107 protein-coding genes, 1 tRNA gene and 1 pseudogene (2 of these 109 cut by a window edge) are annotated in these 115,343 nt (G+C 39.9%); 39 read left to right on the top strand and 70 right to left on the bottom strand.

Features of this window, described 5'->3' with window-relative positions; translation table 11 throughout:
• The 13 genes from flgL to ATS75_RS06895 form a co-directional block, all read right to left on the bottom strand.
• Positions 1-1,105, bottom strand: partial view of a flagellar hook-associated protein FlgL gene (gene flgL / locus ATS75_RS06955; protein ID WP_058559725.1) — the 5' portion only. The gene continues 128 nt to the left of window position 1, outside the view; only the first 1,105 of its 1,233 coding nucleotides appear in the window; its start codon is at positions 1,103-1,105; its stop codon lies beyond the left edge, outside the window.
• A 2-nt stretch (positions 1,106-1,107) separates the two neighbouring features.
• On the bottom strand, positions 1,108-3,114 hold the full coding sequence (gene flgK / locus ATS75_RS06950) for a flagellar hook-associated protein FlgK (protein ID WP_058559724.1): 2,007 nt from the start codon (positions 3,112-3,114) through the stop codon (positions 1,108-1,110).
• A gap of 1 nt (position 3,115) precedes the next feature.
• Positions 3,116-4,084: a flagellar assembly peptidoglycan hydrolase FlgJ gene (gene flgJ / locus ATS75_RS06945; protein ID WP_058559723.1), complete on the bottom strand. Its 969-nt coding sequence runs from the start codon at positions 4,082-4,084 to the stop codon at positions 3,116-3,118.
• A gap of 156 nt (positions 4,085-4,240) precedes the next feature.
• Positions 4,241-5,335 carry a flagellar basal body P-ring protein FlgI gene (locus tag ATS75_RS06940; protein WP_058559722.1) on the bottom strand — a complete coding sequence of 365 codons (1,095 nt, stop codon included), beginning with the start codon at positions 5,333-5,335 and terminating at the stop codon, positions 4,241-4,243.
• A 13-nt stretch (positions 5,336-5,348) separates the two neighbouring features.
• Positions 5,349-6,032, bottom strand: a complete 684-nt coding sequence (gene flgH, locus ATS75_RS06935) for a flagellar basal body L-ring protein FlgH (RefSeq protein WP_058559721.1) — start codon at positions 6,030-6,032, stop codon at positions 5,349-5,351.
• Positions 6,033-6,050: 18 nt separating this feature from the next.
• Positions 6,051-6,839, bottom strand: coding sequence for a flagellar basal-body rod protein FlgG (gene flgG, locus ATS75_RS06930; RefSeq protein WP_058559720.1), 789 nt, complete (start codon positions 6,837-6,839; stop codon positions 6,051-6,053).
• Positions 6,840-6,860: 21 nt separating this feature from the next.
• Entirely contained in the window at positions 6,861-7,625 is a 765-nt protein-coding gene (locus ATS75_RS06925; protein ID WP_058559719.1) for a flagellar basal body rod protein FlgF, read from the bottom strand.
• 157 nt (positions 7,626-7,782) lie between these two features.
• Positions 7,783-9,150, bottom strand: a complete 1,368-nt coding sequence (gene flgE / locus ATS75_RS06920; RefSeq protein ID WP_058559718.1) for a flagellar hook protein FlgE — start codon at positions 9,148-9,150, stop codon at positions 7,783-7,785.
• Between the two features lie 57 nt (positions 9,151-9,207).
• Positions 9,208-9,888 carry a flagellar hook assembly protein FlgD gene (locus ATS75_RS06915; protein ID WP_058559717.1) on the bottom strand — a complete coding sequence of 227 codons (681 nt, stop codon included), beginning with the start codon at positions 9,886-9,888 and terminating at the stop codon, positions 9,208-9,210.
• A 13-nt stretch (positions 9,889-9,901) separates the two neighbouring features.
• Positions 9,902-10,333: a flagellar basal body rod protein FlgC gene (flgC, locus tag ATS75_RS06910; protein WP_058559716.1), complete on the bottom strand. Its 432-nt coding sequence runs from the start codon at positions 10,331-10,333 to the stop codon at positions 9,902-9,904.
• A gap of 2 nt (positions 10,334-10,335) precedes the next feature.
• Positions 10,336-10,746, bottom strand: a complete 411-nt coding sequence (gene flgB, locus ATS75_RS06905) for a flagellar basal body rod protein FlgB (RefSeq protein ID WP_058559715.1) — start codon at positions 10,744-10,746, stop codon at positions 10,336-10,338.
• Positions 10,747-10,901: 155 nt separating this feature from the next.
• Entirely contained in the window at positions 10,902-11,732 is an 831-nt protein-coding gene (locus tag ATS75_RS06900; protein WP_058559714.1) for a CheR family methyltransferase, read from the bottom strand.
• Between the two features lie 20 nt (positions 11,733-11,752).
• Positions 11,753-12,685, bottom strand: a complete 933-nt coding sequence (locus ATS75_RS06895) for a chemotaxis protein (protein WP_058559713.1) — start codon at positions 12,683-12,685, stop codon at positions 11,753-11,755.
• A gap of 141 nt (positions 12,686-12,826) precedes the next feature.
• On the opposite strand from ATS75_RS06895, the gene flgA reads away from it, so the two are divergent.
• The 3 genes from flgA (at position 12,827) to flgN (ending at position 14,351) form a co-directional block, all read left to right on the top strand.
• Positions 12,827-13,534 (top strand): flagellar basal body P-ring formation chaperone FlgA, encoded by a 708-nt coding sequence (flgA, locus tag ATS75_RS06890; protein WP_058559712.1) that lies wholly within the window; start codon positions 12,827-12,829, stop codon positions 13,532-13,534.
• 78 nt (positions 13,535-13,612) lie between these two features.
• The gene (gene flgM / locus ATS75_RS06885; protein WP_058559711.1) at positions 13,613-13,927 is read left to right on the top strand and encodes a flagellar biosynthesis anti-sigma factor FlgM; all 315 of its coding nucleotides are present in this window, start codon (positions 13,613-13,615) and stop codon (positions 13,925-13,927) included.
• Positions 13,920-14,351, top strand: a complete 432-nt coding sequence (flgN, locus tag ATS75_RS06880) for a flagellar protein FlgN (RefSeq protein WP_058559930.1) — start codon at positions 13,920-13,922, stop codon at positions 14,349-14,351. Before flgM ends, flgN begins: the two co-directional genes overlap by 8 nt.
• Positions 14,352-14,419: 68 nt before the next feature.
• Here flgN and ATS75_RS06875 read toward each other — a convergent pair whose 3' ends face one another.
• Positions 14,420-14,872, bottom strand: coding sequence for an LPP20 family lipoprotein (locus tag ATS75_RS06875; RefSeq protein WP_058559710.1), 453 nt, complete (start codon positions 14,870-14,872; stop codon positions 14,420-14,422).
• A gap of 407 nt (positions 14,873-15,279) precedes the next feature.
• On the opposite strand from ATS75_RS06875, the gene ATS75_RS06870 reads away from it, so the two are divergent.
• Positions 15,280-16,470 (top strand): flagellar assembly protein T N-terminal domain-containing protein, encoded by a 1,191-nt coding sequence (locus ATS75_RS06870; RefSeq protein ID WP_058559709.1) that lies wholly within the window; start codon positions 15,280-15,282, stop codon positions 16,468-16,470.
• Here ATS75_RS06870 and ATS75_RS06865 read toward each other — a convergent pair.
• Complete coding sequence (locus ATS75_RS06865) at positions 16,454-17,356, bottom strand: LysR substrate-binding domain-containing protein (RefSeq protein WP_058559708.1); 903 nt, start codon at positions 17,354-17,356, stop codon at positions 16,454-16,456. The genes ATS75_RS06870 and ATS75_RS06865 overlap by 17 nt on opposite strands.
• A gap of 111 nt (positions 17,357-17,467) precedes the next feature.
• On the opposite strand from ATS75_RS06865, the gene ATS75_RS06860 reads away from it, so the two are divergent.
• Positions 17,468-18,196, top strand: coding sequence for a glutathione peroxidase (locus ATS75_RS06860; RefSeq protein WP_058559707.1), 729 nt, complete (start codon positions 17,468-17,470; stop codon positions 18,194-18,196).
• A gap of 127 nt (positions 18,197-18,323) precedes the next feature.
• Positions 18,324-19,772 carry a dihydrolipoyl dehydrogenase gene (locus ATS75_RS06855; RefSeq protein WP_058559706.1) on the top strand — a complete coding sequence of 483 codons (1,449 nt, stop codon included), beginning with the start codon at positions 18,324-18,326 and terminating at the stop codon, positions 19,770-19,772.
• 89 nt (positions 19,773-19,861) lie between these two features.
• Here ATS75_RS06855 and ATS75_RS06850 read toward each other — a convergent pair whose 3' ends face one another.
• Entirely contained in the window at positions 19,862-20,206 is a 345-nt protein-coding gene (locus ATS75_RS06850; RefSeq protein ID WP_058559705.1) for a cupin domain-containing protein, read from the bottom strand.
• 303 nt (positions 20,207-20,509) lie between these two features.
• Here ATS75_RS06850 and ATS75_RS06845 point away from each other — a divergent pair, with 303 nt between their 5' ends.
• Entirely contained in the window at positions 20,510-21,058 is a 549-nt protein-coding gene (locus tag ATS75_RS06845) for a hypothetical protein (RefSeq protein WP_058559704.1), read from the top strand.
• Between the two features lie 16 nt (positions 21,059-21,074).
• Positions 21,075-21,380 carry a hypothetical protein gene (locus ATS75_RS06840; protein WP_058559703.1) on the top strand — a complete coding sequence of 102 codons (306 nt, stop codon included), beginning with the start codon at positions 21,075-21,077 and terminating at the stop codon, positions 21,378-21,380.
• Positions 21,381-21,517: 137 nt separating this feature from the next.
• Here the strand turns inward: ATS75_RS06840 and ATS75_RS06835 are convergent.
• The 15 genes from ATS75_RS06835 to rppH form a co-directional block, all read right to left on the bottom strand.
• Positions 21,518-21,592 (bottom strand) — tRNA-Arg (locus ATS75_RS06835).
• Positions 21,593-21,705: 113 nt separating this feature from the next.
• Entirely contained in the window at positions 21,706-22,368 is a 663-nt protein-coding gene (locus ATS75_RS06830; protein WP_058559929.1) for a FlgO family outer membrane protein, read from the bottom strand.
• An 8-nt stretch (positions 22,369-22,376) separates the two neighbouring features.
• Positions 22,377-23,051, bottom strand: a complete 675-nt coding sequence (locus ATS75_RS06825; protein ID WP_058559702.1) for a FlgO family outer membrane protein — start codon at positions 23,049-23,051, stop codon at positions 22,377-22,379.
• 12 nt (positions 23,052-23,063) lie between these two features.
• Positions 23,064-23,657 (bottom strand): FlgO family outer membrane protein, encoded by a 594-nt coding sequence (locus ATS75_RS06820; RefSeq protein WP_058559701.1) that lies wholly within the window; start codon positions 23,655-23,657, stop codon positions 23,064-23,066.
• A gap of 89 nt (positions 23,658-23,746) precedes the next feature.
• Positions 23,747-26,674 carry a hypothetical protein gene (locus tag ATS75_RS06815; RefSeq protein ID WP_152996198.1) on the bottom strand — a complete coding sequence of 976 codons (2,928 nt, stop codon included), beginning with the start codon at positions 26,672-26,674 and terminating at the stop codon, positions 23,747-23,749.
• A gap of 6 nt (positions 26,675-26,680) precedes the next feature.
• On the bottom strand, positions 26,681-27,493 hold the full coding sequence (locus ATS75_RS06810) for a molecular chaperone (RefSeq protein ID WP_058559700.1): 813 nt from the start codon (positions 27,491-27,493) through the stop codon (positions 26,681-26,683).
• 8 nt (positions 27,494-27,501) lie between these two features.
• Positions 27,502-27,933, bottom strand: a complete 432-nt coding sequence (locus ATS75_RS06805) for a DUF4402 domain-containing protein (RefSeq protein WP_058559699.1) — start codon at positions 27,931-27,933, stop codon at positions 27,502-27,504.
• 50 nt (positions 27,934-27,983) lie between these two features.
• The gene (locus ATS75_RS06800) at positions 27,984-28,583 is read right to left on the bottom strand and encodes a DUF4402 domain-containing protein (RefSeq protein WP_058559698.1); all 600 of its coding nucleotides are present in this window, start codon (positions 28,581-28,583) and stop codon (positions 27,984-27,986) included.
• Positions 28,584-28,702: 119 nt separating this feature from the next.
• Entirely contained in the window at positions 28,703-29,317 is a 615-nt protein-coding gene (locus tag ATS75_RS06795; protein ID WP_058559697.1) for a hypothetical protein, read from the bottom strand.
• A gap of 144 nt (positions 29,318-29,461) precedes the next feature.
• The gene (galU, locus tag ATS75_RS06790) at positions 29,462-30,343 is read right to left on the bottom strand and encodes a UTP--glucose-1-phosphate uridylyltransferase GalU (RefSeq protein ID WP_058559696.1); all 882 of its coding nucleotides are present in this window, start codon (positions 30,341-30,343) and stop codon (positions 29,462-29,464) included.
• Positions 30,344-30,373: 30 nt separating this feature from the next.
• A complete protein-coding gene (locus tag ATS75_RS06785; protein WP_058559695.1) occupies positions 30,374-31,225 on the bottom strand; it encodes a thymidylate synthase in 852 nt (283 codons plus the stop codon).
• A 12-nt stretch (positions 31,226-31,237) separates the two neighbouring features.
• Positions 31,238-32,041: a prolipoprotein diacylglyceryl transferase gene (lgt, locus tag ATS75_RS06780; RefSeq protein WP_058559694.1), complete on the bottom strand. Its 804-nt coding sequence runs from the start codon at positions 32,039-32,041 to the stop codon at positions 31,238-31,240.
• 12 nt (positions 32,042-32,053) lie between these two features.
• Complete coding sequence (locus ATS75_RS06775) at positions 32,054-32,863, bottom strand: sulfite exporter TauE/SafE family protein (protein WP_058559693.1); 810 nt, start codon at positions 32,861-32,863, stop codon at positions 32,054-32,056.
• A gap of 81 nt (positions 32,864-32,944) precedes the next feature.
• Positions 32,945-35,215 carry a phosphoenolpyruvate--protein phosphotransferase gene (ptsP, locus tag ATS75_RS06770; protein WP_058559692.1) on the bottom strand — a complete coding sequence of 757 codons (2,271 nt, stop codon included), beginning with the start codon at positions 35,213-35,215 and terminating at the stop codon, positions 32,945-32,947.
• An 8-nt stretch (positions 35,216-35,223) separates the two neighbouring features.
• On the bottom strand, positions 35,224-35,745 hold the full coding sequence (gene rppH / locus ATS75_RS06765; RefSeq protein ID WP_058559691.1) for an RNA pyrophosphohydrolase: 522 nt from the start codon (positions 35,743-35,745) through the stop codon (positions 35,224-35,226).
• A gap of 531 nt (positions 35,746-36,276) precedes the next feature.
• On the opposite strand from rppH, the gene mutH reads away from it, so the two are divergent.
• On the top strand, positions 36,277-36,948 hold the full coding sequence (gene mutH / locus ATS75_RS06760; protein ID WP_058559690.1) for a DNA mismatch repair endonuclease MutH: 672 nt from the start codon (positions 36,277-36,279) through the stop codon (positions 36,946-36,948).
• Positions 36,949-37,201: 253 nt separating this feature from the next.
• Here the strand turns inward: mutH and eno are convergent, their stop codons facing one another.
• From eno to rlmD, 5 genes are all read right to left on the bottom strand, one after another.
• Positions 37,202-38,500 carry a phosphopyruvate hydratase gene (eno, locus tag ATS75_RS06755; RefSeq protein WP_058559689.1) on the bottom strand — a complete coding sequence of 433 codons (1,299 nt, stop codon included), beginning with the start codon at positions 38,498-38,500 and terminating at the stop codon, positions 37,202-37,204.
• A 108-nt stretch (positions 38,501-38,608) separates the two neighbouring features.
• Positions 38,609-40,243: a CTP synthase gene (locus tag ATS75_RS06750; protein WP_058559688.1), complete on the bottom strand. Its 1,635-nt coding sequence runs from the start codon at positions 40,241-40,243 to the stop codon at positions 38,609-38,611.
• 161 nt (positions 40,244-40,404) lie between these two features.
• Entirely contained in the window at positions 40,405-41,202 is a 798-nt protein-coding gene (gene mazG, locus ATS75_RS06745) for a nucleoside triphosphate pyrophosphohydrolase (RefSeq protein ID WP_058559687.1), read from the bottom strand.
• 8 nt (positions 41,203-41,210) lie between these two features.
• A complete protein-coding gene (gene relA, locus ATS75_RS06740; RefSeq protein ID WP_058559686.1) occupies positions 41,211-43,367 on the bottom strand; it encodes a GTP diphosphokinase in 2,157 nt (718 codons plus the stop codon).
• Between the two features lie 8 nt (positions 43,368-43,375).
• Positions 43,376-44,701 (bottom strand): 23S rRNA (uracil(1939)-C(5))-methyltransferase RlmD, encoded by a 1,326-nt coding sequence (rlmD, locus tag ATS75_RS06735; RefSeq protein WP_058559685.1) that lies wholly within the window; start codon positions 44,699-44,701, stop codon positions 43,376-43,378.
• A gap of 97 nt (positions 44,702-44,798) precedes the next feature.
• Here rlmD and barA point away from each other — a divergent pair, with 97 nt between their 5' ends.
• Complete coding sequence (gene barA, locus ATS75_RS06730; RefSeq protein WP_058559684.1) at positions 44,799-47,570, top strand: two-component sensor histidine kinase BarA; 2,772 nt, start codon at positions 44,799-44,801, stop codon at positions 47,568-47,570.
• Between the two features lie 373 nt (positions 47,571-47,943).
• On the opposite strand, the gene ATS75_RS06725 is transcribed toward barA, so the two are convergent.
• Positions 47,944-48,921, bottom strand: coding sequence for a hypothetical protein (locus ATS75_RS06725; protein WP_235591148.1), 978 nt, complete (start codon positions 48,919-48,921; stop codon positions 47,944-47,946).
• Between the two features lie 384 nt (positions 48,922-49,305).
• Between ATS75_RS06725 and ATS75_RS06720 the strand changes: the two genes are divergently transcribed.
• Positions 49,306-49,773 (top strand): YcxB family protein, encoded by a 468-nt coding sequence (locus tag ATS75_RS06720; RefSeq protein ID WP_058559683.1) that lies wholly within the window; start codon positions 49,306-49,308, stop codon positions 49,771-49,773.
• Positions 49,774-49,807: 34 nt separating this feature from the next.
• On the opposite strand, the gene csrA is transcribed toward ATS75_RS06720, so the two are convergent.
• The 6 genes from csrA to ATS75_RS06690 all read right to left on the bottom strand — a co-directional run bounded on the left by csrA (position 49,808) and on the right by ATS75_RS06690 (position 55,884).
• A complete protein-coding gene (gene csrA, locus ATS75_RS06715) occupies positions 49,808-49,999 on the bottom strand; it encodes a carbon storage regulator CsrA (protein WP_004587515.1) in 192 nt (63 codons plus the stop codon).
• 83 nt (positions 50,000-50,082) lie between these two features.
• Entirely contained in the window at positions 50,083-51,306 is a 1,224-nt protein-coding gene (locus ATS75_RS06710; protein WP_058559682.1) for an aspartate kinase, read from the bottom strand.
• Between the two features lie 6 nt (positions 51,307-51,312).
• Positions 51,313-53,913, bottom strand: a complete 2,601-nt coding sequence (gene alaS, locus ATS75_RS06705; protein ID WP_058559681.1) for an alanine--tRNA ligase — start codon at positions 53,911-53,913, stop codon at positions 51,313-51,315.
• 19 nt (positions 53,914-53,932) lie between these two features.
• The gene (locus tag ATS75_RS06700) at positions 53,933-54,385 is read right to left on the bottom strand and encodes a regulatory protein RecX (protein WP_058559680.1); all 453 of its coding nucleotides are present in this window, start codon (positions 54,383-54,385) and stop codon (positions 53,933-53,935) included.
• A gap of 8 nt (positions 54,386-54,393) precedes the next feature.
• Positions 54,394-55,182, bottom strand: a complete 789-nt coding sequence (locus tag ATS75_RS06695; protein WP_058559679.1) for a BPSS1780 family membrane protein — start codon at positions 55,180-55,182, stop codon at positions 54,394-54,396.
• Positions 55,183-55,260: 78 nt separating this feature from the next.
• The gene (locus tag ATS75_RS06690) at positions 55,261-55,884 is read right to left on the bottom strand and encodes a GTP cyclohydrolase II (RefSeq protein ID WP_058559678.1); all 624 of its coding nucleotides are present in this window, start codon (positions 55,882-55,884) and stop codon (positions 55,261-55,263) included.
• Positions 55,885-56,466: 582 nt separating this feature from the next.
• Here ATS75_RS06690 and ATS75_RS06685 point away from each other — a divergent pair.
• Positions 56,467-57,549, top strand: a complete 1,083-nt coding sequence (locus tag ATS75_RS06685; protein ID WP_058559677.1) for an energy transducer TonB — start codon at positions 56,467-56,469, stop codon at positions 57,547-57,549.
• Between the two features lie 32 nt (positions 57,550-57,581).
• Here the strand turns inward: ATS75_RS06685 and ATS75_RS06680 are convergent, their stop codons facing one another.
• From ATS75_RS06680 to ATS75_RS06655, 6 genes are all read right to left on the bottom strand, one after another.
• Positions 57,582-58,037 carry a low molecular weight protein-tyrosine-phosphatase gene (locus ATS75_RS06680; protein WP_058559676.1) on the bottom strand — a complete coding sequence of 152 codons (456 nt, stop codon included), beginning with the start codon at positions 58,035-58,037 and terminating at the stop codon, positions 57,582-57,584.
• A gap of 18 nt (positions 58,038-58,055) precedes the next feature.
• Positions 58,056-58,475, bottom strand: coding sequence for a hypothetical protein (locus ATS75_RS06675; RefSeq protein ID WP_058559675.1), 420 nt, complete (start codon positions 58,473-58,475; stop codon positions 58,056-58,058).
• A gap of 62 nt (positions 58,476-58,537) precedes the next feature.
• Positions 58,538-58,753, bottom strand: coding sequence for a TIGR02450 family Trp-rich protein (locus ATS75_RS06670; RefSeq protein WP_058559674.1), 216 nt, complete (start codon positions 58,751-58,753; stop codon positions 58,538-58,540).
• Positions 58,754-58,907: 154 nt separating this feature from the next.
• Positions 58,908-59,243 (bottom strand): zinc ribbon domain-containing protein YjdM, encoded by a 336-nt coding sequence (locus ATS75_RS06665; RefSeq protein WP_058559673.1) that lies wholly within the window; start codon positions 59,241-59,243, stop codon positions 58,908-58,910.
• 173 nt (positions 59,244-59,416) lie between these two features.
• Positions 59,417-59,665 (bottom strand): hypothetical protein, encoded by a 249-nt coding sequence (locus ATS75_RS06660; RefSeq protein ID WP_058559672.1) that lies wholly within the window; start codon positions 59,663-59,665, stop codon positions 59,417-59,419.
• 154 nt (positions 59,666-59,819) lie between these two features.
• Positions 59,820-60,425: a M23 family metallopeptidase gene (locus tag ATS75_RS06655; protein ID WP_235591147.1), complete on the bottom strand. Its 606-nt coding sequence runs from the start codon at positions 60,423-60,425 to the stop codon at positions 59,820-59,822.
• 179 nt (positions 60,426-60,604) lie between these two features.
• On the opposite strand from ATS75_RS06655, the gene ATS75_RS06650 reads away from it, so the two are divergent.
• From ATS75_RS06650 to ATS75_RS06630, 5 genes are all read left to right on the top strand, one after another.
• The gene (locus ATS75_RS06650; RefSeq protein ID WP_058559671.1) at positions 60,605-61,753 is read left to right on the top strand and encodes a hypothetical protein; all 1,149 of its coding nucleotides are present in this window, start codon (positions 60,605-60,607) and stop codon (positions 61,751-61,753) included.
• A gap of 162 nt (positions 61,754-61,915) precedes the next feature.
• Positions 61,916-62,815 carry a LysR substrate-binding domain-containing protein gene (locus ATS75_RS06645; protein ID WP_058559670.1) on the top strand — a complete coding sequence of 300 codons (900 nt, stop codon included), beginning with the start codon at positions 61,916-61,918 and terminating at the stop codon, positions 62,813-62,815.
• A 392-nt stretch (positions 62,816-63,207) separates the two neighbouring features.
• Entirely contained in the window at positions 63,208-63,747 is a 540-nt protein-coding gene (locus ATS75_RS06640) for a heme NO-binding domain-containing protein (protein ID WP_058559669.1), read from the top strand.
• Between the two features lies 1 nt (position 63,748).
• Entirely contained in the window at positions 63,749-65,473 is a 1,725-nt protein-coding gene (locus ATS75_RS06635; RefSeq protein ID WP_058559668.1) for a response regulator, read from the top strand.
• A gap of 169 nt (positions 65,474-65,642) precedes the next feature.
• Positions 65,643-67,823, top strand: a complete 2,181-nt coding sequence (locus ATS75_RS06630; protein WP_058559667.1) for a response regulator — start codon at positions 65,643-65,645, stop codon at positions 67,821-67,823.
• 208 nt (positions 67,824-68,031) lie between these two features.
• Here ATS75_RS06630 and ATS75_RS06625 read toward each other — a convergent pair whose 3' ends face one another.
• Positions 68,032-68,688 carry a substrate-binding periplasmic protein gene (locus ATS75_RS06625; protein WP_058559666.1) on the bottom strand — a complete coding sequence of 219 codons (657 nt, stop codon included), beginning with the start codon at positions 68,686-68,688 and terminating at the stop codon, positions 68,032-68,034.
• Between the two features lie 740 nt (positions 68,689-69,428).
• Here ATS75_RS06625 and ATS75_RS06620 point away from each other — a divergent pair.
• Positions 69,429-69,737, top strand: coding sequence for a hypothetical protein (locus ATS75_RS06620; protein ID WP_058559665.1), 309 nt, complete (start codon positions 69,429-69,431; stop codon positions 69,735-69,737).
• Between the two features lie 39 nt (positions 69,738-69,776).
• Here the strand turns inward: ATS75_RS06620 and ATS75_RS06615 are convergent, their stop codons facing one another.
• The gene (locus tag ATS75_RS06615; RefSeq protein ID WP_058559664.1) at positions 69,777-70,805 is read right to left on the bottom strand and encodes a metal-dependent hydrolase; all 1,029 of its coding nucleotides are present in this window, start codon (positions 70,803-70,805) and stop codon (positions 69,777-69,779) included.
• A gap of 217 nt (positions 70,806-71,022) precedes the next feature.
• Between ATS75_RS06615 and ATS75_RS06610 the strand changes: the two genes are divergently transcribed.
• On the top strand, positions 71,023-72,837 hold the full coding sequence (locus tag ATS75_RS06610; RefSeq protein ID WP_235591146.1) for a hypothetical protein: 1,815 nt from the start codon (positions 71,023-71,025) through the stop codon (positions 72,835-72,837).
• Positions 72,834-74,510, top strand: a complete 1,677-nt coding sequence (locus ATS75_RS06605; protein WP_058559662.1) for a HEAT repeat domain-containing protein — start codon at positions 72,834-72,836, stop codon at positions 74,508-74,510. Before ATS75_RS06610 ends, ATS75_RS06605 begins: the two co-directional genes overlap by 4 nt.
• 111 nt (positions 74,511-74,621) lie before the next feature.
• On the opposite strand, the gene ATS75_RS06600 is transcribed toward ATS75_RS06605, so the two are convergent.
• Complete coding sequence (locus ATS75_RS06600) at positions 74,622-75,314, bottom strand: tetratricopeptide repeat protein (RefSeq protein ID WP_058559661.1); 693 nt, start codon at positions 75,312-75,314, stop codon at positions 74,622-74,624.
• A gap of 315 nt (positions 75,315-75,629) precedes the next feature.
• Here ATS75_RS06600 and ATS75_RS06595 point away from each other — a divergent pair, with 315 nt between their 5' ends.
• Entirely contained in the window at positions 75,630-76,886 is a 1,257-nt protein-coding gene (locus tag ATS75_RS06595; RefSeq protein ID WP_058559660.1) for a GGDEF domain-containing protein, read from the top strand.
• A 99-nt stretch (positions 76,887-76,985) separates the two neighbouring features.
• Here the strand turns inward: ATS75_RS06595 and ATS75_RS06590 are convergent, their stop codons facing one another.
• The 4 genes and pseudogenes from ATS75_RS06590 to ATS75_RS06575 form a co-directional block, all read right to left on the bottom strand.
• Positions 76,986-78,131, bottom strand: coding sequence for a helix-turn-helix domain-containing protein (locus ATS75_RS06590; protein WP_058559659.1), 1,146 nt, complete (start codon positions 78,129-78,131; stop codon positions 76,986-76,988).
• Positions 78,132-78,239: 108 nt separating this feature from the next.
• Positions 78,240-79,130: a DUF2306 domain-containing protein gene (locus ATS75_RS06585; RefSeq protein ID WP_058559658.1), complete on the bottom strand. Its 891-nt coding sequence runs from the start codon at positions 79,128-79,130 to the stop codon at positions 78,240-78,242.
• Positions 79,131-79,427: 297 nt separating this feature from the next.
• On the bottom strand, positions 79,428-80,663 hold the full coding sequence (gene kynU / locus ATS75_RS06580; protein ID WP_058559657.1) for a kynureninase: 1,236 nt from the start codon (positions 80,661-80,663) through the stop codon (positions 79,428-79,430).
• Positions 80,660-81,501 (bottom strand): annotated as a pseudogene (locus ATS75_RS06575) (alpha/beta hydrolase family protein). The gene kynU and the pseudogene ATS75_RS06575 overlap by 4 nt, the downstream one beginning before the upstream one ends.
• A 410-nt stretch (positions 81,502-81,911) precedes the next feature.
• On the opposite strand from ATS75_RS06575, the gene ATS75_RS06570 reads away from it, so the two are divergent.
• Entirely contained in the window at positions 81,912-82,283 is a 372-nt protein-coding gene (locus tag ATS75_RS06570) for a hypothetical protein (protein ID WP_058559656.1), read from the top strand.
• A gap of 102 nt (positions 82,284-82,385) precedes the next feature.
• Here ATS75_RS06570 and ATS75_RS06565 read toward each other — a convergent pair whose 3' ends face one another.
• Positions 82,386-83,906 carry a carotenoid oxygenase family protein gene (locus ATS75_RS06565; protein ID WP_058559655.1) on the bottom strand — a complete coding sequence of 507 codons (1,521 nt, stop codon included), beginning with the start codon at positions 83,904-83,906 and terminating at the stop codon, positions 82,386-82,388.
• 10 nt (positions 83,907-83,916) lie between these two features.
• Positions 83,917-84,336 (bottom strand): DUF2141 domain-containing protein, encoded by a 420-nt coding sequence (locus tag ATS75_RS06560; protein ID WP_058559654.1) that lies wholly within the window; start codon positions 84,334-84,336, stop codon positions 83,917-83,919.
• Positions 84,337-84,477: 141 nt separating this feature from the next.
• On the opposite strand from ATS75_RS06560, the gene ATS75_RS06555 reads away from it, so the two are divergent.
• Together ATS75_RS06555 and ATS75_RS06550 are read left to right on the top strand one after the other, a co-directional pair.
• Positions 84,478-85,323: a LytTR family DNA-binding domain-containing protein gene (locus ATS75_RS06555; RefSeq protein ID WP_152996195.1), complete on the top strand. Its 846-nt coding sequence runs from the start codon at positions 84,478-84,480 to the stop codon at positions 85,321-85,323.
• Positions 85,324-85,683: 360 nt separating this feature from the next.
• Positions 85,684-85,962, top strand: coding sequence for a formylglycine-generating enzyme family protein (locus ATS75_RS06550; RefSeq protein ID WP_058559652.1), 279 nt, complete (start codon positions 85,684-85,686; stop codon positions 85,960-85,962).
• Here ATS75_RS06550 and ATS75_RS06545 read toward each other — a convergent pair.
• The 4 genes from ATS75_RS06545 to ATS75_RS06530 all read right to left on the bottom strand — a co-directional run bounded on the left by ATS75_RS06545 (position 85,929) and on the right by ATS75_RS06530 (position 92,005).
• Positions 85,929-88,262, bottom strand: a complete 2,334-nt coding sequence (locus tag ATS75_RS06545) for a PAS domain-containing protein (RefSeq protein WP_058559651.1) — start codon at positions 88,260-88,262, stop codon at positions 85,929-85,931. The genes ATS75_RS06550 and ATS75_RS06545 overlap by 34 nt on opposite strands.
• Positions 88,263-88,635: 373 nt before the next feature.
• Positions 88,636-89,721, bottom strand: coding sequence for a DUF4785 domain-containing protein (locus ATS75_RS06540; protein ID WP_058559650.1), 1,086 nt, complete (start codon positions 89,719-89,721; stop codon positions 88,636-88,638).
• 10 nt (positions 89,722-89,731) lie between these two features.
• On the bottom strand, positions 89,732-90,598 hold the full coding sequence (locus ATS75_RS06535; protein ID WP_152996194.1) for a hypothetical protein: 867 nt from the start codon (positions 90,596-90,598) through the stop codon (positions 89,732-89,734).
• Positions 90,599-91,069: 471 nt separating this feature from the next.
• Positions 91,070-92,005 (bottom strand): LytTR family DNA-binding domain-containing protein, encoded by a 936-nt coding sequence (locus ATS75_RS06530; protein ID WP_058559649.1) that lies wholly within the window; start codon positions 92,003-92,005, stop codon positions 91,070-91,072.
• 104 nt (positions 92,006-92,109) lie between these two features.
• On the opposite strand from ATS75_RS06530, the gene ATS75_RS06525 reads away from it, so the two are divergent.
• Positions 92,110-94,161, top strand: coding sequence for a TonB-dependent receptor plug domain-containing protein (locus tag ATS75_RS06525; RefSeq protein WP_058559648.1), 2,052 nt, complete (start codon positions 92,110-92,112; stop codon positions 94,159-94,161).
• A 123-nt stretch (positions 94,162-94,284) separates the two neighbouring features.
• Here the strand turns inward: ATS75_RS06525 and ATS75_RS06520 are convergent, their stop codons facing one another.
• Positions 94,285-96,429, bottom strand: coding sequence for a TonB-dependent receptor plug domain-containing protein (locus ATS75_RS06520; RefSeq protein WP_058559647.1), 2,145 nt, complete (start codon positions 96,427-96,429; stop codon positions 94,285-94,287).
• 168 nt (positions 96,430-96,597) lie between these two features.
• On the opposite strand from ATS75_RS06520, the gene ATS75_RS06515 reads away from it, so the two are divergent.
• From ATS75_RS06515 to ATS75_RS06505, 4 genes are all read left to right on the top strand, one after another.
• Positions 96,598-97,299: a response regulator transcription factor gene (locus ATS75_RS06515; protein ID WP_058559646.1), complete on the top strand. Its 702-nt coding sequence runs from the start codon at positions 96,598-96,600 to the stop codon at positions 97,297-97,299.
• A 109-nt stretch (positions 97,300-97,408) separates the two neighbouring features.
• Complete coding sequence (locus ATS75_RS06510) at positions 97,409-99,049, top strand: sensor histidine kinase (RefSeq protein WP_161936890.1); 1,641 nt, start codon at positions 97,409-97,411, stop codon at positions 99,047-99,049.
• A 146-nt stretch (positions 99,050-99,195) separates the two neighbouring features.
• Positions 99,196-99,369: a hypothetical protein gene (locus ATS75_RS20445; RefSeq protein ID WP_161936889.1), complete on the top strand. Its 174-nt coding sequence runs from the start codon at positions 99,196-99,198 to the stop codon at positions 99,367-99,369.
• A 32-nt stretch (positions 99,370-99,401) separates the two neighbouring features.
• Positions 99,402-99,788, top strand: a complete 387-nt coding sequence (locus tag ATS75_RS06505; RefSeq protein WP_058559644.1) for an alpha-ketoglutarate-dependent dioxygenase AlkB — start codon at positions 99,402-99,404, stop codon at positions 99,786-99,788.
• Positions 99,789-99,888: 100 nt separating this feature from the next.
• On the opposite strand, the gene ATS75_RS06500 is transcribed toward ATS75_RS06505, so the two are convergent.
• Together ATS75_RS06500 and ATS75_RS06495 are read right to left on the bottom strand one after the other, a co-directional pair.
• Positions 99,889-100,650, bottom strand: coding sequence for a substrate-binding periplasmic protein (locus tag ATS75_RS06500; protein WP_058559643.1), 762 nt, complete (start codon positions 100,648-100,650; stop codon positions 99,889-99,891).
• 288 nt (positions 100,651-100,938) lie between these two features.
• Entirely contained in the window at positions 100,939-101,418 is a 480-nt protein-coding gene (locus ATS75_RS06495) for a hypothetical protein (protein ID WP_058559642.1), read from the bottom strand.
• 174 nt (positions 101,419-101,592) lie between these two features.
• Between ATS75_RS06495 and ATS75_RS06490 the strand changes: the two genes are divergently transcribed.
• The 8 genes from ATS75_RS06490 (at position 101,593) to ATS75_RS06455 (ending at position 108,285) form a co-directional block, all read left to right on the top strand.
• Positions 101,593-102,564, top strand: coding sequence for a hypothetical protein (locus tag ATS75_RS06490; RefSeq protein WP_058559641.1), 972 nt, complete (start codon positions 101,593-101,595; stop codon positions 102,562-102,564).
• Positions 102,565-102,697: 133 nt separating this feature from the next.
• On the top strand, positions 102,698-103,015 hold the full coding sequence (locus tag ATS75_RS20100) for a LytTR family transcriptional regulator DNA-binding domain-containing protein (protein ID WP_082665425.1): 318 nt from the start codon (positions 102,698-102,700) through the stop codon (positions 103,013-103,015).
• Between the two features lie 356 nt (positions 103,016-103,371).
• Positions 103,372-104,217 (top strand): enoyl-CoA hydratase/isomerase family protein, encoded by an 846-nt coding sequence (locus ATS75_RS06480; RefSeq protein WP_058559639.1) that lies wholly within the window; start codon positions 103,372-103,374, stop codon positions 104,215-104,217.
• Positions 104,217-104,618, top strand: coding sequence for a nuclear transport factor 2 family protein (locus ATS75_RS06475; RefSeq protein ID WP_058559638.1), 402 nt, complete (start codon positions 104,217-104,219; stop codon positions 104,616-104,618). The genes ATS75_RS06480 and ATS75_RS06475 overlap by 1 nt, the downstream gene beginning before the upstream one ends.
• 92 nt (positions 104,619-104,710) lie before the next feature.
• Positions 104,711-105,511 (top strand): SDR family NAD(P)-dependent oxidoreductase, encoded by an 801-nt coding sequence (locus ATS75_RS06470; RefSeq protein WP_058559637.1) that lies wholly within the window; start codon positions 104,711-104,713, stop codon positions 105,509-105,511.
• A gap of 46 nt (positions 105,512-105,557) precedes the next feature.
• A complete protein-coding gene (locus ATS75_RS06465; protein ID WP_058559636.1) occupies positions 105,558-106,166 on the top strand; it encodes an NAD(P)H-dependent oxidoreductase in 609 nt (202 codons plus the stop codon).
• A 1-nt stretch (position 106,167) separates the two neighbouring features.
• On the top strand, positions 106,168-108,018 hold the full coding sequence (locus tag ATS75_RS06460) for a monovalent cation:proton antiporter-2 (CPA2) family protein (RefSeq protein ID WP_058559635.1): 1,851 nt from the start codon (positions 106,168-106,170) through the stop codon (positions 108,016-108,018).
• 27 nt (positions 108,019-108,045) lie between these two features.
• Positions 108,046-108,285 (top strand): YdcH family protein, encoded by a 240-nt coding sequence (locus tag ATS75_RS06455; RefSeq protein WP_058559634.1) that lies wholly within the window; start codon positions 108,046-108,048, stop codon positions 108,283-108,285.
• Between the two features lie 290 nt (positions 108,286-108,575).
• Here ATS75_RS06455 and ATS75_RS06450 read toward each other — a convergent pair whose 3' ends face one another.
• The 5 genes from ATS75_RS06450 to ATS75_RS06430 all read right to left on the bottom strand — a co-directional run bounded on the left by ATS75_RS06450 (position 108,576) and on the right by ATS75_RS06430 (position 114,035).
• The gene (locus tag ATS75_RS06450) at positions 108,576-108,875 is read right to left on the bottom strand and encodes a hypothetical protein (protein ID WP_058559633.1); all 300 of its coding nucleotides are present in this window, start codon (positions 108,873-108,875) and stop codon (positions 108,576-108,578) included.
• Between the two features lie 775 nt (positions 108,876-109,650).
• Positions 109,651-110,673 carry a S41 family peptidase gene (locus tag ATS75_RS06445; protein ID WP_058559632.1) on the bottom strand — a complete coding sequence of 341 codons (1,023 nt, stop codon included), beginning with the start codon at positions 110,671-110,673 and terminating at the stop codon, positions 109,651-109,653.
• A gap of 78 nt (positions 110,674-110,751) precedes the next feature.
• On the bottom strand, positions 110,752-112,674 hold the full coding sequence (locus ATS75_RS06440; RefSeq protein WP_058559631.1) for a serine hydrolase domain-containing protein: 1,923 nt from the start codon (positions 112,672-112,674) through the stop codon (positions 110,752-110,754).
• Between the two features lie 17 nt (positions 112,675-112,691).
• On the bottom strand, positions 112,692-113,342 hold the full coding sequence (locus ATS75_RS06435; RefSeq protein WP_058559630.1) for a hypothetical protein: 651 nt from the start codon (positions 113,340-113,342) through the stop codon (positions 112,692-112,694).
• Positions 113,343-113,354: 12 nt separating this feature from the next.
• Positions 113,355-114,035 (bottom strand): hypothetical protein, encoded by a 681-nt coding sequence (locus ATS75_RS06430; protein ID WP_058559629.1) that lies wholly within the window; start codon positions 114,033-114,035, stop codon positions 113,355-113,357.
• Positions 114,036-114,325: 290 nt separating this feature from the next.
• Here ATS75_RS06430 and ATS75_RS06425 point away from each other — a divergent pair, with 290 nt between their 5' ends.
• Positions 114,326-114,586, top strand: coding sequence for a hypothetical protein (locus ATS75_RS06425; RefSeq protein WP_058559628.1), 261 nt, complete (start codon positions 114,326-114,328; stop codon positions 114,584-114,586).
• 471 nt (positions 114,587-115,057) lie between these two features.
• Positions 115,058-115,343, top strand: the 5' portion of a protein-coding gene (locus ATS75_RS06420; RefSeq protein WP_058559627.1) for a hypothetical protein. Its footprint extends 221 nt past the window's final position; only the first 286 of its 507 coding nucleotides appear in the window; it begins with the start codon at positions 115,058-115,060; the stop codon falls past the right edge of the window.

Genomic DNA, 115,343 nt, shown 5'->3' with positions numbered 1-115,343 from the left:
GAGATGCTTTATTGTTTACATCGAGATCACTGTTTGATTGCGTTATTTTCTCAGCTGTATTTAATCGCCCACCTAAACCAGCTTGCGTCAAAGAAACCTTATTCTTACCATTATCTAGTTGTGTCATCGCATCAGCTAATACTTGTTCATAATCTTGCTGACTCAATGAAGGATCTGTTAAACCTGCAATAAGATCTGTTAGTGTATTTAATACGTTCTCTTTTTGAGGCGCTTCAAGTGTAAAATCGACTTGCCCTGTAGCGGTGGGGCTTATATCAATTTCCATCCCTGCAAACTTGATTTGAGAACCATCAAAGTTACCAGTTTCAATTACTGTGCCCCCTTGCTCAACTTGATAGGTATTTGGTGTACCAGCAGTCGTTACAATATTAAAGGTGTTAGCACCAGCAGCCGCACTTGGATCAGCGTTGTAATTAGTTTTGTGAAATGAATCAAATAGCCCCTGTTCACTCACATACACCTTCGCACTTGTAATACCCCCAGAAACAACACCATCATTAGATGCAACATTTAATCGTGCTTCCACATTTTCAAACACATCAAAACCATTATCACTGGATTTAATATCAACCCCTGCGGCAACCTTAATCTTATGCTGGCCTTGGTCACCACCATATTCATACTTTCCGTTTGATGTATTGAGTGAGTACGTTTGTGTATTATCTTGATAACCGGAAAAAATATATTTTCCGTCTTCTGTTTTTGCATTCATCAAATCCAACACACCACTTTGTATTGCCTTTATTTCCTCTGCAATACCTTGGCGATCAATATCAGCATATGCACCATTACCTGCCTGGATGGTCAGAGTATGTGCTTTTTCTAATGAGCTTTTAATATTATCAAGTACACTTTCTTGCGTAGTAAGTCGACTGTTTAACATAGTAATATTTTTACCATATTGCTCATTCGCTTGAATACGGTCTGTGTACAAAAGCGCCCTTGCTGTTGCTGCAGGATCATCAGAAGCTGACAACACCCGCTTTTGGGTATTGACCTGCTGCTGTGCTGTATTTACATTTTGTTGATTATCTAAAATAGTATTTATACTATTGTGATACATTAAATTATTAGATAAACGCATACTTACCTCGCAGCACTAAGTAGAGTGTCAAAAATTGTTCGGGCCGTTGATAATACTTGCGCTGATGCGGCGTAAGATTGTTGAAAACGTAATAGGTTAGCTGCTTCTTCATCTAGGTTGACCCCCGATAACGATTCATACCATGCTTCAGATTGCTGGGCTAACGCATCAAACGCAGCACCATTCGTTATAGCTTGGTTGGTGACAACGCCAATATCAGTCACTAAACCGGCATAGGCTTCATTGAACGTTTTTAGGTTATCAGCGGTTGCTGAAGTAACAACATTTTGACGAACTAATTCATCACCTTGTAATCCAGCGAGCTTTAGTCCGTTACGGTTATCATCGAAGCCCCCTTCATTAAACTCTAATGTAAAGGTATCCCCTACCGCTGGCACCCCATCAATATTAAAATCAAAACCATATGAATCAAAGGGCGCACCGGCTTGTGCTAGCATATTTTCTGCCGGCGGTGTAATGGTAAATGTAGTAGAGCCACTGCCATCTGTGACTGTGTATTCATTCGCGTTCGCAGTTTTCACCAAACTAATATCACCATTAGCAAGTGCTGGCGGTGTCGCAGTAAAGCCACCTGATGTTACACTGGTCACTGTACCCGGCGAAATATTAGCACTCCCTGTGTTGTTAATATCATCCGCCGTTCTTACTGGTGAAGCGAGTGCCAGAGCATTAGGTCTATCTGTCGCGAGTTCTAATGTTGATGCCGCTTGTGAGCTAAGCTTTAATTGAAACTGGTCGCCAATATTAGCCGCTCCCCCGCCTACTTCAATTTGTAAACCATATAACTCGATACCGGGGTTAGTTGTGGAATCAATTATACCACCAACAATATTAGCGGTAGAAGCGGTGCCCAAAGGCTCACCTTTATTATCTATTGCTTGTATTTCGACCGTATTTGCCGCCGTGTAAGTAATGATAAAATCACTCGCGGGTAATTCACTGCCTTTACCTGGCTCAACAGTGCCTGTCATCGTCGATGTTGATGTATTAGCCTGATATGCAAACGCATCGACGGTTGGGATTGTAAAAATATCGCCACCCAACTCACCATCACCATCCATACCTAGTTTATTTTGCTCATTAAATGCATCAGCAATTGCCAGTCCCATTTGACCTAATTGATTTTGAGCAGGGACTAATATGTCATCACGAAAGGCCAATAAGCCACCAATTTTGCCTTTAACGGAACCAGAATCGAGTTCAAGCGGCACGGCCTTGCCGCCATTCACATCTAAACGCAGTTCTTTAAAGTCAGGATCAGGGTCTCCAGTCATAGAAAACAGGTTAAATGTCCCCTCTTGCATAACAAGTGACTCACCTGTTCCCATAAATAAAAGCTTTTCGCCATTTTGGCCATCAAGCGTCTCAATGTCGACTAGCTCTGATAGCTCTCGAATAGCGAGATCACGTTGATTGTAAAGTGTGCTCGAGGTACTTTCACTGCGCGTTCCATGAACCGCAGCAATTTGCTTATTTAAGGCACTAATATTTTGGACTAACGTATTGGCTTCATCTGAAAAAATTTCAAGCTGTTCATTTACAACGTTTTTCTGATCAAAAACAATACCTGACAAGCGGTCCATTTGTTCAATAAGGTTTTCAGCATCCGTCATCACCAGTGACCGCGCCACACTAGACGAAGGCTGATTAAGGCTTTCTTGAACATTATTAAAGAGCGAGTTAATACTCGTCGAGAGGCTATTTGACTCTTCAGAGAATAAGGTATCAACTCGACTCGCCTCAGTGACGAATTGATCAAAGAATGCTTTATTTGAAGTATCACGATTAAGTTGTTTTTGCGCAAACTCATTTAAAAGTCTGAATGTCTCCCCGCGGCCGACTTGATTGTCAACCATGGTCATATGCTCTGTGCTTTCTCTTACATAGCCTTTGGTGTTTACATTGGCAATGTTTTTACTGGTCGTTTGTAACAATTCAGAGTTTGCACGAACACCTGAATTGGCAATGTTTAATAAATTAAACGACATGTTAGTTTACTCCTTGGCGAACCAATGTAGCTGCCAGTGATTTAAGATCAGCTCTGTTAAGAACCTGCTTAATTTTATCAGCGTAATTGGGGTCAGTTGCATACCCTGCTTTTTGTAAGGAATCTAAAAAGGCAGCAGGTTTTGCTGTATTATCGAGGGCTTCTTGATAACGTGGATTTTCATTTAAAAAATCAACAAAATCATTCACACTATCTTTGATTGAGTCATAAGCTCTAAAGCTTGCTTGTTTTTTTACTGGCATACCTTGTTCAAACTCCAGCGTCACTTTACTGGCTTTAGCTCCATCCCAACTGCGATCTGACTTAATATTGAAAAGGTTATTACTGCTGCTACCATCCGCTTTATTTATGATATGTTTACCCCACCCAGTCTCGAGTGCAGCCTGTGCAACCATTACAGCAGGGTTTAATCCTATTTTTTCAGCGGCTGACTTCGCATGTTCCCACACGGTACTAATAAACGACTCTGCATCATCGAACGGCCCTTCATTTTTATCAGATGGATTCGTTGCGATATCATTTTTATTTGTCAGTGAATCATTCGACACACCCGATGCACGTTTATCACTGGTAAAGTTATCAACCGAGCGAAGTACAGAACCCGGTGTGAAATTTTTCCCATCAGGAGATAACTGCTGAACTATTAAATCAGCAAGACCTAAAGAACCATTTGAAGACAGCTCAACAGAAAGCTGCTGATCATGCATTTCTTCAAAAAACTTTACGCCACTTGAATTAAAGGGGCTGTTTTTATCTTCAAACGCATCATTGGCTTTTCGCATACTTTTAAGCAACATTTGCGTGAAAATAGATTCAAACTGTGCAGCTGCTTGTTTTAGCGCATCTTTGGAAGCGTCACTAGAGGCATCACTTTTTAAGGCACTTTGACGTAATGAGTCTAAGTTTCCTAAATCAAAAAAGTTTTGCTTATCGAGGTGATTAGTATCCATCAGCTTTTTGACACATTAATTAATAATAACTTATCAATGCAATAATCAAGCCAAAGACTAAAAAGTATTTATAGGATGGGAGTGAAAAACTAACTAATTGAAATATTTACGACGTTTAACTAAACCCTAAACGTTAGGGTTTAGTTAGATTAAAAATTAAATAACAACAAGCTGACCATTGATTGCACCCGCTTCTTTGAGTGCTTCAAGTATGGCCATCAAATCACCCGGTGCAGCACCAACTTCATTAATCGCTCTCACTAAATCATCAAGACTCACACCAGGATTAAACACAAACGCACGAGAATCGTCTTCATTAACATCAATAATTGTTTGATTCGTTACAACCGTTTCACCCTCGCTCAGTGGGTTAGGCTGCGATACATTTTGTTGTTCAGCAATTGTCACCGTTAGTCCACCATGCGTAATGGCTGCGGGTTGCAGTTTTACATTTTTGCCAATAACAATGGTACCTGTTCGTGAGTTAACAATGATTTTTGCTGACGTATCCGCAGGCTTGAACTCTAAGTTTTCAAGTGTCGATAAATACGCAACGCGTTGAGACGCATCACGAGGTGCTAACACACGAATAGAAGCGGCATCAATTGCTTGAGCACTGTCAGGGCCAACCAAATCATTGATTGTCTGCTCTAAGCGCTTCGCAGTAGTAAAATCAGGGCGGTTTAAGTTAAAAGTAATGTAATCACCTTGCATGAAAGGACTTTTAATAGCTCTTTCTATTATTGCACCATTAGGAATACGGCCAACAGTTGGCGTGTTGATTACAACTCGGCTACCATCAGCGCCTTCAGCGCCCAAACCACCTACGATAAGGCTACCTTGTGCTATAGCATAAGTATTACCATCAACCCCTTTTAAGAAAGTCTGCAGTAATGTACCTCCGCGTAAGCTTCCAGCGCTACCAATTGACGAAACGGTTATGTCAATCATTTGACCTGGCTTTCTAAAAGGAGGAAGCTCGGCATGAACAGCCACTGCGGCTACATTTTTAATCTTTGGTTTAATGTTATTAGCCATCGTAATGCCAAAGCTATTAAGCATCGCTTTAAAGCTTTGCTCGGTGAACCGGCTTTGCTCGCCTGTTCCCGGTAAACCAACAACCAGGCCATAACCAATCAGCTGGTTTGCTCTGACACCTTCAACCATTGAAACATCTTTAATGCGCTCTGCAGCTGCAGCAAAATGCCACCCGAGTAAGCAGATACTTAAAATTACTTTAAAACCATTCATAGCCACTTACCTTCTAAAAAGGGAACAACGCACTACTAAAGAACTGAGTTAACCAGCCTGCGCTTTGCATCTCTTGCATTTGCCCTTTACCTGAGTATTGAATGCGTGCATTCGCAATGCGGTTTGAGGTTACGGTGTTATCAGCTGTTACATCTTGAGGCCTAACAAGGCCTTCTAGGCGAATAAATTCTTCACCCGTGTTTAATGTTAGCCACTTTTCACCACGTATCACTAAATTACCATTCGGTAAAACACGCATAACATTGACAGAAATATCACCAAACAAGCTATTAGATTGATTTGATTTTGAATCCCCTGTGAAAGAAGAATCAGAGCCAACGCCAAACTGAATACTGTCGCCACCAATGTTAACCGGCACACCGCCAAATCCTACAACGGGATCTAAGCTTGCGTTGCTTTCTTTATCTGTTTCTGTCTTCGCTGCTTTTGAAGCTTGAGTCGACTCTTGAAGCTTAACAGTAATGATATCGCCTGTTCTTAATGCTTTTTTATCTGAATAAAGATCATTAGCAGAGTAAGTATCAAATAATGACCCTGTTGGGACTATTTGCTCTGTAATAGGCTCAGGGTACATCGGCGCATAATAAGGATCATCTTGAACCACATGGGTATTTTGAGTCGTTACACAACCACTTAATAAACATGCGCCACTTAGGGCAATTATAAAAGTACGCATCACATAACCCCTTACACTTTAAAGCTGTTGGTTAACATAGCTAAGCATTTCATCAACCGCTGAAATTACTTTTGAATTCATCTCATAAATACGTTGTGTCTCAATCAAATTCACAAGCTCTTCTGTTACATTCACATTGGATGTTTCAAGTGACCCTTGAACAATCGCTCCTAATCCATCAATACCTGGGTTACCTTGTACCGGCGCGCCACTCACGGCGGTTTCGGTATAAAGATTTTGCCCCACGGGCTCAAGCCCTGATGGATTAATAAAATCACTGATTGTTAGCTGGCCAATCACAACATTATCAGGTTGACCTCCAATCCTTACTGACACTTCACCATCTTGAGAGACGGTAATCGATTGCGCATCATCCGGTACGTTCATTTCTGGTTGAACAGGAAAACCGGCACCAGCGGTAACAATTCGACCATCTTCATCTGTGGTAAATTGGCCATTACGTGAATATGCGATGTTACCATCTGGCTGAAGCACTTCGAAAAAGCCAGGGCCTGATATCATCCAATCCAATGAATTCTCAGTCGTTAGCATATTGCCTTGAGAGAAGTTCTTTTGGTTTGCGACAACTTTTGCACCGGCACCAAGCATTAAACCTGATGGCATTTCAGTATCTTGTGATGAACGCCCGCCGGGTTGATTAATATTTTGATAAAGTAAATCTTCAAATACTGCGCGGCTTTTTTTGTACCCTATGGTACTGGCATTGGCTAAGTTATTTGAGATCACCGATATATCGGTTTGTTGGGCGTCTAAGCCCGTTTTACTGATCCACAATGCAGGATTCATACTAATGTCCTCTCAATTAGGTTAAACAATGCGCAGCAACTGGGTATGACGCTCATCAATTTCTTCTGCTGTTTTCATTAACTTAAGTTGTAATTCAAATTGGCGTTGATGACTTATCATATCGACCATTTCATGCACTGGATTCACATTAGACATTTCTAACGTGCCACTCATTACTTTTACGTTTTGTGATATTTCACAAAAACCGCATAAGTCATCAATTAATTTATCTTCCTTTGGTCTAAACAGACCATCATTGCCTTTTTCAAGTTGGCTGTTGTTAGCTTCAATGACTTTTAAACGGTCAACCACTTCTAAAAAATTAGCTGGTGCACCTTGAGGCCGAACTTGAATTGAGCCATCATCGCTAAACTCCACTTTTTCCACTGGCAAAGGCAAAATAATAGGTCCACCAGCGCCAACAACTTGACGTCCGTGACTTGTCACTAACGCACCATCTGGCGTGATGTTTAACGTACCCACTTTAGTGTAAGCTTCATTGCCTGAAGCGTCTTGAACGGTTAACCATCCTTTATCACTAAACGCAATATCAAGGTCTCGCCCGGTTTCAACAATACCGCCAGAAGTCATGTTTGAACCTGGTCGTTCTTGCATAGAAAACACACGTGTAGGCAAGCCTTCACCAAATGCTTGCATTGACCTTGCTTGTGCAAAATCAGCTTTGAAGCCTGTGGTGTTGGCATTTGCTAAGTTATTTGCTTTGAGCGCAAGGCCCCGCATACTTTGCTTAGCCCCGGACGCTGCAATGTAAACCATCTTATCCATAACATCGACTCGCGATAAAAATCTATACTAAGTATAAATGCAAAATAAGTGCCACAATAATTTGACACCATAATTATTAAATTTCAGATACAAAAAAGGCTGCCATAAAGGGCAGCCTCGGTGTCGGATTGTTGTTCTGCAGTAAAGCGTTAAACTATTAACGAATCTGCAGAATATTCTGTTGTAATGTAGAGTTAACTTCTAACGCACGTGAGTTTGCTTGGAAGTTACGCTGCGCACTGATTAGGTCAACCAGTTCATTCGTTAAATTTACATTTGACTGCTCTAAAGCCGATGAATTGATAGACCCTAGCGTACCTGAACCTGGCTCACCCGCTATTGGCTCACCTGAGGTTAAGCTTTTCTTCCAAGATGTGTCACCGACCTGCGCTAAACCTTGCGAGTTAGAAAAACGAACCATGGCTACTTGGCCTAAGAAAGAGGTATCACCATTACTGTATGACGCAACGACCTTACCATCGGTACCAATATCAATACCAGCAAGACGCCCTACTGTTGCCCCATCTTGATCAAGTGCTTTTACTTCAAAGTTACTCGCATACTGTGTAGGGATTTTATTTGCAGTACCGGCTTCATCACGCCAATTCACTTCAACGTCATCAGGGAAACTAGCACCGTTTGTAAGTAAATCCGATAAACCCGCTACACCGCCCCCACCACCAGGAATCGCTATTGGATTGAAGGTTGTATCTGTGTTAGGTGTGCCATCTGTGTTTAATGGTAAACCACTGGCATCAAACTGAAAGGTAGAAATTGGTGTATAAGGAGGCGCGGTTTCTTCTGCACCTGCTGGATTAAATACTTTTTCATCGAGTGTTGCATGTACTTGCCACTCATTCTCATTACCTGTAACAGCTGCATCCGTTTTGACAAAGAAAAACTGCAATACGTGCGGTTCACCAAGTGAATCAAATACGGTTGTTGAAGTTGAGCTATTGTAGGATGCGCTAACTGTTGGGTCAAAGGTAGTAATTGATGGCGCCGTTGATCGCGAATCTAAGTTAAATGAACTGTATACATTCGTTGTTGCACGAGGCGAACCTGATGAATCAGGTATCTGTAGCGCAGAAGAGGTACTTAAACTTACCGATGTTGTATCACCGTTAGACTCATTAACGGGGAAACCTTGCAAGAAATTACCTTTCGCATCAACGATAAAGTTATCCTGGTTTAGCTTAAATGCACCTGCGCGAGTATAGGTAAAATCTTGTGCACCTAAGTCTTCACTCATGGCGAAATAACCTTCACCTGTGATTGCTAAATCCAGCGAGTTTTGCGTAAATTTAAGCGAGCCTTGGTGAAATTGCTGCGCAACCATCGTAGTTTGTACACCATCACCATTTTTAGTTTTACCCGAACTAAATACTGATGATGCATATACATCAGCAAACTCAGCACGTGATTCTTTAAAACCAGTTGTATTAACGTTAGCAATATTGTTTGCTGTTACGTCCAAATCTTTTTGTGCGGCTGCAATGCCTGTAAGTGCAATATTGAAGCTCATAATTCACCTCTAATTTATGAATGTGTAGCCGAAAGAAGGCTAACTAATAATTAATTTTTACGCGATTTCTGCTACATCAGTTAGCCTAACCGCACCTTCTTTAGTATTAATAATGATCCCGTTGGCACCATTGACATTAACGCTTTCAATATTTTTGAAAGTTGCAATGGGTAAACTCGTGAAATCCCCTCCCATTTGGCCCTCTGCTTTAACGGTATATTCACCATCGGGTAACTCTTCACCTTTCGAGTTTTTACCGTCCCATTCAAAGCGCACAGCACCAGGAGGTTGAGACCCAAACTCAATAGTACGCACTAATTGGCCTGAGGAATCTTCAATCCGTAAGGTTAAATTATCTACCGGCTCTTGGGCAACGATAGTGCCTTTAGCATCTCGACCGGCAGCTAAATCTAACGAATCAGATTCAAGTAATGCTTGCTTACCAACTAAAGTCGAAGCCTGTAATGCTGAGTTAGATGTCATCGACGCTGCAAGAGATTCAAAGTTACTATTAAGGTTTGAAATACCTTCAGCCATAGTAAAGTTGGTCATTTGCGCAATCATTTGATCGTTGTCAGCTGGCTTGCTTGGATCTTGAAATGACAGCTGCTGTGTTAACAAGGAAAAGAAATCTTCTTGTGTTAACTCATCACTCTTCTCTTCAGTCGAAACTTGTTTATCTTGCCACTTTAACGAATCTAGATAAGTCGACGACGTTGCACTGATATCGTTACTCATAACTTTTCCTCAATTACCGCTGCCCAAGCAACAGTGTTTTACTTAACATTTGCTTTGCTGCATCTGCAACTTGCACATTTGTTTGATAAGAGCGTGAGGCAGAAATCATATTAGCCATTTCTTCAACAACGTTAACGTTAGGTTTGTAGATATAACCATTTTCATCCGCACTTGGGTGATTAGGGTTATATTCAATCTGCAATGGTTTATCGCTTTCTACGATACCCAACACTTTAACGCCAACAGACGAACCCTGCATATTGCTCTGTGATGCAGACGCTTTTGTAAGCTCTGCAGCAAACACTGGGTGGCGTGCACGGTAGGTTTTGTCTTGGCTTGAGCTAATAGTATTAGCATTCGAGATGTTACTGGCTGTTGTATTTAAACGCACATTCTGTGCGCTCATACCGGTACCTGAAATATCAAAAACGTTATATAAACTCATGCTTAGGCTCCTTGACTACCGAGGGCTTTTTTAAGGCCTTTAATTTTACCACTCATAAATTGCAGGCTTGCCTGATACTCTAATGAGTTCTGTGTATACAAGTTTCGTTCCACCTGTATATCGACTGAGTTACCATCACCCGTATCTGCTTGATTTGGCGAGCGAAACATTTCAGCATTACCGACATAGCGGCTTCCACCAGCGATGTGTTTTGCATTGGTCGTTACCATGTTATTGCCGCCCTGCTGGTTGCTTTTTGCCGCTTTTAAGGCAGAGGCAAAATCGACATCTTTTGCTTTATAGCCAGGCGTATCAGCATTGGCAATATTGGTTGCTAATAATTCGGCACGCTGAGAACGGATCAACATTGCATGGGGATGCACCCCAAACGCTTTATCAAAACTGATAGCCATAACCATCTCCAAAAATTTGACTTAGGTTGATTAATGCAAAAGATGAGCCAGTTTACCTAGCTTTAGAGGGGGAGAGTTAACCTATTAATTAGAAAGAAAAAAACGGCGTTTATAAACGCCGTTTATTTGTAAAAACACAGTAATAAGCTAGCGACTTATTTTTTTTGATAAATAATACCCGGGTTGCAACGCACCATATCAAACTCTGTACTTAACCCTGACATAGATTCAGAAGCACCTAAAAAAAGGTAGCCTTTAGGATTCAGAGCTTGAGCAAATTGCGCAATAATTTTAGCCTTAACCTCAGGCGAAAAATAAATTAACACATTGCGACAAAATATAATGTCAAATTTACCCATCAAAGCATAAGAGTCTAGTAAGTTAAGATGCCTAAAACTTGTAAGCTTTTTGATAGGGTCCGTAACTTGCGCCATGCCATTGCCGGTATCTTTAAAAAACTTTTTCCGTCGCTCCGCTGACAGTCCACGCGCTAGAGCAAGCGCATCGTATTCACCGTGCTTACACATATCAAGCATCGTATTAGAAATATCGGTACCAATGATTTGCGCGCCCATTTTCAATACACCCGGCTGTTTAGCTTGAAACTCAGCAACCGACATTGCAATTGAATAGGGTTCTTGACCAGACGAACTCGCCGCAGACCAAATTTTAAGTGGCCGTCTTAACTCTTTGTGTTCTGGAAATAATTTGCTTTGCAATAAATCAAACGGATATTGATCTCTAAACCACAACGTTTCATTTGTGGTCATGGCATCAACCACAGCCGCTCTAAGTTGGCGCTCGTGAGGACTCAGCGTTTTACTCACAAGCTCAGAAAGAGACTCAACTTTAAAACGCACCATTAAAGGCGCTAGCCTGCTTTTTACTAAGTAAAGCTTGTTATCACCTAAAACAATACCGCACTGCTGTTCTAGAAAAGAGCGAAATTGATCATATTCACCCTGCTGTAAATGCTTATTTTCCAAAGTAACACCACCTGTTAAAATTAGTCACAATGAACCCATTTTTTTACTGCAGTTGCTAATTCATCTGGATTGAACTTAGCAATAAAGTCATCGGCACCTACTTTTTCAATCATTGCCTGATTAAAAACACCACTCAAAGACGTATGAAGAATAACATGCAAGGGCGCAAGTTTTGGATCAGCCTTAATTTCGGCGGTCAATGTATAACCATCCATTTCAGGCATCTCAACATCAGAGATCAATAACCCTACACGTTCAGTTATGTCATGTTTACAATCAAGCTCAGCTATTTCTTTTAACCGAATGAGTGCTTCTTTACCGTTTTTAGCAAGTTCTGTTTGAACACCAAGCGGTTCTAATGCTCGCTTAACCTGATTACGCGCAACCGCAGAATCATCTGCGATAAACACAATACGTTCACCTAAATCTTTTTGAATTTCGCCATCATTGGCAATATCAGCACTTACTTCAGTATTAACTGGGCAGATTTCATTTAAGATTTTTTCTACATCAAGTATTTCAACTAGCTCGTTTTCGATTTCAGTAACCGCTGTTAAATATGAATACCGACCTGCACCTGATGGCGGGGGCATTATTTTTTCCCAGTTCATATTTACGATACGTTCAACACCACCCACTAAAAAGCCCTGCACTGAGCGGTTATATTCAGCGATGATAATAAAACTGTCTTTGATATTTTCGATTGCTGGGCCGCCCACAGCCATAGACAAATCGATGACAGAAATTGTTTGTCCACGAATGTGCGCAACACCCCGGATATACGAATTTGATTTCGGCATATTTGTTAAAGGAGGACATTGCAGTACTTCTCTCACTTTAAACACGTTAATACCAAAGCGCTGCCGCCCTCTTAATTTGAATAATAGTAATTCAAGACGGTTTTGCCCAACCAGCTGCGTACGCTGGTTTACTGAGTCTAAAATGCCTGCCATTTCAATCTCCTAAAGAAAGCTTTAAATAACGGAACAATAATTGCTTTCTTCTAATAAAGCTACATAACATTGCGGGAGCGTCTAAAATTTGACGCTAAATATTTATACCCTGTTTTCAACAATAAGCATAGTCGAAACATTATGAGTTTGTTAAATAAAAGCCGAAGATACAATGTTTTTTATTTTCTTGCCAGCTTATGCGTGGTTTCACCCGCGTATGGGCAAATGTATAGCAAAGAAAAGATCCAAACACTGGCTTCCGCCTTCATCAAAGAACAACTTCCCCCAAACAGCGATGAGCATACTCAACTAACAACACTTGATTTAGATAGCCGTATTGCAGATCGTTATTGCGAAAACACACCAACATTAAACACGCCCTCAGAGCCTCCTTTCAACAGACAAGTGACAGTGCAGGTAAGCTGTGAAGATGTGCAAGGGTGGAGTCAATACGTCCACGTTCGAATAGTTGAGCTTGCGCCAATGGTTGTTGCTGCAGAGCACTTGGCGCGTGGCGAGGTCATTCAAGCGCATCATCTCAGTGTAGAAATGAAGCCAAAACATTTTGTAAGAGTACAACATGTGCAAGACACACAGTTTTTAATTGGCAGTCGCAGTAAACGAAATATTCGCAGTGGATTACCAATTGTTTTAAGCCAAATATGCATGGTTTGCAAAGGCGACAACGTCAGTATTATTGCCACAATTCGCGGTTTGAAAATAAAGACTTCCGGTTTAGCACTTGAAGATGGTACATTAGGTGAGCAGGTAAGAGTGAAGAATGCGAAGTCAGGTAAGGTTTTAAATGCTCGTGTCGACGGCGTTGAGTCTGTGCAGGTTAATATTTAAATCTTCAAATTTATGCTAAAGTATTAAACAAGAATGCCGATAAATAGGCATGTGTTGGATTCTGTATAGGTTATTATCATGGTAAGCCAAGTAAATAAAGGTCAGCAACAGGCTAATGTGCTGGCTAACACCAAACAGCAAAAGGTTGATTTGCAAAATAATAATGCAAATTCAGCTCAAACTTCTGCGCCTAAAGCTGCGGCAGATTCAGTTAGCTTAACGCCACAAGCTCAGCAATTAAAATCACTGCAAGATAAAGCGCAGCAATCATCTGGTTTTGATAGCGACAAAGTTGCAGAGCTTAAAAAAGCGATCAGCGAAGGCAAGTATCAGATTGATGCTGAAAAGCTAGCTAAAAATATTGCAGCATTTGAGTTTGATGTATATGGCTGATCATAACAGCCTTATTGCATCAAAACTCACTATGCAATTAAATTGCTTAGCCTCACTTGTTGACGTACTCGACGACGAACTTACGGCAATTGCATCACGCCGTGGTGATGGACTCAAAGACATTGCAAAGCAAAAACTCTCCTTTCTAAGCAAAATCCAAACATTGGACAAAGAACTGAGTACCTTACTGAATTCGAATGATGCTAAGTCAGATGAGGTGGATGAGTTAATCATCTCTGTTCGTTCGCAGTTAGAAACCTGTAAAAAGAAGAACGACATCAATGCGCATGCAGCCCACCAAGCGCAATTAAGCGTAAAGCAACTCAAAGATATTTTAATTGGCGCGCCGACATCAATGACCTACGACCAAGGCGGAAGTGTTGTTCACGGCAGTAACACCTTAGTTCACAACCTCAAAGCTTAAACCAGCCGCTCCCTCTTACGAAAAATAAACACACCACCGTGCTTATTACTCACCCGAGTTTTGTTTAATTAGTAATAGGTTACTTTTTTGACTTCTCGTGGCTTTATCTCACCAATATATAAATCGTGTACGCGTTTCATATCAAGCCTAAGCTCAGTCGCATAGCTATCGCCTACAGGGTAACTCTTAATAACTTGCGCACCTTTGATAATACCTTGAACTTGGCTTTGGAGCTGATCATTTTGCGCAACACTGCCTTTTACTGTCGTGCCCGCGGTAATCTTTTGCCCATATACCTGTTCAGCAAGTTCACGGTAAGCCTCAAGCTTAGAGGCTTTTAATGCCATTAATGAGCGCTGCGTATCGTTATCTCCTGGTTGAGCGCTTATAGGCGCATAACCAACAGCCTTTAATACTGGGTAGCTATCAGGCTCAACGTATTTATACTGAACATGTTTATCAAAAACGCTACTACAACCTGCAAGACTCACTGTTGCTATAAAAAAAAGTGTTGTACGCATAAGGCCCACATCAAATTACAAAAATAATGACTACTTTAATGCACGATTAATGCCATGATAAATTTTACACCCTGTAATTATAATTATACCCAAGCCACCTTAAGGTGCAGAATTCAGCGTTTCACAGGGGCTTAATATCAAGGCGTTACTTTGCAAGAATGGCCATCCCTTTTAAGAAGGAACAACGATGAGAGTAAGTTCCTGTGAAATGCCCAAGGGTTGGTTTAAAAACGATTTATACTGCGTTATTGATTTTAACAATAGAACCACTATTACTTGCAATCAATGCCTTGCCTAAATCGCTTTTAATTCCAACTGAGACTCGCACCTTGAGGTGGTTTGGGTATATTGGTATATTCCTTGCGTATGTAAGTTAATTGAAAAATACATTAGCGTGGGATCTAGCGATGAACAAACTTTTAAACTGTGCGCTTAGTGCGGCTACATGGCTTACTTTATGTGTAAGCTCTACAGCCTATGCACAATGGTTTGAGTCTACAGGCCATGCAAATATTCAAAACGACGACATTGCTCGGGCAAAGTCCGTTGCAATAAAAGACGCAATAACCCAAGCGCTGGTTTTTTCGGGAGCACGCGTAACGTCTATGCAAACCTTGGTCGACGGCGTTCTCACGCAAGACCAGTTAAAAATAAACAGCCATGGTGAAATTCAAAAAATTGAAATGATCAGTGAAGACCGCCGCGGCGACCAATTTGCAGTGACCCTTCGGTTAGACATATTTCCACAACAAGAACAGTGCCCAGCAAGCAGTTTTAATAAGTTTGTAGCCATCACTCAAACGCAACTAAAACACCGTGAACAAGCCAAGCTCGGTCAAATTTTTGACATTAACAAAGCAAGCAGCGAAAACTTATATAAAACACTGAGCAATTCTCCTATCAGTACACGCCCTACTGCGTATTTTAACTTTCCTATTCGTGTGGGCGAATTCTTTACTCAACAATACGATTACAGTAATGCCTTACTTGAAGAGATTGCCTCTCGCAGCAACTCGCAATACGTATTACTGAGTCAGCTTGTGGATATATCAAACAGTGAAAAACTTAATAACGATTACGCCTTTTGGCAAGATGAAAGTTACCAACGCGCTTACAATATCGACTTTGTACTATTTGATGGCACCACATACGAACGCCTATGGCAAAAAAGCTATCGCGGAAAAGGTATTTGGCCATTCGAAAAAACAGAGCTTATCGATGTATACAGCGAAAACTTTTGGGGATCTGACTACGGACAAACCATTACGGATATAAACCAAACACTTAGCTACGATTTACAAGCGGCCATGGCCTGCCTAGAAACCCAAGGTAAAATACTGCACATTGAAAACGGTAAACTTGTTATTAATTTAGGCAAAGCACACGGAATAGAAAAAGGCCAAATATTAAATATTGCTCACCACAATTACTTAACTGATGCCGCAGGTAATAAAATGCCAAACATGATCACCACACTCAATCAGGTTCAAATTCAGCAGGTTTATCAGCAAAGCGCTATTGCACAAAGTATTGATAAACAACCACTGCCTAATATTCAAATAAATGATGTCGTTGAACTGGCTAACCTAGCGCTTTAGTCAGTTGCTGGCACAAACTAGGGTGTTCGCTTAGCCACTTAGCTAATATTTCAACACCTGCTAAATGTGGGTAGTGCTTACGAGATGCCATCACAACCGAACGTTGTTGAGTCGGAAATATAGGCAAGTAAGCAATACCTGTGCGTTCAACACTCGCAAGCTTTGGCACAAACGTCACACCGTCGTCCATTGCCACCAATGCTAATAATGTCTCTAAGCTATTACCTTGATACTCATTAGAAACATCAACCCCAGCAGCAAAACAAAATTGTTGCGCCTGATCTTTAAAGCAATGCCCATCACTAAGCATTAATAAGTTGCATGCTTTTAACTCATCCAAGGCTATTTTACCGCGATTAGCCAACTTGTTTTGCAATGACAAAGCCACCAAAAAATCTTCTTTATATAAATTAACCGTATGATAAAGCTTAAGTTCAGGCACATCTGCTAATATCGCAATATCAACGTCACCACTGTCAAGCGCGGCTAAAATAGTGTGAGTTTGCATTTCAACAAAAGTAAATTGGCTCTGGGCAAATGCCTCTTTCATTGAGGTAAGTAACGTGGGTAATAAATAAGGGGCAATAGTTGGGATTATCCCTATTTTTACCCTACCTTGTAATGGCGTATCAGATGTTGCCGCCTGCTCTTTTAAAATTTTAGCCTGCTCTAACACTAACTCAACTTGTGGTAATAAACGTTCGCCGTGTGTAGTTAGGGTAACTTGTTTGGTAGAACGGTCAAATAAGGTGACACCGAGCTCTTGTTCTAATTTTTTGATTTGCCCGCTTAACGTTGGTTGGCTAACAAAACATGCATCAGCCGCTTTACGAAAATGTTTAAAGTGAGCAACCGCTTTAACATATTCAAGATCTTTTAAATTCATAGCACGCCCTAATGATAGTTAATACCTATCATATTAATACAAACAAACGATTGGAGCTATTACAACTTTCACGACATAATGGCTATCAACAAATCAAGAGGAACTAAAAACATGTTAAACAATATTGAAGGCCAAACAATTCCACAAGTTACATTTGCAACTCGCGTCAACGACGAGTGGAAATCAATCACCTCAGACGACATTTTTAAAGGTAAAACCGTCGTTGTGTTTTCACTACCGGGTGCATTTACACCAACGTGCTCATCAACACACTTACCACGCTACAACGAGTTAGCGGGTGTACTGAAACAAAATGGCGTTGATGACATTGTATGCCTATCTGTAAACGACACCTTTGTAATGAACGCATGGGCTGAAAACCAAGAAGCACAAAACATTACATTACTACCCGACGGTAACGGCGAATTCACTGACGGCATGGGCATGTTAGTAGACAAAAACGACTTAGGTTTTGGTAAACGTAGCTGGCGCTATTCAATGCTGGTTAAAGATGGCGTGATTGAAAAAATGTTCATCGAACCAGACTTACCAGGCGACCCGTTTGAAGTATCAGACGCAGACACCATGCTTGGCTACATCAACCCACAACAAGTAAAACCAGAAGCCGTTAGCTTATTTACAAAGCCGGGCTGCCCTTTTTGTAAAAAAGCGAAAGCTTTATTAGACGAGAAAGGTCTAGTGTATGAAGAAATTGTAATGGGTGCAGGCGCGTCATTAACAAGCCTTAAAGCAATCTCGGGTCGCGAAACCGTACCGCAAGTGTTTATTGGCGGAAAGCACATTGGCGGCTCTGACGATTTAGAAAAGTACTTTGCTTAATTAAGTAACACCTTAAGCACTTGATAAGGGGCCGTTAAGCCCCTTTATTTACCTTTTTACATATACCCATTTTATTAACTTATTTTGAAAACCAGTTTTTTAATAAAATTGGTATTGAGGACATCACATGAAAGAATTAAATACAGATGTTGTTGTAATTGGTGCCGGCACAGCAGGCCTAAGCGCATACCGCAACGCAAAGCAACACACGCCAAACGTACTGATGATTGAAGCAGGCCAATATGGCACAACCTGTGCTCGTGTAGGCTGTATGCCAAGTAAACTATTAATTGCCGCTGCAGAGGCTGCCCACTCAATTGAAAAAGCACCCGCTTTTGGCGTACACAGCTCAAAACCTTCTATCAACGGCGAAGAGGTCATGGCACGTGTACGTAATGAGCGCGACCGCTTTGTCGGCTTTGTAGTTGAGGCGGTAGACGAAATTCCAAGTGAAGATAAAATTCGTGGCTACGCTAAATTTCTCGATGCTAACCGCGTTCAAATTGACGACCACACCATTATTAATGCAAAACGCTTCGTTATCGCAACAGGCTCTCGCCCTGCTTACCCTGGCGTATTTAATAACTTTGGCGATAAATTAATTATTAATGACGACGTATTTGATTGGCAAAACTTACCAGAATCAGTGGCCGTATTTGGCCCTGGTGTTATTGGCCTTGAAATAGGCCAAGCCTTACACCGCTTAGGCGTTAAGGTAAAGCTATTTGGTGTTGGCGGCGCTATAGGCCCCATTACTGATCCTGTCATTAAAGATTATGCCAATACCGTATTCGCTGAAGAATTTTTTGTTGATACCGACTCAAACGTTTCTGACATGAAAAAAGTAGGCGACAAAGCACAACTAACCTATGAAGATAAAAACGGTCAAAAGCACACGGAACAGTTTGATTATGTACTAGCCGCCACTGGTCGCGTACCAAACACTGACAAGCTCGGCCTTGAAAACACAGGCATTGAACTTGATGAACGCGGCGTGCCTGTTGCTCACAAGTACACCATGCAATGTGGCGATTCAAACATATTTATCGCCGGGGATGCCAGTAATATGATCCCACTTTTACATGAAGCAAGCGACCAAGGTACTATCGCAGGGCAAAATGCGGGCCGTTTTCCTCATGTTCAAACTGGCCTGCGCCGTGCACCTATTGCCGCTGTATTTAGCGACCCACAAATTGCCATGGTGGGCGAAAGCTATAAACAAATAACAGAACGTTTAGGTGAATGTGGCTGTTTTGAAGTCGGCGAAGTCAGCTTTGAAAACCAAGGCCGCAGCCGTGTAATGCTAAAAAACAAAGGTCATATGCGTGTATATGCAGAGCAAGGCACTGGTTTATTTATTGGCGCAGAGTTCATAGGCCCACAAGCCGAGCATATAGCCCACCTATTAGCATGGGCAGTACAAAACAAAATGACCGTGCCGCAAATGCTTGATATGCCATTTTATCACCCCGTGATTGAAGAAGGCCTACGCACCGCCCTTCGTGATTTAAACGCCAAACTTAAATTTGGCCCAGAAATCATAAACCACTGCATGGAATGTGGCCCAGGCGCTTAGGCTAAAACCGTTAAAAATAGAATACGCACACCAAAAAGGAAGCCTCAGCTTCCTTTTTTATTTAACAGTACAAGACTTCCCATAAAATGTTAAACAAGCACCTTATCACCATGACTTGGCGGGGTTGAGGTAACAATAAACTCAAGATCAACATCGCCATAATTACATAGCTGATGAACAACGCCAGCGGGCACATGCAAACCCTGCTGAGCGTTTAATACATGAGTCACAGAGTCGACTACCAAAGTAGCTTGCCCACTTAATACAAAAAAGAACTGCTCTGCAAACTCATGTTTATGCGACTGCTCACATGCACCGCTTGGTACACGCTCCTGAATAACACTCAACTGCTCACTTTTAACCATATGCCAGCCATCGCAGTTATCGCCCCAGTTATAATGCTCAGCGTTATCAACTGAAATAGGCCTTGCCATATTTTCGCTATCCCTTAAAAAGCTACTACACAACAAGGTAAAACATCACCGTTAAAAATGGTAGTAAATTCAATTCACACAACAAAAATACACTTATTCACGCATAAAAGTGTAAAATAGTGAATGTGAACATAAATAGCACAACTTAAATTAAACGAGTTAGGTTCGGTTAATTATTGATTGCAGGTCAACTGAAGTATGATATCTAAAGTCAAGATTTGTCCCTTTAGGTTTTTGCTCATACAAAGTAAATTCCCGCCACACAAACAACGTGTCGCATAAATACTAAAGTGTTAGGTTACTATGAAATTGCTCACGATTTTTGCTATTGGGTTTTTAATATTTGGATGCTCTGATGTTTTTGAACCGTTCAAATCAAGCTCAGAGGAAAGAGCTAAATATTTTTTGTCAGAGCACCATCGTGATCTGAAACAGTTAATTTATTTGGCTGAGAAGAAAAACGTCGAACTTGTTCAATGGATTGATGAAGATGGAGGTAGAAACCTTCCAGTAAAAATTATTTCTATAAAAGGAACTAAAAAGAAAATAAAAATTACTGATAACAGACTCGATGAATTCATTTCATTTGCAAAAAGCAAAAATATTAAAGTAATTTGGTTTCAGTACTTTGATGACGTGTGGTTTGTTAAAAAGGCATTTTCCTACGACGATGATGGAAACCGTCGAGAAGGTTATTTTTCTTACGGCGATCCTTCAAATACAAGGTTTTGCTATTTCGGTGACGACGATATGGGATTCGCAATGCTTAATGAATACGAACCAAATTGGTTTATGATCAAATGTAACTTCCCTAATCCAAAACCCAACAATGACACTCAAGCGGACTTTTAGAGTTCAAGGAAGAAAAGTGAAAATCGAAATAAAATCCTTCTCATCACACAAAACCAGCAAAATTATTTCATTAATGTTTGCTGTTTTAACATTACCTTTTGCTTTGATGGGTTTTCTTGGTTTCTTTTTTGCACCTGAGCTTAAAACTAGTGATGGCGAAACAATGCCTAATTTCCCATTTTTATTTTTTACTTTTGCTCCAATTTTTTATGGGCTTATGTTTTATATAATGAATCGCACTATTCTATTTATTTATAATCAGCTCGCGAAGAGAATAGGCGGTATCGAATTTGAAACGTCTCAATCAGACAATAAACCATAACAAAGCAACCTTAAATGTAATTTGGCTATTTTAGTAAAAGGGCATCGTTGAATTTTAAAATTTTAATTTACAATGCTAAATATATGCTACACAGAAATTAAAGAAAGAGATCGAAAAAAATAACCCATTGATTTTATTGGTAGCCCCTGCAGGAATCGAACCTGCAACTGCCCCTTAGGAGGGGGCCGTTATATCCATTTAACTAAGAGGCCATGCGCCATGCGCTAGGTGCTAGGTGCTAGGTGCTAGGTGCTAGGTGCTAGGTGCTAGGAAAGTATAACGGGTTAAGCTGTTTTTAATCAAGCTGTTAAATAACGTAACCTAATTAATTAAGGCGTGCGCTGCGCAGGTTAATATCGTCATTTTTTAACACATAATAAGGTAATAGTTTTTGGCTACTTGCCACTACCCGCTTACTTTGCACATCAATAATCCGTGTATTAACCTCTACGCCACTACTACGGTAGATTAAAGTGCCTGATAACACATGGCTTGCAACACGCTTGTTCGCTAAGTTTTCTACCTCGCGAGAAAAAACAAAATCACCCCGTGGGTTTACTAAAATTTGGTCTGTTGTTTTAAAATCGACAATGCCATAACCAAACTGTTGTAGCTGATGGATAAAGCTTTCTGAGAGCTGATTACCGAGTTGGCTGCTTTTCGTTAGGCTGTTATCTAAATCAACAAAGGAGGTCACTGCAATGGAGATATCTTGCTCTAGTTGCATAGTATCGACTAAGTCTAACGCCATTTGTTCAACATAATTAACCAGCGTTTTATTATGTTTACTCGGTGCGAACTGCGTTGAACTTTGATAGCGCTGCTCTTGTTGCATATGTGCTTGGTGTATCAATTGACTTAAATCATAACTCGGGACCGGCTCTGGCGCGCTATTAATCGGTTGCGTTTCCATCATGCTACACCCTGTAACAAATGAGGCAGCTACGCTAACACTTAGTATGGCTGCACACTTAGTTATATAAGTCATAGTCACTCTCACTCATTCGCTTGTTTTAGCATGATACCGTCGGTGCGATAGCTGCTGTCTAATGCATCGACCACTGATTGAGGTATAAATCCTTGTGCAGAGCCAACAACAGCTTTGCTCGCTAACCCAACTATGCGTGCGTTGATTAATACGCCACCTTGGTGATTTACCATAGTACCAGCTAACACATAATTAAAGTTTTGATCTGGGCTGAGCTCTAAATAATCTCGGCTGAATACAAAGTCACCGCTGGGGGTGACACGCATGAAGTCGGTGGTTTTAAAATCAATAACGGGTACGCCAAAGCTGTGCAGTTCGTGCATAAAACTTTCGGCTATTTGGTTGCCTAGTAGCGTTCCATCATTGTATTCATCGTCTAAATAAATAAAGCTCGAGACAGCTAACGGCGTGCGTGTATTCACGTATTGCAGGTTTTCAGCCATATCTTGCATGATGCCGCGCACATAATGATTGATGTTTTTACGTGTTGAGACGCCCAGCTGACTGGTGTCATTCATCACGGCTTTATTTTGATAAAGGCCACTGTTTTGGCCTGGCTCTGCAACGGTGCGCTCCATAGCAAGTTGTGGAGTATTATCTTTTATTGCAGCGGTGTTGTCATTCATCATCTGAGAACATCCGAAGCCCAAAGGTAAACAGAGGGTCAGTATTAAGCGTTTCATAAGGGCTCCTAATTAATATTCACTGCGGTAAATAAAACCACCGCGTTGCTGAATCTTTTCATCGCTCCACATTACATTTATGGGGATTTCAGTGCTTGCTGCTGAGGTGATGACATTGTTTTGTGCGTTCACCATGCGCGCATTGATGATATAGGCATGTTGTTGCCGCGTTAACGTGCCAGTGATAACGTAGTCAATATTCTGACGTTGATTTAATTTAGCAATGTCTCTGCTGAGCATGCTGTCTGCCGATGCAGACAAGTTTAAATTATTTTCTAAGCGATACTCAATAATATTATAACCAAGCTGGGTTAGTTGCGTGATTAAGCTCTCTTGAATTTGCTGGCTCAGGCCATGACCTTGCCCTTGCGCAAGGCCTGTTTCTAGGGCGTCCGCAAGGTAAAAGCTCGTTATCGCAATACGTGACGAGCTTTTAAAAGAACCATTTTTATTACTAAGCTGCGTGCTTAAGTCGCGTACGTATTGGTCCACAGTAAAAGACGCCATGGTCGCTTTTTCGACGTGTCGTTCGGTCTTTTCAACGGGCTCACTAGTCAAGCTACAAGCAGTTAGACTCAGTGACAATAAAAGTATTAACAGGCGCATATTTGCCATCCTCTATAAGCATAGCAGTAAGAAAGCAATAATTATGCCTACTTACAAGGGCGGCACTGTATAATGATTAACTAAACCGTTTATTGTGTTATCTGTTGTGCTTGTAGCGTGCAGTGTAAATTTTTACTTTTTAACTGCGCACACAGAGTTTCTAATTCAGTGTTTTTGGTTTTTGCATAACCCAGCGCTAACACATACTGCTCATTCACTTTTAAATAAAACGCGCGATTTTGCTGCTCTGGCTTTAAGTGATGCTTCATAAGCTCAAAATAAGTTTTCAAAAATGGTAATGATGAAAAGCTACCTGCGTTTACTATAAAGCCTGCCTCGGTGACTCTCTGTGCCAAAACAAAATCTACGCCCATAACGACATCGCCTTGCGGTGACAATTTTACCGTAATATTCTGCGTCTCTTTGAGTGCTTTTTGAGTTTTGTAGTCTTCATCAATCACGGCACGGTACTCGCCAGGCCTTAAATCGGTAAACACGTAATACCCATCAAACGCCGCTTGTGTTTGCGCTACTTGATGACCTTGAGAATCAAGTAACGTAATCCTTGCATACGCCGTAGCCTCATTGCTTTGGCCTTGCTGACTGTATACAACGCCCTCTATTTCTCCGGCATAATTAAGGGGGTAATTCATGTATTCGACGAAGCCCGCGCGGGGTGTAATTGAAAAACCAGAGTGGCCGGGGATTAAAAATGGATCTGTAAAGCTGTCTTGATCAAGCACAATATCGGTGGTGCGATTAGCTGGCATCGAGGTTAATAGTGCAACCCCTTGCTCGTCAGTTACTGCTTGGCGATAATTTTGTACCCCCTTTACTTTCACCCCTTTAACACCCTGTTCGCCTTCGTCTAAAATACCGTTATTATTCTCATCAATAAACACCTTGAGCATTAAGGTGCCTGTCGTTGTTAAGCTTTGCTTAGATAGAAAATAGTGAGTGTTCTGAGCGTCAAAGGCGAGGCTAAAGCGGCTATACACACCTAACTGCCAATTATCGTCACTGTCGTAATTAAGGTTGCCAGTCACGCTAAATTCATCACTTTGCCAACTTAACCCTAAATCAGCTGACTGGTTGTTATTGATGCGTGAATCGCGCAGTGTAAGTTCGCCTTGCAGGTGAGGGGTTATACGACGATTAAACTCAGCCTCGTAACTGGCCACTTCACTAACAGGCGATAAAGTGTAATTGACCCCTAACCGGCTGTAAATTCGTCCTAAGCGGCCTTGCAAACGAGCGGAACCGTCGACTCGCTCATTATTATTTGCTTCAACCCACTGCAATTGGTTACTTAAAGAAAACCCTGAGTGCGCATAATTCAGGCGATTTTGTGCCTGTACATAGTTACCTTGGCTGTCTGAATGCTGGTATAAAAAATTATTTTGGTAATTGATTCGCCCATAGTCGTTTTGCATTACGGCACCCGACATATCAAACTGGTAACTGCTGTATTCATCACCCGGTTGTTCTGTACGATGAGTCGCACTGAATAATAAGGATTGCTCAGCGAGCTTGGATCGTGCAGTCAGTTCAAGCTCTCGTTGATTTTGGTTATCTTGTTCGTAATCAAGATTAAGTAAAAGCCGATTAAATAGGCTTAAATTTGTCCCCAAAGACACATGATGTACATCGTCATTCTGTGTTTTTTGCCCAAGCGCGGCGGCATAAAAAGAAAAGTCATCTGTCACACCCAGCTCATAGCGTCCCGCGACTTGCCACCCATTGTTATTGCTGTGTGTATTCCTCAGCAGTTTGTTACCTTGCTCGGAGAGTGAAAACGCGTACTGACTCTCACCACTCGTTAACTGGTTGCTATCAATAAAGTAATATTCTGTTTTACGTTCAACCTGCCCTTGCGGCCCGTAAAAAATAAGTTCGAAGTTGTTATCACCGTAAAACAAGTCAATGTTGTCAAAAATATAGCGCCCATCAGCCAAGCTTAATTGCTGTGAAATCAAAACACCGTTGCGGTATAGCTCGACGTCCCATCCCAGCTGAATTGGTCCACTTAAGTTTATACGGTTATTATCATACTGCTTATTAAGCGCACGATTCGTAAACTTAAAACCTCGCCCATATTGACTGTTGTAACGACTTCCCACCTGAGTAGCAATGACGTCACCAAATTCAAGCTCTGTGACACCAAGTCCGCCTAGTAGCGTGCCTTGCTCATCGTGTTTTGTGAATGTTAACCGTGAGTCAGACAGCAAGTCGCCTTCACGGCCTGATAAAAAATACGCTGAAGACAAATAAGCAAAGTCCTGCGCGCCCAGTAATGAATAGCTGGCCCTGTGTTGGTTTTTGTCTGCACTGAAATTTAACTGCAGATCCGCCACAGGAGACGAAATAGCTTGGTAAGGACTTGCTTTCCACGGTAATGTTGGCCGTGATTTTCGATTCGTACTGTTAAATTTTCGTGCTTGGCGTTGCTGCTGTAACTCAAGTGGCAATGGCTCATCTGAGCGAAGATGTATCTCTAAATCAGCGTAATCCACTGCAAACTCCACAGCAAATGCGCGCTTTAAAATGGCAACGTCAATGTAAATATCATCGTCGTAGTAAGTATCTGAAGCTGTTAAATGAATCGCGCCCTCAGCCGTCGTCAGTACGTTACTTTCAAGTAAAAATGGCTGCTGATCGCGATACCACCCCGTTGCTGAGTGTGTCGCTACGTCTACATCAACTGCAAACTGTAAAATATCAGCCAAGCCCGATAACCCTAACTGAACGCCGTTGTCACTTTTTAGGGCAAATGCTTCGCCAAGGTAGTGCTTATTTAAATACAGCGACAATAGCAAAAATTCACCCGATGCGATGCGCTGTGCAGGCTGAAAGGTTGGCTGTGCTCGGTTACTTACGGACTTTGTAGGTTTATCTTGGATAACAGGTGATGTACTTAGAGTATCATTAATCGTGGAGTCAGATTGGCCAGATACACCGACGCTCACCCATAAGCATAACGTCGGTATCAGTTTTAAGGCTCCACTATACAACGTCATTCACGTTTATAATTTAAGCATACTAGTTGTAATAGGGAGCGTATATTCAGCAAAGTTAATATCCGAATATTCATCCTCACCGGTGTATTTAAAAATAACCGTACCGGGTTTATTGAGGTTTTTTCCATTAAATAAACTTAAAGTGACGTCGGCTTTTTTCACTTCAGGGTAAATACTTAAATTACCAATTTCGGCTATTTTTTCAAGGGCCGCACTGGTATCGCTTTTAAAGTAGGCGGTTAGTTTTCCATAGCTGCTAAATGCCGTTTCACGTTTAAGTGTAAGCGCAAATTCAAGACGCTGGTTGTTTTGGTTTTTAGCAAGCTGAGCTCGCTCAATCGCCACAACCGGTGATTCACGATTAACGCGCAGTACAACAGGAATACTGTAGCTCATGATCATATTAATTTTAATTGAGCTGGCGGCTTTAGTGCTTTCATTAGGTAAAGCTTGAAATAATAAATGCGAGCGATACTCGCCACTCGCCAAACCTTTGGGCTTTCTTATTGCAACTTTTACTGTTTGTTTTTCCCCGGGTGCTAATTGCATTTGCTTAGGAGATATACGAGTCATTGGGCTTAAACTCGTTTCGGTGGTCGTGGGCAAAGTGAGGTAGCCACCCGTTGGCGTAGACTGTTTTTCGCTCCAGATAACGCGGTATGTTTTCGTTTCTTTACTTGTATTTATCACCGTTACTTTAGCGGTACGCTCTCGTTCATCAATGCTGATGCGTGTGGGTGATATCAGCAAGTTAGCCATCACTGACTGGCTAAGTAACACGCAGCCTAGAAGCAGCATAAAAATAATTTTTTTGAGCATGTAAATCCTTAATAGTCCACTGAAATTTCAAGGTTGGTGGTTGATGAATAGTTGCCGTCTGAATATTGTTTACTACTTGTGTTTATTTCTAGCTTACCGCCGATGAATACTTGCGCCTCACCAAACTCATCGCCATAGGCGTATTTTGGAAAACCGTTTAAACTGACTTTAAAATCAGCGCTTCCATTGCCCTGAACATCGTGTTGTAAATTGACAGGGCCAACCAAGTTCATGGTCACCCTAGTCCCCGTGGGAATACCCGTTAAAATCAGTTCTGCTGGCCGACCTTCTTTAAGAATATAGATGTCGCCACTGGTTGAAATGGCCCCATCATCTTTAACAATAACAGCACCATACCTATCGCTGTTAATAATAACTAAAGTACCAAAATCAAGCGCTTGTTGCTCTATACTGGCTGCACCTGCTGGTCGCCCAAACATAAGCAATACCATAATAAGACAACAGCGCATGATTAAATTAGCCAAGCAAATTAGTAAGCTACTTCGATTTGAAAGGTACCTGTGTATTCAACATCTTTATAAGGTTCTGAAGAGGCTTGTGAGTATGTTGATAATGTTGCACCAATAGCAAAGCCCACTTCTCCTTTTTCATCTGCAATAAGATTAGGTGATGCTGAATCATAAGGTTGATTTTCACTGGTTCCACTCGTGATGAAATACTGCCAATCATTCACTTCAAATTGTGGCTCGTTTAACCCCTGAGAGTTTGACTCTAAGCGCCCCAAAGACGGCGAAGGATCAGAAATAGTTAGTCTTGCATTAGGAACAACATCAGACACCGTAAATGTGGCCGGTGACCCTTCTTCAATAATAGAAATAAGTGCATTGGCGCCATCCGTTTTTGACGATTTAATGTCTGCATCAGGGTTAGGGCTAATTGTTAAAGAGGCCTGTGATGCACCAGTCGGATCAGCAACAGCACGAATAGTACCAAAGTTTAAATCGTCGCCTTTTGTGAGAATAACGGTATTTTGTATTTTTACTGTCGCGCTAAAACTTTCACTTGTTGCATAAGCACCAAAAGAACACACAGCAACTGAAACGGCAAGTAAAGTAGAAGATAATTTCATACTAAATCCTTATGAGAGATGGGGCATTACCCTATGTTGCCCCTATCATAGATATTATCGACATTTAGGACAAATACTTTACGCTTAATTACTGACAGAAAAGATAAATTTTATTTTGCTTAAATAGGTTTACCCACAAACGGCGCACTCAAGCACTTTTGTCCCATGCTTTTTGCGATTAAGCAAAAAGTATTAGCCTCTGTATAGTTTTGAAAAGGACCCACGCGCAAACCATACAGTGTTACCCCTTTGTTTTCACGTTGGATCATTAAGAAATCGAGTTGTTTAAACGCATGAGGGTATTCTCGGTGTAATCTCACAATTTGCGACTTCACCAGCTCTGGTTTTAAATAAAGCCCTAGTTGTGCTCCAGCAAGCGAGGCTGACTGAGCTCCCTGCATACCGGCAGATTCAGCAACCGCCATACTTTTATCTGTTTGAGCGGGCTCATTGGCATGAAGTATATCCACCCGCTCTGAACGAAACTCAGACGGACCTTGCGCTAATTGAGAGTTTGACGACAATGCCATTATCAGTAATTTTAAATCATTTTCCATGTTTGCAAGTCGATTAATACTGCCTTGCTGTTGCTGCCACTGCGCAACATACTCTTTAACTTGCTGATCAGAAATGAGTGATGACGAATCCTCAGCATGACTACTCTCATTCATTACACAGCCGGCCATCAGTGCCGCTAACATAAAAGTGAACCAAATTCGTAATGTAATATGCATAATAAGCGCTTTATTAAAAAGTAATGGGATAGTTAAGCAAAGTAAATGCCAGTTTATGTTATTGCTGATGAGAATATAATTTTAATGTTTATAAAATAAAAAAGTGCCATTTAGGCACTTTTTTATGATTCATTTGTTTACTGTCTATTTTACTACGTCTTTAATAAACTGTGTTAAATCGTCTTTGAACTCGTCTCTGCGAAGGGCAAATTCGATAGTTGCTTTTAAGTAGCCTAATTTGCTGCCACAATCATGACTACGCCCTTTAATGGCATAGGCTGCAACAGGCTCTTTTTCCATTAACATGGCAATGGCGTCAGTTAATTGGATCTCATCACCCGCACCGGCAGGCGTTTTTGACAATAATGGCCAAATATTTTTACTTAAAACATAACGCCCAACAACCGCAAGGTTTGATGGCGCGGTTTCAACCGGTGGCTTTTCAACCATATCAATAATTGAGGCACTTTGACCTTGCGTGATTTTTTCATCGCCTAAATCGACAACACCAAACTTATCAACATCTTGCATTGGCACTGGTTCAACCATAATTTGGCTTTCACCGGTTTGCTCAAAATGCGTGATCATTTCGGCTAAGTTGTCTTTTTTAAGATCGCTCTCATGATCGTCAATAATTACATCTGGTAGAATGACCACAAACGGCTCATCACCAATAATTGGCGCTGCACAGTTAATCGCATGACCTAGGCCTTTTGCTTCACCTTGGCGTACATGAATGATGGTGACGTCTTTCGGGCAAATTGATTGCACCTCGGCTAACAATTGCCGCTTAACACGCTTCTCAAGGGTCGCTTCTAATTCAAAACTGGTGTCAAAGTGGTTTTCAATTGAATTTTTACTCGAGTGAGTAACCAACACGATTTCTTTAATACCCGCAGCAATGGCTTCACTCACCACATACTGAATTAATGGACGATCTACAACTGGTAGCATTTCTTTTGGTATTGCTTTAGTTGCAGGCAACATACGCGTGCCTAAGCCTGCAACTGGTATCACTGCTTTCATTTGATTCTCCTTAAATGGGTATTAATGGCCCTACACTGAAAAAGGGTATTTGATTGCGTCATGGCATTGGTAGCCTATGACTTCAAAATCATCCCGTGTAACCCATGTTTCAATGTCTTCTAATGTTTTAATTTTTGGGTTGATACGTAAATGAGGTGACTCAAATGGTTCACGCTTTAATTGCACATCCCGCATTAATTCTAGTTGGTTTTCATAGATATGCGCATTAACAATTTTATGATACGCCTTACCCGGTTTATGCCCCGTGATTTGCGCGACTAAAGCAAGTAATACAAAACACTGGATTTGATTAAAGTTCAAGCCCAGTGGTACGTCACAACTGCGCTGATACGAAGTTAAAGATAAAGTATCACCTAATAATGAAAAGGTATGAGTATGCATACAGGGGCGCAAGCAACCTAGGTCAAACTCACCTGGGTTGTAGAACGTAATAATCTCACCTCGGTCGTCCACCCCGTTTTTAAGGTTATCAATCACCTTTTTAAGCTGATCTAACGGTGTGCCATCTGGACGCTGCCAATGTCGACCTTGAACGCCATAGACGCGCCCCATGTCGTCTTCACCTTGTCGATTAGGGTTATTCAGCCATGCTTGGTTTTCATTGGCATTGGCATCCCACGTCATGCAGCCAATCTCACGAAACTGGGCCGCGCTGCTGTAACCGCGAAGATAACCTAACAGCTCAGCAATGGCTGCTTTATAATAACTTTTACGGGTGGTAATCATCGGGAACTTGTTATTAGCAACATCGTACTCAAGATCCGCATTTATCACGGTTAGGCAACGCGTGCCTGTACGTTTATTTTCAACCCAAACACCTTTATCAACAATGCGCTGACATAACTCTAAATATTGTTTCATTATTCGCTCTTTTTAAGCTTTACTAGCCGCTGATGGTTGCGGCGTTTTATATGCCCATAATATCAAACCTAGGCCTGCAATGATCATCGGTAACGATAAAATTTGTCCCATTGAAATAAAGCCACCAAACAAGCCTAAATGTGCATCTGGCTCTCTAAAGTATTCAATGGCAAAGCGGAATACACCGTAGCCTAATAAAAACAAACCGCCAACACTGCCCGCTGGACGTGGTTTTTTAGTGAAAACATATAAAATAATAAACAGCACTAAGCCTTCAAAAAACGCTTCATAAAGTTGCGAGGGGTGACGAGCAAGCGGCCCACCTGACGGAAATACAACAGCCCACGGCACATCCGTAGTACGCCCCCACAGCTCTCCATTAATAAAGTTACCAATACGCCCCGCTAACAAGCCTACAGGCACCAATGGCGCAACAAAGTCGCCCACAGCTAATAATTGCTTTTTACGTGTCCATGCGAAAATACAGATTGCGGTGATAACCCCTAGTGTCCCGCCATGGAACGACATGCCACCTTGGTCAATTCTAAATAAATACAGTGGGTTTTCTAAGAAATAACTAAATTGATAAAACAGCACATACCCTACTCGACCGCCTAAAATAACACCAAGCATGCCGTAAAAAAGTAAGTCGCTGACTTCGTCTTTTGACCAACCTGAGTTTGGTTTAGCTGCTTGCCTATTTGCCCACCACATAGCAAACGCAAAACCAATTAAATACATTAACCCGTACCAACGTACGCTCAATGGTCCAATCGAAAAGATGACGGGATCAATTTGTGGAAATTCAAGAGCCATAAAAATAAAACCTTAACTAAACACCATTTGAAGTGCGATGATAACCAATAATACTGCAAACGCTTTTTTTATCGTTGCAACCGGTAAATAATGAGTCGCTTTTGCACCAATTGGTGCCATAAACCAAGACGTAATTACAATACCTAATAATGCCGGCAAATACACAAAACCAGCAAAACCATGCGCTAAATCGGTTACCTTCCAACCAGCCGATACATAACCGACTGAACCAAACAAAGCGATGACAATACCACACGCAGCAGCACAGCCTATTGCTTTTTTTATATCTACAGAAAAATAATTCAGCAGTGGCACAATAAGCGCGCCACCACCAATACCAATTAAGCCCGACAAACCGCCCATTATGGCGCTAAGAGAACCTATGATGGGACCGCTAGGCATCGCTTTGCCACTGGGGGCGTGTTTACGTGTTGAGAGCACCATACGCGCCGCAATAAATACCACGCTGGTAGCAAATACGGCGCGTAATAACTGTTCTGGAATAAAGCTCGCTGCAAAACCACTTAGCAAGGCACCTAATCCAACCCCCCCCATGACCCAAGGTGCAATTTCCCAAGGAACGTTATTATTTTTATGATGAGCGAGCGCTGAAGACGTCGATGTAAACAAGATGGAGGCCAAAGACGTGGCTATTGCAATAACAAGCACATGATCCGCATCTGCGACATCAAATTTGACCAATAAACTACTCAGCACGGGCACAATAATCAAGCCACCACCTATACCAAGTAAACCGGCTAAAAACCCAACAACACTTCCTAATACTGCACAGCTTGCGATTAATATAACTAAATCAGGCATAGCACACTCTTATAAATACATTGTTATATGCATATACTAATCCATTATATCTTGGGTTCACAGCTAAAATTAGCGGTTTTATCAACCATGATTTGGGGTATAAAAAAGCTTACCGAGCTTATGTTCAATCATAAAGCTACGCGTTAAACGTAATACTTGCTTTGCAGTAGACTGGGCTAAACATTCAGCTAATAATACTTCCATGTCACTCATTTTTAAGCGCCTGAGTACCCATTTTACTTTACTGATAGAGAAATGATTCATACTTAGTTGTCGATACCCCATCGCAATTAGTAAAATTGCGCCCTCGGGATCACCACCTAGCTCACCACATAAACTTAGAGGTAGGTCGTGCTGGTGGCATTCTTCAGCTACTTTTTGCAGCACGCGCAAAACACCTGGGTGATAAGGGTTAAATAAATCGGCAACGCGAGCATTTGAACGATCTACAGCTAATAAGTATTGTGTTAAGTCATTACTACCAACCGAGCAAAAATCAACTTTTTTAGACCACTCTGGCAGCATAAATACACTTGAAGGTACTTCTAGCATTACGCCCACAGGAGGGCGCTCAATGACTTTATCAGGATATTGCTCTTCCAGTTCAAAATAAGCTTGCGCCAATAAAGCTAATGACTCATCAACCTCCTCTGTGCCGCTAATCATTGGTAACATTATTTTTAGATTACCTAAGCCTATATTCGCTTTTATCATCGCTTTTAATTGGTCTAAAAATAATTCTGGATGATCTAATGTAACCCGAATCCCTCGCCAGCCTAAAAATGGATTCTCTTCTGTAATATCAAAGTAATCTAAAACCTTATCACCACCGATATCCAACGTGCGCATTACCACAGGCTCCGGGTAATAACTTTCTAATACTTGCCGATACCATTTTTCTTGCTCAATTTGCGAAGGGAATTGGCCTTTTTGCATAAACCACGCTTCGGTTCGATACAAACCCACACCGTCACACATCGCAGTGTTTGTACTTTCGGTATTAAGATCAAGACCAGCATTGAGCAACAGACTAATTTGTTGCCCGTCTAATGTCACAGATTCGCAATCTTGCTCAGCAACAAATTTATCATTAAGTAAGGTTTCTTGATATTTTAGCTGCCGGTATTCATCTTGCAAAATTTGTGAAGGTGAAATATATAAACGCCCTGAGTAAGCGTCTAATATCATTTTTTTACCATCAAATTGCAGCAAAGGAACGTCTTCTATTCCCCATATTGCGGGGATCCCCATAGCGCGAGTTAAAATAGAGGCATGGCTGTTTGCTGAACCATTTACGCTCACCACGCCCACTAAATGCCCTTTTGGTACTTCAGCTAACATTGCAGGTGTTAACGTGTTTGCAATTAACACGCTGTCTTTAGGGTAACGCTTAACAGCATGTTCTGTATTCACTAGATGGTGGAGCACTCTCAATCCAATATCTTTTACATCAACCGCACGTTCTTTAATATAAGGGTCTTGCATTGCATTGAATTGTGCGATTAATTTTTCAATGACAATCTTAAGCGCACTTTTAGCACACCAGCCTTGTTGTAATTGTGCCTCAACGTTCTGACCCAAGCTTTTTGCATCGAGCAACTGCTGATACACATCAAATACAGCTAAAGCCTCTTTGGGTATTGAGTCACTGAGTGTCATGGATAGTGTATTAAACTCATGGCGAGTCGCCGATACAGCTTGACTAAACAAGCGTTGTTGCAACGCTTGATTCGAATCTTTTTTTAGCTCAATAGATTTAAAGTCAAGCTTAGGAATAACCACAAAAGCCCGACCTATCGCAATACCTGGTGCACTCGACACCCCTTTCAATACAGAGGTTTGATGGGACGACTCATCTTGGCGTAATACTTCTTTTATTTCAGCATGTGCAAGTTGTGATGCTAATTGGGCAGACAATGTAATTAAGAAAGATTCTTCATCTTGGCTAAATACACGTGCCACTTTTTGTTGCACAACAATAACACCCAACACTTTCTTTTGATGAACAACGGGCACTGACAAAAAAGCATTATAACTTTCTTCGTTTACTTCTGGAGAGGCTTTAAAACGAGGGTGAGATTTAGCATACGCTATATTGATAGGCTCTTCACGTTGCGCAACCAAGCCAACAAGGCCTTCGGTAAATCCGATTCTAAATTTTCCAACAGCAACCGGGTTTAACCCCTCTGTTGCCATTAAAACAAAATTATCTTGGCTATAATCGGCAAAGTAAATCGAGCAACACTCAGTTTGCATGGCATTTTTTACCATGTTTACAAAACACGCTAAGGCACTGTCCAAACATGCCTGTTGCGATACGGATTCTGCAATAGCTCTAAGTGTTGCCAGCATAGCTTTCCTTATCTACCTTTGTGTCGCCATGAATCTTTTGTTTGTTCACGCTTGTTAAAAGGCATCGCAAAGGGTGCAAACTCTTTCATGACACGACGATATACATCGCGTTTAAACGATACAACTTGCCTAACCGGATACCAATAACTAACCCAGCGCCAATCATCAAACTCTGGGTGGTGTGTTTTCAGTAAGTCTACGTCTTCGTCTTTACAACGAAGTTTCAGTAAAAACCATTTTTGTTTTTGCCCAATACAAACCGGACTCGAGTCACGGCGAATTAAACGTTTGGGCAACTTATAGCGTAACCAATGTTTCGAACTTGCGACAATCTCTACATCTTCTGGGCGCAAGCCTACTTCTTCGTGTAATTCACGGTACATTGTTTGTTCTGCGCTCTCACCACTATCAACACCCCCTTGTGGAAATTGCCACGAATGCTGACCATAGCGTCGAGCCCAAAAAACTTGTCCCTGATTATTGCAAATTACAATTCCGACATTGGCACGAAAACCTTCGGCATCAATCACCTTAGTGCCTCATTTGTAAGTCGATTTTTAATGATTGTTCCACATTAGCTGCAATACGGCAAACACTATTATAATCAAGTACACTCTTGTTATAAGTTTGAGGAACAATGTAGCCTAATATTTAACCTCATATTATTAAATTAGCCGAATTTTAATGAATATGAATAATCCTTCAGCGGTTTTGCGCATCTTACTCACAGCTTGTGCATAACTTTAATTTATACAGGTCATTTTGCAAACAAATCCACAATCACCGATCTAAATAAACGCCTTTTCCACAGATTCTGTGGATAACATTGTTCATATATCTGTATTTATCCCAGTTAGCTTTTTATTTGTATGAGATTGAAAATATACAAATGAAACAAAAAATATAATAATCATAAACTTATGACTTAAAAAAACATTCCTGAAGCTAAAAAAAAGTTACCCACCGCCCCTTGAGTAAAAAACACTCAAATACAATAATATCCACCCACAATCACTTTTGCTATCATGTAAGATGAATTAAAACAATAGAATAATCCCCTTATGCGAGCTGTAAAACCTCAATCAATCAATGAATTAATGCAACGTGTCAATACTATCGCGGGCATGACATTAGGCCAATTAGCACAACAATATCAATTTAAAACACCGGATGATTTATTGCGAGAAAAAGGCTGGATAGGGCAACTGGTTGAATATGTACTCGGTGCAACAGCAGGTTCAAAACCGACACCTGACTTTGAAGAGTTGGGAGTAGAGCTTAAAACACTGCCTATTTCTTTTAAAGGGAAACCCCTTGAAACCACATTTGTCTCAGTGACGCCATTACTTAATGTAACCGGCATGACTTGGCAGCAAAGCCATGTGCGCCAAAAACTAAACCATGTTTTATGGCTGCCTATTTTAGGCGAACGCGATGTCATTCCTTTTGATAGGGTAATAGGTAGCGGCTTTCTATGGCAACCAAGTGCTGAACAAGACGCGCAATTACAACGCGATTGGGAAGAACAGATGGAGCTTATCGCATTAGGTCGCGTCGATGAAATATCGGGTCATTTAGGCGATGTAATGCAAATACGCCCCAAAGCTGCCAATAGTCGGGTTGTGACCGATGCTATTGGTCCTAATGGTAAATTAATAAAAACCCTACCCCGTGGCTTTTATTTAAAAACTAACTTTACTGGCGAGATTTTAAGGCAACAGTTTCAGCTTTAGTAGGCCTTATACCAATCCGCAATAATACTAAATCATTTTTAGGTATTAAACCTGATGCTAACGGCGTTATAAATTTCTTATTTAGAACAACTAAATGACGATATTTTTGCCTTGTTATCGACACGGTTTTCTTGCCTCAAAATAGATCTCTTAATTAAGCGAATTGGTATTACCTATCAGAGCATATTATTGATATAAAAAAAGCCTGCATATGCAGGCTTTTTTAGTCAAAAGTCATAATCTATTAAAAGAGTTACTGACCTTTAACTTCTTTAAGGCCGTTGTAAGGTGCTTTAGCGCCTAATTGCTCTTCAATGCGAAGCAATTGGTTGTACTTAGCAACACGGTCAGAACGGCTCAGTGAACCTGTTTTGATTTGGCCTGCAGCAGTACCCACAGCAAGATCAGCAATTGTTGCGTCTTCTGTTTCACCAGAACGGTGAGAGATAACCACTGTAAAGCCTGCATCTTTAGCCATTTTGATTGCTGCTAACGTTTCAGTTAGTGAACCAATTTGGTTAAACTTAATTAAGATAGAATTAGCAATACCGTTATCAATACCGCGCTTTAAGATCTTAGTATTTGTAACGAACAAGTCATCACCGACTAATTGAACTTTATCGCCCATTAGTTTAGTTTGGTGTGCGAAACCATCCCAATCAGACTCATCTAAGCCATCTTCGATAGAAACAATTGGGTATTGCTCAGTAAGGTCTTTTAAGAAGAAGTTAAACTCTTCAGACGTGAATTTTTTACCTTCGCCTTTAAGGTCGTAGATATTTGCTTCTTTGTCATAAAACTCAGAGGCAGCACAATCAAGCGCTAACGTGATATCTTTGCCAAGCTCATAACCTGCATTCGCAACCGCGACCTTAATTGCAGCAAGAGCTGCTTCATTAGACTCAAGGTTCGGTGCAAAACCACCTTCATCGCCTACAGCCGTTGAATGACCGTCTGCTTTAAGTACTTTCGCAAGGCTGTGGAATACTTCAGCGCCCATACGTAGTGCTTCACGGAAGTTAGCCGCGCCAACAGGTTGAACCATAAACTCTTGAATATCTACTGAGTTATCAGCATGCTCACCACCATTGATGATGTTCATCATTGGTAATGGCATAGAATACACACCTGGAGTACCATTTAGATCAGCAATGTGCTCATAAAGCTCTACTTTTTTAGATTGAGCAGCGGCTTTAGCTGTCGCAAGTGATACTGCTAGAATTGCATTTGCACCTAATTTTTCTTTATTTTCAGTGCCGTCTAAATCTAGCATTACCTGGTCAACAGTCTGTTGTTCTAATGCGTTTTGACCTTCTAAAGCAGCAGAAATTTCTTTATTAATAAAACCAACCGCTTTTAACACACCTTTACCTAAGTAACGTGCTTTGTCACCATCACGTAATTCAAGTGCTTCGCGAGTACCTGTTGATGCACCTGATGGTGCTGCTGCGCGCCCCCAAGAACCGTCAGCTAAATGAACATCAGCTTCTACAGTTGGGTTACCACGCGAATCCATAATTTCGCGACCAATCACTTTTACGATATTTGACATCTCGATTCCTCTTTTCCCAAAATGGTGAGTTTGCCGGCTTTATTAATTTTCCTTAATACCGCCGCTTTAAAAACAAATAAGCCGTGCATAGAGCACGGCTTATTCACATTACGATGACGCTTTTTGATGAGTATGTGCTGCCGCAACAAACCCTTCAAATAACGGGTGACCATCACGTGGTGTTGACGTGAATTCCGGGTGGAATTGCGCGGCAATAAACCAAGGGTGATCTTTATTTTCGATAATTTCGACTAGTTTCTTATCTTCTGATAAACCAGTGAAACTCAAACCTGCTTGCTCAAGCTTTTCAACAAAGTTGTTATTGACTTCGTAGCGGTGACGATGACGCTCAACAATTTCGTCGCTACCATACACTTCACGTACTTTAGAGCCTGGCGTTAAATGGCATTTTTGTGCGCCTAAACGCATTGTGCCACCTAAGTCAGACGCTTCGTCACGCACTTCTACATTACCATCTGCATCTAACCACTCAGTGATTAGACCCACAACAGGTGCTGAAGACTTTGCATTAAATTCGGTTGAGTTAGCATCTAAAAGGCCTGCAACATTACGCGCATATTCAATGAGTGCTACTTGCATGCCTAAGCAAATACCTAGGTATGGTACCTTGTTTTCACGGGCATACTTTGCTGCTAATATTTTACCTTCAACACCACGACCACCAAAACCACCTGGTACTAAAATCGCGTCTAAATGAGCAAGTCGATCTGTGCCTTTACTTTCAAGGTCTTGAGAATCAACATATTCAATATTGACGGTTAAACGATTTTTCAAGCCCGCATGTTTAAGGGCTTCGTTAACTGATTTATATGCGTCTGGTAACTCAATGTATTTACCTACCATACCAATTGTTACTTCACCGGTCGGGTTAGACTCTTGGTATAATACTTGTTCCCATTCAACTAAGTCCGCTTCAGGTGCTTCAAGGTGGAAACGGCGACACACAAAATGGTCAAGCTCTTGAGATTTTAACAGTGCTGGAATTTTATAAATGCTGTCCACATCTGGTAACGAAATAACGGCTTTCTCTTCAACATTAGTGAAAAGTGCAATTTTAGCGCGCTCGTTATTTGGTAATTTACGATCAGAACGACAAATAAGGATATCTGGCTGAATACCAATTGAACGTAGCTCTTTAACAGAGTGTTGTGTTGGTTTCGTTTTAACTTCACCGGCAGGGCCTAAGAATGGCACTAGCGTTAAGTGAATAAACAATGCACGCTCACGGCCGATTTCTGTGCCTAGCTGACGAATAGCTTCTAAGAACGGTTGTGACTCAATGTCACCTACCGTGCCACCTATTTCAACGATTGCCACATCGTGACCTTCTGCACCGTCATATACACGCTGCTTAATATCGTTGGTAATGTGTGGGATAACCTGAATAGTTGCACCAAGGTATTCACCACGACGCTCACGACGCAGTACATCTTCATATACACGGCCTTGTGTGAAGTTGTTACGGCTTGTCATTTTGGTACGAATGAAACGCTCATAGTGACCTAAGTCAAGGTCTGTTTCTGCACCGTCTTCGGTGACAAATACTTCACCGTGTTGAATTGGGCTCATTGTGCCTGGGTCAACGTTGATGTAAGGATCCAGCTTTAGAATGGTAACATTTAGACCACGGGCCTCTAAAATAGCTGCCAATGATGCTGCTGCAATACCTTTACCCAACGAAGAAACAACCCCGCCAGTAACGAAGATAAATTTTGTACTCATGCGAACCCTAGAATATCAGGAATTAAAAGGAATATAATACCCAAACAAGTGATTTTGGAATATGTTCAAGACGGGGCGAAATTATAGCAAAAGCCTCTCTATCAATCCAGTGAAAGTTAGCAATTCCCTGCACAAAAAACACGCTCTAAAGCGCTTGCTATTTATGGCTGCTTCTTAATCGCCTCCCAGGCAGCGTCCATTTCTTCTAGGCTTGCGGTATCGAGTGACTGCCCTTTAGCCTGTAAATACGCTTGTACCTTTTGGAATCTTGATGAAAATTTATCATTTGCGCTGCGTAATAACTGTTCAGGGTCTCGTTTTATATGACGTGCAACATTAACAGTCGCAAATAACAAATCGCCAATCTCTTCTGCGCTGTGATCTGAGTACGGGTCAACCGCGAGTGCTTCTTTTACTTCATCAACCTCTTCAGCCACTTTATCCAACGCACCATGGTACGTAGGCCAATCAAAACCTAGCTCAGCGACACGTTGCTGAATCTTTTTTGCTTTACTTAATGCGGGTAAATTAGCTGGTATATCTAGCCAAAGTGAACTGGCTTCACCGGTGTGTTTATCTTGGCGTTCTTGCGCTTTAATTTGGTGCCACTGCTGAGCAACTTGGGTGTCAGTTAGCGCATGCTTATCTGCAAATACATGAGGGTGACGTCTGATAAGTTTGTCATTTAAAACACTGACAACATCATCAAAGTCAAACAGACCTTGTTCCTTTGCCAATTGCGCATAAAAAACAACTTGAAAAAGTAAATCACCTAGCTCAGTTTTTAATTCTGAAAAGTCACCACGCTCAATACAATCAGCAACCTCATACGCTTCCTCCAACGTATGCGGCACAATCGACTTAAAATCTTGCTTTAAGTCCCATGGGCAGCCGCTTTGTGGATCTCGCAGTTTAGCCATTACGGCTAAAAGGTCAGTTAATGAGTTTTGCTCTTTCATAAGTTTCTCTAGTGGCTTCGCTTTGCTTGGTGTACACCTTCAATCTGATCCAGCTTGGAAAGTAAGCGATTGGTGCTAGACAAGTCGTGTACCTCAACTTGCATTGTAAACTTTGCCAACTGCCTATCTTCGATTGTTTCCATATTCATATTCAATACGTTTACTTTTTCATTCGCAAGCACTGAGCTAATATCGCGTATTAAACCGGCGCGATCTGTGGCCTCTATTTTGATACTCAAAGCGTATGAGCCATTAATTTCATCTGACCAGCTAACGGCTATTACGCGTTCTGGGTGCTTATTCTTTAAATTAGTAAATGAGTCACAATCATCTCGATGAACAGCAATACCTCGACCTTGAGTGATATAACCAATAATTTGTTCACCCGGTACGGGGCGACAACACTTAGCAACATGACTCATTAAGCTGCCCACACCGTCAACTACAATACCGTTTTTATCACCTGTCATTTTTGTTGGATTTTTAAACCGAATAACCGGCTCGTCATCTGTGCGATCAGTAATGTAATTTAGCAGTTGATTTAACCGCACATCACCTGCACCAATCGCAACTAATAAGTCATCAAGCTCTCTAAAATTATAGCGTGAAATAGCTGGCTCTAGATCCTTATAGGTAAGTTCTAACTTTTGTAATGCTGAATCTATTATCTCTTTACCAGCACTGAGATTTTTATCGCGGTCCAGTTGTTTAAACCAGTGATGGATTTTGGCGCGTGCGCGTGATGATTTTATATACCCTAATGACGGGTTTAACCAATCGCGACTCGGATTTGGTTGCTTCTGAGTGAGAATTTCAACTTGATCGCCCGTGGTTAACTGATGGGTAAATGGCACTATTTTACCAAATACTTTGGCACCTATGCATCGATGGCCCACATTCGAGTGAATATAATAAGCAAAATCTAGCGGTGTTGCTCCCAAGGGAAGATCAAAAATATCGCCACGTGGGGTAAAAATATAAACGCGGTCTTCAACAACTTGGTTTTTCAGTTCATCCGCTAAATCACTGCCATCAACCACCTCTTCTTGCCATTGTAGTAATTTGCGCAACCAACTAATTTTTTGCTCATAACCCGAGCCACGGCTAGGAAGCGCACCTTCTTTATACATCCAGTGAGCGGCAACACCCAGCTCTGCATCTTGATGCATTGCATGCGTACGGATTTGTATTTCAACCGTTTTACCTTCAGGGCCAAACACCACTGTGTGAATTGACTGGTAGCCATTTTGTTTTGGGGTTGCTACATAATCATCAAATTCTTTGTTTAAGTGCCGCCAATTAGTATGAACAATCCCCAGTGCGCCGTAGCAATCTTGAAGCTCATCAACCACAATACGCATGGCACGGATATCAAAAAGCTGATCAAATTCGTAGTTTTTTTGTGCCATCTTTTTATAGATGCTGTAGATATGCTTAGGCCTGCCATATACCTCAGCTTTAATACCTACTTGTTCGAGCTTAGTTCTTACTTGTTCGACCATATCTGCCATATATGCTTCACGACCCAGGCGCTTATCGTCTAATTGCTTGGCAATACTTTTATATAAGTCAGGGTGAAGGTAGCGAAAAGACAGATCCTCAAGCTCCCATTTTAACTGACCTATTCCTAAGCGATTGGCTAGAGGCGCAAAAATATCGGCAGTTTCTTTAGCAGCTATAACACGCTCTTCTTCAGATGAATCTTTAAGCTCGCGTAAATGGCATACTTGTTCAGCAAGTTTGATAACAACAGCTCTAACATCTTCAACCATGGCAAGTAACATACGACGAATGTTATCTACTTGCACTGTGCCATTACCTTGGTGAGCTAAGGTACTGATGGTCGCCATTTGCGAGACCCCCGTCAGTAACACAGCAACATGATTTCCCATCACCTCAGTTACTTTATCGATGCATACTAAATCGGTTAAATAATAGGGCGTAATATAAGCAGTTGCTAAGGTTTCGGCGTCCAGATTCATTTCCACCAATATTTCGACCATTTCCATGGCCATAATTTGATGCTGCTGCTCTGGCAGCGCCTGACATAAACTGTTGGCTTTTATTAATACATCACGCTTTTCTTTTGTTAACTCAAGTAATTCAAGTCGCGTGCTAAAATCAGCGGGTTTATCCTGTTGATGTGATTGCCGTGTAGCTACCATGTTGCGCCCTATCTCCTTTGAAATAATGCCATTGTTTCAATATGCCCTGTATGCGGAAACATATTCATTAGCCCTATTTTTTCAAGTGAAAATGCTGCCTGCGAAATAATTGCACTGTCACGCGCTAGCGTAACAGGGTCACAAGAAACATATAAAATCGTTTTAAATTGCTCAAGCGGTAACTGCTCTAAAATAGCCAGTGCCCCGGTACGGGAAGGATCCAATACCAACACGTCTAATTCATCACTAAACCATGCTGCTTGCTGCATTATTTGCGTTAAATCAAAGCAATGAAAATGTGCATTTGTTATCTGGTTAGTGTGCGCATTTTGCGTTGCCATTGCAACCGCTGATAAGACTCCTTCAACACCGATAACGCTTTTTGCACTTTTAGCGAGCGCTAAAGAAAAGTTACCTATGCCACAAAATAAGTCTAATACATGCTCTTCACCACTAAGTTTAAGCCACTCAACTGCTTGCGTTAACATTGATTGATTTACTTTAGCATTAACTTGAATGAAATTATCTAACCCAAACTCAAACTTTAAATCCTGACTTGGTAATGTATAAAATGGCATCGGCAAGTGTTGATGCTCTATAAGGTGGCTCTCACCTTGAAAAATAATCTGCCAGCCCTGCGTCAGGCCAGTTTCAATAATTGTGTGCTTGAGGGATTCACTGATCATTTTTGTGTGACGAATAACGACAAAACTTTGCTCATCAGCCTGACATAATTGAATGTGGCTAACACTTCGTAGTTCTTTGTGCGTATTCAATAGCACATCAAAGCAACTAAAAATAGCATCATAAACGGGACTTAATACAGGGCATGTTTTTATTGTAACAATGTTTTTTGAACCCTGCGCTCTATACCCTATGCGCATACGTTTAGCCGTTTTATCATACATCACAGCCAGTCGCGCACTACGGCGATAATGCAAAGGTTCGCTTAATAGTGGCGGTTGCCACGCCATGTCTTCAAGCTTTGCAAATTTCGCGAATAATTGACTTACAGCCATTTGCTTTTCGACTAATTGCTGATCGAGGTGTAAATGCTGTAACTGACATCCACCACATTGTTCGTAATGTTCACAGAATGGGGCAACTCTCGCGTCACTTTTTCTCTCTACCTTGATTGTTTTTGCTGCACAATAGCGAGATTTATCCTCAATCAATTTAGCTTTCACTACTTCATTACGCAATGCACCACTCACGAAGCATACTTTATTATTATGCTTAGCAATTCCCCGTCCTTGATGGTCCATACCTGTGATAGTTAATGAAACTGCCTGCCCCGATAGGGTCTTTTTTTTAGCTTGGAAAAACTGTGCCATCGGGCAACACCTTAAATATTGATTGTACGAGCAAGATTGATTACTCGCCTATAAGTATATACTCTTAGCTAACTAATAATGATAACAACGTTCACTTATGACTAAACTTGGTTTGCGCGACTCAGTTTTAGCGCTCACATTAATTCCCACCGTTCTAATTGGACTATTACTCGGCGGCTACTTTACAATAAATCGTTACTTTGAGCTTGATGAAATATTATATCAGCAAGGGTCCACGATTTCAGAGCCATTATCTATTGCGGTTGAGCAACCCTTACAGGCAAAAAACAAGCAACAACTAAATAGACTTATTAGCCACGCACATAACAAGCACTCTCCCGCAATTAAAACCATTGCCATTTTTGACTCAAATGAACAACTCATTTTAACCAGTAACTACCATCGAGACTTTGATGAGCTGATCGATAAGTCTCAACTGAGTACAGATAAAAACACTAAATTACATGAAGATGATAGATTTCTTACATTTTACACACCCATAATAAACCACTCAACGCCCGAGGCACATTGGGGTGATTCTGCTTTTCAATCTTCATTAGGCACCATTGTTGTTCAGCTCAATAAAGACCAAGCAATCATTGGCCAGCAAAGAGCCTTATTAATTAGTGGGATTGTCATTATATTTGCCATTTTGCTTGCCGCTATTTTGGCGATTCGTTTAAGCAGGCTATTTATTACCCCACTTAATAAATTAGTAATCGCCAGTGATAGACTGATTGAAGGAAAAAGAGACACGGGGTTAGGTACCCCCATGATGGGCGAGTTTGAACAACTGCGTTTAGGCTTAAACACCATTTCAGATACGATGGTGATGCAAAGAGACGAAATGCAAAAGCATATCGATCAGGCAACCAGTGATTTACGTGAATCGTTAGAGATGTACGAAACACAAAATATTCAGCTCAACATAGCTAAAACAGATGCGCAGGATGCAAACCGCGTAAAATCAGACTTCTTGGCAAAAATGAGTCATGAACTCCGTACACCACTAAATGGAGTTATAGGGTTTACTCGTCAACTCCATAAAACCCCTTTGAATAAACATCAAAAAGATTACCTTGATACCATTGAGCTTTCAGCGAACAGTTTAATGACGATTATCAGCGATATTTTAGACTTTTCTAAACTGGAAGCGGGCGCCATGGAGTTGGAATCAATCCAATTTCAATTACGCGACAATATCAACGAAGTCTTAACTTTACTTGCTCCGAGTGCCGACGAAAAACAATTAGAACTATCGATTTATATAAACTCGCAAGTGCCTGACAATATTACTGGCGACCCAACTCGCTTTAAGCAAGTCCTGATCAACCTGATCAGCAACGCCATTAAATTTACAGAAAAAGGCGCCATCAAAATTGATGTGGGTCACCGCTTACTTGATGAAGAGCGCACATCAATCTTAGTTTCGGTAACAGACACAGGTGTTGGCATCCCGATGGACAAACAAGATGCACTGTTTACACCGTTTGGTCAGGCTGATTCGAGTATTACGCGAAAGTTTGGAGGAACTGGACTTGGCTTAATTATCACCAAACATATTGTTGAGGCCATGGGTGGACGAATCACTCTCAACTCGGCACCCGGTCATGGTACTTGCTTTACATTTAATGGGGTGTTTCGCCTTCCAAGCCACAATGTTACTAATGACTTACCTAGTAAATCACTTGCTAATAAACGTATTTTATATTTGGAACCGCATAAACACACACACCATGCTGTCTCGTCATTATTAAAAGAGTGGCAAACACAAGTCACTGGTTGCTTTGATGAAGAAAGCTTTTTCGAAGAAATCAAAAAAGACTTCAATTACGATATTTGTATTATTGGTCATGTTGCTGCCGTTGATGAAATGCAGCGTTTAAAAAGCTATATAAAAGCCGCAAGAGAATCAACCGATTATTTATACCTGATGATAAATACGGTCTCACATAGCATGCGTGAATCGTATATTGGCAGCGGTGCAGATGCATGCTTAAGCAAACCACTCAATCATCGAAAGTTATGTGAAGTCCTTGCTGCGCCCTATCGACTCGATCACCCAGTGCACAACATTGAACAAGACGATGAAAAGCTACTGCCATTAAAGGTCTTAGTGGTGGATGATAACGATGCCAACTTAAAACTTATTTATACCTTGTTAGAAGAAAAAATAGAACTTATTGATACCGCGCACAACGGCTCACAAGCTTACAGCCTAAGTAAAAGTCATAAATACGACATTATTTTTATGGATATTCAAATGCCAATTATGGATGGTATTACGGCCTGTAAACTTATTCGCGAATCATCTCTAAACGAAGACACACCTATCATGGCAGTGACTGCTCATGCCTTAGCAGGTGAAAAAGAACAACTCATGGATGTAGGCTTCACAGGCTATTTAACTAAGCCCATTGATGAAGATATGCTAAAGCAGATCATTAGTGATCACAGCCCTAAAGGCCCCATGAAACGAGATAAAAACCGTCAAGAGAAAATGCTTTTTGAGCCTCCTTTTAGTAGTAACTCCCTCGACTGGTCTTTAGCATTACAACGCGCGGGAGGCAAACACGAGTTAGCGCTTGAAATGCTAAACATGCTGTTATTAAGCGTGCCTGAAACATTGCGTTTATTGGAGGAAGCAATACAAAACCATGATTGTGAACATGTACTTAGTATTATCCATAAGTTCCATGGCGCATGCTGTTACACCGGCGTACCAAAATTGAAGAAACTTTCTGAAGCCCTAGAAACGGCATTAAAAGGCGATTGTGATCTTGCCTATATAGAACCTGAATTGTTTGAACTACAAGATGAACTTGAAAACTTGATAAAAGATGCAGGTTTAAAAGAAAAAAGTAGTTGAGCTTAGGGTCTGTTGACCTTTCAAGATTAAATTTACAGTAGTCTGTTTGGTGTTTAGGCAAAACAGCGCCTATGTAGTGTGGTTATTCCCCATAAATAGGCGATAACGCAGCTTCAATGCCAGACAGGCGCAGCCCTTCGGTTTCTGCCTGGGGGCAATTTACTCTTTGTTGCCACCATGGATGCTGGTAAAGGCCGTGAGCAAGACGCGCAAGCTTTGCTCGGGTTTACTAGCCCACTAGGTTACACACCTCGCGCCGCGATTAAATAGCCCCTAATTTGAACGAATTTTAATCCGCAAAGGTCAACAGCTCCAAGTGGCTCAGCTACCCATCATTATCACGATAGCCTTTTTCAGTTTTGCGTTTAAGCACCTAATTACAGGTATTTTTTAAAGGCTTGTTGCTTTTTAAACTACGTATCTGCCATTCAAGAAGGCCACTGTCTGTATTACTCGCTATTTTAATATGAGCAATATCATTAAACATATAATCCCCAGGGGCATTCAAGCGGGTTAAATACTCACTTAGCGTCTGTTGGCAGAAGGGGCCTGTGTCACCATGAATAACCAAAACAGGCTTGGCAACGGTTTTTGCAAACTCATCAAACGCCTCTCTATACACGCTAAACCCATCACATTGATCAACATTCGTTTCGCTACACTTTGGTTGCTCGGTGCCATGGCTATATATATCAGCTTGAAACCCTATAACATATGCTTTGGCGGACGGGTTTGCTGCAGATAGCCATTTAAGGTTTAAATCATCTCGACGCTGCGCAGCTTCGTTAGCTAATGTTTTATCACTCAGGAGTACCTGTCGCCGGCCGTTATGCGTCCCTGCTATATGTAATGTCATAAATTCAACATCTGCTAATTGCCATCGCGCGTTTTCTACCATGGTCGGCTGTGTCTTATAATTCGCTAATCTGCCAGCTTGTTTTAGGTATTCAGGTGTGTACATTAAACGCTTCACAAATGCTAAACGCTCAAGTTCATCAAAACGAGGCTCTAAACTCTTACGGTCACAGTCAGTCCACTCATTATCACCAGGGGTATAAATAAAAGGCTGACTTGTCAGCCTTCTTAATAGCTCTTTATTGCTCGTAAGCAGTTCATTTGTGCAGGGCTCTGAGCCTGCTTTTATATCGCCTAAATGCATTAAAAGTGAATGCGGTGTCTGTTGTATTTTGTGGGTTAAGGCCCCTTTTTCACTTAAACTGGCTTTATCATGTGCGGTGTATGGCATATCAGCAATAACTAAAAAGTCAGTATCGGTTGCAGAGTTTAGCGGTTCGCTCACCAAGGCTGGGTTGTTAGATAATACCTGCAGTACACTTAACATTAAAAACATATTCATTCCAATAGGCTAAAACTATGTCCCAGTTAACCACTTTACAAACATAATTAAAAGAAACGGCTTTTTCTATTATACCCAAACCACCTCAAGATGCAGAATTCAGCGTTTCACAGGGGCTTAATATCAAGGCGTTACTTCGCAATAATGGCCATCCCTTTTAAGAAGGAACAACGATGAGAGTAAGTTCCTGTGAAGCGCCCAATGGGTTGGCTTAAAAGCGATTTATGCTGCGTTATCGATTTTAACAATAGAACCACTGTTATTTGCAATCAATGCCTTGCCTAAATCGCTTTTAATTCCAACTGAAACTCGAATCTTGAGGTGATTTGGGTATAGTCTTGTTAAAATACATCAACAATTAAAACTTACAGCCTTATTATGCAATTTAATACCAGCTATACTTTAGATAAGCCTTACTTTTATGAGTGTTTCGACGAGTCACTTCAATACAGTACCCAAGCTAAGCCTAAATACGGCCTTTTAATATTACTCATTAGTTTAGGGTTAATCTCAATTTATGCTTTAGAGCAGCATTATCTCGGTAACTTTATGATTGTGGCTGCTATTGTGGAGTGTATTGCCTTTTATTACCGCAGACCATGGTGGGTGACGCGTCAAATGTTAAGTCGTGCCTCAGGTTCTAAAGCCACATTAACAATTGATGAGGATGGTTTTAGTAGCGAAAACCCGCATAAAAGCTATCAAATTACGTGGCAACAAATTGACGATATTATATTTACACCTCGCGGCATTTTACTTAAAAGTAAAAAAGGTATGCAGTATATATCCAATAGTGTTCTTAATGAGGAAGCCATTAATTTTATAAAAAAAAGAGCCGCTAAATAGCGGCTCTTCAATATCAATTAAATTGATAAGTTGATTAAGCATTACCCGGATTTGGGTTAGATTTTTCAGCTTGAATACGCATGTAAATTTCTTCACGATGAACTGAAACGTCTTTAGGTGCATTAACACCGATACGTACCTGATTTCCTTTAACACCTAGTACAGTGACAGTAACTTCATCACCAATCATTAGGGTTTCACCTACTCGACGAGTTAGTATTAGCATTCTCTTGCTCCCATGTTCCAATAAATTAAAAGATTCCGCTTTCGTATCTTAAAGAAAATAAACCTTAAAAGTAAGTAAAAACTCTAAATCGATTCATTTTCTGTCAAAAAAACTTTGTGTAATGCACGAACTGCTAGCTCTAAATATTTTTCTGCTATCAAAACTGATATTTTAATCTCAGAGGTTGATACAAGTTGCACACTAATATTCTCTTGAGCTAGTGCATCGAAAAATAAACTTGCCACACCAGAATGTGACTTCATACCAACACCAACCGCTGATACTTTAGCGACCGCACTGTAACCAGAAATATCGGTACTACTAATAATATGGCGGTTATTTCGCAATACTTCAAGCGCTTGGTCAAAATCATTAGTGTGAACCGTAAAAGCATAGTCTATTTTTTCAAAGTTATGATTAACTTGATTAATCATGTCTATCTCTATGCCATTATCGGCAAAAAGCTTTAAGATACTAGCGAAGTAATGTGGCCCTATAGGCACCCCGTTCACTTGGATTAAACTTTCGTCACGATTAAACGCAATGCCAGCTACTACAGTGTTTTTCATATCGGTTTCTTCGAAACTGATCAAGGTGCCTTGATCGGGGTTAAAACTGGATAAAACGCGAATGGGTAAATTATATTTCCACGCAGCTTCTACGCAACGGATATGAAGTACTTTTGCGCCTAAACTGGCCAGTTCAAGCATTTCTTCAAATGTTACATGGCTCATTCGTCGTGCCTGAGGTTCCACCCGCGGATCGGTGGTATAAACCCCATCTACATCCGTATAGATTTGGCATTCATCTGCGCCAATTGCCGCTGCAATTTCTACTGCTGAGGTATCTGTTCCCCCTCGCCCAAGCGTTGTAATGTTGCCTTCAACATCACGTCCTTGAAAACCAGCAATAATCGTAATGCGGTTATGTTCAAGCTCATGCTTTAAACGGGTAGCTGCCACATCGGTAATACGGGCTTTACCAAACATGTTATCTGTTTGAATATTTACTTGATCAGCTAATAGGCTGACCGCCGAATGACCACGTTTTATAATCGCCATTGCAAGCAAAGCAATAGATACCTGCTCACCAGTGGTTAATAAAACATCAAGTTCACGACTACTCGGGCGAGCGTCTATTTGTTTGGCAAGATTAATAAGGCGATTGGTCTCACCAGACATTGCGGAGAGAACAACCACCACTTGATGGCCTTGCTGCTTGGTTTTTACAACAAGGTCAGCGACAGCTTCAATACGCTCAATAGAGCCTACCGAAGTGCCACCGAATTTTTGAACTATAAGTGCCACTTAAGTTTAAGTGCGCTCGGTAAGCCAAGCAGTCACACTATCAAGTGCAGCACTTAGGTTTTCAGGTTGTGAGCCTCCGGCTTGTGCCATATCTGGACGACCACCGCCTTTACCGCCAACTTGTGAAGCCATATGATTGACCAGCTCTCCAGCTTTCACTTTGCCGGTTAGATCTTTAGTAACACCCGCAATTAGACTGACTTTAGTACCATCTGCTACACCTAGGGCAATCACCCCAGAACCAATCTTATTCTTAAGGTCATCAACCATGCCACGAAGGGCTTTAGATTCTGTGCCTTCAACATTGGCAACTAATAGCTTCACGCCATTAATATCAACAACTGAATCAAGTAACGATGCACCAGCAGCACTGGCTAGTTTATCGTTAAGTTGTGCGATTTGTTTTTCAAGGCCCTTAGACTTCTCAAGTAACGCAGTTACTTTTTCAAGTACAGATGCACTATCGCCTTTAACAAGCGCGGCAACATCATTTAAGTGCTGCTCTTGTGAACTTACATAAGCAATTGCGTCAGCCCCCGTTACCGCTTCAATTCGGCGAACACCTGCAGCAATACCACTCTCTGATACAATTTTAAATAAACCAATATCGCCTGCTCGATTGACGTGTGTACCACCACATAGCTCAATTGAATAATCGCCAATGGTAACAACGCGCACTTCGTCATCGTATTTTTCGCCGAATAACGCCATAGCACCTTTCGCTTTAGCATCGTCAATAGCCATTAATTCAGTATTCAGGGCAAAGTTACGACGAATTTCGTCATTTACTACTCGCTCTATTTCACGCAGTTCCTCTTTAGTCACGGCTTCAAAGTGTGAGAAGTCAAAACGTAAACGGTCTGGATCAACTAATGAACCTTTTTGTGAAACGTGATCGCCCAATAATTGACGTAATGCTTCATGCAAAATATGCGTTGCAGTATGGTTCTTTTTAACACGTTCACGGCGCGCATCATCAATGGTTGCTTCCACCTTATCGTTAACACCAATACGGCCTATAACAGTACCGTGATGGGCAAACGCGTTACCTAGCTTAGTGGTATTAGTAACAGCAAACTCACCACCTGCAACTTTTAATGTACCTGTGTCGCCTATTTGGCCACCAGACTCTGCATAAAAAGGTGTACGATTAAGTATAACAAGACCCTGTTGACCATCTTCAAGTACAGAAACAGACTCACCTTGGGCAAACATTTCAATGACAGTGCCACTGTATTGAGTGGCATCGTAACCTTTAAAATCTGTGTGCTTATCCGATTTTAATTGTTGATTGTAATCTGCACCAAACTTACCTGCTTGCTGTGCAGTTTTACGTTGCACATCCATGCACTCTTGGAAGCCTTGCTCATCAATCGTCATAAAACGTTCGCGGGCAACGTCAGCAGTTAAATCGGCAGGGAAACCATAGGTATCATAAAGTTTAAATACTAATTCACCTGGGATAACATCGCCACTCAAGTTCGCTAAGCTATCTTCTAAAATAGCTAAGCCACGCTCAAGCGTTTTACCAAACTGTTCCTCTTCGATACGTAATACTTTTTCAATAATTTCTTGTTGCTTAGCCAGCTCAGGGTACGCTTGACCCATTTGCTCAATCAACGCCGCAACAAGCTTGTAGAAGAATGCACCTTGAGCACCTAACTTATTACCATGGCGCACAGCACGACGGATAATACGACGCAGTACATAGCCACGGCCTTCGTTTGAAGGCATGACACCGTCTGAGATTAAAAATGCACATGAACGAATGTGATCAGCGACTACGCGCAATGACTTATCATCCATATCTTGTGCGTTTGTAACCTGCGCAGCGGCTTTAATTAAGCCTTGGAATAAGTCGATTTCATAGTTTGAATGCACACCTTGTAAAATAGCAGCAATACGCTCAAGACCCATCCCTGTATCAACTGATTGCTTCGGTAATGGCTCCATAGTTCCGTCGCTTTGACGGTTGTACTGCATAAATACCAAGTTCCAAATTTCAATGAAACGATCGCCATCTTCTTCTGGAGAACCTGGCGGGCCACCCCAAATTTCTTCACCATGATCGTAGAATATTTCAGAACACGGACCACATGGACCGGTATCACCCATCGACCAAAAGTTGTCAGACGTATCAATTCGAATAATACGCTCGCTTGGTAAACCAATGTCTTTTGACCAATAGTCGTAGGCTTCTTCGTCTGTATGATAAATAGTGACAAGTAGTTTTTCTTTTGGAAGTTTTACAATTTCAGTTAAAAACTGCCACGCAAATTTAATCGCGTCTTCTTTAAAATAGTCACCAAAACTAAAGTTACCTAACATTTCGAAAAACGTATGATGACGTGCCGTATAACCTACATTTTCTAAATCGTTATGCTTACCACCAGCACGAACACAGCGTTGTGAGCTGGTTGCACGATTGTAAGGGCGGCTTTCTGCGCCTAAGAATACATCTTTAAATTGCACCATACCGGCATTATTAAATAATAACGTCGCATCGTTACCCGGAATCAGCGAGCTTGATGGAACAATTTGGTGTTGTTTAGAGGCAAAAAAGTCTAAAAATTGTTGCCTGATCTGTGCGGTAGTCATGTGCTGCATGTGAAAGTCTCACCCATTTTTACTGTGCTTGCATTGCAAAATCTATTTGTTCGTAACTGAACCCTCGATACATCAAATAGCGCGTACGCTTTGCTTTTTCTTTGTAATCGAAATCGTTCTGTGCATTTGAATACTTTTTTAAATACGCTTCCTGCGCGAGTTCAAACCAATCAACCTCCATTATTTCAATAATGGAGCTAAGCAGCGCTCTATCAATCCCTTTTGCCATCGCTTCGCTTTGTATGCGTTTTAAGCCATGCTTTTTAGCAATATGACGACGAATAAAGCCTTCAACATAACGTTGCTCATTAATAAAATTGTGCTCTTCACACCAATCTAATAAAGCCTCGATAAATTCAGGCGTCGCCTCTTTTTGCTGTAATTTCTTTGTTAATTCGCGCCGCGAATACTCTTGTCGTCCGAGTAACCACAATACATAATTTTTTAGCTTTTTCTTAAGCGCTTCATCCATTTGTGTGATTAAGCGTCAAAACGCCCGGTATCATTATGCTGCTCAGGCTCTGTCGGTTCACTTTGCGCTGGTGGTACCACAGGCATGAAAATAGCTTGGTATGATACAAAAAAGCTAATGTAGCAAATTGGCATTAAAACCAACAGCGGTATAAAGGTTAAAAACGCAGATATAACCATAAATACAGCGCAAATAGCACCATAAACACTTAACGCAGCGACATTATGGTAGAACACCATTAACGAACTTTTTAGTACTTCAAAAATACGTTTTTGCTGATTAAAGTAAACCAAGGGTACGGCATAGGCAAACGCAGTAAGGTAGAAAGAAATAGCGATTAAAAACAACGCCATATTGGCCATAGAAATACTGTCAATCACTTGCTGTAATGCAATATTAGGGTCAACATTCGGATCGCTCATAATAGCAACAGCTTCTGCAAATAGTCCATTCGCCAGCAAGGCCATTAATACACCTGCGGCCATTTGATAAAGTGCTAAACGAAGCAATCCTAAGCGGTTACCCTTCGCAGAAAATGGTTTGAGTATATCTGCTAACATAATTTTGCCGCCTTGCTGTTTAGTCAATACAGCTTGATAAAATCCTGCCGTTAAAAACGGCGTTGCCAATGCGGCAATGATTTGCAAAAAAGGCAGAAATAGCGATAACAACCCAACGATGCCGATAAATAAATGCATAAATATAAAAGTAAGCGGCTGGGTTTTAAAAATAAGCCAACCGGCTTTAAACCACTTAACACCTGCGTCGGCTTTAAATACTCGTAATTCGATTGACATACATGCTCTTAATTAAAAAACAAAACACGCCGAGTATAACTCGGCGCAGGAAGGGATTACAGAGGTGAAACCGCAAAACTACGGTTTTTTAATCTTCTTTATATCTAACATGTGCGCACCATGCTTTATTTTTGTTTCTAAATAAGACTTATTGCCTGCAACACCCGCTTTGATATGCGCATGTGTGCCAATCACAGCGTCAACCTCAATGCCCGCGTCTCTCAACGCATTTAGCTTTTTCGGATTGTTAGTCATTAATTTAACATGTGCTAACCCCATTGCTTCAAGCATTAATACCGCATCAGAGAAATCACGCAGATCATCTGCGAAACCCAGATGATTGTTTGCTTCATAGGTATTCATACCTTGTGACTGCAGCACATAAGCATCAATCTTGTTATACAAGCCAATGCCACGACCTTCTTGACGAAGATAAAGCAAAATACCACCCTGTTGGTGCATCATCTCAATGCACTCGTTAAGCTGTTCACCACAATCACAGCGTGATGAATGAAATACATCACCCGTTAAACATTCAGAGTGCATGCGAATAAGCGGCACTGTTTGATCGCTATCGGCATTATTAAAGACCAAAGCAACATGCTCTTGGCCATCATTTAAGCCGCTGAAAGAGATTATTTCTGCGGGGATATCACTGTTTTTTCCAACATTAAGCTGGACTCTAGCTCTTACTTGCGCCACGACAAATCCAAATATAAAAAAGTAAATGCGATACAATGAACGTGATACTATCACAAAGCCATACCTGCTGTATGTTCACCGCATGAAGTGAAGACTATATTGAGGCTATCACTTACAATTCAAGCATTATACCCAAGCCACCTCAAGATGCGAGTTTCAGTTGGAATTAAAAGCGATGTAGACAAGGCATTGATTGCAAGAAATAGTGGTTCTATTGTTAAAATCAATAACGCAGTATAAATCACTTTTAAACCAACCCATTGGGCGTTTCACAGGCACTTACTCTCATCGTTGTTACTTCTTAAAAGGGATTGCCATTGTTGCAAAGTAACGCCTTGATATTAAGCCCCTGTGAAACGCTGAATTCTGCATATTGAGGCGGTTTGGGTATATACCCAAGTTAAAAGCCACAGTTAACATTTAATATCATATACCCAAGCCACATCAAGCTGGGAGCATCGCTTTTAAACCCACTCTTTGGGCATTTTGCGGTGATTTGAGTATATACACATTCACAGTGCATCAATGACACGTGCGTCCCTATTTGATAGTATTCACTCATACAAAATAATAAGGATTATTATGAAGGTATCAACTTTGATGCTGTGCTTCGTCGTAGCGTATGGCAATCATGCATTGGCAGATGACACTTTACCCTCCGAGTTTAAAACCGCTTACCAAGCGTATTTATCGGCTCAGCAATCTGATCAAAGCGCATACCCGTTTGCTAAAAAGGCCTATGAATTAGGGAGTGCGCTCTACGGCCCAGCGTCTGACAACACAGCCAACCTTGCGACTAACTATGCAAACGAGTTAAAAAACAAAGACCAAAACTCTAAAACTGAACGTTATGATTTGTTCAAACGTGCGTATGACATTCTAGCCATCAACCACCCTGAAAATAGTTTAGCATTGGTTGATGCCCTAACAGGTATGGCTAACAGCGCATCATCAGCCAGCCATGCTATCGATTTGTATGACCAAGTTATCGCACTTGCAAAACACAATAACCAATTAAAATTAGCCGCAGACATACAGCTCGATGCAGCCAATGATTTAGCTTATAACTTTCACGGTAAAAAATATTTAACGGCACGCAAATATTTAGCCCAAGCTGATGAATATTACATGCAACATTTACCAGACAATGCAGTTGAGCGCATTAAAGCCGATTTTTTAGTTGCCGCATTTTCACAAGGAAAAAGACAATATAATAAAGCAATAGAACGCTTGAATCGCATTGTCGGGGTATTTGATAATGCGTTGAGTTTTGATCATCAAGCAGAGCTTAGTGCGCACTCTAAGCTCGTTCACCTTTATGAATTAAAAGGCCAACGAGATGAAGCCACTAAACATTGTATAGCGATTGCTAAAATGGTGCCTTGGAAAGAGGATCAAGAACAAACCCCACTCTACCGCGTGCCACCCGATTACCCATTAAATAAAGCAAAGCAGGGTCGAAGTGGCTACGTTCAAATGGTATTCGATGTAAGCAAGTCAGGCTTTGTTGAAAATATCAAAGTACTAAAATCAGAAGGAGGGACAGCTTTTGAGCGAGAAGCGATCAAGGCGATGGAGAAATGGCGTTACGCACCCAGGTTTGAAAATGGTCTTGCCGTTGTTGCTAGCTCTAAAGTTCAGCTTGATTTCAAAATTGGCCGCTAAGGGAGTCAAAAAATGAAAGATAGCTTGATAGGCTATCTTTCTAGAGAATCAAGTATTGCCTCACTTGCTGCCTCAATTAAATCAAGTACGTGCTCAAAACCATTCTCTCCCCCATAGTAAGGTTCAGGGATTTCATCAATACTTGTATTGCCGTAACTTAAAAACAAGGCTAGTTTATACTGTAAATGTGGTGGGCAAAGTGCTGCTAAATCAGCTAAGTTCGATTTGTCGGCTGCCAATATTAAATCAAAATAATCAAAATCGTGGCTATTAACTTGTCGTGACTGTATGCCTTTAAAGCTATAACCACGCTTTAGACCAGCCGCCTGTGAGCGCTTATCCGGGGGATTGCCTGCGTGGTAGCCAATGGTTCCGGCCGAGTCGACCTCCACAGCAGCTTGACGCTCCGCTACTTTTGCTTTTAAAACTGCTTCAGCCGTGGGTGAGCGGCAAATATTACCTAAACACACCACCAACACTTTTGTCATCGTTTATTCCTTGCTTTATTAGCCTTTTAAGTCAGTCAGTAACTCGTCAATTTCCGCTTTAAGCTCTTTATCTGCAATTTTATTCGCACTCACTTTAGCTTCTTCAAGTGCTTTAATTGCATGCGTTTGTTGGCCTAATTCAACATGCATAGTTGCTAATGAATAGCCTATTGATGACATGTAATCTTTCGCATTGATAGCTGATGCTTTTACCAGTGCCTTTTCGTATAGTGTAATTGCATCACTAAATTCGTCAGTAAAGTCAGCCAGCGTTTCCCACTGCACAGGGTGATCTTTATCTGTGTTATCGTTTTCAATACACAGTGCTTTAAGCTCATTGTAAAGCGCGTCAAATTTCTTTTGATCTTTTCTCTGTGCAGCATGAACGAGGTCACCAGCAAGATTTAGTACGCGTTTATACAGCTTTGTATTCATCATTTTAAAGGCCTTTTAATGTAGACTTTTATTGTAGAAGCAAATAATAACACAAACACCGCTTTTTATTTCCACCCTTGTAACCACACATCTTGATCTTTAAGCTGTCGCCATTCAATCAGCTGAGTACGCTTTGACATAACCGCTTCTATTTCACACTGAATAACCACGCCTTCTTCGTCAAATTCAATATCAGTAATCAAAAAGTGTTTTTCTTTGTTGATGGGGGATACCGCAGTCCATTTGCTGCGTAACAATTTCCGAGGATTAATTTGGTTCACATGAATGCCTTATCAGGTAGTTTTTTGTAATAATACGCGTGATAGCCTTTTCAAGTTTCATCTTATTATGACTTGGTTTGCTTTATCAGCCACACATTGACATATTCCATTCAATGAACTCAGCCCTATCAGGGCTGGACTTACAGCAAATACACTACGCTTTTTTTACAAACTTAGCGGTTACCATCATTTCACCAACGCCATCCACTTTACAGTCAAGCTCATGATCTTTTGTATCTTTAATCCAGCGGATAACGGCTTTAGTACCAATTTTAATAACTTGAGAGCTGCCTTTTATTTTCAAGTCTTTCACCACCGTCACTTTGTCACCCTCAGCTAACAATGTTCCATTGGCGTCTTTAACTTTAATAACATCATCATCGTCATTTTGAGTGGGATCCCACTCAAACGCACATTCAGGGCAAATCAATAAAGTTTGATCTTCATAAACATAATCAGACTGGCACTTGGGACAAGAAGGTAAAGGCATAATTAGCACACATAAATAAATTTTTGTTTATGGTAATAGCTCATCATGGTTTTGTCTATTGAGGTACCTATGCAGCATATAAATCGGCAATAATAATGAATAACCACTCTAAATTGTTAAGCACTGGATCAACTTAGCACGCTATGTGTAATAAGTACCTTTAGACAATGAAACTAGTGTGGCTTTTTAGAACCGCCACGAACCAGCTCTTTACCATTTTCATATACGTCTTGCGTTACCCAACGACCTATCAGTAATTGATGGGCATCATCAAGCACAGCAATAAATGGGCGGTTATTGCTATTATGAGTTGCTAGCGCTAAGCCTGACACATTCTTAAAGCCCAAACCTCCACTTTCTACTAAGCGGATAAATGCATCAAGCTCTTCAAGGGTGTCAATAACATCATTATCGTTAATCATTTTGTTTACTCTTTTAAAAACTAATAACCATAGAATACCAGTTATAAAATGGTTGATAAATAAGAGTAGTTCAATGGGCACATGCCAAACACAGTTTAAAATATCGCAATGCAACAGGGTATGCTTTTGTACTAATCATCGATATTTAACATTATCAAAGGGCGCGATAGCTTTTTCCTTCTTCAAGCCCACACTGGTGTGGTTGCGTATTGCTAAACGTAATGGGCACAGTTTGCCCACAAGGTAGTTGGTTATACTGCGGTGGTAAATTAGGGCCACATTGCTGAACATCAAAATGCAGATGATGACCGCCAGTCTGACCTGTATCGCCACTTTTAGCAATCAACTGCCCTGCGTTTACATGCTCACCTATTTCGACTAACACGCCATCGTGAGTAAGATGTATATATCGGGCTATGGAGCCATCATCGTGTTGTATAAAAACAAAGTTTTCATGCAGGTCTTTACCATTTCCATCATAAAACTGTTCGCGCAGTGCAACCACATGCCCAGTCCGTGCGGCTACAATTGGTGTGCCTATTGGCATAATGAAATCCAGTGCATATAAACCAACCCCCTGATTTGATTCACGGTAATGCCCTGTTGACACGACTACCTCATGCTCACTTCCCTGTTTATAAGGCAAAACGTAGCGCGAGTGCTCTTGCGAGCTGTAAACACTGCAATCAACTTCAGGCTGTGCAATTGCAGTAGCCGCACTTATTAAAAACAGCGTGGACATTAACGTATTTATTTTCATCTATTTTATCCAAATTAAAATAACTTAGACGAAGGAAATAATAAAAACGTTTAAAAGCTTAGTTTAATAACTAACCTGCATTCTGCGTTAAGGCACTAATCGATTTTATTTGCGCTCACCTTTTATCCATAGGATAGTAACGTTAGCCTACCAATACGCTGTAACTAAATAGGATAATCATGAGAAACGTTTTACTTGCCACAGGCTTAATCGCTTCATCGTTTACTGCCCATGCAGCAAACTTAACAACAGAAGAATTGCGAATTGAAAAAGCCGCGTCTGCTATGCCAAACGTCGTCACTGCATTTTCTGATGATATCGCCTCTTTTAATAAAGAGTGGCAAGGTGCTCGCAACTATCAGCAAGCTAGCGATTTAATTGACGATTACTCAAAACAACTTTGGCGAAAGGCAAAAACACGTATTAACCAAACTAATAGCTACGACGACCGAGAGTTGTATTGGGCGCGCTTACTTTCGAGCAAGATTATTCGAACTGAAAAACCGCTTTTTACGTTGAGCAATAGCGAACAATCAGCGCTCTTAACGATGCTTGAGAATGGCAGCCGAGGTCGTACTGATCTTGATTACAGTAAAAAAACCGATAAAAAAATTCTCATCACAGGTTTTGACCCATTCTTACTCGACAGAAACATTAACCAAAGTAATCCATCAGGGGTCGCCGCTTTATTGTTAGATGGCCAAGTAATTAATCATAATGGTGTAACAGCTGAAATTAACGCGGTCATGATACCGGTTAGGTATGAAGATTTTGATCAAGGCATTATTGAGTCATTACTCGCCCCTTACTACGCATTAAATAACGTAGATATGGTGGCAACAATAAGCATGGGTGGTAAAGACTTTGATCTTGAACGTTTCCCAGGAAAGCGTCGCAGTGTGACTGCGCCGGATAATGCTAATATTGTTTACGGTGGCACTGCGACAGCACCAAAAATATCCAGTTTGAATGACCGCCCTCTACCTGGTAATGAGTTTGTTCAGTTCAGCCTGCCTGTAAAGCAGATGCAAAAAGCAACAGGACCATTCACCATAAACGACAACCATAAAGTGGTGACACTTGAAAAAGCCTTTGAGCCTAAAACGTTAAAAGAGCTGGAAGGCGCAATTGCCGTCAAAGGCGGTGGCGGTGGCTACTTATCTAACGAGATTTCGTACCGCAGTATTCGCCTACGCGATGAACTTAATTCAGACATTCCAACTGGTCATATCCATACTCCACGCATTGCGCAGTTTGAACCAGAAACCGAAGCTAAAATAGTTAAACAAATTCAAGCGATGCTTGAACAGAGCTTATCTGCGTTATAAAGCATTCAGTGTCGCTATGTTCATGTACGATAGTGGCACTGTATTACCTCTACTCCCTTCACCTTTTTGTTGGCCTGATAGTGCGCAATAAATATTGAATTATATTCACCTATACTTGTTTTTAATTTATCCTCTATTAAACGTTAGACTGGCCATGAATTAATGAAACTAAAATATCCCCCATTACACCTGCTTAGTATTTTTGAAGCTGCTGCAAGGTTAGAAAGCTTTAAAGCAGCAAGCGAAGAGCTTTTTATAACCCCTTCGGCGGTTAGCCACCAAGTAAAGGCATTAGAGACTCATTTGAGGTTCGCTTTATTTCAACGTAAAAGCCGTGGTGTGGCCATTAATAATGCGGGGAGAATGTATTTAAAATATATCCAACAAGGACTGAGTCAATTTGAACAGGGCACAAAAGAACTCACACAACGTTTTTCATCCCCTACACTTAAAATCTCATGCTTTACAACCTTAGCAAGTAACATGCTCATTCCTCAACTTGGTGCATTTCAAGCTGCCCATCCAGATATTGAGATTAGAATCGAGATTGGCAACAAAGTATCTGATTTACAATATGAAGATATTGATTTAGCCATTAGATTAGGCGATGGAAACTGGCCTAAAACCATTGTTCACAAGCTGACTGACATTCAAATATCAGCCGTATGCTCGCCTAAATTTGCAAATGAACACAAACCACATTTACTAAAAGATATCAGCCACTTGCCGCTAATTGACTTTACGTACGTTGACGATGCTTGGCTAAAATGGGCAAGATCTATTGGTTTAAATTTAAAAGAAAGTAAACGTTCACTAAGCTTTAACGATTACGATTCAGCAGTGAATGCTGCAGCGCAAGGGCTGGGAATGGCGTTAGCAATGTTTCCCATTGAAAATACCCCTTTAAGTCGAGGCGTCATCGTTACACCTTTTAACGAATTCATGCCCTATTCTAAATCGCTCTATGCAGTATACCGTCCTGAAGATGCAGAGCGTCATGATATTAAGTGCTTCATTAATTGGTTAAAAAAGTCGGAGCTCATCGCTCATAAAGGTGAATAGAGTTCACCCTTATCGTGAATATTATCCTTTTGTCAGAGATTTCATATGTTTCTAAAATAAGTTCAATTAAAAACAAATGAAATGAAACGCTATGTTCACAAAGGCCATACAGCTCACTTTTCGCGTAATAGCAATTACCATTATCTTATCGCCAATAATCTTCAATGTGCTCACGCGCGGCAACGTAGTCACGTCTTTAATTTTTATCCCTCTCATCTCACTGGCTTTATTACTTACTTGTATGTATTTGGACAGTAAATTGGCACAATTATTAATAAATAAACTAAACAACTGATAAGCAAATCAGTTACCTACTTTAAAGGGGAATCCGTTAATTGTATTTTTTACGATCCTATCTACACTTTAGTTAAAAGAGTCTAAAGGGCATTTATATGAAAGGCATTGTTTTTACCGAGTTTCTCGAAATGGTTGAAAGTGAATTTTCTTATGAAGTGGCTGATAAAATAATAGAAGAAAATTCGCTGAGCTCAGATGGAGCCTACACCAGTGTTGGCAATTACGACAATAAAGAATTAATTATGCTTGTTACTTCGTTAAGTAAACACATTAATATCCCCGTTGACGAATTAATTCACGCCTATGGAAAGTACCTGCTAAATAGATTCTTTGTCCTCTTTCCGCAATTTTTTAATACCGTAACGAATACCTTTGATTTTCTTGATACGATTGACCGACACGTCCATATTGAAGTCAAAAAGCTATATGACGACACTGAGCTACCAAACTTTGAAACTATTCGTATAAGCCCTACAAAAATGCAGATGATATATCGTTCAGGTAATCCATTTGCCTGTTTAGCTGAAGGGTTAATCGAAGGCTCATGTGAGCATTTTAAGGAAAAAATAATTATTCAAAGCGATATAGAGCAAGATCATCAAACAGCCACCTTCACATTAACAAAAGTAGCTTAAAGTGGATGAAAAACTTTATAAAAGGCGTTTAGAGCGAGAACGCAAAGCACGTAAAGAAGCAGAATCACTGCTTGAGCAGAAATCATATGAGCTATATGAAGCAAATATGACGCTTAAAAGTGCTGCTGACAATTTAGAAAAAGAGGTTGCGATTCGTACTAAAGCACTCAAAATTGCCAAAGAAGACGCAGATACAGCTAACCGTGCAAAATCGATGTTTTTAGCTAACATGAGCCACGAGATACGCACACCAATGAATGCAATTATAGGGATGGCCTACCTCGCATTAGATACAGAACTGAACGACAAACAATATGATTATGTTGAGAAGATTCAACAGTCAGCCAGATCACTGTTGGGGATCATAAACGACATTCTAGACTTTTCAAAAGTCGAGGCAAGTAAACTCGAACTTGAAAACGAAGCGTTAGACGTCAACACTTTCTTAGCTAACCTTGCAAATTTAGCAAGCAGCCTAATAGAAAAAAACAATATTGAAGTCATCTTTGAGGTTGACGACACTATTCCTGATTTTATCATTGGTGATGCGTTGAGACTTAACCAGGTTTTACTAAACCTATTAAGCAATGCTATTAAGTTTTCTAATAAAAACAATGTAATACTTAGATTGTCAGTCCTATCACAAAGTAAAGAAACCATCGATATTAGCTTTAAAGTTATAGATAGCGGTATTGGAATGAGTAAAGAGCAAGCCGCGTGTTTATTTAAACCGTTTTCTCAAGCGGATGTGTCTACAACCAGAAGGTTTGGTGGGACAGGACTAGGCCTCGTTATTAGTAAAAAAATAGTTGAATTAATGGGTGGCGAAATACATGTTGATAGCCAAATAAATAAAGGCAGTTGTTTTAGCTTCAATATCTCACTGGGTGTGGCGACAAAACAAAAACCACTCCCTCCTCCTGTTTATAAAGATAAAAAAGCACTTATTATTGAGCAACTAGATATTCAAGAAACCATCCTTAAGGACATGCTAACTAAGTTGGATATCGCCACAGATACCATAAACCATAACGATAAAAAGCTATCTACATCAAGTAGCTTAAGTGAGTACGATTTTATTTTTATTGATTGGCATATACTCAATCAAGCACAAACTAATACGCTAGAATCATTGAAATCACAGCTTTCTTCTTGTATCAACAAGCTCATTATACTGACTTCATTCGAAAATAAAGAAGTAAAAAACTGCCTCGCTAGCTTTAATAAAAGCGCTAACGAGCTTTTATTAAAGCCCATTATTAAAGGCAATTTAAACAAAACACTTGAGCATGTATTGGGTATAACAAAAAGCAAAATTCATAGTGCTGATAACACCTGCTTAAAAGAGTTTGTAGGCGCTAAAATTCTGTTAGTAGAAGATAACCCTCTTAATCAACAGGTAGCCTCACAGATACTGCGTAAAAATGGCTTTATAGTAGAGATTGCATGTGATGGCCTAGAGGCACTCAAAGCTATTCAAACTGCTGATTACGATTGTATTTTAATGGATTGCCAAATGCCTAATATGGACGGTTACACTGCAGCAACTGAAATTAAAAAACAGCCTAAGTATGCGACTATCCCAATCATCGCGATGACCGCCAACACAATGGAAACCGATTTAACTAAAGCAAAGCAGTCAGGTATGCAAGGCTACATAGCCAAGCCAATCGAAGTAAAAAAAATGTTTGATGTAATTGCTGAGCAACTAGGAGGCAAAGAGTAAAGCCCGCTTTTTAAGCTTTTAATTTAAGGCCAAACTACAAAGTTTGACTAATTACATATTTACAGATTACGCTAACAAAGATGCACTATTTTCACTATAAACTAGCTAATTCGCTATTATTTTCATAGGATTAATACATAGGTAAAACTCACAAGCATAGAGCTATAAAATGATAAAAGCACAAATACCTGAAGATGAAATCTCGAGGCTAAAAGACTTGTATGAATATGACATATTAGACACGGAAGCTGAAAAAGTATTTGATGACTTAACACAACTTGCTGCTGATATTTGTGAAACGCCCATCTCACTCGTTAGCCTAGTCGATCCTACAAGACAGTGGTTCAAGTCAAAATACGGGATTGAAGTTGATGAAACTGAAAGAGATATTGCATTTTGTTCACACGCTATTTTGCAAAAACAAATTTTTGAGATCCAAAATACGCTTATCGATAAACGCTTTCATGACAATCCACTTGTTACAAATAACCCAAATATTCGATTTTATGCTGGTGCCCCCCTCATTACTCCTCGCGGTAATGCAATCGGCACATTATGTGTTATTAGCGATAGCCCAAAAAAATTAACCGAAAAACAAACAAATGCACTGACAATATTAGGTAAAGAGGTTATTACGCAACTAGAGTTGAAACTCCATAACAAAAAGTTAGTTACTGCACTCAAAAATGAACAAAGCCAAAACCAAACTCTTAAAGAGCTCAAAGAAGAAGCCGACGTAGCCAGTAACTTAAAGAGCAAGTTTTTGGCAAATATGACCCATGAACTCAGAACACCTCTTCATGGCATTTTAAACATGGCTGAATTTGGACTTGCAGAGACCGTCCAACTTGAAAAAGATAACACCCTTAAAAGTATTTTAAAATCTGCGCGATATCTGTCAAATATTGTAAATGACATCCTTGATTTTTCAAAAATTGAAGCTAATGAGCTAGAAATTGAACATGTCAATTTTAACCTAGGTGACACTTTAAATGATGTGATTAGGCCCCAATCAAAACATGCAGCAAACAAACACATTGCGCTCAATCTAATCATTGCTGATGACGTTGAATCAACACTCAAAGGTGATCCTGTTAGAGTATCGCAAATATTAAATAACCTTTGTGCAAATGCAATTAAATTTACGGATCAGGGTCATGTGGATGTCAAAATCAGTGTCATTAAGAGCTCATCAAGGACACAAACAATTTTATTTGAAGTAATCGATACTGGTGCAGGTATCGAAGAGAAAGTGCAGCAAGACCTATTTAAAGAGTTTCGCCAAGCAGATGCGTCTATTTCTAGGCAATATGGGGGAACAGGTCTGGGTTTAACTATCTGTGCTCGCTTAAGTGAATTAATGAATGGCAGTATAAATTTTACAAGTACCGAAGGAAAAGGGTCTACGTTTACTTATTTACAAACATTCGATATCTCGACGCCTGATGAAATTTCACAGCCAAAAATGGCTGCTACCAATTTGCAAGATTGTCATGTTTTGGTTGCTGAAGATAATAAAATCAATCAAATTGTCGTCAGTAAAATGCTTAAAGCACATAATGCTAATGTTGTATTCACCGACAACGGTAAAGAGTGTGTTGAATATTTCAAAACCAACCCTGTCGATTTGGTGTTTATGGATATCCAAATGCCTGTCATGGATGGCATACAAGCAACACAGGCTATAAGAGCGACTCAAGCTGGTCAAACGGTTCCTATCATCGCAATGACTGCCAACACAATGAAGCAAGATATAGAGCACTATTTAGATATTGGTATGGATGGCTACTTGACCAAACCCTTTGATAAAGTGAAACTAAACAGCTTATTGAATGTATATAATCCAAATAACCCTGATGTAAAACACTTAGCAATAAAAATAAGTGACCCTAATACCTCTCGTGACTGGAAACTAAAACAAATTTGCAAAGAATTGAAAGCCCTTATTCCGCATTCAAATCGAGTCAGCCTTTGGCTGTTTGACAAGGAGTACAGAGCGATAAATTGTTTGATTTGCCTTGATGAGAAGAATCAGGTGACGTCTGATATATCACTTACAGCAAATGACTTCCCTGAGTACTTTAACTACATTTTAAAAAATCAAATACTCGATGCATCAGATGCAAGGAACAACACGCTTACACAGCAATTTAACCAATCATACTTTGAGCCAAATAATATCTATTCATTACTTGATTACATCTATTTAATTGAAAATAAGCCATTGGGTGTTATTTGCTGCGAAAGTGTTGGCTCAAAGGTAACATGGCGATGTGAAGATAAAGAATCTTTGATAAAAATAGCCGATATCACCAGCCTTTTTTTATCTGAGCAAATAAATCGATCTTAAAAATTGCGCCATAGCATTCACTGTAGGCTATGGCTATGAAAAAATCGTCACACCTTAATTTGCCGCATTTTACGCTCTAGAAGCAAAACCTTATTAGTAAAGTGTGGTTGATGTATTTTAATCATTGATAACGCATTATTTTTTGCTGCCACTGACAGTCATTATCAAGCTTGGTTACTAAGTTTTGCAGATGTATAAATAGTGTAGTCTACTCTTTAGGCACTAATATTCGTCGATGGTATTCATCGTGTGGCTGGGCTGATAAGTGAAATACAGCCTCCTTAACAGAGTCAGACAGGTAATACTCGAACATAGTTCGCCCAATAATCGCCGCATCGATCCGCTGCTTAGTTAACATCGCCAACAAGGCTTCCTCGTCAACAGTGTCAATTCGATTCACCTGGCCCTCAGCTACTGCTTCGTTTATACCAGCATAATAAAAGCCTCGAACCCCTCCCACTATTTTTCCCTTTAACGAGTTGGGTGATTTATACTCAAAAGGAGCACTTTGTAAAGAAACAACCTCATCACGGTCTTCAAACACTTTACTCGTCCAAAGGTATTTTTGTTCTGATTTATCTTTAAACCACTTAGGGTTTACCCCCAATAAAATACCATTCATCTCGTTACGCTCTAACATAACTTCAATGCGTTTTCTTGGCACATACACTAAGCTAAACTCATACTCGTTACTTAAACGATTTAGATGATTAACTAAGTCAAAATACAAACCAGATTGACCGCCAATATCAATGATTAAAGGTGGCTGTAGGTGGTATGCATACACCGTAACTTTAAACTTACCTTGTTCAGCTAAAGCAATCGGACATATTATTAATACAAACAACAACCAATATTTTGCCATAAATCCCTACTGATGAATTGGTAATTAAAAATGAATCCTTTGTTAACTATAGCTTACAGCTCGCTGCTTGCCTTTAAATTGGCAAGAAGATTTTAATTCTCTGCCTGTTATATTCACATCAACGTAAAAATAAAAAGCCCTAAAAACATAGTTTTTAGGGCTTTTTTGACTAGTTTATAATTAAGCCTTTGATTGCTTGACCTAATAACAGTAAACAATCATTTTTAAACTAGTTTATTTCTGTCAGGCCAGGGTAAAACGTATCAATGGGTCTTTCCTCAGGCACAATTTGAGTCGACGTAGCCCCATCAGTAATAGTGTAAGCAAATACTTTATCTTCTCGAGCATTACCGTTTGATAGTACCCCAACGATAGCGCCTTCTGCATCCTCAGTTAAAAACCCGACAACACCTGTATTGTCAAATAAAGCGACAATAACAGAAAAAATAAAATAATCCGCATATCGCTTCCTTAAATAAACTGATGGTTTTTAAGTCTGTTATGAGCTTAGTTAATGAATTTAATTAAGTAAATTTAATGTTCCGAAAAGTTAAAAAATCAGACCGTTTTTTGGTTACACTAAGCCAAAAACCTTAATAATACTGAGTTTAATGTGACACCTATTACCTTTGAACAAACGTTTCTAAGCAAAAGACGTTCTCTGGTTGTTGGCGTCCTATAAGCTTGCGTATAATGAACTACCCTGACTGTATTTTTAGCCCAATAACTGGACTACCACCATGAAAAAACTATCGAAAGTACAATTGAAACAACAAGCCCTTGTACTTGATGTTGCTGATAAAATAGAAGCGAAAGGGCGTGCTGATATACCGGGTATGCTGCAATGCTGGTTTGATGTGGAATATCACTTATTCCCGGGTTCATTACTTATGTGCTTTCAGTTTGAAGATGAACAAGCGCTAGCTGCTGCCGAGCCTGACATTTTAAAGTGGCAAAAACGTCTCAGTGGCGCCATGTTGAAAAAAGGTGTGATCTTAAAAGATATGCGCAAGCATTTGGTATTTACCCTCAAAGGACCCGATGATTAAATCAGGCCTGATTGCCAGTATCTCAATACGATTGATGAACTACTGAGGAACTGTTCTGTCAGTCAATGCTAAATCAACAGACGGGTCCGTAATTCGAGCAAAAATACTCCCTAGTTTATTAAGCGGTAAACGATTAGTCAGCTTCTCGTATTGCCCTGCAATTAACTGTTGATTTTTTTGCTCTGCCACGACAAATGAAAACACATAATAGCCTTCAATTCCCATTCTTAAATCACTCATAATCACGCGCTCATCTTGCCTATAAACACCATAAAGCCCTTTGGTAAAACGCTTTAATAATTCAACCTGTTTTACATCATCAAACTGTGAAAGCAATGCATTTTCAGTGGGATAAAACTGCATATTAATTTGCTCTGGTGTATCAAACAAAGATGTATATATCTCATAATGCCCCTTTTGCGTTACTGCCACCGAGCGCCAAAGTAAAGTATTTAACGGGCTTGGAGTACTTTCGTACTGTTCAAACACAATATTCTGCGACACCAATGCTTGATGAACTCTATCGTCTATGAGCCATTTAGCGGCCACGCTCCAAGTTAAATACGCAGAACTCAGAACAAGTGCAGTGGTATTTACTTGCTTTGCATAGGGATTAACACGCAAGAAACACAATAAAATGAACGATAATAAAAGCGGTAATGTATACGCGGGATCAATGATAAATACACTGGATATGCCATAAGGGTGCGTCGACAACGGCCACAATAACTGAGTGCCATAAACAGTAAAACTATCCAATAATGAGTGAGTACTTAGGACTAAAAATAAAGCCACAGTCCAGCGCTTCATCGACACACATTTAGCCCAATTCATCCTTAGGAGTAACCATGCAAAAATAGGACTAACTAACCACTGTATTAAAAAGGAGTGACTAAAGCTGCGGTGATACACAAAGTTTTCGATATCGCCGCCAAAGTTAACCAGCACATCTAAGTCAGGTAACGTACCAAATGCAGCACCTATTAATAATGATTTACGCCCGAGCTTATTACCAAGGGCTGCATAAGCAACACCACTACCGAGCACGATTTGTGTCAGTGAATCCAATAAAACCTCCTTCGCCAAATAACCTAATACATTGCATATTTCATTGTACTGCATTCGATGCTTTAGCGATCTTTACATATTTTTTAAATATCACAAATGTAAACTTTGCGTAAACAAAAAGTTTTATTTATAATGACAGTATTACATTAAATGTGGATGAAAATCGGACATAGAATTACTACTGCGTCGCTTTACGCCCTTCCTAATGATAAGTTTCATGCTTTTCATGTTAACAGGCTGCGAGCGTGATGAACCTGAACAAATACCAACCAACATTACAATCAATAAAATAGCTACCGGTCCTTTAGGCACGTTAGAGCCGAACCAATCTGTTAAAACGTATTATGACGTTGAAATAATGGGTTTTAAAAATATTGATGTTGATGTGCATTTTTACCTTATTCATGCGCAAGAACTAAAAAATCAAAGCGAAACAGAAGTCGAAATTGAAGAAGTACACAAGGTTGGTGCATTAGAATTAAGCCAACTTTCTGAAGGTGTGCATAACCTTGAAACCACAATAACAATACCCAACACATTAATTGGCGGCCACTACCATATCATCGCTCAAATTGATCCACACGATAATCATGCGGAAGATATAGAAACAGATAATCATCCTTCGGTCGACCATGAGCCTTTTGCTAACGGTAACTTCCCATTCGCCGACGTCATGGTACGTGTTCTAGAATCTCACGACTATAAGCTAACGAGTGCCCAGTTTGGTCAACAAGCATTAATACTTGATATCCCTGAAAAAAACAATGGTACCAGTCATCATCACTCAGACTTGGTTGGGTATTTAGGAGCGGATTACGAAGGCATTGATCTGGGCCCAACAGAAATAAAAGCTGAAGTACTAATTGGCGGCAACTGGGAAACGACTCATTTCTGGAACGCACAAAACCAAACCTACCAAGATGTCATTGAGCACAACTTCACTGCTGGACTTCATGACGAGCACATAGGTTTTGATATTGCTCTTGAAGATGAATTAATCCAGCGCATTTACAATGATTACGATCCCGAACAAGAGCAAGCGTTGCAAGTGCGTTTTACACTAACTGACTTATCACAAAATACTGAAACTATCCTTGAAAATAACATTGCCGAGACCGCCATCCCATTGTATTTTTTCTCTGCGAGTGAGGAGGAAGAAACACAAAGTATTGCAAAGTATCAACCACAGGCCACATTGGGTTTAGCCAATGTTAAATTAGAAAGCACGTTCAATAAATTTTACGGCAATAACTCTAAATTTAGCGTGGGTGTAGACTTAAATGGTGAGCTTTTTATCGTACCTATTGGCGATATTGGTGGCCGAATAGTGGGCGAAGGAGCCGTGGAAGCCTATTTCTTCAATGCTAAGAATACACTCTTTAGTATTGCTTATGATGGCAGTGCTTATGTAAGCGGCAACAATACCGGCTACGCTTCGCAAATGATTATCTTCAACAATGTTGTTTTTGAAGATGAGCAATACGTCGCTAAATATGAAAAATCATGGGAAAAATCATGGGAAGAAGAGAAGATACTGGCTCAAGCACGCTTTACAATTGGCCCTATTCCTATGAACGTAGAGGCCGGGGTCAATGGCAGTCTTGGTTTTGAACTCACCGTTGGTTATAACGCAGAACTGTATGCAGAAGGAGACTTATTTCATGTCGACTTTGGTGCATTCGGGCGTGGCGGAATAAATTTAGGTCTTGTGTCTGCTGCCGTACAAGCGATCCTAACCTTGATAGATAACACTTTCTCTTTAGAGTCTAATGCAGGCTTTGCCTTAGCCAGTTCTGATAATGATAGACCACATATCTATTATGGTATTGATCTTAAAAATGACTTAGATGTCATTTCAGGTAAGTTTGGCTTATATGCTCAAACCGTTGGGATTAAATGGTGTAAAAAGTTTTTTATTCCTTACCCTTGCGGCAAGAAAACCACAAATTACGACTTATGGTTATACCAAACTAATAGCGTATATAACAAATCGTGGACTTTGTATTCTAAAGAGGACGAAATCGAACTGTGATCTCATTACATCGATTATTATTACAAACAGCGCCTTTATTGGCGCTGTTTAGCATTAATACGTTTGCCACCTGCCAGCCACAATTTAAGTTCGAGGTGGAATCCTCAACACACTTTAACTACAGTAAACTCAATCAGCCTGCACAACGCAGCGATATAAAAATTGAAGGTAAACTTTCTGTATCTGCCGTTAATAAAGGCGCAGCAAAAAACTGGTGGTCAATGCCACTGCCTAATTATGAGCGCCCATTTGCTTTTAAGCTTGATGAAAATGGCTTAATCTCTCAATTTTACTTTGCCGATGAAACAGACAGTCAATTGCAAGATCAGTTAAAGGGCCTTGCCTATTATTTACAGTATCAAAAAACGCTGTCAGAGCTAGAAAGTGAACATGATACTCTCGGCGAGTACACAGCGGTTTATCAACAAAAGGTAACGGCTGACAAACCTGTATTGCTGTTTTCAAAAAAAAATTATCAGCAAAAGAACACACAAAAGCTGGCTATCTTTTCTCACATTGACGTACTTTACTCAGAGCACGAAATAACACCATCAACATGTTTTTTAAATGATAGGCAAGGCAATGAAAAATTAAGAATGGTTGGCCAGGACCTAACGTTTGTATCGAATCAACAATTTAAAATAAATAAACTGGCGCACCCATTTAAGACCACTCTATTTACCATGCCTAACGATGTTTTACTGTGGCAGAGTAACCAAATCCCCCTAACTCAAGCTGAAAAGGAGCGCCTTCGAAAAGAACTTCTCGCCTTTATTACTCAGCAAGACATCACTCAAATAGATGCGCACACGTTGGCTATTTTGCTAAAAAAATATAATGCAGTCATTGGCGCACTTCGCGATGTTATTTTAACAAAAATGATCACTGATAAAGCCCAAATGCGACTTTTTAATGCTTTAGGGCAACTCGATACAGCAGCTAGTCAAACATTACTGAGCAACTTATTACAAAACACTGAAAAACAGCCGCAAATACAGTTCAGAGCACTTCGTGCACTAACCCAAGGAACTAATGTACTGTCACAACAAGCCACCGATACGCTACTGAGCATTTTAAATAATGGTTTTTTAAGTCAAGACTCCGAAGTAAGCTCCAGTTTTTATATGACTTTGGGTATTTTGCTTAATAATCGGCAAAATTCCGAACATTCTCAACAACTAAGCAATGCAATAGTAGAACACATCACATTAAGTGAAAATGACGATAAAAAAGCTGACTTAATCACCGCGTTAGGTAACAGCCGAAATGAAGAGCACGTGGCGTTAATTGACAGTTATCTAAATGACAGCAACCCGCGCATAGAAAAAGCCTCTATACGTGCTTTAGGGATGATACAAACACAAAGCGCCTATAGTAATCTTGAACAACACTTTAATCGTCACTCAGGGCGCAACACGAAAGCCATGGTTTCTGCATTAGGTAATTATCAAATGCAACCAAAAACTAGTGATGCAGTGTTAAATTTGGCAGTGAATAATACTGATGCACAAGTGCGCTATGCTTCAATAAATGCACTTGCTAAGCAACAAAATAACACAGGTATAAAACAGACATTAAGACAGGCGCTAAAAAATGAAAAATCTAAGCGCAATTTTACAGCTATCGTCGAGTTTTTACATGCAAAACCAAAAAATCTGCCTGATAAAAGCTAATAAAAGTGAGCATTTTAAAAGCATATAATCAATTGCTTATTAAACACTTTTAATAAATCATAACGACTAAGGTCACTTAAAACGCTAAGTGACCTTATAAAATAAAGAATATTAGTGCTGACTGAGTAGTGTTTTCGCCCAACCGTAATCAGGATTAATGTTAAGCGCTAGCTGCCAATCTTCTTTTGCTTGTGCTAATTCCCCTGACTGCATTTTTACAAGCCCACGCCATGTGTATGCTTCAGCAAAGCCCCAATGATAATTGGAATTTACGTCAGACTCATAAGCCAAAATAGCCTTATTAAATGCTTCTGCTGCCTCGGAAAGACTACCACCGAAGATAGCCGGCGAATTAAGTTTAGCGATACCCTTTACTAAATGCGCACGCGGATTATTAGGCGATAACGCTTCGGCATCAGCCAGCATTGCATTTGATTTTGATCCATAAAACATACCTTTCATTGGCTGAAGCGCTATTTTATAGCCGTAAACTTGAGCTAGTAATGCTTTTATCTCTGCATCATTTGGTTGAGCCTCTTCAAGGGCTTCAAGCAATGAAATTGCTTTATCATTCCACTTTATTGCTGGGTCAGATTCACCCGACAAATTCGAGCTTAATGCTAGGCGATAATAAGCCAATGCTTGATCGTACCCTTGAACTTGTTCAGCAATAATTTTCAACTCAATCATATCTAACTGGCCTGCTGCACGCTCTATTTGATCAATTTCATACTGTCCTGCAAAGGTGTTTGTACTTGCTAAAATTGTTAATGCAATACCGCATACTCTCATCATTGTTTTCATGTCGTTTCTCCGTTTAAGTGAAAGGTAATTATTGATGAAATCAAACAAATAATTGAGGGTCATTTGTCACCAATACTCAATGACAAAAGTCACCAGCTGCAATAAAGACTTTATTAAAAACGATGAATGACACTCCCCATGAGGTCAATGCAGTCGTTAGCCACCTATAACGTAAACCTATTAGGTAAAAAGTAACTCTCAAGCAAATGAGTTAACTATACTTTGTTGTTTAATTAAGAATAATGTATTACTTTAAATAATACCCTCGTCACTTAATTAAATTATGGCTATCAGTCATTAAGAAGCTAACTACAAATGAGCATTGCTAAACATAAGGAAGTATTAGCCGGGCTGTTGTTGGTCATTTTTACTGTACTTATACTTACTCTACAGTTTATAGGATTGGAGAAAACCTTATTCATCGATCTTAATGAAGAACAAACCATAATCGCCCGTGATGATAGGCCTTTTAACGGCTCTTCAATTGCTAAATTTACTCAAACAGAACAAGGTTTAGCCTTTTCGTGTCACGTAATCAAAGAAGCTTTTGCATGGCCATATTGTGAGTTAGTCATTGATATTAGGAATTTGAGTAACAACGCCTCACAGCAAGGTGTTGATTTATCGAGTTACGAAAAAATAGGCTTATGGATAAAGCATAATCACCCGGATCAACCCGGCACTCGGGTTGAATTGCATAACTTTAATGATGCCTACTCGGTTGATGGTGTTATTAATAGTCTTAAATACAATACGCTAGAGTTTTCAGAAAAACATGTGCCATACCCCACATGGATCAACTTTAATAATTTTTATGTGCCAACATGGTGGAATAGCACCCATGATTTAAGCCTAGAATATGGCGGCACCGATTTTTCAAATATTTATACTATTGCTATAACAACCGGGGGATTAGTGCAAGAAGGGCATTATCAATTTACCCTTGAGCGAATTGAAATAAAAGGAAAGTACTTTAAAACAGAAACGCTACTACTCACCTTAATTGCGTTATGGAGCTTAGCAGCTGGTTATTTTATTAATCGTTTTAGTACTGTGAATACTCACTTTGAAGTAGCCACCAAACAAAAACTGGAGTGGGAAAATAAAGCCACCAGTGATCCACTCACTTCAGCATTAAATCGAACTGGCCTTAGAAAATATTTTTCACAATTAGAAAGTAACGATCTAGTTAATTTTAGTATTATATTTCTTGATATTGATCACTTCAAACGTATCAACGACAACTATGGCCATAATGTAGGTGATGATATTTTAGTGCAGTTTTGTCACGTAATAAATTCAACCAGTCGTGCCGATGATGTACTGGCACGCTGGGGGGGTGAAGAGTTTTTATTACTGTGTCCAAATACTCCACTGAATCACGCTGTGCTCGTTGCTGAAAAAATCAGAGCAACTATTGAAGAGGCCTCCTGGCCTGACAATATCAAGCTAACATCTAGCCTAGGTGTGGCACAAATGAGGGATGAAGATCTAACAAGTTTTATCGGTCGCGCTGATCAAGCGCTCTACAGCGCCAAAAATTCTGGAAGGAATAAAACGGTCGTAGCGTAAGCTGTATGTTACTTTATGATTTACCCTGCACTTAAAAAAGAGTTAAAACCTTATTGGTAAATATAAGTAAAAAACGAGCAACGAGTTAATGAGCCTCAATCATTCAACGAGCTCTTCTTCAAGTAAATGAGTACGGTATGCCGAAGGGCTTTGCCCAACTATTTTTTTAAATGCGGTATTGAACGTCGATTTAGAGTTAAACCCTACCTCCAACGCGATAGTGATTATCAATTTATTCTTGTCTCTCAATGCCAGTTTCGCTTCTTCAACCCGAAAGCGGTTCACAAATTGAAAAAAGTTCGTTTTGAGATATTGAGAAAGCGTCTCTGAAATATGATTTTCAGTTTCACAAGTCGCTTCTGATAATTTGTTTAATGACAAACCATCTTGCAAAAATAGCTTGTCTTCGGCCATGACATGCTCAAGCTTTGCAGCAATCACCTGCATTTTTTCATCACTTAGTAATGCAGTCCGCGCCTGCTTTACACGAGGGACACCCTTTTCAGAAGCTGACAACACTTTTTGACTAAGTGCTTTATGTATAAACAGCGTTAAGGCAATAGTTTCTAAAATAGGCAACACAACCCCGCTACCAAACCATGCCCAGCCCAGCGCTCCCAAAGAGAACTCTATGGCATACATTAACCATGTCGCCCCCCAAATAACTAACACCGTGCTAAACCAGGCTAATGAACGTTGCTCAATCTCAGAGTAACGCTCTTTAAGTTGGGCAAGGTGAGCATGGTGCAGCTTAAATGCCATTACCAAAAACAAAGCTGTAAAGGCGATAAAAATAAAGGTCGCCACGAGACAAGTTGCAATGGCAATTTGCCAAAGTTCTGGATCTCTGGTGGCTGGCGTTGCCAGTGAGAGCTTTTCAGCAGGACTCAACATAAATATAAATGGCAGCATTGCCAGCACCACTAAAATAGGACCTGACAGTGCCAGTATAATATGACGTTTATTTATCGCTTTATCTGACGACATAGTTGCATGGGCATAAAAATATAGCGCAGGTCCGAGTAAAACCCGAAACGGAAACTGAGCCCCTGCAAGCGAAGGGGCATACACATATGCACCTGAAAAAATAAATAACTCACCCGCCAAATGAATGAGCAATAAAAATAATAAACCTGTTAAAAACAGATTTTGCCTTGCTTTGGGTCGATTAAATACATCTAACAAAGCAAACAGTGTCATACCCATCATGCAGGAGTAAATAATTGTTGGAAAAAGGTTTACCATGTTAATACCAGAAAAACACACAAAGACACTCAGAGTATAAAGTTAATTATTCTATGAATCTACGAATACAGAGTGTCGCATTTACGCATATCAACAGCCTAACTCTGCTTAGAAGCTTATTGGATCGCCCGACATCACCAGCAATAAGAAAGGTGTAAAACCAACCATGCCAACAATCATAAAGAGAGTAAGTACACACAACAAACCACTTGCTACGAACTTTAGTTGAGAGCTTGTTTTTCTTTTGGCATAAAAATATAACTGCAACATAGCTAAAGGCATTACAAAACAACCAAATGTCCAAAGTGGAAAAAACATATCACCAAAAGCAGGATTCAAGCCAAGAATACTGCCTGAAACCATATAACTAAATACCCCGACTCTTAAAATCCACTGCGCATTGGATACTAAGAACAACCGTAATGCCCACTCTCGATGATTCGCTATCTTTTTGTTAATAGCACACCGAACCGTAAAATAAGCAAAGGCCAGTATCAAAAAGCCGTTAATCGTGGTGCCTACTCCAGAAAGAGTGAGCGGTTTTGAGTCGCGGATCCACACCAAATAAAAACCAGAAAGCGCCAAGCAAAGCACCGTCGTTAAAAATACATAGCCATTTATTTTATGAAATCGTGGATACATATTACGCACCTTAGGTATCAACTGAAGTGCCCCACCAAAAGCGACAATACCCGCACCAATTGCATGAGCAGCAAACGCTAAATTACCTGAAAAATCCCCCGCATGAAAAGGTGTACTGCCCATAGGCTCCCACCGATTCCAAATTTGCATGTTATCGTTAATCACTGAAAATCCGTAAAACGACATAATGTAATAAAAGAAAAACCACTGCCCTACAAGCGTAGTGACGAACCAAAATACGGTTGTATATTTTAACGATTTATTTGCCAAGTCATTTGAGGGAGCCTTTTTAAATTGGGCATTTAACGTATTCTTATTGTACTGCGCGTTAGCACCTTCGCTTTGCATGGTATTCATAAAAAATCTCTTTTAGGACTGCGATATAGCAAATTATGCGTGCAAGAGCAGGTCTAAATCGTCCAAATGGGCCTATTTGGACGTATTTTTTCGATTATTTTACAAAATGTGCGCTTTTTGATTAGTTGAAATGAAGCAACCTGAGTAACTCGCTAAAATAGTTTTAGCGTTGGTAGTGCAAAATAAAGTGGGGTTATCATCGATAATGATGATTAAAACATGAATATATCGCGGTCTAAGGCCTATGAGTATATTGAGGGAGAAACTCCCCCAACAACACGTTAAAACACGTACATATTAGGTTACTTTACCCGCTTTGTTAAAACGTGGCTCGGTGTACAATCGCGTTTGCACAACATCAGTTAGTATCGTGACCGCATTTCCTATATCTTCGAACGAATTATAAAGAGGGGTGAAGCCAAAGCGTAAAATATTCGGCGCCCTAAAATCTGCAATAACGCCTTTTTCAATGAGTGCTTGGCAAATTGCAAAGGCATCATTGTGGGCAAAAGCCAACTGACTGCCTCTTTGTGTAGAGTCTTCAGTTGAACACAGGTACAAATCAACTAGGCATGACTGTGACCGTACCAATTTAATAAATAAATCAGCCAAGGCGATAGACTTCTCTCGTACGTGCAAAATACTGACGCCTTGCCACACGTCAAGTGCAGCATCTAAAGCACTCATCGCAATAACACTGGGAGTACCACATAAATATTGATTTACACTATCAGCGCCTTGGTACTGCGCATCAAATGCAAACGGTTTTGCGTGCCCCATCCAACCACTCAAAGGCTGTTTAACCGCAGCTTGATGACGCTTAGCCACATATAAAAATGCCGGAGAGCCCGGCCCGCCATTTAAATATTTGTATCCGCACCCTACAGCAAAATCAGCGTTACAATTATCCAGTTCTACAGGGAGTGCGCCCGCGCTGTGGGCTAAATCCCAAATAACTAAAATGCCTTTATCATGCGCCTGCTGAGTCAATGTGTGCATGTCCAGTAACTGACCTGTCCTAAAGTTTACTTGCGTTAAAAGCAACACAGCAACATCATCTGTTAAGCTTTGCGCAATCTGTTGCTCGGTGACAAGTTTAAGCTGACACAAATCCTCGCCTAATAAATCACTTAACCCTTGCACCATATACAAATCAGTTGGAAAGTTAGCCTCGGTGGACAGCACTACATTTCGCCCTGAATTTAACGACAAGGCACTGCTTAGTAATTTAAATAAATTAATCGAAATCGAATCACAGCACATTACTTGGCCAGGCGCGGCACCAATAATAGGGGCTATTTTTTCCCCTACTTGAGTAGGTAAGTCAATCCACTGGTGGTCATTCCAGCTTCTAATTAAATGTTCACCCCATTGCTGGCTAACAACCTCTGCCACGCGTGACTTAACCACCTTAGGTAAGGCGCCAAGGGAGTTTCCATCTAAGTAAACAGTATTCGCTGGTAACGCAAATTCAGCGCGTTTATGAGCGAGCGGATCGGCTTTATCTAGCGTGATAATGTCATCAAAATTCATTTATCGATTCCGTTTAATGTGTTGACCAGTGTTTTAAACGCATTAGACCCTGTGGGTGTATCCAATCAAAGTGCCCTGCACCTTCTAATATAACCACAGGACGATTTAGTTGCTCTAAGTTATGCGCTGGCACAATCACATCTTTGCCGCCCTGTAGAATAAAGCTATTGCTATGCAGCGGTTGTTCACTTGGGTTTGCGTGCGTATATTCAGCTGGCTTATCGTTTGGCATGCCTTGCATAAATTCTTTTGTCACTTTTTGGCAACTGTTTTTACCGTGCGCATAAGCTTTGATATCCGTAATGGGTGCAAGACCAATGACCCCTTTAAGCTCGCTCATTTGCCCACCTGCAAGCAGTGCTAAATGGCCACCCGCTGAATGCCCGACAACAACAGTATTACTTAAGTTAAACTCGCCATCGTTAAACGTGCTTGAGGCTAAAATGCCTTTTTTTATATCATCAAAAGTAACAGGCCACCCACCTCCGCTTTGGCCAGTTCGGCGATACTCTAAAGACCATACATTAAACCCTGCTTGCGCTAGCCCTGTACTTAATGCATAAGTGTGCTTTATATCGTAAGCACTTAGCCAGCATCCACCATGCAACAATACCACTAAAGGTCTACTCTTTTTTTGAGCTTTGTTAGCACGCCACAATAAGGCATATTGCGCGTCATTTATGCCGTAAGTCACTTTTTCATTGCTATCGACAAATCCAAGCGATGCCACTTTAGCGTATGCAACATTGTTCTCCACCACGGGAAATTCAACTGTATTTGTCATTGTACAGCCAATTGCAAGCAATGCACTTAGCAGTAAAAAAACAGTGTTTTTCACAATAAATATCCTTTTGTACACTTAAATAAACCTAAACGGTAGCCTGCACTTTGTTGATAGCGTTGAGCTAACGATTCATACGCACCTTATTCACAAAGGGGTGACTGAGGAGTAAAGATAAAGCCAACAGCATTTCCCAGTTAATCACGGTGCATCAAAGGAGTAAAGCGAGAAGCGTTAAGCACGTGGCCTAAGTTATCAATCCAAGTTGCAAGTAAAGCATTAGCTTTACGCTTTAAACCGCCTACGCGATTACAATTGTATTTTATTAATTCAGTGACCAGTCAGCCTACTTTTGCTATCACTGCGGCTATACCTTCGAGGAACATGAGTGTTTAACGCATTGCTTAACACTCTCTGTTTAAATGTATGTTTCATTGTAATTAGTCTATAAAGGTCACTAAAACGTTATGACAACAACCATGCTAAGCACATTAGAGCAAGTTTCTCTGCAACAGGCGCTTATCTGCAATAAGCACCAGATCAGTGATACCGTAAATATTAATAGTCCACCAACCAGTCGACAGCTAGCGTATAGCGATATAGCAGTCATGCTGTACCACTTCAGCTTGCCAGAAATCGCATGGCCGTCATTTTTAAAAACAGCCATCGCAAGAGCAACCGACGAATGCCAATGGTTAACAAAGGAGCTTATAAAATGCCAACAAGCTTACACAGCAAAGCCAAGCGATGCCTTGAGTATTGAACAAGGTGCATTCCTGTGCGGTATTTTTAGTGAAGAACTCGCTTATATTGAGCATTTATTAGCAACTGAACAATAAACAACTCAAAGGCTTAAAATGAGTATTCAGTATGCACTGAAATTTGCATATATTTATTTCACACAACAATGTAAGCGAAGTCTCGCTATTTTCATGATCACCTTAAGTTGGCATAAAGTTGCCATGAAAACCCAGTGGTATAGCATCAGGCAGCCACGCTCTGCAAACAGGGCCGTCACTCACTCTATTCGCTTTAAATATATTTACGCACGTTCGTTTTGAAGGCACATGCAACGCTGTACCTACTAGATATCCGCTCCCTTCCTTTTGTGATGAATCGACCACGACATGCTCTTCCACCAAATACTCCTTACCATATGTAAACCTATCCTGCTTGCCTGTGTGAGTATTAATAACCCGTACAGCATCACTCCAAACGTCGCTTTCAACCGAGGATAATGTAACTAAAGTATTATTTTTCAGTCCCGTTAAGTGGTTATAAATACGGGGAAACTCACTCACACCTGGGATTGTTTCTTTCGTCGTACGGCCATTTTTATATAACGTAAAAAACGTTGTTTTAGCTTGCTCTGGGTGACTGACTTTCCCTTTCATAACCTCGCTCATATAGTGCAAGTTATCTAAATTTGGATAAAGACTGGCATCAAAGCGAATATTACCTTGTTGATCTTCCCACGCATTTCCAAAGTGAAAAGCAAACCCGGGGTCAAGGTTATACTCTCTTTTTAAAGTCAGAGTCGCTTTATCAACAACAAGTACACGCAGGGGTACTTGTTCATCAAAACTTATCGCACCAAAAAATGTATCTTTCGTTTTGTCCTTGATAATCGAAGGTAAAATAATAAGCAAGTGCTTATGGGTGACTAAAAAGTCATGCAACATACCACCACGATAATTCGTTTTTAAAATATTCACTTTTTGTGTGGCCCCCAGCTTGTTCAAATGGTAAAGCACAATGTCACCGGTAACCGTGCTACCAAAATTCCAAATAGTGCCATCTGGATCGACCTTAGGGTGAGCTGAAAATGCCAACCCTTTTAAGCTGCTGCCGTAGTGGGTATTTTTACCCAAATCAATCACCCCTTTTGTGTTGAGTGTTTTAGGGTCAATTGCAGTTGCAGAGCCTGCTTCCCAAAGCGCCCATAACTCACCGTTAACAGGTAATACATTGGTATTAGCTGTATTAATGCTGTCAGGACCCGTAACAGAACGGCTATTTTTTAGCTTACTGTCTGGGCCTGAAAATAAAAACTTCCCCGCTTGCTGCTCTTTCTCAAACTTGGCTGTATTAATAAATTTAGCCCGATGAGTCACCCCTTGCTCTGTAAATGAAAACTGTTGCACCATGCCATCACCTTCAAACAAGTGCGTGTATCGTTGGCCTTGCCTTTGGTGTATTGCAGGTCCGTTTCTGTAAAATGAGCCTTTAAAATCCGCTGGTATTGCACCTTCTACCTTTAATACTTGTTCAGATATATTGTGCTTTAAACCAACAAAGCCCTGTAAATTCGGATTGGTCAATAAAGCCTTTTGGAATAGCTGTGCGTTTTGTTTTAGCACGCCCCCTTCTACTAACGATAAATTAGCAAAAGATGGTAACGGGGCAACCGCTGCTGCTATAGATAAGCTAAATATATTTTTGAGTGCTTCTCTGCGTTCCATTTTGCTTCCCTCAGTAGTTAATCGTTGAATATGTTTTAACTGGCTGTTGAGCAACTGTGAACGCCATTTCTTCATAGCTTGGTGGGCCAAATCTCACGATGGCGTTATTTGAAAAGCCATACCCTTCGACTGGGAGGCCAAATAAGTTCGTATCCATGCTGCCATTGTCATTTTCATCGTGAAAATAGCGAATGGCATAATCACCGGCTTCAATATCATTAAACGTGACGCTGATCGTGCCCTCTTTTGCTTTTACTATTGTGGCATTATAGGGCTTGCCGCTGTTGTAATCGTGTTCACCTTTAAACAATTGTATATATAGCTTTCCATCATTATGCTTAATCGATTGAATATCAAATTGCACCGTTTGTGCCGTTGCAGGTACAATTACCAATGCCAGTGTAATAGTTGAAAGCTGTAATAAGTTCATGGTATTTCCTAATACGTTAGATTGACTATGCCGAGTTGGCTCGTTGGAGTTACAATAGAGCGAGCTTTGAACGTCTTCAATATGGCTTTCGTGAGCTATACCGTAAACTTCGTAAAATAATAAGAAAACCCGGGGGTTCAATTGACGAATCGTGAAATAAACCATAATAATCAGTACTTAAGAAGTGGATTGAAAGTTAAAGACTTTCTATCTGACTGCTTAGTTGTCGCTATTTTTGTGCTTTTTTTAACGTTTCTGAAACCATTTGGTATGCATGAAATTAGTTTTTTATACAGCGGGGCCTTTTGGACGGTCATCTGTTTTAGTGGCTATGCAGTTTACTCTCCCACAATACAAATTTTATCCGCATGGTTATTGCACACCTTACCCCAACCTTTTAACAATGCAGCGGTTAGGCTTATTATTTCAACACTGGTGGCTAGTATGGTCATGGCGTTTTTAGCCCCCTTTATTATTAATTTCTTTTTTAACTCATTTGAGAATTATTGGCAGTCACTGCCCATGTCTTTTTTAGCGAGTGTATTTATTGGGGGAATCATTGCAGGTGTCAGCTCTATCAAGAGCATTTTGATACAACAACATAAACAGTCACAGCAAAGCGAACAGGCATTGACGAGTGAATCTGAAAGAGTCGTCACGATTCAAAATCAACAGGTAAACGAACTCATCAATGAATTACCACTAGAAAAAAGAGGCCGACTGATTTGCCTACAAATGGACGATCATTACTTAAATGTGGTGACTGATAAAGGCCAGCACCTGCTACTAATGCGGTTTAAAGATGCTTTATCAAAATTAGAGAATTATGATGGATTTCAAACACACCGATCATGGTGGGTATCACGTCAAGCCGTTGCTGCAAGCAAAAAAGAAGGCCGCAAACTAATACTGATTATGGAAAATAATTTAGAAGTGCCCGTATCACAAACCTATTTAGCACACGCCAAAGCCGCTTTAGATATTTAATTAACACCTTTAATTCAAAATTTAAAAAATAGTGCGATAAGATTTATACCTTCCCCATTTTAAAGTTGGCTAAGCCCCTTGTAAGTTTACTAACAAGCATATTGATGTGTTCAGATAAAACCATTCATACATAGGATTTAGCCCTGATGGATCGCCATTTATTTTTAGCGTTTAGGTTTAAAAAAGAAAGGGTAAATACAACCACCTCTTAAAACATAAATTTACAACTAAAAAAGAAATTTAGCTGTTTTTTTGAAAATAATAGTTAGGTTTTTCTATTTTTAGAGAGATTTAGATTTTTTATAAGACTTTTAGTGCTTAGTTTTTCATTATTTCACACTCATTAAAAAGGAAAACTAAATGAAACTAAACACATTAATAATCCCTCTCTTTTTATCAGTTAATAGCCCTGTGCTTTATGCAAACGAAAATACCAGTGATGTGATTGAACCCATCATGGTCACTATCCCGGCGGGCACGTTTCAGATGGGCGATATAGATAAAGAAGATGCCCAACCTGTTCATAAGGTAACGCTACCTGAGTTTAGCTTAGGAAAGTATGAAGTCACCGTCAGAGAGTTTCGTCACTTTATCCAAGCATCTGGCTATGAAGCTAATACTTTTCTTACCGTCGAATAGAGCGCTTCTAATTTAAAAGGCTTTTCTAGTACGTCTGAAATACCAACCGACTCTAGTTTTATAGACGCTGAGTTACTGTCGTAACCCGACGCTATTATAACTTTGCACTTGGGATTAATGTTTCTAATTTTTTTAAACGCCTCATCCCCACTCATAACAGGCATCGACATATCTAAAATAATAAGATCAATATTTTGGCTATGAGCCATATAAGTTTCAACACATTCTAGCCCATTCTGGGCACTAAGCACTTTATAACCCGATGCCGATAAAGCATTTTCAAGCATGTTTCTTAAATCGTCTTCATCATCTGCAATAAGAATGCATTGGTCACTCTTCGCAGCCTGCTTTGGGGCATTATTGCATTCAGTCACCCCCTCCTGTGCAAATTCATAACTAATAGGCAAATACACATAAAACGACGTGCCGATACCGAGCTGACTTTCTACCCCAATAACACCAGCATGTTTTTGCACCGTACCATAAACTGACGCAAGCCCCATCCCGGTACCCTTTCCAAGTTCTTTAGTAGTAAAAAAGGGTTCAAAAATCTTTGATATGTCTTGCTCCGATATACCTATGCCTTCATCCTTGAACGTAATTTTTATATACTCTTCAGATTCAGCTTGCTCAACCAAAGAAAGTGATGACTCTTCAATTTTATCGACATTTTGGCTCGAAATAGATAACTCACCGCCATCAGGCATCGCATGAGCCGCATTAATAGCTAAATTCAAAAAAGCACTTTGAATATGCGATTTATCACCAGTGACAATGTATTTATTAGCGTTTAACGTCGTTTGATAGGTAATTATTTTATCCGTCGAATGAGCAAGTAAGTCTATTGTATTTGTTAACTCACTGTGGATATCAACGGGTTCTAATATCAGCTTTTGCTTTCTTGAAAATGCCAGCATTTGCTTTGTTAAATCACTGGATCGCTCTGCTGCTGAAATGATTTTTGAAATATACGATCTCGCTTTATCACTGTGCATTTCAGCTTCAAGCAGTTGTGCATATCCCAAAATACTTGCTAGCTGATTATTAAAATCATGCGCGACTCCACCAGCAAGCTGACCAATTGCATCCATTTTTTCACGATGCAGCAACTGCAATTGCATGTCTTTTTGCTCAGATATGTCAGCCGAAACGACGGTTAAATAATCTAGCTCGTTTGTATCATTTTTAAAAATAGGAATAATATTATGGTGCAGCCATACCTCATTGCCTTTGCTATCGTGAGTAAAGGCATCAAAAGCAACACGCTGCTTACTCGACTTCACCTGTGCTAATTTTTGCTCCATTTGCTCTATGGCACTGTCGGGGAAAAACGCAAATGGATAGGGCTGCCCAAACCAATCATCATTGACTGGCAAGCTCAGCATGTTAAACCCATTTAGGTTCATAAACCTCAGCTTAAAATCTAAATCAATAATTTTATGACAGACTGGCGAATAATCTAATAATGCCTGATTACGCTTTTCTAACTGCACTATTTTATGCTCATCGGCCTTACGACTTGTTATGTCTATATTTGTGCCAACAACTCGAATAGGATTGCGTTGTGCATCAAATATAACGGTCGCATCCGCCTTAATAACGCGCACTGTTGTGTCAGGGCGGATAATACGAAACTCCATATCATAATTATAAATGCCCTTTACCGCGTTTTGTAAAGATAAAATGGCGTATGCCTTATCATCTGGGTGTAATGCCCTTTTCCATAAATCAACGGTGCTCAACGTAGCCTCTTTGTGGATACCGTAGATACTAAACATCAAATCATCCCAAACCAGCACATCGTTAACGATATCCCAGTCCCAAATAGCGACTTGGCTTGCTTTAATAGCTTCGGTCAATCTCAGATTGGCATCCTCAAGCGCAAGCTTGTGACTTTTAAGGGCTTCCACCGTTTCTACATGACTGGTGATGTCATAACAAGAACCGACATATCCTTGAAATACGCCATGTTCGTCAAAGTATGGCTTTCCATCATCTTTAATTACACCAAATGTACCATCGGCTTTTTTTAACCGATAGGTCATTGAAAATGGTTGACACGCGTCAAAAGCCGTTTCATAAATGTGTAAGCAACGTTGAAGGTCATCTTTATGTACCCCTTTAACCCAGCCAAAACCATATTCTTCTTCAAGTGTGTTGCCGGTATAACTCAGCCATGTGTCATTTAAATAAATGCACTCTTTTTGTGTATTCGATAACCGAATAAGCACTGAACTGCTGTCTGCAATAGCGATGGCTAAAAGAGGAGGAATATCTTTTCTTGTTAATTTTGGTGACATCGAGGCAACTCCATACTGCGCTTAATTTGCAAAGTAAATAAGCACAACATTTTAAGCCAAACTAATTATTGAGGCGTCTTAACAGTGCGAACTAAAAAGACTTAGGTAGCCTTAGTGTTTAGTATAAGGCTCTGTAAAAAGATAGGACACATTCATCTAACATACAAGCGGCCCGACACAGAGAAACAAAGAGTTGAACGGCCGTAATTTTAGTGACTACACAACAAGCACAGCTTGCTTTTTACCGAAGATGTTGCATAACACGGCACTTTATCGCCCGCGTTTACACGTTTTTGTTACGGGTGTACCGCACACATAAAAGCCGGTCACTTCGTTATGTACCGGCTTTTATAAGTACCTACGTCACACTTGTTTATAGCTCAGGCGCAAACTTTAACATGCGAGTTTGGTCTGTTAACTCAATATCAGTGAGTTCAAAGGGCGGGTTAGCTGTTCGAACAGAGGAAAATGGCATCATAAATTGACCATGCCCCTCGATCTGCTTAGCAACCTCTACCGTTGCCAGTTTTACCCTCTCCCCCTTACTGTCTGTTCCAGTCAGTGTCGCGCGAATAGCAAAGCGCCCAGCGTCAGTAACATCAACAGGAACCTGTGCTTGGAAGTGATTACGCCCTAAAGACATCACGCTAGCTTTACCCATCGTGATAGTATCAGCACTGTGTACAAACGGCATTTTTATAGAACGTTTTATTGTTTTACCACTTGCATTGGTTTTGATATTTGCCTCCAATTCATAATATCCTTTTGCGGCACCTATTGTTTCAAGCGGGTAAGTGAATACTGCCTCACCTTTTTCATAACGTACCTCGAGTTGCTCACCACTAGGGCTAAATAAAGCTAACTCTACATCACTATCTTTGATTTGTTTTTTCCCCATACTGAGGTTTATGCTCAAGCGCTGTTGTTGTTCTTTTAATTTAAACTGGGTTTTAGCACGCAACGCACTTCGCGACCCTTTTTCAATAACGTGCACCAAATATGTATCTTGATCACCGAGCGCTTGGCGTGTTTGTAGCATCGCTTTGCCGTTAACTTGCCCTAATTTGAGCCCAACACTACCATCTCTAAACCCTGCGTTTTGCATTTGCTCACGCGCAGCAATAGCCTGCATTGGCATTTGCCGCGCACTCTCATCACGAACTGAAAACATATCAACTTGCAATTGATGGGGTTTCATCACTTCGCCGCTATCAAAGCGTGCTTTAGGGGCAATACGAATAAAATGCTCCGCTTGATTAACAAACACGGGCACACCACGTTTTAGTTCTTTTCCGGTCACTCGCTGCCAATACTCCACACTGTCTTTTTCAAGGATCTGCAACGGCGCAGCTGACGCCGGCTGAACCTGAGGAAATTGATAAACTGTTTGCTCATTCGCATTTGCCGCAGCGTTCACAAGCATTATTGCAGCACATAACGTAGTTATTTTTTTAATCATTATCTAACTCCTAAATTCGATTTTTAAGCAGGTCTGGTAAGCCAAAGCAATTACGGCGGCTTTGTTGATGACTTAAAGGTTCACTGCCACGCGTTTGTGATTTGTCTTTAAACCACACCGAACCCGCTAACGACTGAGAGCTACAATTTAAAAAGCCATCAGAGCAACTGTCTAACCAATTTTGTGTGACTTCAAGTGCAACTTGGTTTTGATATCCGCCGCAATAGCTATCACTATCCCAAACGGCAGAATCAACATCACTCCCGACCACAGCTTCAAAACGAGAAGGTAAACTTGGACGATTCGGTGTGCCATATAGCCACTGCGCGTTATACGATGCCATCCAAGATACTTGCTGTTGTTTTACTGCATCACTGCCATAACCCAATAGCCAACCTAAGCTTTGCTCAAAAGAGTTACCCGCAACAACGGCATCAGCCAAAGGTGTACCACCACTTGAGGGAGCAAGCGCAATGGTGTGCGTTACTTTATTAATGATATTTGCATAGCGGCTATCAAACGTTGGGTTAGATAAGATCCACCGCACCACATTGCCACCATTAGAATGGGTAATGAGGGTTAGCTCTGTAATATTTTTATTATTGATAAATGAGGTGAGTTGCCCTGCTAAGCAGCCAGCAGCGCCATCGGCCCACATATATTGCTCAAAATCACAATTTATCACTGTGTAATTATTAGTGTTAGGCAAGCCTTGGCGTACAGTATTAACAAAGCTGCCCGTCCAATAGTCATTGTATGCATCGGTTTGTTCACCTGTACCATGCACAAATGCAATCCCTTGTTCGGCAAATGCGCCGTGGCTTAAGCCAGCTGCGAGTGTTAGAGCAGGCATTAATAAGCATGTTTTTATTTTCATGTGTATTCCTGTTGATTGTAGTTATCAGGTTGGAGGTGTGACCTCCGATCAGAAAGTAGACTACACAGGGTCAAACGCAAGGTTTGATTTACATTTATTTAACTTTGTATGCTTTTTCACTCCAAATCATTAGTTTTTTATATTAATAGGCATGGGTTAATGGTGAGCTTTAAAGTGCGTAGCAGTGATAAATTTAAAATAAGATGGCAAACAATAGTGACACTAAATAGTGCTTAAAGGGCTGGTGATGTGTATCCATTAACCACGGAATTACCATGTATGATCACTGAAAAAACGAGACAAATATAGGCACAAAACATAGCTTCAGGCTAAATAAAAGCGCGTAGTTACACCCGTCAATGTCATGACTAGGTTCGCAGCAGTATGTAAAATAAGCACACACCGCTCTTGAATCAAACGAGTAAAATCAACACTGATCAATTCTAATTAATAGTGCTTCTTTCGCTTTTGTTACTTTTTAAGCCAAGACTTAACCTTGCTCATGTGTGTACGACTGACTGGCACACAGGTTTGATTTGACATTTTCAATGCCCCTTCTCGGTTCTTTTTTTCTAATGAGTGAATATGGGCAGTATTGACCCAATAGCTTCTGTGAGTTTGTCCAAATGCAAGCTCTGGCGACAGTGAACTAATATCGTCTATGGCATCTTTGAGGTTGTATAAAATTAAGTGACTTCCTGATTCCAACACAACATTTAAATAATGTAACTCAGCTTTAAGGTAAATAAGCTCTGAAATAGCGTTAATGTTTGCCAATTGCAAAAATTGTTGCGCACGGCTTTGTGTCTCTTCATTTGTTGAAAGTTCAACGGCATTGTTGCTGACTGTCTCTGGGGTCACTGATTGTGTTAATGCCCCGCCAGTGTCACTGCTGCTACCTTGATGTGAACGCCCCCTCTCAGGTTGCTTCGTCGTGAAGTCCATATTTGGCGTGTTTGGTTGTTGCACTTCAGTTGCTTGTTTATGGGTGGACTCAATTTTAAATCCGAGGACCCAAGGCAAATTAATCGCAATCCATGATATCAGCGCGGGGGGAACCATATTTTGCCACTCTTCGATTAAGGCGCCAATGCTGTAAGGTGTTTCTTGCTCTATATACACATCAAAAAGGAGTGAAATTGGCACATAAAGTGTCACCGCAATTAATGCGCTAACAATCAGCTTAACAAAGTTATTTTGTTTACTAAGCACACCTCTCATTAATGTATGCGTGGTGATAAAAAAACCTAACGCTAAAAAAACCTGTCCTTGCCAAACAATAAAATTCAACCAAAAAGGCAGTATATTGTCGTCATCTGAGACGCTTAAAATACACGCTAAAACAAAGCCAACACACAGAAAATAGCGCCATGGGCTTATCGCACCAATCTGAAACTGCCCATCCATACAATAAACTGCCCATTCATACATAAATCAATATGTTAATTAAACCAGAAATCATTTAAGCCGTAAATTATTGTTATTAAATAACGCATACAAAGGATGCAAAAATGACATTTACTAAATCAACAATCGCCGTATTAGTGAGCTTAATATGTACACACACTTGGGCTCAAACAGACAACAATCAAAACGAGATGGAAAGCATTACCGTGGTGGCTCCTCAACCAGACGGCATTAAAATTAGTTCGAACAAATTATTAACGCTACCCGGTACAGGCAACGATCCACTCAAAGGTTTAGAAGCACTCCCTGGTGTTGTTTTAGCAACCCCTAATACTGGCGGCCCAGTAGCACAACCGGCTATTCGTGGCAGCTCAACTAACGACAACCTTTATCTAACAGATGGGTTAGAGATGGGGTATATTTTTCACAACGATGGTTTGAGTATTTATAACCCACTGCTTATTGAAAGCTTTGAGTTAAAAACAGGCGCATGGGCGAGCAACTATGCCAATGCAAATGGCGGGGTCATATTAACGCAATTAAGAGATCCAAGCCCTGACACGCCAACCAATGTAATTGACTTGAGCTTTTTTCGCAGTGGCTTTTTATATGAACAAGCGATTTCGCCAGATGCCGCATTCTACGTTTCATTTAGAGAGAGTTTAGTGCACACCTACGTTGATAACTTTATCGAAGACGAGGACTTTTCATTTTCAGTGCCACCACGTAACCGGGATTACCAAGCAAAACTAATCTGGGATATAGATAACAATAATGTGTTACGTGCAACCGCCAGTGGCGCAAAAGATTACATTGAAATTGAATTTGATGCTGACGGCCGCGACATTGGTAAAAACCCTGACTTAGCTTCTGGCGAACGATACCAAAGTTACTTTCATAGCCAAGCAATCAGTTGGCAATACACTGGCGACAACCTCGAGTCAATCAGCAGTGTCAATGTGTTAACACAAAACCAGCAAGAGCGAGAAGGTGACATTTTTCGCTGGGATGCTGATATCACAAAAATAATTGTAAAATCAGATAACCAATATATTGCTGATTCATTCACCCTCGATTTTGGTATTCAACTCAAACAAAGTGAGATTGATTACGTAAGCAGTGGTCGGTTATTGCCATGCAACACTGAATTTGAAGTGTGCCCACCCAGCTATTTCAACCCCACATTTTCGCAGCAAGGCTCGTTTACTGTAAGAGATTATCATGCCTATGCATCACTCATGGGAGACATTTCGCCTCGCTGGGATTACAACATTGGTTTGGCGTACCTCGCAACGGATAGCAATTCACAACGTTATTTAGAGCCTCGCGCACGTATAGGCTTTGATGTGACCGATAAGCATAAACTAAACATTAGCTACGGTGTTCATCACACACTGGTTGATGACTACCAATATTTAATTCCTCAATATGGCGAATCCACACTTGAAGCCAGTGAATCGACTCATTACACGTTGAGCCTAGACTCAAACCTTGGTCAAGGACTCGGGTTAAAAACAGAGCTATTTTACAAAAAGCTAGATAACTTAATCGTTGCGAACCCTGATGCACAAAAGCGACGTTTAACACAGAATGTGGCTGGCGCACCAACATTTGATGATGTCGCCAGTGGTGAATCGTACGGTATAGAGCTGCTGCTAAATAAGCAGTTATCAGAAGATTGGTATGGCTGGGCAAGCATTGCCTACAGTAAAACAGAGCGCGACAACCCATTAACCAATCAGCAATTTAACTCTGAGTTTGATTTACCTTGGGTTGCAAACCTTGTGCTGGATTATAAATGGAACGAAAATTGGCAAATTGGCGCGAAATGGCGTTTTCAAAGCGGGCGACGTTATACTCAGGTGCAATCTGCGACTCCCTATACTGAAACTAATAATCAACCCCTCTTTTATATACCTCAATACGGCGAGTTTAATGCTGAGCAATGGGGAAACTATCACAGGCTTGATCTTCGCGCAGACTATCAAACCCAAGTATTTGGTCTCGAATCGACTATTTATATCGAAGTGCTTAACGTTTACGGCTCAAAAACGGTGCAAGAACTTGAGTACAACATAGATTACAGTGATTTTGAAAAAGACTATCAATTTCCTGATATGCCGCTGCCTTCAATCGGGATTACGTTAAACTTTTAAGCACATACAATGAAGGCCGGTTAGTAATTAACCGGCCCCTTCAAACATGAGGGCTCACTCAATAAAACAACCCCAAGAGCAACATCATTGTGGTCATTTGAATATTTAGAAGGGCCACCTCTTCTAGAACTGCCCCGTTAGCGTTAAAGAAAACCGAGGGGCGCGTTCATTTGCACGCTGCTCTTGCCTTAAGTACTGGCTTTGCGTAAACAACCCTGTATGGCGCGCTTTATTGACGGTGTATCGATCATTAAGAAGATTATCACCTTTGAAGCGCAGCTTTAAATGCTGCGAAATTTGATAATCAATAAAGGCATTTGCGGTGATTTTAGTATCAACATTGCCCTGATAGTCATAATAGTAAAACGTATAACGACTTTTATCTTCGAGTGTTAAACTCATCGATAGTCCAGGTAAAATTTCGTTCTGGTTTAATTTTACCTGCCAAGCGTTTTTACTTACTCGCTCGATAGGCGCTTTCTCTGCGGTAAAAGGATGAATTACTTCGCTATCTCGCCACGTATAATTGGCACTGACCAAGGTGTTATTTAGTCCAAACGCTTCTAATCCAAAATATGTATCAAACTCAACACCGTACTCTGTTGCGCTATCGATATTACCGTCGCCAGAGCGCTTAGCCAATAAGACCTCATTAATTAAATCACTTATTTTATGGTAATAAGGCGTCACAATAAAACTACCTTCGGTTGATTGCCATTGCTTTTCAAATGCAACAGAGAACTCATCACGCACTTCAGGTTTTAAATCAGGGTTGGCTTCTTCAAGGCGAGATTCATAACTATCAAACCATGGCACAAAATCTTTAAGGTCAAGTTGACTGACTGTTCGTTGGTAATTGAAACGCACCTGATAAATATCATTCAAATCATAGCGCAGATTTAAACGGGGTTTGAGGTAGTTAAATGTACGCGATGTGTCACTGTTTACGTGCTGTAAGGTATTGGCTGTTACGGATAGGTCTGTTGCGACGTCAATCGTCGATCGTTCATATATTAAGGACGATTGTAGGTTTAACGTCGGTGAAATCGCAAAATTATAATTACTAAACCCTTCATAACGCGTTTCTTTAATATCATTTAATTCGGTCGAATGATAAGCAGACCCCGCTTGACGAATAAACTGTAAATTTTCATCTAACTGATTTATTGCCACCTCAAAGCCAGAATCAAACGTATGACTTTTGTTGAGCTTAAAGCGCCAATTAGTGCGCAGTACATTTTCTTTTGAGGTATAAATGCGTGGTAGCTGGTAATTTGGTTTAAATACTGCGCCATCTTGCGATACACGGTGCCAAATTTTGTCATCTGAATCTGCTTGATTACTAATAAATAACAACTTCAACTGATGAGCATCATTATAATCATGGGTAATATCACCGCTTACCTCCCACTTGTCTCTGCCCCAATCATACTCCAACTCTTTGCTTTGCAGTGTGTCTGAGGTTAAAAATTCACTGTTGTTGGCCGTAAGTGCATCAACGTTGATTTTTTCATAAATGGCAGTAAGTTGCATTGCGGTTTTATCTGAATATACATATTCTAACTTGGCAGATAACTGGCTCTCTTTGTAAATGTTCTCGCGTAGACGAACATTTGTTTGCGTATCAACATCCGCAGGAGAGGTAAACTGCTCTTGTGAGCTTATTTCAGCCGGATTAACAGCATGGTTTAAGCCTATTCTGTATTTTAAATTGCCTTTACTCGCACTGTAAGTCAAAGAGCCTGTGGTATGTGCCTTGATATTCGCTGTTTTAACCGTGCCTAACGTCCAAAGAATCGATGAATCTATGTCTTGTTTCAGTACCACATTAATCACTAATCCATTACTTTGCACATCTAAATCAGAGCGCGTCCCGCGAATCAGTTCGATGTATTCTACGTCCTTCGCTTGAATACTATTGAGCTCCTTCTCAAGGCTATTCTCTTTACCCGACATCCGCTTACTGTTTATCAAAATTTGATCGCCGGACGATCCAAAACCACGATTGTTTGATGTGCTGTTCATTTTGCTTAAAAGGCTATTTGCACCAGGGGTATTTTCTAGAATGTCATATAACGTTTGTGGCTCCAACGCCATAAAGGTACTTGCTTCATACCGCTCAATATTGGCAATAGATTCATTCGCAGCACTGGTGGTAGAAAAACCAAGTAGCATACTTGAACCGCCAATCAACACGGCGGATAAAATAGCATGCTGCAACGCAGAGCGTTTATATAATACATTTGGCTGAGTAACGCGGTGTGTCATTGTTAAGTCCCTGTCATTAAATTAGGGTTATCTTAATCAACCGGCACATCCTCAAATAGGCACAAAAGGTAAAACTAACGCAGCGAAAGTTTTACAAAACTTTGCATTTGAAGGGATAAAAGGGTGATATAGTCCAGCTAGGATAAGTAAAGGATTTAAAACAATAATATGAATATTAAACCCACACTGCTCATCATCGAAGATGAACCGAGTATTTTGCGTGGCCTTACGGATCTATTTGTATTTCATGGTTTTGATGTTGAAAGTGAAATGGACGGAAAAAAAGGACTCATCCGCGCGCTAGAAAAACAATACAGTTGTATTCTTTTAGATGTCATGCTGCCATCAATGAATGGTTTTGAGATATGCAACGCCATTAGACAGCAATCTCAGGTGCAACCAATTTTAATGTTAACAGCAAAAAATACTGAGGAAGATATTATCAATGGCCTCACCTTGGGCGCTGATGATTATTTGGCAAAACCGTTTTCAACGTCTGAATTGGTGTTACGAGTCACCGCTTTAATCAGGCGGTCAGGTTTGTCTAGCACTAACAACACACTCAACATTAGCAAGCATGTGAGTATTTGCCTGCAAAAATTAACCGGCACTTCTCATCAACAAGCCATGCGTTATACGCGTCGCGAAGTGAATATTTTAACCTACTTAAATCAACAAAAAGCCCCCGTATCACGCGATGAGCTATTAAGAGAGGTATGGGGATATAAATCAACTGACTGCCTAGACACCCGCACGGTAGATATTCATATCGCTAAAATAAGAAAAAAAATTGAACGCGACCCGAAGACACCTGAGCACCTCGTTACGTTAAGAGGCGAAGGGTATCAGCTTTTTAGCGGCCAATTGTAATATGAAACCCTTTTTTTTAAATAAACGACTAGTAAATTACCAGCAACGCGTTAACCGCCTGCGCTGCTTTACGCTTATTTGCTTATTCCTTTTATTAGTACCGATTAGCATGGTGTTCATTAAAGGTTATTATCAATTTGAAAAAGACCTGATAACTGAGTATGAAGATAAAACCGAAGAAATAACCTCGCAACTCAACTTACGGCTATTTAAGCGGGTGGTTTTTGACAATGCAATAAGTACATTCGCATTTGATTACTACCAACATATTTATAACCCGGCCAATAAACATGTCAGCAAAGAAAAATCGCCGCTTTCAGATCTCGCTTACAATACGCGATACGAAGGGCTATTAGGTTATTTTCAGATTGATCAAGAGGGCCAATTCAACAGCCCGGTCTGGCCTAATGTTATTCACAATACGCAAAATTTAATGACCCCTCAAGATGACGACGACACAAAAAAAAGAAAAAACCTCGCATCAAAGTTATATACGATTACCGCCAAGTCAAAAGAACTAAAAGGCCTTATCGATAACAAGCTTGCAGCTAATAATGAGAAATTTCTCTTATTCTCTGATGTACCTGGACACCTAATTTTTTACCGTGTCGTTGAAGTTAATAATACCCAAAAGCTTCAAGGTTATGTAATCGATGTCAGCGCTTATTTAAATAATCAAATTAAAAACATGCTAGCCACAGTGCAGTTTAACAACACCATTGCGATTACATTAAGATCTATGTTAACAAGCTTAGATGAAGCCTATTTTATATATCAGGGTCATGCACAAAGCCAAGCAACGATAACCCAACCAATGCAATTATCACCTTTGTTTAATCAACAAGTCATAAACAATCATGAATTACGCTGGCCTTTTAAAGACCACCAACTGATGTATTCAACCTCAAAGCTTATTTTACCCACTGCTGCCACATATAACTTGGGTATCATGATGCTGTTGATACTTGGCATCGTTATTGGCTGCTATGGCTTTTACCGTTTAGGGGTTAAACAACTTAAGCTTGCAGAGCAGCAACTTAACTTTGTTTCCTCTGTGAGTCATGAACTTAAGACACCTTTGACATCTATTCGTATGTATTCGGAAATGCTTAAGTCTGGCATGGTGCCATCAGAACAATATAAGTTAGATTATTACGACTTTATACACTGTGAAAGTGAACGTCTCTCGCGTTTAATTGATAATATATTGCAACTGTCAAAGCTTAATCAACCACAACAGTGTGTTGAAGCGCACTACACCAAACTCAGTATTCTTATGAACATCATTGAATCGAAAGTATCGTCGTTACTAATTAACAGCGACTTTAAAATAAATATTTCAAGTGAGTTTACCCAACCCGATCACGCCTTACTGTTGGTTGACCTAGATGCATTTTCACAAGTCATCATTAATATTACCGATAACGCGATTAAGTTTTTTGACAGTGAAAAAATACACGATCACAGGCGTAAAAAAGTAGACATCCATTTCAAACCGGACGCTAAAAATAAAGACTTTATTGAGATGGAATTTCGTGATTATGGAGAGGGAATTAGTGCTAAACAAGAAAGCAAAATCTTCGAATTATTCTATCGCGGAGGTTCAGAGCTGACTCGCTCAACACAAGGTACCGGAATCGGGCTTGCACTCGTTAATGAACTTGTATTAGCGCAGCAAGGCACGATTGAAGCGCACTCCATGTCGCCGGGTTTATCAATAAAGATACGCTTTAAAAGTAAAATCCAGTAAGCTTTTCCCCCTTTTAAAGGGGCGGTTTTACGCCTCTTGGTTTGCGTTCAAGTGTTAAGTGGCTACTTAGCGGAGTCTAAACACTTCAATTTTTCAAAATACTGATATGCTTATATTCATATTTGAGTGTAGCTAAGGTAAACACCATGAAATTACCCCTGTCTTGTGATGCCCATTATTACTCACACTTCATGTCTACAGCGCAAAGTGAAGCACTGTTTAAGTGGCTGATGACCCGCTTTGATCTCGAAGAACCTGAGGTTATGGACTTCCCCGATGGATCACAAAAGCCTATTTTGCCGCGAAGAATGATTTTTTAGACTCACAACTTGCTAAATCGGGTGGTTTCTCGTTGCATCATGGCAGACAAACAAAGAGTTTCCCCCTGCTTGAAGAGTTACGTCAGCAAATTACTGAACGCACCGGTTGTAATTTGGCTGTCGCGGTATGTTTGTACTACCCCAATGGGCAAGAAAGCTTAGGCTTTCATAGTGACTTACCCGCATTTGGTTCTACAGATCTAATTGCTTCAATCAGTATGGGTGCACAGCGAGAGTTTTTAATTCGCTCAAAAACCCCCCCACATAAACACTATAATATCACGTTAGAAAATGGTTCTTTATTGCTGATGGGCAAAGGCTTTCAAAATGATTATGAACATGCAATTGCCAAAGGTGATAACACAATAGGACCTAGGTTTAACATCTCTTTTAGACGCTTTGGCAATAGCAAAACATAAGTAGCTTAGTGAAAAAGCGTAAAGTAAATAAAGGAATCATCCATTAGACAACTTCGCTCATTTACTAACTTTAAAGCGATTGAAAATAAATAAGATGTGCCTACTTTTGATCAAGACTAGACAAAAACATACTTTTAGGTACCTTATTCTTAGTCATAACTTCATGATATAAACCGTCGCCTATACCTAAATCGATAGCTTTATTTACAACCACCATTGCGTTCAAACTCTTAGTTATGTCTTTTGCAAATGCAACATGAATCGAACGTTTCTCAATGACATCAGAATCAAATGATATTTTGCTTTTAAATTCAACTAATTCAGTACTCAACAAGTACTTGCCATAACTTTCCGACATAATTAGGCGGTCTATTTTTTGATTATAAAGTAGTTTAAACCCTTGTTGAGCCGTCGCAACTTCTAACAACTCATAACTATGATAACCCGTTAATATTTTGTCATGCACACCTAAACGAACACTCGCAATAACATTTTCTTCGTCTTTCCTATCTTTATGATAAAAAGCACCAAATGCCCCCATCCCAATTGGGTTTGACAAAACCGCCCACTGCTCTCTTCCCGGTAAATTAGCTGCTAAAAATAGACCGTCAGCTTTTCCTGACTGAGCATAATAGTTTGCTCTAGCCCAAGGTAAAACGATGGCGTCCACTTCATACCCTAATTTAGCTAAACTTTGATTTAAAAAATGCCAACTCGCACGATAGATTGGGTAATTTTCCAGTAGCATTTTTTCATGATCATGGCCAACTGCAAACGTGATGGTTTTATCTTTTTCGCTGGCATTTAACAAGCCAATATTACAGCATAAAATGCAAAGTAGAATGAGAGCCCTACAAATCATAGTAATCTCTTTTTTAAAGGGGGACTTTTAAATTATATAAGATTTAAAAGTAAAAGTTATATTTTAAGTGATCACGAGTAAAAAATAAGCACAAGCTATTTCAGTAAAGGGTCACCCTTTAGATTGTACCCTTTTAACTGTGTACGGCCGTTCTAGTATCTGTTTTTATGAGTATTATTTCCAAACCGCTTGCTAATTATTATGAAAAAACCGAAGAGGTAGTTAATTTTAATAATCAGTAGCTTAATGTAGTTCGACGTTTAAAAAACTAATTTAGTTACTCTATAGCTAGAAAGAGTTAATAAGTTTAGTTGGTTTAAATTGTGTCATGATTTTTCCATTTTCGTTAACCGTTATAAATAAAAGGTATCGCACAGACTTTGCATCAAGGTCATTTTTATTAACGATAAAGTTTTCTTGAGAGTAAGTAATTCCCTTTTGCATCCATGTAACTGTTAGTGCGTTATTTTGGTATTTCCTTAAAGGGAATGTAGTTGAGCAAGTTTTATCTATTTGAATACTATTACAATTAATATACTTACCTGTATCGAAAACTTTTAAAGTGATGTTGTCTACAATATCAGCGGAGGCATTTTTAAATACAATGCCATTAACAGTCAAATTAGTGTTTTTTAGGGAGGGCAATAATAAATTAGAGCATGATTGCAAACAAGTAATGAATGCAAGCAGTATCATATGTCTCATGTTGGTAAAGGTTAACAATCGGCAGATAAACTTTTTGAGAGAGTTAGTAAATTCTCTAAACATGCATTTTTCCCAAGTTAATCAGCTTTATATAAATCATAACATAATTCATATGCCTGTGTGATTTGCGAACAAAGTATATGACGCCAAAATGAATTGAATTATTTTAGAGAGGAAAAAGGGAATGCCAGTATCACTTTATTCATGGGAACTTTATTACAGACTGAATGCATCACTATGAAACTTTCAGCTAAATTAAGTTGCTTATTAATTGTTGTATTAGGTGCTAACCAACAAGCTTTTTCCTATCAAGAAGAGCGAACTTCAGCTGAGCATGTCACCAATAAAGAATTAATTCCTCAAGAAGATAACCCCTTAGAAAAGAAAGTCATAAATATTCAACATAAAATAGACACCATGATGCAAGACACCGCTTCTTGGCTGGATAATATGATAGAAGATGATAACGGAAACATTTACCCAAAAGCAGCTGCTCGGGGTTACGTTCAATTAGGGTGGATACCTAGAACAGCTGATCTATCAGAATTCGACCCTAAATTTAAAGTGCATTTAAGTTTGCCTCGCTGGAATAACAAGGTCTCGTTGGTTTTTGATAATGATGATGAAGATGAAATAAAATTAGATTATGAAGCTTCTTCTATTTCACAAGATAATGATGCTGAAGAACTAAATATTACTATGCAGTACATAAAAAGCATAAATGATTCATTTAATATAAAATATAAGGTTGGTATATCTAAAGAGCAATTATTTCTAAGAAGCGAAATTAAAAAGCGTTGGGTAACTGATGACTATAGTGTGGGTATAATGCCAAGATTAGATTATTTTCTCAGAGATGGCTGGGCACCTAGCATTAAAGGAACGCTTGCTGTGCCAATAGATGATAATGTTGTGTCGTTTTCTGCTAGTTGGCAAAGATTTGAAAAAGAGAAACGCTCAAGGCAGAAATTAGGCCTTTACTATGTGAATAAGAGTAGCGCAAAAAACGAACTGGTCAGCGGGTTGCAATTCGCGAAAAATGAAATAGGTAAAGAGAGCTTTTTGATATCAATTCGCCAACGAAATTTAATTTACAAAGATTGGTTGTTTTTAGAGTTTGAACCATTCTTGGAGTTTGAACAAGAGAATGACTATAGAAGAGAGCTTGGCTTAGCTATTCGGCTAATCACCTATTATGGACCTAACTAACGTTACTGTAGTGGTCAGCTAATTTTGGACACAGTTTAGAATTTTGGTTTCTAAAACCTGTAAACAAAGCAGTTAATCAATTGCGGTTAACTTCACTGGAAAACATTCAAAATGAAACCAATTAACAAACAGCATGACCCCCCCTCCCTCAGAGCCTGACTACATATTTTTTAGGGTAGATAGAACTCAATTAATGGGCATAACTTTTATTGAAAGCTGTGGGGACGACATAGTAATTCATCAATTGAACAAGAGAAGTTTAATGAGCCTGCAAACCTTATCTCAGATAAAGGCGCGTTTAGTTGATAAAAGTTTTGTTCAAGGTCACCGTTCATATATTGTGAGTTTGGCTAAAGTTGATCCTGTTGATACTGTTGATACAGACCATTTATTAATTGGTGATACTGATGTCGCTATCAATGATGCTCTGTCATGTGGAGACGATACATAGCTGTAAAATTACATTCTCAAACGACTCTTTTGCTTTATAAACATTCATCGCATTTAGTCTTGCTTCTTGCCAAGGCAAGAGCCAATCATACGTTGAGCTCCCTTCGTTTTTCCCTAATAAAAACAATTGATGAGTAATTTATCTTTCCAAAGTAATTTAGCATTACATTCAATATATTATTAACAAAAAGTTAAAACTGATTGTTTATTTTACTGCATTATCAATTTAATGATTTCAACCTACTATAAATACATCGCAGTTGATTGCCGTTTTAAAAGTGCGTAATTGATGAGTTTATTATTAGATAAGACTTAACTTTCTTTAAGTCTTAACCAGCTAACTAGTGGGAAAAACAAATGAAATATGAAAATTTTCAAACATTCACAGCAGAACAAAATGAAGGTGTTTTAACCGTTACTTTTGATTTTGGTTCGGTCAATGTTCAAGGACAAGAAATGCTAGCCGACTTAAATAGCCTAGCAATGCGATTAGAGCGCGACAGAAATACAAAGGTTGTTGTTTTTCAATCAGCTAACCCTGAAATTTGGGTATGTCACTATGACACTGAACTACTTAAAGACATGTCTACTGAGGCTGTTTCTCGTGAAGAAGTCCAACTTCTTGATTTACAATCAGTATGTGAGCGAATCAGCAAAGTACCCCAGGCTACGATTGCTAAGCTAGAAGGCTTTGCTCGTGGTGGCGGTCATGAACTCGCACTTGCTTTGGATATGCGCTTTGCTGCTCGTGGCAAATTTAAGTTTATGCAAATGGAAGTTGGTATGGGGATCCTCCCGTGTGGTGGTGGTGCATCTCGTATGGCGCGTCAAACTGGATTAGGTCGCGCACTTGAAATTATTTTAAGCGCCCGTGACTTTGATGCTGATGAAGCACAAGCGTATGGCACTATCAATAAAGCATTAGAGCCAAGTGAAATAGGCGAATACGTTGATAATCTTGCTAAACGCATTGCTAAATTTCCAGCAGAGTCTATCAATTCCTGTAAGCAAGCCGTATATGAATCAATTGATAAACCAATTGATGAAGCTCTTAAAGCAGAGGCTTACTGGCTTTACCAAGCAACGAGCAAAACGCCTGCAATAAAACGCTTTACCGTAGCCGATGAACAAGGTCTTGAGCATGATATTGAAAACCAGCGTAAATGGAATGAGCTAGTGATGAATGTGCAAGAAATAAACTAATGAGCATTAATACGCATAAATTACTCATTACTGACTTTTTCTCCCGTTTTGTAGAATCAGATATTGATGGACTGTTATCCCTGCTTGATGAGCAAGTCGCTTGGAAGATGATGGGGCAACAAGGAGGATTACCCGTTTCTGGTGAAATGGATAAGGAAGGTATTGCAGGGTTAATGCAAAGCGTCAGAGATTTAGTGTCTGGCCCTTTGAATATGCACCCTATTGCATGGACTATCGAAGGTGATCGAATAGCCGTTGAAGTTGAATCTTCAGCCATTTTAAATAACGGCCGAGCTTACAATAACCTTTATCATTATCTGATTGTTGTAAACAACGGGAAAATAAAAACAATAAAAGAATATGCTGACACCGACCAGGTTAGGCGGGTATTTCTAGATTGAGTGTTTAATTTAGTAAAACGTATAGAGACTAATCATCTCTATACTTTTATCGTCATTATTATTGCGCAGGTAATGCGCTAAAGGCAAAGCTAATGAAAAAAACAATTTTAATTACAGGTTCAACAGATGGTATTGGACTAACAACAGCTCGTTCTTTGCTCAAGTTAGGGCATAAGGTTTTAGTTCATGGAAGAAGTGAAGGCAAATTAACGCGTATTAAACAGCAGCTATCAGAATCGTTTAGTACAGAGCAAATTTTCACCTATAGAGCTGACCTATCCAATATGGGTGAAGTAAAAGCATTGGCTTCACAAATTAAGCGTGATCACAAAAAATTAGATGTGCTGATTAACAATGCAGGTGTGTTTGTCGTGCCTGAAAAAGTGACTTCAGAGGGATTGGATGTCCGTTTTATGGTTAACACTATTGCCCCTTATTTATTAACCCAACAATTGTTACCTATACTTGATGAATCAAGCCGTGTAATTAATTTGTCTTCAGCAGCACAATCTTCAGTTTCGCCAGAGGAATTAACAAAGCCGAGTGTTCTCTCTGACAATGCTGTATATGCCAAAAGTAAACTGGCATTAACAATGTGGTCAAGGCAAATGGCATTGCAACTTGGTGCAGATGGACCAAGTATTATTGCGATAAACCCTAAATCATTTTTGGGCAGTAAAATGGTTGAACAAGCCTATGGTGTTGCTGGCGGTAACTTACAAATAGGTGCTGACATTTTAGTAAAAGCGGCTTTATCTGATGAATTTTCAGGTGCATCTGGTTCATATTTTGATAACGACATCGGGAATTTCACATCGCCACATCAAGATGCTATTGACGCTAAAAAGATCGCCAAACTAACGGGTGTATTAGAAAGCATTATTCACGATTAACCCTGAAACAGTGGCACTTAATATTAATTGAAAGGTATAAAGTTGCATGAAAAAAATACTCATTAATTTTGCACACCCAGCAAAATCACATTCAAATATCAATAAAGCGTTAAGGAAAGTGGTAGAAGAACTAGATAACGTGACGGTAAATGATCTATATGCAAACTATCCTGATTTCATGATTGATATTAAACGTGAACAAGCTTTATGTGAAGCTCATGACATTATCATTTTCCAACATCCTCTATATTGGTATTCGACTCCCGCCATTATGAAAGAATGGCTAGATTTAGTGCTAGAGCATGGATGGGCATATGGCTCAGAAGGAAAAGCATTACAAGATAAATTATTTTTTCAAGCAATATCAACAGGTGGTGATGCATCAACTTATCAAAAAGACGGTTATAACGAATTTACCCTCGCTGAGCTAACTTCGCCTTATCAAGCCACTGCTAAATTATGCAATATGACATGGCTACCCCCTTTTGTTGTATCTGGAGTACATAGTGGCCTGCCAAAAGAAAAAGTGCAAAGTCATGCTGAAGCTTTTCGACGTACTATTATCGCTTTGCGTGACGCATTATTTGATATTGAGCTTGCAAAGCAACAAGAATATTTAAATAGCGATGTAAATCGTGTCATAAGGAGCGTGTAGCATGGAAACGTTTTTACTTCAGTTCTTCATTTTTCTGACGGCTGCGGCTATTTCTGTTCCCATTGCGAAAAAGTTAGGTTTGGGTTCAGTACTGGGCTACCTCATTGCAGGTATTGTAATTGGGCCTTTTGGTGCGTCTTTAATTCATGATGTTGAAGAAATAATGCACTTTACTGAATTTGGTGTGGTTATGATGCTATTTTTGGTGGGGTTAGAATTAAAACCATCACTGTTATGGCAACTTAAAATGCCAATTTTAGGTTTTGGTGGCTCACAAGTTATAATAACAAGTTTAGCTATTTCGGCTATCGCTTACTACTTTCTACCTTGGCAACAAGCCGCTGCCATTGGGCTCATTTTGTCGTTATCTTCTACCGCTATCGTACTGCAAACATTGCAAGAAAAAGGGAAAATGAAAACTGAAGCGGGTCAATCAGTATTTGCCGTACTGCTATTTCAAGATTTAGCCGTGATCCCAATGTTAGCGGTACTTCCTTTATTGGCGACACTGGCTATATCGACAGGTGGGCATCACGATTCAGCGCTTTATGACATTAGTGCTCTCCCTCATTATTTACAAATAACAGTCACTATTTCAGCTATTGCCGCGGTACTGATTTTTGGCAAGTTTGCGTGTCGGCCTATATTTCTAATGATAGCTAAAACCGGAGTGCGTGAAATATTCGTAGCCGCAGCCTTGGCATTAGTTATTGGCACATCACTACTCATGATGATGGTAGGTTTATCACCTGCCTTAGGGGCTTTTTTAGCTGGCGTTGTACTGGCAGATAATGAATTCCGTCATGAATTAGAAAGTGATATAGAACCCTTTAAAGGGTTACTGTTAGGGATATTTTTTATCTCGATAGGCGCAAGCCTAAACTTTTCACTTATTGGCAATAATATCTCACTCATTTTAGGGTTAACCGCAGGGTTAATAGCAATAAAATGGCTCGTATTAGTGTTAGTTGGCTTAGTATTTAAGATCAGTTCAAAAGAGCGAGCATTATTTGCTATTGCACTTGCACAAGGCGGTGAATTTGCTTTTGTTTTATTTCAACTAGCAAAAACCAGTGGGGTATTGTCTGTTGATATTATTGAACCACTCATCTCTGCGGTGGCCATTTCTATGTTTTTAGCGCCTGTCATGTTTGTCATTCATGAAAAAGTTACGCAAACATCACAAGTAGAAAATAAAGAACAAGAAGATGACACGATTAAAAAAAGTGATCATAAAGTCATTATTGCGGGCTTTGGTCGTTTAGGAACCGATATTGGTCGGTTTCTATTGTCTGCAGGTATTAAGCCTATCATTCTAGACCATAACGCAGGCAATATCAGCGTATTAAGAAAGCTAGGTTTTGAAGTCTATTACGGCGATGCGACGAGGTTAGATTTATTAGCGTCAGCCGGCGCATCAAGTGCTGAATTACTCATAATAACGTTAAGTGATACACATGCTGCCACACAGCTAGTTGAACTTGCTCGCAAACACTACCCACAGTTGAAAGTGGTCGTGAATGCCAGAGATAGAGAGGCTTCTTTTGAATTCATGGATCTCAATATTAATGAAGTATATCGAGAAACTTTCGGCACAGCCTTAAATATGGGACAAGCGGCAATGAAACAGTTAGGCATTGACCCTTATGAAGCGCATCGTTTAAAGCAAATCTTTCAGAAAAAAGATCTAGAAATGATGCCAGAACTATACAAGCAACGAAGTGAAGAAGAGAGTTATATTTCGTTGTATCAAAAACATCATGAACATTTAGAAGAGTTAATGAACTTAGATCATAACGAATGTCTAATTGCGCTGGATAAAGCGTGGACAGCTAAAAACCCTGAACTATAAATAATACCACTCAATTAAGGAGTTACTATGTTAGGCGAAGATCATTCTTTAGTTAACGAGTTTCCAGCTCATAAAGATAAAATTTCAGAATTAAACCAAAACGATTCAACGTTTGCAATGAATGCAAAACGCTACCACTTACTTGATTCTGAAATTAGAACGCTAGAGTTAAACAATGCCCCCATTGATGACGAAGCTTTACATCAACTAAAACAGGAGCGTGCTCAATTAAAAGATGTGCTTTATCTAAAAATAACGAGTGCATAAAAAGAGAGGAATTTGCTGAAAGCCCCGAAGTAACCTGAAAGGTATCGGGTTACTTATATGTATATGTGTGATTACCAAGGGATTATGTCGGTCTAATTACCGAGCGACTTTGTCGTAAATAGCATATCAGCCAGTGATTAAATTTGACTGTCGCATAAGTGCCATTTCCGGACGTTCGTAACGTCTTAATAAGCCGTGCAAACACCGCCCTTTTTTTGTGTAATATTGAGCAAAGCGAAACACAAAAAATGCGGTGTGTTTGCATCGGTTTTAATTAATTTTGTTAGGTTTCATACCTCATTAAATCCAACTATTAACTCTAGCCCAACGTTAATTCTATTCCCAAAATAACTATCACATCTAGTTGAATTGTATATTTCTAGACCTAGCTCTAGTCTTTCTTTCAAGGATAGTGAGTTTATTTTTGTAAAATCCTCAGATGATTCTTCAATTAATATTTTAACCCGATCTAATAGTATCCCATTTTCAAATGCTCGAACTTTTACACCTAATCCAAACTTAAAATCATAATCGCAAACGTCTACGATTAAATCTTTTCCAAGCTTATGAATTGATGCAGATATTTTCATTGAAACCTAACATTTTAGTATTTGTACGACACGCAGTTTGTGTTGTAGTGTCACTTGTTGGACTGAGGTGCTACCGGCTCGGTGAGTCAGAGTTAGTGTTGTTTATGCTATGGGAATTTGTTTTTATGGCCTAAGCGATATCAAGCCAACTATACTGGCGTGTCTATCGTATCTAAGCTGTCCCTGCGTTACTCAGCGTTTATTATGTATCCATTAAACCTAATGTTTAACCGTTAAGCAATTATATTTATCCAACCCCAATACTCGCTGATCGCTCAAACCTGCCCCATACATTTTAAAGTTCTAAATAATACATTCACAACATCCCGCATAAATGCAGATCGCTCAACACGCTGATTCAAAGTTCTATCAGAAAACCTAAATAGGGAACGTTAGCACCTCTTCTGTAGGCCTTGTTGCATATGGCTCTGCATTCCAGCCTTGTAAGAAACCATTCTAAACAGATACGCCCTACGATGAATCAACTTACTTAACGGCATTGAAAAGTAAGGGATCACCGCTGTTAAAATTTGCGGTGGAAAGTGGGCTTTAGTGCTTGCTGTCCACCTCAGGGCGTGTTGTTAGATAAAAATAACAAAGCTAGCTAAAAACGTCTCCGCATAGACTAGTTCATCGATTATGGCCCGGTAATCTATTTTATTAAGTCAGCTTGTTTCACGCTGCTAACGAAAGAGACTAAGTCTGCACCAACACCTATATCAACTTTAAATTGCATTCATTTTCTATATAGGTGTTATTGGATATTCACCTTGCTTCAATCATTATCATTTAAAGCTTTAATTTGCTCATTTATATCCTTCAATTGATATTGGTTTTTAGTATCTGGCTTTATCAACTCCAGTGCCATTTTATAGGCTTTATCAAACGACTTATCAGCATCAATTACAACGTCTGGCTGAACTCCATCACCTTCCCAGTTAGTTTTGGATATTGGATTGACTGCTTTTGAAATCGGAATTGATGCTCGAAAACCATTCCCTAAGTCAAAAAAATGTATAGGGTTTGCTCCTCCACCTGTTGATTCACCTACTACTTTTGCACGGTTTAAGTTTTGAAAATTATAAGCAAACTCTTCTGCTGCAGAGAATGTAAAATCACTGGTTAAAACATAAATAGGCACATTAGGACGCTTCTTCCCATCAATATCATCAAAAGTCCAAAACTCTGTTAGTTCACCTGTTTTTCTACTATAAAAACTATTTAAATGTGTTTTATTATCAAAGAAGTGAGTGCTGATAAATTGGATCATCACAGCACTACCACCACCATTTTTACGTAGGTCAAAGATAACGGCATCGGTATCTTCTACAAAAGCTAAAGCAGCTGCAGCCTTTTTTTCCGATAATTCATCTAAGTGGGCAAATCCAACAAAATCAATATAGCCAATATTACCTTTTAAGATCTCGACCTTTGAAAAGCCAGAATTTTTCCGTGACAACATTGAAAACCAGCCTTCATAATCTTTGCTTTGCTTTTTACCCTGTAATGGATCGTTCCATAACACTGAAAAGTGACCATCGTGCTTACGAACTTCTTTAGCTAACACCTTAGCCAGTGCCTTGTTGGTATTAGCTTTTTTGAACTCTTTGCTCTCTTTTAACGTCGATAACGCGGCTGAAATAGCAGCTATATTTTCCGTTAAAACATATTGATTGGTAATTTTGTTTTGAAGCTCATTTAGAATCTTTTCTTTTTCTGTGAATGAAAGCCCAGCAGCCAAAGCTTGGCATGATAGAAAGGCAATAAACCAAACCGTGTAGGACAGTATTTTTTTCATAGAGTATTCCATTTAAACGTTGTGTATTTCAAAATTGTGTAATTTTTTGAGGGCTGTTTCAATTAACTCGATAAATTTTTAGTACCAAAAGGCGACAAAAATAAAATCTAGCCAAAACAATGTCATCATCATTGATAAATTGATTACAGCGTGCAATGTTACATGCCCTAAGTGAATGTATTTTCGCCATTGAATCAATTTAGGTTTATCAAAAAACCAGTAGTGATAATGCGCGGCTATTGAGCTACACAAAAACAAAATTAAACCAACAGTAACTCCAACAGATTGAACAGTAACCTGCCCTAGCACTAATAAAGGCATACCACTGCTACCTGCTGAACCAAGGCAAATGATGACGGCAACTAGGCATAGTGGCGATAGCATGTACCATTTTAAACTACTAACTTTTACTACACTTTTATTTGTCAATCGTCGAAATAATTGAACAGCTAGCGTTACAGCAATAATCAATGTAGTAGAGAAAAATGCAATTAATAATGTAAAAGAAAGAGGCTTTGTTAGCGAAGAGGTATTTACGGCATTGACCATCAATGCTGGAACTTGGTAGTACCATACACTGCTCTCTTTAGCGAAGATGATATCAATGTTATGGCCTTCGGTTGATTGTGTTCTAAAAACATTACCGCCAACAGGGTTTAATGTGTAAATAGAATGGGGCGTTTTTAATTTTAGCTGTTCATTTTCGACAAATACGGAAGAAAATGATTCTAGTACTTCAAAAAAGGCAAGCCGCGATAATCGAGAAGTGAACGGTCTGTAGCTGCCGATAATTTCTTCATAATTTATGATTTCTTTTCCACTAAATCCGTGTACTAACTCCTTCGAGTTCTCTGCTTCAAAGTTATTAACAATAAAGGACTTTAGCGCTTGTTTAATTTCTTGTACACCATCTTTAGCCTTGTTTCCACTTGAGTTAGTCAAAACTACAAAGCCTAGTTCTCGCCCTTTTGAGTGCCACATTTCTGATTGGTAGCCAATCATTTCGCCACTGTGCCCTATCCACTCAATATCATCAATTAACTCAGTAATTAAATACTTGCCATACCCTATTTGATAGCCTTCTTTTGCCGCTAATGTTGTTTCAGTCGTACTCATCTTTTGAATAGATTGCTTTGTGATAATGTTAGCTGAACCTTTTTTTATGTATCCGAGTAACATCCTTTGTATTTTTGATAGTTCAGCTGCGCTCGTATTGAGAGCGCCTGAAGCTCGGTCTTTAATATGCTGATAGGCGACTAACGTGCTTTCATCTTTATTGGCAATGTAACCTGAAACTAAAGCGGTATTTATTTTTGGACTAAGGTGAAAGCTTGCATGCTTTATTTCTAAAGGTTTAAATATGTGCTGCTGAACATAGTCTTCATAGCTCAAGCCACTAATTCTCTCTATCAAATAAGCCGCTATGGTAGGGCCTATATTTGTATAAGACATAAATTGCCCTGGTTGATACCGGGCTGTTCTGGTGTCAGGCAAGAAGTCTAATGCCTCTTTTGTAGACATAGTAGAGCCATCTACTCCATATTCTCTAAAGTGAATATCATCAAAACCCGCCGTATGCTCTAACAAGTGAACAACAGTTATAGGAAACGTTTCACTCCATGGATTATCAATGAGGATCTCTGGAATAATATTTTTCACTGGTGTGTACAAGCTCAATTGCTTACTTTCAACTAGCTGCATAATGGCGATTGCTGCAATAGTTTTTGATATAGAGCCCACTCTAAAAAGTGAACTTTGATCAATGTGCTTACCATCTTCAATTGAAGCTAGACCATGTTCTATAGTTAGAAGCTTTCCACTTTCGTGATTAAGTGAGATTTGTAAGCCAACTAACTTATGCTTATTTGCAATTTCAATCACACTACGGCGTAGTTCCTCTTTTTTAGTTTGAGATATTTCAGGTAAATGACTCACATCAGCATAAGAGAAACCTTGGCAAAAAATAGTAATGAAAATAAAGGTACAACGGACAAAATACATAAAAAACCTGTAAATAATTAAGATTTCAAACGAGATTTAGTTTGAAAGTAAAGGAGAACGAAACAGAAAGTGATGGTCAGGATTAACAGTAAGAACAATAAAATGGTAATTTCGGGTAAATGAATAGCTTGAACAATGAATCTGTCGTGCTGCTTAATACTCGCCCACTTATGTTCGCTTGCAGCTGAATAAGCTTCATTAGCGAATATATTAGCTACTGCTTTACGGTTTGGGTACCGAACAATAACAATTCTATCCCATTGTTTACTACTATAATTGAGCCAATTACTCGCAAAAATAGGATAGGAGTTATTGTTAAGTAAAAGCTTTATCATAACATCGCTAAATAACTTATAAGCTTGCTCCCCACTTAATGGCTCTTGCCCCTCTTTATACCCTCCCTTATCATTGTACTGCGCTATTTCATGATATTGATATAAGTTCACCGTATAAAAAGGCTTACCGTCGTCAGACAATAAAAAATCTGATAACTCAGCCATATTATGCTTTCCACCAGGAGAATGGTTATGCGCTTTTATTTTATCAACATATAGATTAGCCTCTTCTTTCGTCATAGCTGAAGATGCTGTTAAACTCAGAAGAAACAATATTAATAAAGCAGCTACTAGAACGATGAGAAGCTTTAAAGTCACGTTTTTATTAATCATACGGTATAACCCTTATTTAATGACTGTCACTTTTTGAGGTAACTTGCTAAAAATCAACATAGCACCACTTGCTTTAAGGTCGTCATTTCTTTCAATTTGTATGTTGAAGTCGTCCTTTGTTTGATGAACCGTAGAGTTGTCGGCATATTGCAATGTAATAGAAGCTGTGGAATTAAAAGAAAACTCAATATAATCAATATCAGGTATTAACCAACTAGGTATACCAACCAACTCACTCGCTACTGTTTCTAAATCATCCAACACTCCGAATACTTCACTGTAAGCAACCTTATTTTTTCGAATAGGCTTTATGCCCGCCGTAAAATCTAAGGATACGGAGCCTTTAGGTTGATTAATTTCCAGTCGAGCGTTCTTACCCATTTCAACGGGGAGTAAGGGGAAATCTACCAACCCTTCGTCATCTACCACTAGATTTTTAACGTTTTTTCCTTCATGAGTAATCGCTAAATAAATGTCAGAAAACTGAATTTCTTCTACTTCTGGCTTAATAGTAGCTATAAGACCTGTATAAGGAGATTTGGCGTACTCATCAATAATTGTCAGCATTTTATTGATTTTGCTGTATGACATTTCGCCATTTTCATTTGAATTGGCAGGTAGAGATAATAATACTAGAGCTATGCCATACAAAACTGATAAAAATTTTGCAGTAATGAACATATTCTTAGCCATTACTTTCTCATTAAAAAATTTGATAAGTTAGTACCTTCTCATAAGTTTCCAAAATCACTATTCATACGATATTCGCTAGGATGTGAAATGAATGTGAAATACATCTTGAAGGCAAACGAAAGCTACATTACATTTAAATTTGATCGAATATAGGCTTACTTTTATTAATTTCCAGTGATTCAAATTTTGAAGAGTTTTTCATAACTTGAAAAGTTTTCAATTTCACGTTCTTTTCACATCTAACATCTTAATACTTGATTCTTAAAGAATTGGATACATTAGGACCCTAAATGTTAAAAACACTTACTAGTAATGCTTTGCTACTAATTTTATTAATAGGAATGAGCGGTTGCGATTTGGTTAATGTAATGAGAATGAAGTATGCAAATGATGATGTTATACCTGTATGGAACGGTAAGGATAATCAAAAAGAGTTAAAATTAGAATTCATCGGTGATAAACCATACATTAGAGCACGAAATAATAATCAGAAAGAACTATTACTACTAATTGATACAGGTGCTTCATTTACTGCTCTATTTAAGTCTTAATCAATCAAAGAGTTACATTTTAAACGAGGCTTTGAATTTGATATAGGAGGCTGGGGAGATGAAGAAGATTCAAAAGTATTCCAAACCACTTTAGCTAGCCTATCTTTTGCGGGCATCACCTATCATGGGTTCGATGTTGCAATCATACCAATTGATAAAACACCTTATTTTAGAGTCAAAGAAGAAATTATTTTTGATGGTGTCATAGGCTATGATATTTTACGTCATTTCGTATGGACATTTAATCGCCAACAGGAAAAACTAACAATAGCGAATAAGCCTCACTCAAAAAAACCTAAAGAGAGCGAAATTGCTTTTGAAACATCTTTTGGAAAAATTAGCATTCCAGCAAAGGTTAATTTAGGCGGTGATCATGTTGAAGAACGTGAAGTAATAATAGACACAGGTAGCCGCCATTACTTCAAACTAAGCTCTGCATTCATTGAAAATAATGAATCAACACTTGGAACTATGATTACTGCGATGGATTTTGGTCTTAGCGGTGGAACAAAACATAATAGAGTTACCTTACCTTCATTAGACCTAGGCCAGAACTATTATCCCTACGTTAAGACTAACCTAATTAAAAGTGATGATGAAGATGACTGGTGGGTTATTGGTAATGCCTTACTAAGTTTAAGTGAATATACAGTTGATTATTTGGATTCAAAATTATTCATTTCTTCTGTTGGCAGCATAGAAAACACAAGCCGTTATAACTTGCTTGGATTAGAACTGAGGAAGTTAACAACTGGGA

This window comes from Pseudoalteromonas sp. H105, from assembly GCF_001469215.1.
In the GTDB taxonomy this organism is placed as follows: Bacteria; Pseudomonadota; Gammaproteobacteria; order Enterobacterales; family Alteromonadaceae; genus Pseudoalteromonas.
The sequence above is the reverse complement of the archived record's forward strand: the minus strand, read 5'-3'. Positions and strand labels throughout refer to the sequence as shown.

Coding starts and splice junctions, on each gene's coding strand:
- flgK (WP_058559724.1), bottom strand. CDS start 3,114: ATGTCGTTTAATTTATTAAACATTGCCAATTCAGGTGTTCGTGCAAAC.
- flgJ (WP_058559723.1), bottom strand. CDS start 4,084: ATGGATACTAATCACCTCGATAAGCAAAACTTTTTTGATTTAGGAAAC.
- ATS75_RS06940 (WP_058559722.1), bottom strand. CDS start 5,335: ATGAATGGTTTTAAAGTAATTTTAAGTATCTGCTTACTCGGGTGGCAT.
- flgH (WP_058559721.1), bottom strand. CDS start 6,032: ATGCGTACTTTTATAATTGCCCTAAGTGGCGCATGTTTATTAAGTGGT.
- flgG (WP_058559720.1), bottom strand. CDS start 6,839: ATGAATCCTGCATTGTGGATCAGTAAAACGGGCTTAGACGCCCAACAA.
- ATS75_RS06925 (WP_058559719.1), bottom strand. CDS start 7,625: ATGGATAAGATGGTTTACATTGCAGCGTCCGGGGCTAAGCAAAGTATG.
- flgE (WP_058559718.1), bottom strand. CDS start 9,150: ATGAGCTTCAATATTGCACTTACAGGCATTGCAGCCGCACAAAAAGAT.
- ATS75_RS06915 (WP_058559717.1), bottom strand. CDS start 9,888: ATGAGTAACGATATCAGTGCAACGTCGTCGACTTATCTAGATTCGTTA.
- flgC (WP_058559716.1), bottom strand. CDS start 10,333: ATGAGTTTATATAACGTTTTTGATATTTCAGGTACCGGTATGAGCGCA.
- flgB (WP_058559715.1), bottom strand. CDS start 10,746: ATGGCTATCAGTTTTGATAAAGCGTTTGGGGTGCATCCCCATGCAATG.
- ATS75_RS06895 (WP_058559713.1), bottom strand. CDS start 12,685: ATGGCAGGCATTTTAGACTCAGTAAACCAGCGTACGCAGCTGGTTGGG.
- flgA (WP_058559712.1), top strand. CDS start 12,827: ATGAGTTTGTTAAATAAAAGCCGAAGATACAATGTTTTTTATTTTCTT.
- flgM (WP_058559711.1), top strand. CDS start 13,613: ATGGTAAGCCAAGTAAATAAAGGTCAGCAACAGGCTAATGTGCTGGCT.
- flgN (WP_058559930.1), top strand. CDS start 13,920: ATGGCTGATCATAACAGCCTTATTGCATCAAAACTCACTATGCAATTA.
- ATS75_RS06875 (WP_058559710.1), bottom strand. CDS start 14,872: ATGCGTACAACACTTTTTTTTATAGCAACAGTGAGTCTTGCAGGTTGT.
- ATS75_RS06870 (WP_058559709.1), top strand. CDS start 15,280: ATGAACAAACTTTTAAACTGTGCGCTTAGTGCGGCTACATGGCTTACT.
- ATS75_RS06865 (WP_058559708.1), bottom strand. CDS start 17,356: ATGAATTTAAAAGATCTTGAATATGTTAAAGCGGTTGCTCACTTTAAA.
- ATS75_RS06860 (WP_058559707.1), top strand. CDS start 17,468: ATGTTAAACAATATTGAAGGCCAAACAATTCCACAAGTTACATTTGCA.
- ATS75_RS06855 (WP_058559706.1), top strand. CDS start 18,324: ATGAAAGAATTAAATACAGATGTTGTTGTAATTGGTGCCGGCACAGCA.
- ATS75_RS06850 (WP_058559705.1), bottom strand. CDS start 20,206: ATGGCAAGGCCTATTTCAGTTGATAACGCTGAGCATTATAACTGGGGC.
- ATS75_RS06845 (WP_058559704.1), top strand. CDS start 20,510: ATGAAATTGCTCACGATTTTTGCTATTGGGTTTTTAATATTTGGATGC.
- ATS75_RS06830 (WP_058559929.1), bottom strand. CDS start 22,368: ATGACTTATATAACTAAGTGTGCAGCCATACTAAGTGTTAGCGTAGCT.
- ATS75_RS06825 (WP_058559702.1), bottom strand. CDS start 23,051: ATGAAACGCTTAATACTGACCCTCTGTTTACCTTTGGGCTTCGGATGT.
- ATS75_RS06820 (WP_058559701.1), bottom strand. CDS start 23,657: ATGCGCCTGTTAATACTTTTATTGTCACTGAGTCTAACTGCTTGTAGC.
- ATS75_RS06815 (WP_152996198.1), bottom strand. CDS start 26,674: ATGACGTTGTATAGTGGAGCCTTAAAACTGATACCGACGTTATGCTTA.
- ATS75_RS06810 (WP_058559700.1), bottom strand. CDS start 27,493: ATGCTCAAAAAAATTATTTTTATGCTGCTTCTAGGCTGCGTGTTACTT.
- ATS75_RS06805 (WP_058559699.1), bottom strand. CDS start 27,933: ATGTTTGGGCGACCAGCAGGTGCAGCCAGTATAGAGCAACAAGCGCTT.
- ATS75_RS06800 (WP_058559698.1), bottom strand. CDS start 28,583: ATGAAATTATCTTCTACTTTACTTGCCGTTTCAGTTGCTGTGTGTTCT.
- ATS75_RS06795 (WP_058559697.1), bottom strand. CDS start 29,317: ATGCATATTACATTACGAATTTGGTTCACTTTTATGTTAGCGGCACTG.
- galU (WP_058559696.1), bottom strand. CDS start 30,343: ATGAAAGCAGTGATACCAGTTGCAGGCTTAGGCACGCGTATGTTGCCT.
- ATS75_RS06785 (WP_058559695.1), bottom strand. CDS start 31,225: ATGAAACAATATTTAGAGTTATGTCAGCGCATTGTTGATAAAGGTGTT.
- lgt (WP_058559694.1), bottom strand. CDS start 32,041: ATGGCTCTTGAATTTCCACAAATTGATCCCGTCATCTTTTCGATTGGA.
- ATS75_RS06775 (WP_058559693.1), bottom strand. CDS start 32,863: ATGCCTGATTTAGTTATATTAATCGCAAGCTGTGCAGTATTAGGAAGT.
- ptsP (WP_058559692.1), bottom strand. CDS start 35,215: ATGCTGGCAACACTTAGAGCTATTGCAGAATCCGTATCGCAACAGGCA.
- mutH (WP_058559690.1), top strand. CDS start 36,277: ATGCGAGCTGTAAAACCTCAATCAATCAATGAATTAATGCAACGTGTC.
- eno (WP_058559689.1), bottom strand. CDS start 38,500: ATGTCAAATATCGTAAAAGTGATTGGTCGCGAAATTATGGATTCGCGT.
- ATS75_RS06750 (WP_058559688.1), bottom strand. CDS start 40,243: ATGAGTACAAAATTTATCTTCGTTACTGGCGGGGTTGTTTCTTCGTTG.
- mazG (WP_058559687.1), bottom strand. CDS start 41,202: ATGAAAGAGCAAAACTCATTAACTGACCTTTTAGCCGTAATGGCTAAA.
- relA (WP_058559686.1), bottom strand. CDS start 43,367: ATGGTAGCTACACGGCAATCACATCAACAGGATAAACCCGCTGATTTT.
- rlmD (WP_058559685.1), bottom strand. CDS start 44,701: ATGGCACAGTTTTTCCAAGCTAAAAAAAAGACCCTATCGGGGCAGGCA.
- barA (WP_058559684.1), top strand. CDS start 44,799: ATGACTAAACTTGGTTTGCGCGACTCAGTTTTAGCGCTCACATTAATT.
- ATS75_RS06725 (WP_235591148.1), bottom strand. CDS start 48,921: ATGTTTTTAATGTTAAGTGTACTGCAGGTATTATCTAACAACCCAGCC.
- ATS75_RS06720 (WP_058559683.1), top strand. CDS start 49,306: ATGCAATTTAATACCAGCTATACTTTAGATAAGCCTTACTTTTATGAG.
- csrA (WP_004587515.1), bottom strand. CDS start 49,999: ATGCTAATACTAACTCGTCGAGTAGGTGAAACCCTAATGATTGGTGAT.
- alaS (WP_058559681.1), bottom strand. CDS start 53,913: ATGCAGCACATGACTACCGCACAGATCAGGCAACAATTTTTAGACTTT.
- ATS75_RS06700 (WP_058559680.1), bottom strand. CDS start 54,385: ATGGATGAAGCGCTTAAGAAAAAGCTAAAAAATTATGTATTGTGGTTA.
- ATS75_RS06695 (WP_058559679.1), bottom strand. CDS start 55,182: ATGTCAATCGAATTACGAGTATTTAAAGCCGACGCAGGTGTTAAGTGG.
- ATS75_RS06685 (WP_058559677.1), top strand. CDS start 56,467: ATGAAGGTATCAACTTTGATGCTGTGCTTCGTCGTAGCGTATGGCAAT.
- ATS75_RS06680 (WP_058559676.1), bottom strand. CDS start 58,037: ATGACAAAAGTGTTGGTGGTGTGTTTAGGTAATATTTGCCGCTCACCC.
- ATS75_RS06675 (WP_058559675.1), bottom strand. CDS start 58,475: ATGATGAATACAAAGCTGTATAAACGCGTACTAAATCTTGCTGGTGAC.
- ATS75_RS06665 (WP_058559673.1), bottom strand. CDS start 59,243: ATGCCTTTACCTTCTTGTCCCAAGTGCCAGTCTGATTATGTTTATGAA.
- ATS75_RS06660 (WP_058559672.1), bottom strand. CDS start 59,665: ATGATTAACGATAATGATGTTATTGACACCCTTGAAGAGCTTGATGCA.
- ATS75_RS06655 (WP_235591147.1), bottom strand. CDS start 60,425: ATGAAAATAAATACGTTAATGTCCACGCTGTTTTTAATAAGTGCGGCT.
- ATS75_RS06650 (WP_058559671.1), top strand. CDS start 60,605: ATGAGAAACGTTTTACTTGCCACAGGCTTAATCGCTTCATCGTTTACT.
- ATS75_RS06645 (WP_058559670.1), top strand. CDS start 61,916: ATGAAACTAAAATATCCCCCATTACACCTGCTTAGTATTTTTGAAGCT.
- ATS75_RS06640 (WP_058559669.1), top strand. CDS start 63,208: ATGAAAGGCATTGTTTTTACCGAGTTTCTCGAAATGGTTGAAAGTGAA.
- ATS75_RS06630 (WP_058559667.1), top strand. CDS start 65,643: ATGATAAAAGCACAAATACCTGAAGATGAAATCTCGAGGCTAAAAGAC.
- ATS75_RS06625 (WP_058559666.1), bottom strand. CDS start 68,688: ATGGCAAAATATTGGTTGTTGTTTGTATTAATAATATGTCCGATTGCT.
- ATS75_RS06620 (WP_058559665.1), top strand. CDS start 69,429: ATGAAAAAACTATCGAAAGTACAATTGAAACAACAAGCCCTTGTACTT.
- ATS75_RS06610 (WP_235591146.1), top strand. CDS start 71,023: ATGCTTTTCATGTTAACAGGCTGCGAGCGTGATGAACCTGAACAAATA.
- ATS75_RS06600 (WP_058559661.1), bottom strand. CDS start 75,314: ATGAAAACAATGATGAGAGTATGCGGTATTGCATTAACAATTTTAGCA.
- ATS75_RS06595 (WP_058559660.1), top strand. CDS start 75,630: ATGAGCATTGCTAAACATAAGGAAGTATTAGCCGGGCTGTTGTTGGTC.
- ATS75_RS06590 (WP_058559659.1), bottom strand. CDS start 78,131: ATGGTAAACCTTTTTCCAACAATTATTTACTCCTGCATGATGGGTATG.
- ATS75_RS06585 (WP_058559658.1), bottom strand. CDS start 79,130: ATGAATACCATGCAAAGCGAAGGTGCTAACGCGCAGTACAATAAGAAT.
- kynU (WP_058559657.1), bottom strand. CDS start 80,663: ATGAATTTTGATGACATTATCACGCTAGATAAAGCCGATCCGCTCGCT.
- ATS75_RS06570 (WP_058559656.1), top strand. CDS start 81,912: ATGACAACAACCATGCTAAGCACATTAGAGCAAGTTTCTCTGCAACAG.
- ATS75_RS06565 (WP_058559655.1), bottom strand. CDS start 83,906: ATGGAACGCAGAGAAGCACTCAAAAATATATTTAGCTTATCTATAGCA.
- ATS75_RS06560 (WP_058559654.1), bottom strand. CDS start 84,336: ATGAACTTATTACAGCTTTCAACTATTACACTGGCATTGGTAATTGTA.
- ATS75_RS06550 (WP_058559652.1), top strand. CDS start 85,684: ATGAAACTAAACACATTAATAATCCCTCTCTTTTTATCAGTTAATAGC.
- ATS75_RS06545 (WP_058559651.1), bottom strand. CDS start 88,262: ATGTCACCAAAATTAACAAGAAAAGATATTCCTCCTCTTTTAGCCATC.
- ATS75_RS06540 (WP_058559650.1), bottom strand. CDS start 89,721: ATGATTAAAAAAATAACTACGTTATGTGCTGCAATAATGCTTGTGAAC.
- ATS75_RS06535 (WP_152996194.1), bottom strand. CDS start 90,598: ATGAAAATAAAAACATGCTTATTAATGCCTGCTCTAACACTCGCAGCT.
- ATS75_RS06530 (WP_058559649.1), bottom strand. CDS start 92,005: ATGGATGGGCAGTTTCAGATTGGTGCGATAAGCCCATGGCGCTATTTT.
- ATS75_RS06525 (WP_058559648.1), top strand. CDS start 92,110: ATGACATTTACTAAATCAACAATCGCCGTATTAGTGAGCTTAATATGT.
- ATS75_RS06520 (WP_058559647.1), bottom strand. CDS start 96,429: ATGACACACCGCGTTACTCAGCCAAATGTATTATATAAACGCTCTGCG.
- ATS75_RS06515 (WP_058559646.1), top strand. CDS start 96,598: ATGAATATTAAACCCACACTGCTCATCATCGAAGATGAACCGAGTATT.
- ATS75_RS06510 (WP_161936890.1), top strand. CDS start 97,409: ATGGTGTTCATTAAAGGTTATTATCAATTTGAAAAAGACCTGATAACT.
- ATS75_RS20445 (WP_161936889.1), top strand. CDS start 99,196: ATGAAATTACCCCTGTCTTGTGATGCCCATTATTACTCACACTTCATG.
- ATS75_RS06500 (WP_058559643.1), bottom strand. CDS start 100,650: ATGATTTGTAGGGCTCTCATTCTACTTTGCATTTTATGCTGTAATATT.
- ATS75_RS06495 (WP_058559642.1), bottom strand. CDS start 101,418: ATGTTTAGAGAATTTACTAACTCTCTCAAAAAGTTTATCTGCCGATTG.
- ATS75_RS06490 (WP_058559641.1), top strand. CDS start 101,593: ATGAAACTTTCAGCTAAATTAAGTTGCTTATTAATTGTTGTATTAGGT.
- ATS75_RS20100 (WP_082665425.1), top strand. CDS start 102,698: ATGACCCCCCCTCCCTCAGAGCCTGACTACATATTTTTTAGGGTAGAT.
- ATS75_RS06480 (WP_058559639.1), top strand. CDS start 103,372: ATGAAATATGAAAATTTTCAAACATTCACAGCAGAACAAAATGAAGGT.
- ATS75_RS06475 (WP_058559638.1), top strand. CDS start 104,217: ATGAGCATTAATACGCATAAATTACTCATTACTGACTTTTTCTCCCGT.
- ATS75_RS06470 (WP_058559637.1), top strand. CDS start 104,711: ATGAAAAAAACAATTTTAATTACAGGTTCAACAGATGGTATTGGACTA.
- ATS75_RS06465 (WP_058559636.1), top strand. CDS start 105,558: ATGAAAAAAATACTCATTAATTTTGCACACCCAGCAAAATCACATTCA.
- ATS75_RS06460 (WP_058559635.1), top strand. CDS start 106,168: ATGGAAACGTTTTTACTTCAGTTCTTCATTTTTCTGACGGCTGCGGCT.
- ATS75_RS06455 (WP_058559634.1), top strand. CDS start 108,046: ATGTTAGGCGAAGATCATTCTTTAGTTAACGAGTTTCCAGCTCATAAA.
- ATS75_RS06450 (WP_058559633.1), bottom strand. CDS start 108,875: ATGAAAATATCTGCATCAATTCATAAGCTTGGAAAAGATTTAATCGTA.
- ATS75_RS06445 (WP_058559632.1), bottom strand. CDS start 110,673: ATGAAAAAAATACTGTCCTACACGGTTTGGTTTATTGCCTTTCTATCA.
- ATS75_RS06440 (WP_058559631.1), bottom strand. CDS start 112,674: ATGTATTTTGTCCGTTGTACCTTTATTTTCATTACTATTTTTTGCCAA.
- ATS75_RS06435 (WP_058559630.1), bottom strand. CDS start 113,342: ATGATTAATAAAAACGTGACTTTAAAGCTTCTCATCGTTCTAGTAGCT.
- ATS75_RS06430 (WP_058559629.1), bottom strand. CDS start 114,035: ATGGCTAAGAATATGTTCATTACTGCAAAATTTTTATCAGTTTTGTAT.
- ATS75_RS06425 (WP_058559628.1), top strand. CDS start 114,326: ATGTTAAAAACACTTACTAGTAATGCTTTGCTACTAATTTTATTAATA.